The 115,343-nt window shown below is 40.1% G+C and carries 106 protein-coding genes and 1 pseudogene (2 of these 107 running past the window's edge); 57 read left to right on the top strand and 50 right to left on the bottom strand.

Annotated features, from left to right (window positions below; all coding sequences use genetic code 11):
* Together CAP51_RS02565 and CAP51_RS02560 are read left to right on the top strand one after the other, a co-directional pair.
* Window positions 1-405, top strand: the 3' end of a protein-coding gene (locus CAP51_RS02565) for a PDR/VanB family oxidoreductase (RefSeq protein ID WP_087619185.1). It extends 549 nt beyond the left edge of the window; only the last 405 of its 954 coding nucleotides appear in the window; its start codon lies off the left edge, out of view; the stop codon is at window positions 403-405.
* A gap of 47 nt (window positions 406-452) precedes the next feature.
* Window positions 453-1,418 carry a p-hydroxyphenylacetate 3-hydroxylase reductase component gene (locus CAP51_RS02560; RefSeq protein ID WP_087619184.1) on the top strand — a complete coding sequence of 322 codons (966 nt, stop codon included), beginning with the start codon at window positions 453-455 and terminating at the stop codon, window positions 1,416-1,418.
* Between the two features lie 57 nt (window positions 1,419-1,475).
* On the opposite strand, the gene CAP51_RS02555 is transcribed toward CAP51_RS02560, so the two are convergent.
* A complete protein-coding gene (locus CAP51_RS02555; RefSeq protein ID WP_087619183.1) occupies window positions 1,476-2,051 on the bottom strand; it encodes an HD domain-containing protein in 576 nt (191 codons plus the stop codon).
* A gap of 368 nt (window positions 2,052-2,419) precedes the next feature.
* On the opposite strand from CAP51_RS02555, the gene CAP51_RS02550 reads away from it, so the two are divergent.
* From CAP51_RS02550 to CAP51_RS02500, 11 genes are all read left to right on the top strand, one after another.
* Window positions 2,420-3,706 (top strand): OprD family outer membrane porin, encoded by a 1,287-nt coding sequence (locus CAP51_RS02550; protein ID WP_087619182.1) that lies wholly within the window; start codon window positions 2,420-2,422, stop codon window positions 3,704-3,706.
* 283 nt (window positions 3,707-3,989) lie between these two features.
* On the top strand, window positions 3,990-5,135 hold the full coding sequence (locus CAP51_RS02545; protein WP_087619181.1) for an ABC transporter substrate-binding protein: 1,146 nt from the start codon (window positions 3,990-3,992) through the stop codon (window positions 5,133-5,135).
* A gap of 103 nt (window positions 5,136-5,238) precedes the next feature.
* Window positions 5,239-6,276, top strand: coding sequence for a branched-chain amino acid ABC transporter permease (locus CAP51_RS02540; RefSeq protein WP_087619180.1), 1,038 nt, complete (start codon window positions 5,239-5,241; stop codon window positions 6,274-6,276).
* Complete coding sequence (locus CAP51_RS02535) at window positions 6,273-8,075, top strand: branched-chain amino acid ABC transporter ATP-binding protein/permease (RefSeq protein ID WP_087619179.1); 1,803 nt, start codon at window positions 6,273-6,275, stop codon at window positions 8,073-8,075. Before CAP51_RS02540 ends, CAP51_RS02535 begins: the two co-directional genes overlap by 4 nt.
* Window positions 8,072-8,845 (top strand): ABC transporter ATP-binding protein, encoded by a 774-nt coding sequence (locus tag CAP51_RS02530; protein WP_087619178.1) that lies wholly within the window; start codon window positions 8,072-8,074, stop codon window positions 8,843-8,845. Before CAP51_RS02535 ends, CAP51_RS02530 begins: the two co-directional genes overlap by 4 nt.
* Window positions 8,846-8,859: 14 nt before the next feature.
* Window positions 8,860-9,852 carry a ketopantoate reductase family protein gene (locus CAP51_RS02525; RefSeq protein WP_087619177.1) on the top strand — a complete coding sequence of 331 codons (993 nt, stop codon included), beginning with the start codon at window positions 8,860-8,862 and terminating at the stop codon, window positions 9,850-9,852.
* 17 nt (window positions 9,853-9,869) lie between these two features.
* Window positions 9,870-10,616 carry a class II aldolase/adducin family protein gene (locus tag CAP51_RS02520; protein WP_087619176.1) on the top strand — a complete coding sequence of 249 codons (747 nt, stop codon included), beginning with the start codon at window positions 9,870-9,872 and terminating at the stop codon, window positions 10,614-10,616.
* Between the two features lie 155 nt (window positions 10,617-10,771).
* Window positions 10,772-11,233 (top strand): MarR family winged helix-turn-helix transcriptional regulator, encoded by a 462-nt coding sequence (locus tag CAP51_RS02515; RefSeq protein WP_087619868.1) that lies wholly within the window; start codon window positions 10,772-10,774, stop codon window positions 11,231-11,233.
* A 109-nt stretch (window positions 11,234-11,342) separates the two neighbouring features.
* Window positions 11,343-12,257: a transcriptional regulator FeaR gene (gene feaR / locus CAP51_RS02510; RefSeq protein ID WP_087619175.1), complete on the top strand. Its 915-nt coding sequence runs from the start codon at window positions 11,343-11,345 to the stop codon at window positions 12,255-12,257.
* 128 nt (window positions 12,258-12,385) lie between these two features.
* Complete coding sequence (locus tag CAP51_RS02505) at window positions 12,386-13,987, top strand: GMC family oxidoreductase (RefSeq protein WP_087619174.1); 1,602 nt, start codon at window positions 12,386-12,388, stop codon at window positions 13,985-13,987.
* Window positions 13,988-14,049: 62 nt separating this feature from the next.
* Window positions 14,050-15,537: an aldehyde dehydrogenase family protein gene (locus CAP51_RS02500; RefSeq protein ID WP_087619173.1), complete on the top strand. Its 1,488-nt coding sequence runs from the start codon at window positions 14,050-14,052 to the stop codon at window positions 15,535-15,537.
* Window positions 15,538-15,946: 409 nt separating this feature from the next.
* Here the strand turns inward: CAP51_RS02500 and yfiB are convergent, their stop codons facing one another.
* The 3 genes from yfiB to yfiR are packed head-to-tail and all read right to left on the bottom strand — an operon-like array spanning window position 15,947 to window position 18,248.
* Window positions 15,947-16,429, bottom strand: coding sequence for an outer membrane lipoprotein YfiB (yfiB, locus tag CAP51_RS02495; RefSeq protein ID WP_087619172.1), 483 nt, complete (start codon window positions 16,427-16,429; stop codon window positions 15,947-15,949).
* A gap of 17 nt (window positions 16,430-16,446) precedes the next feature.
* Window positions 16,447-17,685, bottom strand: coding sequence for a diguanylate cyclase DgcN/YfiN (gene dgcN / locus CAP51_RS02490; protein WP_087619171.1), 1,239 nt, complete (start codon window positions 17,683-17,685; stop codon window positions 16,447-16,449).
* Complete coding sequence (gene yfiR / locus CAP51_RS02485; protein WP_140404394.1) at window positions 17,685-18,248, bottom strand: regulatory sequestration protein YfiR; 564 nt, start codon at window positions 18,246-18,248, stop codon at window positions 17,685-17,687. Before yfiR ends, dgcN begins: the two co-directional genes overlap by 1 nt.
* 269 nt (window positions 18,249-18,517) lie before the next feature.
* Here yfiR and acnA point away from each other — a divergent pair, with 269 nt between their 5' ends.
* The 6 genes from acnA (at window position 18,518) to CAP51_RS02455 (ending at window position 25,164) form a co-directional block, all read left to right on the top strand.
* Window positions 18,518-21,274, top strand: coding sequence for an aconitate hydratase AcnA (gene acnA, locus CAP51_RS02480; protein ID WP_087619169.1), 2,757 nt, complete (start codon window positions 18,518-18,520; stop codon window positions 21,272-21,274).
* Window positions 21,275-21,824: 550 nt separating this feature from the next.
* Window positions 21,825-22,019, top strand: a complete 195-nt coding sequence (gene cydP / locus CAP51_RS02475) for a cytochrome oxidase putative small subunit CydP (RefSeq protein ID WP_087619168.1) — start codon at window positions 21,825-21,827, stop codon at window positions 22,017-22,019.
* The gene (locus CAP51_RS02470) at window positions 22,016-23,599 is read left to right on the top strand and encodes a cytochrome ubiquinol oxidase subunit I (RefSeq protein WP_087619167.1); all 1,584 of its coding nucleotides are present in this window, start codon (window positions 22,016-22,018) and stop codon (window positions 23,597-23,599) included. The genes cydP and CAP51_RS02470 overlap by 4 nt, the downstream gene beginning before the upstream one ends.
* Window positions 23,596-24,741, top strand: coding sequence for a cytochrome d ubiquinol oxidase subunit II (gene cydB / locus CAP51_RS02465; RefSeq protein WP_087619166.1), 1,146 nt, complete (start codon window positions 23,596-23,598; stop codon window positions 24,739-24,741). The genes CAP51_RS02470 and cydB overlap by 4 nt, the downstream gene beginning before the upstream one ends.
* A gap of 21 nt (window positions 24,742-24,762) precedes the next feature.
* Window positions 24,763-24,864 (top strand): cytochrome bd-I oxidase subunit CydX, encoded by a 102-nt coding sequence (gene cydX / locus CAP51_RS02460; protein WP_087619165.1) that lies wholly within the window; start codon window positions 24,763-24,765, stop codon window positions 24,862-24,864.
* A 3-nt stretch (window positions 24,865-24,867) separates the two neighbouring features.
* The gene (locus tag CAP51_RS02455) at window positions 24,868-25,164 is read left to right on the top strand and encodes a cyd operon YbgE family protein (RefSeq protein ID WP_087619164.1); all 297 of its coding nucleotides are present in this window, start codon (window positions 24,868-24,870) and stop codon (window positions 25,162-25,164) included.
* A 62-nt stretch (window positions 25,165-25,226) separates the two neighbouring features.
* Here CAP51_RS02455 and CAP51_RS02450 read toward each other — a convergent pair whose 3' ends face one another.
* The 9 genes from CAP51_RS02450 to CAP51_RS02410 form a co-directional block, all read right to left on the bottom strand.
* A complete protein-coding gene (locus CAP51_RS02450; RefSeq protein ID WP_087619163.1) occupies window positions 25,227-25,859 on the bottom strand; it encodes a LysE family translocator in 633 nt (210 codons plus the stop codon).
* Window positions 25,860-25,932: 73 nt separating this feature from the next.
* Window positions 25,933-26,754: an AraC family transcriptional regulator gene (locus tag CAP51_RS02445; protein WP_087619162.1), complete on the bottom strand. Its 822-nt coding sequence runs from the start codon at window positions 26,752-26,754 to the stop codon at window positions 25,933-25,935.
* Between the two features lie 70 nt (window positions 26,755-26,824).
* Window positions 26,825-28,225 (bottom strand): efflux transporter outer membrane subunit, encoded by a 1,401-nt coding sequence (locus CAP51_RS02440; protein WP_087619161.1) that lies wholly within the window; start codon window positions 28,223-28,225, stop codon window positions 26,825-26,827.
* An 18-nt stretch (window positions 28,226-28,243) separates the two neighbouring features.
* Complete coding sequence (locus CAP51_RS02435) at window positions 28,244-30,232, bottom strand: MacB family efflux pump subunit (protein ID WP_087619160.1); 1,989 nt, start codon at window positions 30,230-30,232, stop codon at window positions 28,244-28,246.
* Between the two features lie 2 nt (window positions 30,233-30,234).
* Window positions 30,235-31,626: a MacA family efflux pump subunit gene (locus tag CAP51_RS02430; protein ID WP_087619159.1), complete on the bottom strand. Its 1,392-nt coding sequence runs from the start codon at window positions 31,624-31,626 to the stop codon at window positions 30,235-30,237.
* A gap of 101 nt (window positions 31,627-31,727) precedes the next feature.
* Window positions 31,728-32,717: a DNA polymerase III subunit delta gene (gene holA / locus CAP51_RS02425; RefSeq protein WP_087619158.1), complete on the bottom strand. Its 990-nt coding sequence runs from the start codon at window positions 32,715-32,717 to the stop codon at window positions 31,728-31,730.
* 9 nt (window positions 32,718-32,726) lie between these two features.
* Complete coding sequence (locus tag CAP51_RS02420) at window positions 32,727-33,248, bottom strand: LPS-assembly lipoprotein LptE (protein WP_087619157.1); 522 nt, start codon at window positions 33,246-33,248, stop codon at window positions 32,727-32,729.
* 136 nt (window positions 33,249-33,384) lie between these two features.
* Window positions 33,385-36,009, bottom strand: a complete 2,625-nt coding sequence (gene leuS, locus CAP51_RS02415; RefSeq protein ID WP_087619156.1) for a leucine--tRNA ligase — start codon at window positions 36,007-36,009, stop codon at window positions 33,385-33,387.
* 111 nt (window positions 36,010-36,120) lie between these two features.
* A complete protein-coding gene (locus CAP51_RS02410; RefSeq protein ID WP_087619155.1) occupies window positions 36,121-36,486 on the bottom strand; it encodes a DUF4124 domain-containing protein in 366 nt (121 codons plus the stop codon).
* Window positions 36,487-37,005: 519 nt separating this feature from the next.
* Between CAP51_RS02410 and CAP51_RS02405 the strand changes: the two genes are divergently transcribed.
* From CAP51_RS02405 to CAP51_RS02390, 4 genes are all read left to right on the top strand, one after another.
* Window positions 37,006-38,730 (top strand): acetolactate synthase 3 large subunit, encoded by a 1,725-nt coding sequence (locus CAP51_RS02405; RefSeq protein ID WP_087619154.1) that lies wholly within the window; start codon window positions 37,006-37,008, stop codon window positions 38,728-38,730.
* On the top strand, window positions 38,730-39,221 hold the full coding sequence (gene ilvN, locus CAP51_RS02400) for an acetolactate synthase small subunit (protein ID WP_087619153.1): 492 nt from the start codon (window positions 38,730-38,732) through the stop codon (window positions 39,219-39,221). Before CAP51_RS02405 ends, ilvN begins: the two co-directional genes overlap by 1 nt.
* 96 nt (window positions 39,222-39,317) lie before the next feature.
* A complete protein-coding gene (ilvC, locus tag CAP51_RS02395) occupies window positions 39,318-40,334 on the top strand; it encodes a ketol-acid reductoisomerase (RefSeq protein ID WP_087619152.1) in 1,017 nt (338 codons plus the stop codon).
* Window positions 40,335-41,368: 1,034 nt separating this feature from the next.
* Entirely contained in the window at window positions 41,369-42,862 is a 1,494-nt protein-coding gene (locus tag CAP51_RS02390) for a putative bifunctional diguanylate cyclase/phosphodiesterase (protein ID WP_171294713.1), read from the top strand.
* A 46-nt stretch (window positions 42,863-42,908) separates the two neighbouring features.
* Here the strand turns inward: CAP51_RS02390 and CAP51_RS02385 are convergent, their stop codons facing one another.
* Genes CAP51_RS02385 through CAP51_RS02375 form a run of 3 tightly spaced genes read right to left on the bottom strand, consistent with a single transcriptional unit; the run spans window position 42,909 to window position 46,817 of the window.
* Window positions 42,909-44,375: an amino acid permease gene (locus tag CAP51_RS02385; RefSeq protein WP_087619150.1), complete on the bottom strand. Its 1,467-nt coding sequence runs from the start codon at window positions 44,373-44,375 to the stop codon at window positions 42,909-42,911.
* 18 nt (window positions 44,376-44,393) lie between these two features.
* On the bottom strand, window positions 44,394-45,401 hold the full coding sequence (locus tag CAP51_RS02380) for a methyltransferase (RefSeq protein WP_087619149.1): 1,008 nt from the start codon (window positions 45,399-45,401) through the stop codon (window positions 44,394-44,396).
* A 51-nt stretch (window positions 45,402-45,452) separates the two neighbouring features.
* Window positions 45,453-46,817 (bottom strand): uracil-xanthine permease family protein, encoded by a 1,365-nt coding sequence (locus tag CAP51_RS02375; RefSeq protein WP_087619148.1) that lies wholly within the window; start codon window positions 46,815-46,817, stop codon window positions 45,453-45,455.
* 178 nt (window positions 46,818-46,995) lie between these two features.
* Here CAP51_RS02375 and typA point away from each other — a divergent pair, with 178 nt between their 5' ends.
* Complete coding sequence (gene typA, locus CAP51_RS02370; protein WP_087619147.1) at window positions 46,996-48,831, top strand: translational GTPase TypA; 1,836 nt, start codon at window positions 46,996-46,998, stop codon at window positions 48,829-48,831.
* A gap of 225 nt (window positions 48,832-49,056) precedes the next feature.
* Here the strand turns inward: typA and secB are convergent, their stop codons facing one another.
* From secB to rsgA, 4 genes are all read right to left on the bottom strand, one after another.
* Entirely contained in the window at window positions 49,057-49,518 is a 462-nt protein-coding gene (gene secB / locus CAP51_RS02365; RefSeq protein ID WP_087619146.1) for a protein-export chaperone SecB, read from the bottom strand.
* A 33-nt stretch (window positions 49,519-49,551) separates the two neighbouring features.
* Window positions 49,552-49,812, bottom strand: coding sequence for a glutaredoxin 3 (grxC, locus tag CAP51_RS02360; RefSeq protein WP_087619145.1), 261 nt, complete (start codon window positions 49,810-49,812; stop codon window positions 49,552-49,554).
* Window positions 49,813-49,828: 16 nt separating this feature from the next.
* On the bottom strand, window positions 49,829-50,236 hold the full coding sequence (locus CAP51_RS02355) for a rhodanese-like domain-containing protein (protein ID WP_087619144.1): 408 nt from the start codon (window positions 50,234-50,236) through the stop codon (window positions 49,829-49,831).
* 89 nt (window positions 50,237-50,325) lie between these two features.
* A complete protein-coding gene (rsgA, locus tag CAP51_RS02350) occupies window positions 50,326-51,399 on the bottom strand; it encodes a ribosome small subunit-dependent GTPase A (RefSeq protein ID WP_087619143.1) in 1,074 nt (357 codons plus the stop codon).
* Window positions 51,400-51,529: 130 nt separating this feature from the next.
* Between rsgA and orn the strand changes: the two genes are divergently transcribed.
* The 4 genes from orn to thrH all read left to right on the top strand — a co-directional run bounded on the left by orn (window position 51,530) and on the right by thrH (window position 54,806).
* Complete coding sequence (gene orn / locus CAP51_RS02345) at window positions 51,530-52,087, top strand: oligoribonuclease (RefSeq protein ID WP_087619142.1); 558 nt, start codon at window positions 51,530-51,532, stop codon at window positions 52,085-52,087.
* Between the two features lie 225 nt (window positions 52,088-52,312).
* Window positions 52,313-53,044: a Bax inhibitor-1/YccA family protein gene (locus CAP51_RS02340; RefSeq protein ID WP_087619141.1), complete on the top strand. Its 732-nt coding sequence runs from the start codon at window positions 52,313-52,315 to the stop codon at window positions 53,042-53,044.
* A gap of 162 nt (window positions 53,045-53,206) precedes the next feature.
* On the top strand, window positions 53,207-54,010 hold the full coding sequence (locus CAP51_RS02335; RefSeq protein WP_087619140.1) for an enoyl-ACP reductase FabI: 804 nt from the start codon (window positions 53,207-53,209) through the stop codon (window positions 54,008-54,010).
* Between the two features lie 178 nt (window positions 54,011-54,188).
* On the top strand, window positions 54,189-54,806 hold the full coding sequence (thrH, locus tag CAP51_RS02330; protein ID WP_087619139.1) for a bifunctional phosphoserine phosphatase/homoserine phosphotransferase ThrH: 618 nt from the start codon (window positions 54,189-54,191) through the stop codon (window positions 54,804-54,806).
* Between the two features lie 81 nt (window positions 54,807-54,887).
* Here the strand turns inward: thrH and CAP51_RS02325 are convergent, their stop codons facing one another.
* From CAP51_RS02325 to purM, 3 genes are all read right to left on the bottom strand, one after another.
* Window positions 54,888-56,378, bottom strand: a complete 1,491-nt coding sequence (locus CAP51_RS02325; protein ID WP_087619138.1) for a long-chain fatty acid transporter — start codon at window positions 56,376-56,378, stop codon at window positions 54,888-54,890.
* 319 nt (window positions 56,379-56,697) lie between these two features.
* On the bottom strand, window positions 56,698-57,321 hold the full coding sequence (gene purN / locus CAP51_RS02320) for a phosphoribosylglycinamide formyltransferase (protein WP_087619137.1): 624 nt from the start codon (window positions 57,319-57,321) through the stop codon (window positions 56,698-56,700).
* A gap of 3 nt (window positions 57,322-57,324) precedes the next feature.
* The gene (gene purM, locus CAP51_RS02315; RefSeq protein ID WP_087619136.1) at window positions 57,325-58,395 is read right to left on the bottom strand and encodes a phosphoribosylformylglycinamidine cyclo-ligase; all 1,071 of its coding nucleotides are present in this window, start codon (window positions 58,393-58,395) and stop codon (window positions 57,325-57,327) included.
* Between the two features lie 143 nt (window positions 58,396-58,538).
* On the opposite strand from purM, the gene CAP51_RS02310 reads away from it, so the two are divergent.
* The 4 genes from CAP51_RS02310 (at window position 58,539) to CAP51_RS02295 (ending at window position 64,880) form a co-directional block, all read left to right on the top strand.
* Window positions 58,539-59,726 carry an AI-2E family transporter gene (locus tag CAP51_RS02310; protein WP_087619135.1) on the top strand — a complete coding sequence of 396 codons (1,188 nt, stop codon included), beginning with the start codon at window positions 58,539-58,541 and terminating at the stop codon, window positions 59,724-59,726.
* A 35-nt stretch (window positions 59,727-59,761) separates the two neighbouring features.
* Window positions 59,762-60,469: a DnaA ATPase domain-containing protein gene (locus tag CAP51_RS02305; RefSeq protein WP_087619134.1), complete on the top strand. Its 708-nt coding sequence runs from the start codon at window positions 59,762-59,764 to the stop codon at window positions 60,467-60,469.
* A gap of 116 nt (window positions 60,470-60,585) precedes the next feature.
* Window positions 60,586-62,439 (top strand): rhombotarget A, encoded by a 1,854-nt coding sequence (gene rbtA / locus CAP51_RS02300; RefSeq protein ID WP_087619133.1) that lies wholly within the window; start codon window positions 60,586-60,588, stop codon window positions 62,437-62,439.
* Between the two features lie 14 nt (window positions 62,440-62,453).
* Window positions 62,454-64,880, top strand: a complete 2,427-nt coding sequence (locus tag CAP51_RS02295; RefSeq protein WP_087619132.1) for a CSLREA domain-containing protein — start codon at window positions 62,454-62,456, stop codon at window positions 64,878-64,880.
* Between the two features lie 54 nt (window positions 64,881-64,934).
* Here the strand turns inward: CAP51_RS02295 and CAP51_RS02290 are convergent, their stop codons facing one another.
* The 5 genes from CAP51_RS02290 to CAP51_RS02270 all read right to left on the bottom strand — a co-directional run bounded on the left by CAP51_RS02290 (window position 64,935) and on the right by CAP51_RS02270 (window position 68,275).
* Window positions 64,935-65,330 (bottom strand): hypothetical protein, encoded by a 396-nt coding sequence (locus CAP51_RS02290; RefSeq protein WP_087619131.1) that lies wholly within the window; start codon window positions 65,328-65,330, stop codon window positions 64,935-64,937.
* Complete coding sequence (locus CAP51_RS02285; protein WP_140404393.1) at window positions 65,320-65,637, bottom strand: hypothetical protein; 318 nt, start codon at window positions 65,635-65,637, stop codon at window positions 65,320-65,322. Before CAP51_RS02285 ends, CAP51_RS02290 begins: the two co-directional genes overlap by 11 nt.
* Before the next feature lie 10 nt (window positions 65,638-65,647).
* Window positions 65,648-66,265 (bottom strand): RNA polymerase sigma factor, encoded by a 618-nt coding sequence (locus CAP51_RS02280; protein WP_087619867.1) that lies wholly within the window; start codon window positions 66,263-66,265, stop codon window positions 65,648-65,650.
* Window positions 66,266-66,415: 150 nt separating this feature from the next.
* Window positions 66,416-67,189, bottom strand: a complete 774-nt coding sequence (locus CAP51_RS02275; RefSeq protein ID WP_087619129.1) for a TrmH family RNA methyltransferase — start codon at window positions 67,187-67,189, stop codon at window positions 66,416-66,418.
* 108 nt (window positions 67,190-67,297) lie between these two features.
* Window positions 67,298-68,275 carry a class 1 fructose-bisphosphatase gene (locus tag CAP51_RS02270; RefSeq protein WP_087619128.1) on the bottom strand — a complete coding sequence of 326 codons (978 nt, stop codon included), beginning with the start codon at window positions 68,273-68,275 and terminating at the stop codon, window positions 67,298-67,300.
* 191 nt (window positions 68,276-68,466) lie between these two features.
* Here CAP51_RS02270 and CAP51_RS02265 point away from each other — a divergent pair, with 191 nt between their 5' ends.
* Complete coding sequence (locus tag CAP51_RS02265) at window positions 68,467-68,673, top strand: NF038105 family protein (RefSeq protein ID WP_087619127.1); 207 nt, start codon at window positions 68,467-68,469, stop codon at window positions 68,671-68,673.
* A 98-nt stretch (window positions 68,674-68,771) separates the two neighbouring features.
* Here the strand turns inward: CAP51_RS02265 and pal are convergent, their stop codons facing one another.
* From pal to ybgC, 6 genes are all read right to left on the bottom strand, one after another.
* Window positions 68,772-69,353, bottom strand: a complete 582-nt coding sequence (gene pal / locus CAP51_RS02260) for a peptidoglycan-associated lipoprotein Pal (protein ID WP_087619866.1) — start codon at window positions 69,351-69,353, stop codon at window positions 68,772-68,774.
* A gap of 37 nt (window positions 69,354-69,390) precedes the next feature.
* Window positions 69,391-70,677, bottom strand: coding sequence for a Tol-Pal system beta propeller repeat protein TolB (tolB, locus tag CAP51_RS02255; RefSeq protein ID WP_087619126.1), 1,287 nt, complete (start codon window positions 70,675-70,677; stop codon window positions 69,391-69,393).
* A gap of 247 nt (window positions 70,678-70,924) precedes the next feature.
* On the bottom strand, window positions 70,925-72,313 hold the full coding sequence (gene tolA / locus CAP51_RS02250) for a cell envelope integrity protein TolA (RefSeq protein ID WP_087619125.1): 1,389 nt from the start codon (window positions 72,311-72,313) through the stop codon (window positions 70,925-70,927).
* 11 nt (window positions 72,314-72,324) lie between these two features.
* Window positions 72,325-72,768, bottom strand: coding sequence for a protein TolR (tolR, locus tag CAP51_RS02245; protein ID WP_087619124.1), 444 nt, complete (start codon window positions 72,766-72,768; stop codon window positions 72,325-72,327).
* 11 nt (window positions 72,769-72,779) lie between these two features.
* Window positions 72,780-73,478, bottom strand: coding sequence for a protein TolQ (gene tolQ, locus CAP51_RS02240; RefSeq protein ID WP_087619123.1), 699 nt, complete (start codon window positions 73,476-73,478; stop codon window positions 72,780-72,782).
* A gap of 21 nt (window positions 73,479-73,499) precedes the next feature.
* The gene (gene ybgC / locus CAP51_RS02235) at window positions 73,500-73,907 is read right to left on the bottom strand and encodes a tol-pal system-associated acyl-CoA thioesterase (protein ID WP_087619865.1); all 408 of its coding nucleotides are present in this window, start codon (window positions 73,905-73,907) and stop codon (window positions 73,500-73,502) included.
* Between the two features lie 603 nt (window positions 73,908-74,510).
* Here ybgC and CAP51_RS02230 point away from each other — a divergent pair.
* Window positions 74,511-75,407 (top strand): D-hexose-6-phosphate mutarotase, encoded by an 897-nt coding sequence (locus CAP51_RS02230; protein WP_087619122.1) that lies wholly within the window; start codon window positions 74,511-74,513, stop codon window positions 75,405-75,407.
* Between the two features lie 75 nt (window positions 75,408-75,482).
* Here CAP51_RS02230 and ruvB read toward each other — a convergent pair whose 3' ends face one another.
* From ruvB to CAP51_RS02195, 7 genes are all read right to left on the bottom strand, one after another.
* Complete coding sequence (ruvB, locus tag CAP51_RS02225) at window positions 75,483-76,481, bottom strand: Holliday junction branch migration DNA helicase RuvB (RefSeq protein ID WP_087619121.1); 999 nt, start codon at window positions 76,479-76,481, stop codon at window positions 75,483-75,485.
* A 20-nt stretch (window positions 76,482-76,501) separates the two neighbouring features.
* Window positions 76,502-77,119 carry a Holliday junction branch migration protein RuvA gene (gene ruvA, locus CAP51_RS02220; RefSeq protein ID WP_087619120.1) on the bottom strand — a complete coding sequence of 206 codons (618 nt, stop codon included), beginning with the start codon at window positions 77,117-77,119 and terminating at the stop codon, window positions 76,502-76,504.
* Between the two features lie 30 nt (window positions 77,120-77,149).
* On the bottom strand, window positions 77,150-77,779 hold the full coding sequence (locus CAP51_RS02215; protein ID WP_171294712.1) for a nucleotidyltransferase family protein: 630 nt from the start codon (window positions 77,777-77,779) through the stop codon (window positions 77,150-77,152).
* Between the two features lie 51 nt (window positions 77,780-77,830).
* A complete protein-coding gene (locus CAP51_RS02210; RefSeq protein WP_245809055.1) occupies window positions 77,831-79,168 on the bottom strand; it encodes a deoxyguanosinetriphosphate triphosphohydrolase in 1,338 nt (445 codons plus the stop codon).
* Window positions 79,169-79,340: 172 nt separating this feature from the next.
* Window positions 79,341-80,351, bottom strand: a complete 1,011-nt coding sequence (locus tag CAP51_RS02205; RefSeq protein ID WP_087619119.1) for an HlyD family secretion protein — start codon at window positions 80,349-80,351, stop codon at window positions 79,341-79,343.
* A 33-nt stretch (window positions 80,352-80,384) separates the two neighbouring features.
* Window positions 80,385-80,594, bottom strand: a complete 210-nt coding sequence (locus CAP51_RS02200; RefSeq protein ID WP_087619118.1) for a DUF1656 domain-containing protein — start codon at window positions 80,592-80,594, stop codon at window positions 80,385-80,387.
* Window positions 80,591-82,684, bottom strand: a complete 2,094-nt coding sequence (locus CAP51_RS02195; protein ID WP_087619117.1) for an FUSC family protein — start codon at window positions 82,682-82,684, stop codon at window positions 80,591-80,593. The genes CAP51_RS02200 and CAP51_RS02195 overlap by 4 nt, the downstream gene beginning before the upstream one ends.
* A gap of 245 nt (window positions 82,685-82,929) precedes the next feature.
* Between CAP51_RS02195 and CAP51_RS02190 the strand changes: the two genes are divergently transcribed.
* Window positions 82,930-83,703: an IclR family transcriptional regulator gene (locus CAP51_RS02190; protein ID WP_087619116.1), complete on the top strand. Its 774-nt coding sequence runs from the start codon at window positions 82,930-82,932 to the stop codon at window positions 83,701-83,703.
* A gap of 529 nt (window positions 83,704-84,232) precedes the next feature.
* Window positions 84,233-88,066: a phosphoribosylformylglycinamidine synthase gene (gene purL / locus CAP51_RS02185; RefSeq protein ID WP_087619115.1), complete on the top strand. Its 3,834-nt coding sequence runs from the start codon at window positions 84,233-84,235 to the stop codon at window positions 88,064-88,066.
* 122 nt (window positions 88,067-88,188) lie between these two features.
* On the opposite strand, the gene CAP51_RS02180 is transcribed toward purL, so the two are convergent.
* Complete coding sequence (locus CAP51_RS02180; protein WP_087619862.1) at window positions 88,189-88,677, bottom strand: RidA family protein; 489 nt, start codon at window positions 88,675-88,677, stop codon at window positions 88,189-88,191.
* A 350-nt stretch (window positions 88,678-89,027) separates the two neighbouring features.
* Here CAP51_RS02180 and CAP51_RS17405 point away from each other — a divergent pair, with 350 nt between their 5' ends.
* The 3 genes from CAP51_RS17405 to CAP51_RS02165 all read left to right on the top strand — a co-directional run bounded on the left by CAP51_RS17405 (window position 89,028) and on the right by CAP51_RS02165 (window position 90,611).
* Window positions 89,028-89,189, top strand: coding sequence for a type II toxin-antitoxin system Phd/YefM family antitoxin (locus CAP51_RS17405; protein ID WP_213062669.1), 162 nt, complete (start codon window positions 89,028-89,030; stop codon window positions 89,187-89,189).
* A 112-nt stretch (window positions 89,190-89,301) separates the two neighbouring features.
* Entirely contained in the window at window positions 89,302-89,634 is a 333-nt protein-coding gene (locus tag CAP51_RS02170) for a type II toxin-antitoxin system RelE/ParE family toxin (protein WP_087619114.1), read from the top strand.
* Between the two features lie 158 nt (window positions 89,635-89,792).
* Window positions 89,793-90,611 (top strand): AraC family transcriptional regulator, encoded by an 819-nt coding sequence (locus tag CAP51_RS02165; protein WP_087619113.1) that lies wholly within the window; start codon window positions 89,793-89,795, stop codon window positions 90,609-90,611.
* Between the two features lie 15 nt (window positions 90,612-90,626).
* Here CAP51_RS02165 and CAP51_RS02160 read toward each other — a convergent pair whose 3' ends face one another.
* The 6 genes from CAP51_RS02160 to CAP51_RS17280 all read right to left on the bottom strand — a co-directional run bounded on the left by CAP51_RS02160 (window position 90,627) and on the right by CAP51_RS17280 (window position 95,130).
* Complete coding sequence (locus tag CAP51_RS02160) at window positions 90,627-90,950, bottom strand: AzlD domain-containing protein (protein WP_087619112.1); 324 nt, start codon at window positions 90,948-90,950, stop codon at window positions 90,627-90,629.
* Window positions 90,943-91,644, bottom strand: coding sequence for an AzlC family ABC transporter permease (locus CAP51_RS02155; RefSeq protein ID WP_087619111.1), 702 nt, complete (start codon window positions 91,642-91,644; stop codon window positions 90,943-90,945). Before CAP51_RS02155 ends, CAP51_RS02160 begins: the two co-directional genes overlap by 8 nt.
* A gap of 18 nt (window positions 91,645-91,662) precedes the next feature.
* Complete coding sequence (locus CAP51_RS02150) at window positions 91,663-92,745, bottom strand: pyridoxal phosphate-dependent aminotransferase (protein ID WP_087619110.1); 1,083 nt, start codon at window positions 92,743-92,745, stop codon at window positions 91,663-91,665.
* Complete coding sequence (locus CAP51_RS02145) at window positions 92,742-93,380, bottom strand: 2OG-Fe dioxygenase family protein (protein WP_087619109.1); 639 nt, start codon at window positions 93,378-93,380, stop codon at window positions 92,742-92,744. The genes CAP51_RS02150 and CAP51_RS02145 overlap by 4 nt, the downstream gene beginning before the upstream one ends.
* Before the next feature lie 326 nt (window positions 93,381-93,706).
* Window positions 93,707-94,900 carry a YbfB/YjiJ family MFS transporter gene (locus CAP51_RS02140; RefSeq protein WP_087619108.1) on the bottom strand — a complete coding sequence of 398 codons (1,194 nt, stop codon included), beginning with the start codon at window positions 94,898-94,900 and terminating at the stop codon, window positions 93,707-93,709.
* Window positions 94,901-94,962: 62 nt separating this feature from the next.
* Complete coding sequence (locus CAP51_RS17280) at window positions 94,963-95,130, bottom strand: hypothetical protein (protein ID WP_171294711.1); 168 nt, start codon at window positions 95,128-95,130, stop codon at window positions 94,963-94,965.
* Between the two features lie 106 nt (window positions 95,131-95,236).
* Here CAP51_RS17280 and CAP51_RS02135 point away from each other — a divergent pair, with 106 nt between their 5' ends.
* The gene (locus CAP51_RS02135; protein ID WP_087619107.1) at window positions 95,237-96,133 is read left to right on the top strand and encodes a LysR substrate-binding domain-containing protein; all 897 of its coding nucleotides are present in this window, start codon (window positions 95,237-95,239) and stop codon (window positions 96,131-96,133) included.
* Window positions 96,134-96,165: 32 nt separating this feature from the next.
* On the opposite strand, the gene nadB is transcribed toward CAP51_RS02135, so the two are convergent.
* Complete coding sequence (gene nadB / locus CAP51_RS02130; protein ID WP_087619106.1) at window positions 96,166-97,800, bottom strand: L-aspartate oxidase; 1,635 nt, start codon at window positions 97,798-97,800, stop codon at window positions 96,166-96,168.
* 187 nt (window positions 97,801-97,987) lie between these two features.
* Here nadB and CAP51_RS02125 point away from each other — a divergent pair, with 187 nt between their 5' ends.
* Window positions 97,988-99,364 (top strand): Do family serine endopeptidase, encoded by a 1,377-nt coding sequence (locus tag CAP51_RS02125; RefSeq protein WP_087619105.1) that lies wholly within the window; start codon window positions 97,988-97,990, stop codon window positions 99,362-99,364.
* A 251-nt stretch (window positions 99,365-99,615) separates the two neighbouring features.
* Here CAP51_RS02125 and CAP51_RS02120 read toward each other — a convergent pair whose 3' ends face one another.
* Window positions 99,616-100,995: a phosphohexomutase domain-containing protein gene (locus CAP51_RS02120; RefSeq protein WP_087619104.1), complete on the bottom strand. Its 1,380-nt coding sequence runs from the start codon at window positions 100,993-100,995 to the stop codon at window positions 99,616-99,618.
* A gap of 151 nt (window positions 100,996-101,146) precedes the next feature.
* Between CAP51_RS02120 and galU the strand changes: the two genes are divergently transcribed.
* The 16 genes and pseudogenes from galU to prpF form a co-directional block, all read left to right on the top strand.
* On the top strand, window positions 101,147-102,016 hold the full coding sequence (galU, locus tag CAP51_RS02115; RefSeq protein WP_087619103.1) for a UTP--glucose-1-phosphate uridylyltransferase GalU: 870 nt from the start codon (window positions 101,147-101,149) through the stop codon (window positions 102,014-102,016).
* Between the two features lie 10 nt (window positions 102,017-102,026).
* Window positions 102,027-103,280, top strand: coding sequence for a UDP binding domain-containing protein (locus tag CAP51_RS02110; RefSeq protein ID WP_087619102.1), 1,254 nt, complete (start codon window positions 102,027-102,029; stop codon window positions 103,278-103,280).
* A 4-nt stretch (window positions 103,281-103,284) separates the two neighbouring features.
* On the top strand, window positions 103,285-104,925 hold the full coding sequence (pgi, locus tag CAP51_RS02105; RefSeq protein ID WP_087619101.1) for a glucose-6-phosphate isomerase: 1,641 nt from the start codon (window positions 103,285-103,287) through the stop codon (window positions 104,923-104,925).
* Window positions 104,926-105,005: 80 nt separating this feature from the next.
* Window positions 105,006-105,449: an acyl-CoA thioesterase gene (locus tag CAP51_RS02100; RefSeq protein ID WP_087619100.1), complete on the top strand. Its 444-nt coding sequence runs from the start codon at window positions 105,006-105,008 to the stop codon at window positions 105,447-105,449.
* Between the two features lie 106 nt (window positions 105,450-105,555).
* Entirely contained in the window at window positions 105,556-107,376 is a 1,821-nt protein-coding gene (lepA, locus tag CAP51_RS02095; RefSeq protein WP_087619099.1) for a translation elongation factor 4, read from the top strand.
* A gap of 338 nt (window positions 107,377-107,714) precedes the next feature.
* Window positions 107,715-108,443, top strand: a pseudogene (gene lepB, locus CAP51_RS02090) (signal peptidase I); the annotation flags it as partial.
* A 25-nt stretch (window positions 108,444-108,468) separates the two neighbouring features.
* Window positions 108,469-108,852: a DUF4845 domain-containing protein gene (locus CAP51_RS02085; protein WP_087619097.1), complete on the top strand. Its 384-nt coding sequence runs from the start codon at window positions 108,469-108,471 to the stop codon at window positions 108,850-108,852.
* Between the two features lie 24 nt (window positions 108,853-108,876).
* A complete protein-coding gene (gene rnc / locus CAP51_RS02080; protein WP_087619095.1) occupies window positions 108,877-109,536 on the top strand; it encodes a ribonuclease III in 660 nt (219 codons plus the stop codon).
* Complete coding sequence (gene era, locus CAP51_RS02075) at window positions 109,533-110,543, top strand: GTPase Era (protein WP_087619093.1); 1,011 nt, start codon at window positions 109,533-109,535, stop codon at window positions 110,541-110,543. The genes rnc and era overlap by 4 nt, the downstream gene beginning before the upstream one ends.
* 9 nt (window positions 110,544-110,552) lie before the next feature.
* Window positions 110,553-110,741, top strand: a complete 189-nt coding sequence (locus CAP51_RS02070) for an NF038104 family lipoprotein (RefSeq protein WP_140404392.1) — start codon at window positions 110,553-110,555, stop codon at window positions 110,739-110,741.
* A 9-nt stretch (window positions 110,742-110,750) separates the two neighbouring features.
* The gene (gene recO / locus CAP51_RS02065; RefSeq protein ID WP_087619861.1) at window positions 110,751-111,443 is read left to right on the top strand and encodes a DNA repair protein RecO; all 693 of its coding nucleotides are present in this window, start codon (window positions 110,751-110,753) and stop codon (window positions 111,441-111,443) included.
* Window positions 111,444-111,452: 9 nt separating this feature from the next.
* Window positions 111,453-112,172, top strand: coding sequence for a pyridoxine 5'-phosphate synthase (gene pdxJ / locus CAP51_RS02060; RefSeq protein WP_087619087.1), 720 nt, complete (start codon window positions 111,453-111,455; stop codon window positions 112,170-112,172).
* A 44-nt stretch (window positions 112,173-112,216) separates the two neighbouring features.
* A complete protein-coding gene (locus tag CAP51_RS02055) occupies window positions 112,217-112,882 on the top strand; it encodes a MiaE family protein (protein WP_087619086.1) in 666 nt (221 codons plus the stop codon).
* A 155-nt stretch (window positions 112,883-113,037) separates the two neighbouring features.
* Entirely contained in the window at window positions 113,038-114,105 is a 1,068-nt protein-coding gene (locus CAP51_RS02050) for a DUF1176 domain-containing protein (protein ID WP_087619084.1), read from the top strand.
* 160 nt (window positions 114,106-114,265) lie between these two features.
* Window positions 114,266-114,601 carry a YegP family protein gene (locus CAP51_RS02045; RefSeq protein ID WP_087619082.1) on the top strand — a complete coding sequence of 112 codons (336 nt, stop codon included), beginning with the start codon at window positions 114,266-114,268 and terminating at the stop codon, window positions 114,599-114,601.
* Between the two features lie 209 nt (window positions 114,602-114,810).
* A protein-coding gene (gene prpF / locus CAP51_RS02040; protein WP_087619080.1) for a 2-methylaconitate cis-trans isomerase PrpF crosses the window boundary here: on the top strand, window positions 114,811-115,343 show its 5' end (the start). The gene runs 658 nt beyond the window's last position; 533 of the gene's 1,191 nt are visible here — the first part of the coding sequence; it begins with the start codon at window positions 114,811-114,813; its stop codon lies off the right edge, out of view.

Here is a 115,343-nt window from a genome sequence, read left to right as displayed (position 1 = left end):
ATTGATCCGGCGACACATATTTATACCTGTGGCCCCAATGGGTTTATGGATTGGGTAATCAATTTGGCACAGTCGCAACATATTCCGGATGAGCAAATTCATAAAGAATATTTTCAAGTTGAGGCAGATTTAAGTGGTGATAGTTTTGAAGTTGTAGCACAGCGCAGTGGAAAAATTATTATGGTGGATGCCGAGGAAACTATTATTGCTGCCTTGGCCCGAGAAGGCATCAAAATAGAAATGTCGTGCGAGCAGGGCGTTTGTGGTACCTGTATGTGTGATGTGATTGAAGGTGAGCCGGATCATCGCGATGTGTATTTTACCGATGAGGAAAAAGCCAGTAATGAACAAATACTGGTGTGTTGTTCCCGATCTAAAACTTCACGTCTGGTATTAGATATTTAATTCTGGGCGAACGATTAAGATATGAAAACGGTTGTAGGAGAATGAAGATGAATTCATTACAGGCCATGGATGCAATCAGCATTGATCCATTACAATTTCGGCGCGCTTTGGGTAATTTTGCAACAGGTGTAACCATTATCACTGCACAAAATGAATCGGGTGAAAAAGTAGGTGTGACTGCCAATAGCTTTAATTCGGTTTCTCTTGATCCACCACTCATCTTGTGGAGTATTGATAAAAAATCTTCAAGTTTTTCCGTATTTGAGCAGGCTTCACATTTTGCGGTAAATATCTTATCGGCATCTCAGATTGAGCTTTCCAATACATTTGCCCGTCGTAATATTGATAAATTTGCCAATGCACGGTTTCAGCCGGGTGCAGGCATGGTGCCTGTTCTGGAAAATTGTTCTGCAGTATTTGAGTGTGAACGTCATCAAATTGTAGAAGGTGGTGACCACTGGATAATCATTGGTAAAGTGGTTAATTTTTATGATGAAGGGCGTAGTCCACTGGTTTACCATCAAGGTGCTTATTCTAGTGTCATGCCACATCCAAGTTTAGATATTCCACAAGATCATATGACAGCAGGTCAGGAAGATGCGGACAATATTTATCGGGGGCGATTATATGATAATGCTTGTTATTTGATGAGTCGCGCGATCAAGGCCTATCAAAAAACCTATATTCCAAAACAATGTGCATCAGGTTTTCGAACTAGTGAAGCCCGTTTATTACTGGTACTTGCCAGTGAAACGGCATCGTGTAAGGAAGAATTATCGCGTGATGTTGCCATGCCAATGTTGGAAATTGAACGTGCTTCTGAAATTCTGCAAAAACAGGGATTATTACTGGATCAGGGTGATTTTTTTGAACTGACTGAAAAAGGCTTGGAAACTGCACAATGGTTATTTGAAATTGCAGATAGTCATCAAAATGAAGTATTTAAAAATTATTCTGAGCAAGAGAAAGAAACTTTTATCAAAATTTTAAAGGATTTGGTGGGTTTAAAATAATTAGTTAAAGATTAAAAAAAGCGAATAGAATTTATTTTATTCGCTTTATTTTTTGGATTAAATATTTTTATATAAAGATTTTTTGGGTGTTGCAAGGACTTGCTCCAGCATTGGGATGAAAAATTCTAAAGGTAATGTTTCCATATTTTGGTCAAAAGCAGGAGAGTCATATTTTCTGCAAAACTCTTCTGTATAACTAAAATAAGGATGATCTTTAAATTGATTACGTTGAAAACGATCCAGTCCAATATGATGAAAAAAATAATAGCCCTGAAAAATACCATGATGTTTTAACATCCAGTAATTTTTTTCACTAATAAAAGGTTCCAATAATGTTGCGGCGAGATCGGCATGATTATAACACGCCAATGTATCTCCAATATCATGTAACAATGCACAAACTACATATTCAGGATCACGCCCATCTTGATATGCCAATGTCGCAGTTTGTAAACAATGTGTTAAACGATCAACCGGAAAGCCACCATGATCATCTTTTAATAAAAGTAAATGATCAATTATTCGTTGTGTATGATTTTTCTTAAATAATTTAAAGTGTTCAGCAATGATTTTAAAATCACTTTGTTCACTTTCAATAATATTTTTAAATTTTGCCTTTGATAAACTGCTCATTAAGGTGCACTCTTTAAAATAAAAGAGTTATTCATGCAATAATTATTCCATAAAAATTGTATAAAATACCATGAATTTATTTGGTGCATTATAATTAATATTAACTGTCAAATTGTAATAAAATATTTAAAGAAAAGTTAAATTATTAGAAAAATCACATAAAAATATGGCTTAAATTTGCTGGTTGAAATTTATTCTCATTTGTTATTTTAATTTTGCACAATCATGGCATACATATAGTTTTAAATTTTTTCTTTGGCGGTTTTGTGCATTTTTAGTGCGTTTCATAAAATTGACATTTCAATTAAAAAATAACATAGTTTTAGTCGGGTTTATGGGTTGGTTATATTTTTTGGAAGGGTTTAATTATGTCTGTTAAAGCAAAGTTTTATACTGGTAATAATAAAACCTATTTGGCTTTATTAATAAGTGCAATGGGTTTTCAAAATGTTTATGCAGATTTTTTAGAGGACAGTGAATCATCGATTTATTTAAGAAATTTTTATATTGATCGTAGTTTTGATCGGGTTAAAAGGCCTGATATTGGAAGTTGGACACAGGCAGTTTCTGGTAAGTTTAAATCAGGTTATACGGATACACCAATTCAGATTGGTTTGGATGCATCTGTACAATATGCTTTTCGATTAAATGATCATAATGCAAAGCGTGCTGATACTATTATTCCTTTTGATACAGTAAAAGGTGAGCAATATAATGATTATGTGAAATATGGGGCGACATTAAAATTGAAATATAATGAAACCGAATTAAAAGTTGGTGAATTATATCCAATGACACCTGTTGCATTTATTGATGATTCACGGCAGTTAGTAACCAGCTATGCTGGTGCAATGCTAGAGTCAAAAGATATTAAAGATCTAAAAGTTAGTGCAGGCCGTTTGACTCGTATTAATGGTCGGGAAGATGATGAATATCGAAAAATCAGTTTATTTACTGGGCAGGCCAGTTCTAATCCAAATGCATTGGGGAGTGATGGTCTGAATTTTATTGGCCTAGATTATAATTTTACACCCAAAATATCTGGTTCATATTGGTATGGTCAGTTAGAAGATATCTATCAACAACATTATGCTAAGCTAGCCTATAGTACTCAGATTGGCGGTGCAAAAGTTAGCATCGATGGTCGTTATTTTAATAATAAGGAAGATGGTGATGCATTTTATGGGAAAATAGACAGTCAATCCTATGGCTTAATGACAACTATTCAAAATGGTGATCATTTATTCTCTACAGGGGTAAGGAAAAATGAAGGCCCAAGTACTTTTCCTACTTTAACTGGTTATGCACCCCAACCATTTTTACATGCATGGTCTAATTTGGGTTTTGTAAGTCCGGAAGAGATGACTTGGCATATTTTATATCGTTATGATTTTAAAGGATTGGGTTTACCAGGTTTATCAACGACTTTGCGTTATTTACATGGCGATAATATTTATCGTGCGGGTATGAGTGATAATACGGAAATTGAAAAAAGTTTCATGCTGAGCTATGTCGTTCCCGAAGGTAAACTTAAAGGTTTGGGGTTGCAATGGATGAATATCAACACCGATACCAAGTATGATAAAACGACTAATAATCCTGGGGCAAAATGGCAGGAAAATCGTTTAATTGCAACTTATACATATAAATTCTAAACTTATTTTTGATATTGAAAGCCTACTGAAAAAGTGGGCTTTTTTTATGCACTTTTATCAGTATTGGGTTTATTTTAGGGCATAAAATTAGTTGAAAAGTATATTTTTATTTTAAATTCTTTTTTGCTTAAATTTTTATTGTAAGTTATTGATATATATAATTTTAAAAATTTTTATAAAATAATAAATGTGGCATGGATACTGCATAAATACTGTATGTAATATTTAGATGTTTCAATCAAATTGTATTGAGCATGACATCAAACTAAGAGGAGAGTTTGGCATGAATTTCATCAAGACAGCCCTATTTGGCGCCATTTTAACAGGTAGCATGTCAGCCGCTTTTGCTGATATTAAAATTGGTGTTGTGACATCTTCAAGTGGACCCGTTGCAATGGTCGGTATTCCACAGAAAAATACCATTGCATTATTACCCAAAACATTAGGCGGTCAGACAGTTCGCTATATTTCGATTGATGATGCCAGTGATCCGACCGCTTCTGTCAAGGCGGTGAATAAGCTGATCAAGGAAAATAATGTTGATGCGATTATCGGACCTTCAGGTTCACCTAATGTCATGGCGGTGATTGGTACAGTTGCCAAGGCAGGCGTACCTTTATTGGCTCCGGTAGGTACATCCAGTGCGGTATTACCGATGGATGCACAAAAAAAATGGGTATTTAAGACCACACAAAATGATGATCTGATTGCATCTGCACTGATTCAGGATATGGTGAAGCGTAAAATCAAAACTTTAGGGTTTATTGGGACCGCTGATCCGTATGGAGATAACTGGAATAAAGTGGTGACTTCACTGGCAGCAAAAAATGGTATTAGTATTGTTGCCAAAGAAAGTTTTCAGCGTCAGGATACCTCACTCACCGGGCAGGCACTTAAGCTGATTGCCAAAAAACCACAGGCAATTTTAGTTGCAGCACCGGGAAGTTCTGCGGTAACACCACAAACTGCATTGTATGATCGTGGCTATCGCGGACAAATGTATCAAACGCATGGTGCAGCCCTAGATCAATTTCTGAAAATGGGTGGCAATAAAGTCAATAATACAATTTTGGCGGCAAGTTTGATGCTGGTGATTGATGAAATTCCAAATAGTAATCCATCTAAAGCTGTTGCCTTAAACTATATGAATAATTATAAAAAACTTTATGGCAGCTATCCCGCGACTTTTGGTGCAAATGTTTATGATGCAGGTTTATTGTTGGAAAAAGCAGTACCAATTGCCTTGAAACAGGCAAAACCGGGTTCTTTACAATTCCGCCAAGCCTTGCGCAGTGCACTGGAAAACACCAAAAATCTTGCCGGAACACAGGGTGTTTATAACATGACACCGACTGACCACAGTGGTTTTGATCAACGTGGCCGCGTCATGATTACTGTAAGCAATGGTCAATGGAAGTTACTGAAATAATTTTTAGTTTAACTATTTTCTAACTTATTCAAAACTTAATTTTTTGGGGATAAATATCTCTTGGAGAGGTTTTGTCTCTAAAAAATGAAACAGGGTAAGGTATATGGATTTTAACATCGCATTAATTTTAGGTCAGGATGGGATCACCAGTGGGGCAATTTATGCCTTACTGGCACTGTGTATTATTCTGGTCTTTACGGTTACCCGTATTTTATTAATTCCGCTGGGTGAGTTTACTGTTTTTGGTGCATTAACGCTGGCATCTATACAGGCAGGAACACCAAGTACGATTGTCTGGTTGCTTGTTGCACTTTTTATCATCAATGTGCTGTTGGATGGCTATGCCTATTTTAGACATCACGTTTATTTTAACTGGAAAATGAAAATTGCCTTGGGTATCTATATTGCGATATTGGTGGGTGCCATGTACCAACTGCCTTTGGCCACCTTACCCATGTTTTTACAGATTCTGTTTACACTGGCAATTCTTACCCCATTGGGTCCGATGCTCTATCGTAGCTGTTTTCAACCGATTGCTTCGGCAAAGTCTCTAGTCTTACTGATCGTTTCTATTGCAGCACATGTCGCTCTAGTCGGTATTGGTTTGGTGATTTTTGGACCAAATGGTGCTCAGACACAACCGTTTAGTGATGCAAGTTTTGAACTTGGCAGCTTAAGTGTGAGTAGCCAGACTTTATGTATTTTGGCTGCGTTTCTGATTTTGATCATTGCATTATGGTATTTCTTCGGAAAAACATTGTACGGCAAGGCCTTACATGCTACAGCAGTTAATCGTGTGGGGGCGCAATTGATGGGAATCTCACCTATATTTGCCGGAAAGGTTACCTTTGCATTGGCTGCATTTATTGGTGCACTCTCTGGCATTTTAATTTCTCCTGTCACCACCTTGTATTACGATTCTGGCTTTTTAATCAGCTTAAAAGGTTTTGTCGGCGCCATTATTGGTGGGCTGGTGAGTTTTCCTGTTGCAGCAATCGGATCGATCGCAGTTGGATTAATTGAGTCTTTTTCAATGTTCTGGGCCAGTGATTATAAAGAGATTATTGTGTTTACGATCATTATTCCTTTCTTAATTTGGAAGTCTTTAACTTCCCGTCATTCAGAGGAGGATGGTGAATGAAAACGAAGTATTTGCTATTGGCTTTCGCACTCATCACTTTGGTTAGTCCATTAATTCTACCTGCTTATCAGGTCACTTTATTGAATTATATTGGTTTGAATGCACTGGTGGTTTTGGGACTGATTTTGCTGACAGGTGTTGGCGGTATGACTAGTTTTGGTCAGGCTGCCTTGGTCGGAATTGGTGCTTATACCACGGCCTATATTTCTGCCACCGAACAGTTACCACAATGGCTGGCCTGGACCAATGGTAGTCCTTGGATGGCATTAATTCTGGGTATTATGATTACCATCATCTCGGCAATTTTGGTCGGTGGATTAACGCTAAAACTCTCTGGGCATTATCTGCCACTGGGTACAATTGCTTGGGGTATCTCGCTGTATTATTTCTTTTCTACCATTGATAGTCTGGGTGGACCTTCTGGCATATCCAATATCCCAAGCATTCATCTACTGGATTACACCCTTGATAGCAGCAATAAAATGTTTTATCTCATTTGGGTAATTCTTTTTATTGCCATTCTTCTGACCAAAAATCTCTTAAATTCCAGAGAGGGTCGTGCCATTCGTGCACTCAATGGCGGGCAGATTATGGCGGAATCTATGGGCGTGAATACCTTTCGTTCAAAAATGGTAATTTTTGTCATCGCTTCAATCTATGCCTCTATTTCCGGTTGGCTTTATGCACACAATCAGGCATTTATTAATCCAACACCATTTGGTTTGCAGGCTGGTATTGACTATCTATTTATGGCGCTGTTAGGCGGTGTTGGCAGCATTTGGGGTGCAATTCTGGGTGCGGGTATTTTTACCATGGCGCGGCAATGGTTACAGGATTTTCTGCCAGTAATTTTTGGTTCAGAAGGGCATTATGAAACCATCGTGTTCGGTTTATTAATCGTGGTTTTGATGCAAAAAGCACCTGCCGGACTATGGCCCATGATTGTCAAACTCGTGCCACAAAAATTCCGTGCAAAAGATCAGCATTTTGCCATTACCCCACCGACACGGGAATTACCTTCTCTGGAATTTCCATTAAAAGGTTCGGTGATTTTGGAAGCAAAAGATGTGACCAAAAAATTTGGTGGTCTGGTCGCTAATAACCAGATGAATTTGTCTATCCATGCAGGTGAAATTCTGGCACTGATTGGTCCGAATGGGGCCGGTAAAAGTACCATGTTTAATCAGCTTTCCGGGGTTGATGTACCGACTAGTGGTGATGTCATCTTTCTGGGTGAAAAAATCAATGGACAGAGTTCCCGCGAAATTGCCAAAAAAGGTTTAAGCCGAACATTTCAGCACGTCAAGATTTTACCGGAAATGACGGTACTTGAGAATGTTGCCATTGGTGCCCATTTGCGTGGTGATAAAGGTGTGATTGCCTCCATGTTGCTGTTGGATCGGGAAGAAGAAAACAATCTTTTAAACGAAGCAAAGGCGCAGCTTGAGCGTGTTGGTCTGGGCGATTATCTCTATACCGAAGCAGGTAATCTAGCACTGGGACAGCAACGTATTCTGGAAATTGCCCGTGCTTTATGTGCTAGACCGTCTTTATTGTTGTTAGATGAGCCAGCTGCTGGATTGCGTTTTCAAGAGAAGCGCGCTTTGGCAGATTTACTCGGCAAACTGAAGTCCGAAGGCATGGCAATTTTGCTGGTTGAGCACGATATGGATTTTGTCATGAATTTAGTGGATCGCGTGGTGGTCATGGAATTCGGACAGAAAATTGCCGAAGGATTACCCGAAGAAATCCAGAAAAATGAAGCGGTACTGGAAGCTTATCTCGGAGGTGCAGCATGAGTATGATTGAACAAAATGATCAAGGTAAGTCGTTGCTAGAAGTCAAAAACTTAAGTGTGGCTTATGGCAAGGTCGAGGCATTGCTAAACTTTAATATGCGGGTTAATGAAGGTCAGATTGTTTCTGTGGTGGGGCCAAATGGTGCTGGGAAAACTACGTTATTGTCTGCCATTATGGGTGTATTGGGTTCAAAAGGTCATGTGGAGTTTGATGGTGAAATTGGACAATGCCCGCAGATCGAACGCATGGTGGTGCGTGGACTTGGACTTGTACCGGAAAAGCGTGAACTCTTTAGTTCGATGAGTATAGAAGACAATTTGATGTTGGGTGCATTTCAGCGTTATCGTCATGGCGATCGTAGCTATAAAGACACACTGGAGCAGGTATATAGTATTTTCCCTCGCTTAAAAGAACGATGCGGTCAGGAGGCTGGAACTTTGTCCGGTGGCGAACGTCAGATGTTGGCGGTTGGTCGGGCTTTGATGGCAAAACCTAAATTATTGATGCTGGATGAACCTAGTCTGGGTTTGGCACCTTTAATTACTCGTGAAATTTTCAAGATCATTGATCAGTTACGTGGACAAGGCGTTTCCATTTTATTGGTTGAACAAAATGCTCGCGCGGCACTCAGACTTGCGGATTATGCCTATGTGCTGGAAATGGGTGAATTATCCATGCAAGGTCGCGGGGCAGATCTGGTTGAAGATCCACGTATTATCGAGAGCTATCTCGGCATCAATAGCAAGCATCAAGATGTGCTGGCAATCTAGAAGGTGCGATAGCAATGGATAAACAGACAAAGATTTGTATCGTGGGTGCTGGTGCAATTGGTTGTACGGTAGCAGCTCGATTGATTCTAGCCGGATTTGATCATGTAGCCTTGATCGCCCGTGGTGAAAATCGACAGGCATTGCTAAAGAATGGTATTCATCTTAAAGATTTAACCGGTGAACATCATGTTAAACCTTACCAGGTATTAGAGGATACTGCATTATTGCCCGTGCAGGATGTGGTCTTTATTGCAACTAAAGCAGATGCGTTGCGAAATGTACTGACTGATATTCTGCCTGTGCTGTACGATCAAACTCTATTGATTCCACTCATGAACGGTATTCCTTTCTGGTATTTTTATATCGGACAGCAAGATGACCAAGTCGAAGTAATACAATGTCTGGATCAAGATCATTATTTGATTAAGTATTTCCCATTACAGCACTTGATTGGCGCAGTGGTATTTATCACGGCGCAGTTACATGGGTATGGGAAAGTACAATCCGATAATCCATATTTATTGATTTTTGGTGAACCTAATCATCAATCAAGTGACCGGCTACAAGCACTAAAGTTAATGTTTCAGGATACCGGGATCGAAGCACGAGCAGTTGAAAATATCCGTGATCAGATCTGGACCAAAGTTATTGCTAATTTAAGTTCCAATCCCTTGTCGGTTGTTACGGGTGCCACCTTAAAAGATATCTATTCTCATCCACAACTATTACCTGTCGTCACAGAAATCATGCAGGAAATACGCCTGGTTGCTGTCAGCTATGGTGCCAGAATTAGCATTGATCCTCATAGTTTTCTAAAACTTGGTAGCGAAATGGGGGAGGTTCATACCTCAATGTGGCAGGACTTTCAACATAAACGACCACTGGAATTAAACAGTATTGCGACGGCGGTATTTGAACTGGCGCAACGTTATCAATGTCCAATGCCAACCACTTTCAACATCTGTAATTTAGCCAAATTTATCAGTGAACAATCATTGCATTGCTAATCTTAGAGGAAAATAAAATGAACTCATCAGTTACTACATTAAATTGTTCTCAACAGGAATGGGAACTGCGGGTTAAACTGGCCCAATGCTATCATCTGGTCGATTTTTTTGGTTGGACAGAAACAATTTTCAATCATATTTCTGCACGTTTGCCAGGTGAACATGCCTATTATCTGGTTAATCCTTTTGGATTAAATTACAGCGAAGTGACACCTGAAAACCTGTTGAAAGTGGATCATACCGGCAATAAAGTTGAACCCTCTGCATATGATGGGAATCCTGCCGGATTTGCATTACATAGTGCAATTCATACTGCTCGTGAAGATATCTGCTGTTTAATTCATACCCATACCACACCGATTAGTGCCATTGTGCAAAAAAAACAGGCCTTTAAATACGATAGTTTTTATGGGGCACAGCTCTATGGTCGTATTGGTTATCATGCATTTGAGGGCATCACTTTATTTCAAGATGAAAAAGAACGAATGATTCAAAGTTTGGGTGATAAGCATATTCTTGTGCTGCGTAATCATGGCATTGCAGTCGGTGAAAGCAGTATAGAAAAAGCTTTTTTCTTACTCTGGACAGTACAGCGCGCAGCGGAAATTCAATGTCAGGCTGATGCAATGGGTGGGGAAGATGTGCCACTAGCAGATGATATTAAAGAAAAATGTGCTGATTTAACTGCAATGTTGATACGGGAAAGTGGGTTTGCTACAAAATTTTTCGATGCCATGGTGCGTAAGATGCAAAGTGAAAAATGAATACTATAAATCATTAAATGATTGGTATAAAAATAGAGTTGTATTCTGCAACTCTATTTTTATATGCAGGAATATCATTATTTTTCATCTTTATATTTTTATCAGGATAAGGAAATGATAAACTAAAAAAACAAACTGATTTGTGAATGCTGAAGATGACAAATAAATACTCCAAATATTTTCCAATACATGATGATTTTAGTATTGATGATTTTCCTTATTACTGGATTTCACAGGTACATGGATTATATATTACAAAAATGGATAATTCATTAAAACAATATGGTTTGGATAATTCCAGACGACGGATTATTCTGGCTGTACATGCAAGACAGAATGCGAGTATTTCCGAATTGGCTGAGATGGCAATTATCAAGATTCCTACAGCGACCAAAATTATTTACCGGTTAAAAGATGAAGGTATTTTGGATACTTCAGTATGTGATACCGATAGTCGAATTACTAGAGTCAGTCTGACCACAAAAGGCCATGATATGGTAATTAAAATTAATGAAATTACTTCATTATTATTTAATGATAGCTTTGCTGGATTAAAACCTTCTGAAATTAAAAAACTAAACGATGCCTTAAAAATAATTAAAAATAATTTGAGTTAAAATAAAATTCCTGAGTTGTAATTAAATATTTATAACTCAGGTGTTGGTATATAAAATGCATGTTTATTCAGGTGGAAATGAATTTTAAGTGTATTTTGTAGGGATAGATATGATTAAAGCAAATCTTTCTCAAATTTCTGTCTGGACAGAACATATTGAATCTGTATGTGGTGCATTTGAAACAAAGTTTAATGCTGATCAAGCTTTGTTTATTGGAGAAGTGCGAGCTTATCAATTAGGCAACACAGAAGTTGCTTTTATTCGCAGCAATGCCAATCAGATAGTTCGCCAAAAAGGCAAGTTGGACCGTGCTGAAGATCGTTTCTGCTTTTTGATTTTTCAACCCAAAGGAAAAATGCTGATTTATCAAGATGAACAAAAAATACAAATAAATGAAAATGATATCGTTTTACTTGATACCGCAAAGACTATCGAAATGTTCCCGCAAGGTATGTTTGAACATATTTCTGTACATCTTTCCCGAGAAAAATTATTGATCAATGATATCACAGCACAGCATTTTGGCAGATTAAATACCAGTAATATGAGTGGACATTTACTTAAAAATATTCTGCAACAAATTGCCCATGATCAGATTGAGCTCTGGCATTCACAGCAAGATGGAAATGCATTTGAAGATGCTTTAATTGCTTTATTAAAACCAATGATACATTATGATTCAAACCTAAAAGTTGATCCCATGAAATATCGCGCGGAACGATTTATTATAGAGCAATTACAGAATCCATATTTGGGTCCAAAATTAATTTCAGATCATTTAGGAATTTCTTCTCGGCAACTTTACCGATTATTTTCAGGTGAAAATCAATCTATTAGTCGATATATACAATATTTAAGATTACAACAGATCTATAAAGAAATTATCAATCTGGATAATCAAAAGATTTCATTGACTGAAATTGCACTTAAATGGGGATTCGAGGACAGTTCTCATTTTTCCCGTTGTTTTAAAAAGCAGTATGGTATTGCACCACGTCAATTGAGAGTTCAGCTTTTAAATTAAATATTTATTATTTTAAATAATGTCACACTAATACAAGTTTTAGGCAAATACAGTCAAGACAGATGATGATAAATCGCATGTAATCCTATTAATCCCATGATTAATTCAATGGCTAATCGAGGTGTTAAATGGATAAAGTTTTTGATTATATTATTATTGGTGCTGGTTCTGCCGGATGTGTGGTGGCAACCCGTTTGCTCGAAGCAAATGCAGGTTCAGTATTATTATTGGAAGCTGGCGAGCCAGATAGTAGTATTTTCCATAAAATACCTGCTACGGTAGTTAAGGTATTTCAACAAAAATCATGGCCTTATATGTCTGTGCCACAGCAGCATTGTAACCAGCGTGAAATGATTTTGGCGCAAGGTAAGGTATTGGGTGGTGGTAGTTCGGTCAACGGAATGATTTATATTCGCGGTCAGCGTCAGGATTATGAATCATGGGAAAAGGACTGGGGGTGTCAGGGATGGGGCTATCAAGATGTGTTGCCTTATTTTAAAAAAGCGGAAAACAATGAAAGCTTGTCTGATCAATACCATAGTCAAGGTGGACATTTACCTGTCAGTGAAAATCGTTATCGTCATCCATTAACACTTGCATGTATTCGAGCTGGGCAGCAAATGGGCCTAAAATATGTCAATGATTTTAATGGTTGGTCGCAAGAAGGTGTGGGTTTTTATCAAACTACGACTAAAAATGGTGAACGTGCCAGTGTATCGCAAACCTATTTAAAATCGGTAAAAGATAATCCCAAACTGACCATTATCACACAGGCCTTAGTGCATAAAATTGAGGTTGAGAACGATATTGCAACTGGGGTGATCTATAGTATTGCAGATCAGGCGCCGATTCAGGTTAAGGCAAAACAAGAAATCATTGTCAGTGCTGGTGCAATTGGCAGTCCAAAAGTCTTGTTATTATCTGGCATAGGACCAAAACAACAATTAGCACAACATGAGATTACGTGTATTCGAGATTTGCCAGTTGGTGAGAATTTTCATGATCATTTACATATGTCGGTGAATGCCACGATCAAGGATCCAATCAGTATTTTGGATGAAGATCAGGGCTTAAAGGCACTTAAGCACGGCTTACAGTGGATGTTGACGCGGTCTGGTCTATTAACCTCAAATATTCTTGAGGGTGCAGGTTTTGTTGATAGTCAACAGCAGGGCCGGGCAGACATTCAATTCCATTTTTTACCGATTCTGGATAATTTTGATAATACCCCGGGAGAGAAAGAGGCAGCACAAGAACATGGCCTTACCATCAAGGTGGGACATCTACAACCTAAGGCTCGGGGGCGAGTAACCTTACGTAGTAATAACCCAAAGGATTTGCCTGTCATTGATCCAAATTATCTGGGTCATTCCGATGATGTTGCAGGCAATATTCGTGCAGTCCAACAGGGTTTAAAAATGTTTCAGCAACCTGCTTTACAAGCCATTATCAAACAAGTGACTGAACCTGCGCAAACATTGCCAGAAGATGGTGATGCGATTGAAGCATGGATGCGACAAAATATTAAAACGGTTTATCACCCAGGTGGTTCATGCTGTATGGGTGTGGATCCACAAAAGTCTGTTACGGATTTACAGCTGAAAGTTCATGGTATGAAGAATTTAAGAGTGATTGATTGCTCGATTTGTCCGCAAGTACCTAGTGGTAATACCAATGCCATTGCCATCATGATCGGTGAGCGTGGTGCGGATTTTATTTTAAATCCTTAACGTCTCTGATGGTCTAAGGTCATCAAATCAATCTAATATTTTTAGGCAATCAGGAAAAAATCATGAGCGAAATTACAATATTGGCTTCCGTACAGCAATTCTTACAGCGCCAGCATGGACATTTTATTGACGGTGAACAAAAAGCCTCCTTAAATACCCAACGTTTTGAGTTAATTAACCCGGCCACCGAGCAAACTATTTCCAGTATCAGCATCGGTGATAAACATGATGTCGAGCAAGCTGTACAAAGTGCGCATCATGCTTTTAAACAGCAATGGGCAAATATTTCTCCCTATGAAAAAGGGGTTTTGTTGAATAAATTGGCTGATTTGGTTGAACAACATGCCGAAGAGTTGGCGCAATTGGAAACATTAAATTCCGGTAAGATGATTAATATTTCCCGTCATTTGGAAGTCGCGCAAAGTGTGGTATTTCTACGCTATTTTGCCGGTTGGGCGACCAAAATTAGTGGTAAAACCATGCAGCCTTCTTTGCCTTCAATGCACGGTGAAAAATATACAGCATTTACGCTACGGCAGCCGGTGGGTGTCGTGGCTGGGATTGTGCCATGGAATTTTTCCTTGATGATCGGCATCTGGAAAATTGCGTCTGCTTTAACGACTGGTTGTACTATTGTGCTCAAACCCAGTGAATATACGCCTTTATCCTTATTACGTCTGGCAGAAATAGCGATTGAAGCGGGTATTCCGAAAGGAGTAATTAATGTCGTGACTGGCTTGGGAGAAACTGGGCAGTTGTTGATAGCATCGCCTTTGGTGAAAAAGGTATCGTTTACCGGTTCGGTTCCGACAGGTATTGCTATTGGTAAAATGGCCATGGATAGTGATTTAACTCGGGTGAGTCTGGAGTTGGGGGGCAAGAATGCTGTTGCTATTTTGGCCGATGCTGATATTGATCAATATTTACCTTCATTATTACAGTCATCATTGGTTCATCAGGGGCAGGTTTGTGCTGCACCGGAACGTTTCTTTGTGCATCAAAGTCGTTATGATGAATTTGTTGCAAAATGTTCGGCTGCCATGCAACAGTTTAAGATTAGTTCACCTTTGGAAGAAGATGCACATTTTGGCCCATTATCCAATGCATCGCATTTTCAAAAGGTCAAGCACTATCTGGATTTGGCGCGCGAGAATCAGCAAATACTCGCGGGTGGTGAAATTCTTGAACAACACGGGTTTTATATGCAGCCGACATTGGTTCGGAGTACTGGTATGAATGATCCTATATTCTGTGAGGAGATCTTTGGTCCGATTCTCGCCGTGATGCCTTTTGAACATGAAGATGAACTGATTGAAAAAATGAATCAGGGACGGTTTGGTTTAACAGCCAGTGTCTGGAGTAATGATTTGTCTAAAATCATGCGTATGATTCCACAATTGGAAGTCGGCACAGTATGGGTCAATATGCATACTTTTCTGGATCCCTCCGTACCGTTTGGCGGTGCCAAGGCTTCCGGGATCGGTAGAGAGTTTTCTGATGCATTTATTGAGGATTATACTGAGCTTAAATCTGTGATGATGTGTTATTGATAGATTAGGTTATATTCATCTTCAATTATTTATTTTTTTCTGAATACGCTTCATATAAATCTAGACTGTTTGACATTATAAGGAGTTTGTGTATAAAAAAATCACAAATTTCTTATTTTAAAAATTGATTGTAATACAATAACAAACACTCGATATATGTGATATCAATGCAGAAATTAAAGAAACTTTTAAGTGATAAGAGCGAAATTATGGATATAAGAATTCAATCATAATTTTGAGATTTTAAATTGGTAGATTTTAAAAAGGTTAGATAAAATCTAAATTAGTGTCAGCAGAATTTTTATTTGAATGAGAAAATGGTAGCAAGGTGATTAAGACTTTTTAATTTTTAATCCTTCACACAAAAAGCAATGCCGAAACATTGCTGATTCAAAAATTTTTTTTATCATCAAGGCACAACAATAATAGCAACCCGACGGTTTTCACTACGGCCTTCTTCAGTATCATTGCTCGCAATTGGTTTGCTTGAACCATAGCCAACAATTTTAATATTATTCTCTACAAAGCCATTTTGTTGGGCGATATATGCAACACTTTGGGCACGTTTTAATGATAATTCTTCATTATATTGTGCATTACCGGTATTATCAGTATGTCCTTGAATAATAATTTTATTAATTTTAATCGATTTTAATTTTTGGCTAAGCTGTGCAATGTTGTTTTGTGTATCCGCGTTAATTAAATATTGATCTGATTCAAACAATAATCGTGTTGGCATATCCAGTACCCAACCTTCTTCGGTATAGGTAAAGCCTTGTTGTTTTAACACTTTAATTTGATGACGTGACAAACCACCGAGTCCTAGACATCCGCTGAGTACGATTGCTAGGCCGAGTATCATAAAAAGCTTGAGATTGTGATGAGTTTTCATAGGCGCCCTTGGAAAAGTTAATAAGAGGATTGATGATCATATATCGCCAATTTTTGTATATCACTTAATTTGGCTTGATACATGGCCTGATCTGCTTGATGAATTAAGTCTTCAACCGATTTTGCATTGGAAGATAGTGCAATACCAATACTAAAGCTAAACTGGATGCTAAGATTGTCAATTGAAAGCGGAATATCACTAACATGCAATAGATTCTGGGCAACAGTCATCGCATAGATTGGCTTGTTAATATTCAGTAATAATACAGCAAACTCATCACCGCCGATACGTGCCAGAAAATCATCTGAACGTAGCGCCAGTTTCAGGCGAATCGCCATTTCACGCAGTACCGCATCACCAAATAAATGTCCATGTGTATCGTTGATTTCTTTGAAGTTATTATTATCAATATAAAGTAAAGCAAATTGCTGTTGATCTTGGCTTTCAAACAGTTGAGTGAGTTTTTGATTAAAATAGGCACGGTTGGGAAGTTGCGTTAAGGTATCATGCAGGGCACGATGTTCTAGATGAGAGTTTTCCTGTTGCAGATGAGTATGCCAAGTTTGAATCTCATCCAGTAAGGCATTAAAACTTTGAGAAATTAAATTAAACTCTGCAATATGTCCTGACGGAACCCGTTGGTCAAAATCGCGATGTGCCGTCACAGACTCTGTGGTTTCAGTCAACGTATCTAGTGAATAACTGATTTTTTGATAAATCAGCCGTGTGCTAAAGGCGATAAGCATTAGGGCAAATATCACACTGATCGTAAATAAAATCAGAAATTGCTGTAAAAAATTAATCAGGGGAATAACACTATTGACCACTTTAATTTTGGCAATGGTCTGTCCATTGTGAACAATATCGGTATGTCCTGCTCGATCTGAAATTAACCAGCCTTGTATTTTTTCGAGTACAGGTGAATAAAAGCTGTGTTTGGCATCATCATTGATATAAGAAATGAGTTGTCCATTGACATGTGTGACCTGAATACTTTCTAAGGGATATTTTTCGATGAAGAGCAGCAGTGTTTCATCCACTGTTTGTTTATCATCGAATACCACTGCCGCCTGTAGCTGTTCTGAAAGTGCTTGAGCAATTAATTGTAGATTATATTCAGAATATTTTTTAAATGTATGGGCTGCAATGCCGGTCATACCAACTACGCAGACCAGAAAGATTAGTAGCGAGAGATAAGCTTGTGATTTGATCAGATAAGACTTTAGCGAAGTTTGCGAGGAAATAGGTGTAAACATCACTCTTGTTCCTCTTGCTGTTGCGAGAGTAATAATACTTTTGAATTCACTCTCACTTGTGATGCTTTTAAACTGTCTAAATTGACTTTGAATTTATATTGATTTTTAGCCATATAAATACAAAATGAACTTCCGACACTACATTCTGGATTATTTTCTGAGATGGTTAAAATTTTGATCGGATTGTGATTAATAATTTGCTGTTGAACCGTATCAGAGGTTTGTACAAAATAAAATACCTGACAATGTGTTGCCGGATTTGAGGCAATGGGCTTTAGTAATTGTTCAGCAGTGTAATTGAAAAATTTTACATTGGGGGGTTGGATAATCTGAGGTGTAGGGGAAAAAATATTTGAGCTAATAAAGTTTGCTGGGCCATCAATCACACAAAAATTAATTTGATTTAAATGCGTTCCCCAAGATACATAACTTAAAATGCCTGAAACCAAATGATTAGCGTTTACAGGAAGCGCTTGAGCATGATGCAGTGGCATTAAGCCTAAACTAAAGAGCAGCGCTGCTTTGGAAAAATAAGATTTTCTCCATGACATAAATGCTTTCACTCATTCAAATAATCATTTTCATGGCTTGAAATATACAATAAATAGACAAATTTCAACAGTGATAGAGCCCATTAAATTTGTAATAAATGCGAACTCATTCGAATTTAATGCTTGAGATGCTGCAAACATCTTTCTTTATAGGACCTGATTCTTTCGGTTAAAAAAATAAATGCATACATTTAATACAATGAAAAAGTGGTATGGTTATTTTTATGTAATTCGGATTAATAATTAAACAATTTTAACCGCCAAGCCGAAGGAGAAAGACCATGGCTAGCTATGCCCAAAAAAATAGTTTTGATAGTCTGGATTGTCTAGAAGTCAATCAGCAACAATATTACTTTTTTAATTTAAACGCAGCTGAAAAAAAATTAGGTTCAGTTGATCGGCTACCAAAATCATTAAAGGTTTTGCTGGAAAACTTATTACGTTTTGAAGATGGAATTACAGTTAAGGCCCCGGATATTCAGGCCATTGTGGATTGGCAGAAAATAAGGACCTCAGAACAGGAAATTCAGTATCGTCCTGCCCGTGTATTGATGCAGGATTTTACCGGTGTGCCTGCTGTGGTTGATCTAGCTGCAATGCGAGCTGCGATGCAAAAAGCGGGCGGGGACCCTGAAAAAATTAATCCATTATCCCCTGTTGATCTGGTGATTGATCATTCGGTTATGGTGGATCATTTTGCTACACCGCAAGCTTTTTCAGAAAACGTAGAAATTGAGATGCAGCGTAATGGTGAGCGTTATCAGTTTTTACGTTGGGGACAATCCGCTTTTGATAATTTTCAGGTCGTGCCGCCTGGTACAGGTATTTGCCATCAGGTCAATCTTGAATATTTGGCACAGGCTGTATGGACCAATGAAGATGATGCCAAGCAGTATGCATTTCCTGATACGCTAGTTGGTACAGATTCACATACCACCATGATCAATGGTTTGGGTGTGCTGGGCTGGGGTGTGGGCGGGATTGAAGCTGAAGCTGCAATGTTGGGGCAGCCTGTTTCGATGTTGATTCCAGAAGTGATTGGATTTAAGTTGACCGGTAAATTGCGTGAAGGCATTACTGCGACAGATTTGGTCTTAACTGTGACCCAGATGTTGCGGCAAAAAGGTGTCGTTGGTAAATTTGTTGAATTCTATGGCGATGGTCTGGCAGATTTACCTCTGGCAGATCGGGCGACAATTGCCAATATGGCACCGGAATATGGTGCAACTTGTGGTTTTTTTCCGATCGATCAAGTGACCATTGATTATCTGGAACTGACAGGACGTCATCCGGATCGTATTGCATTGGTTAAAGCTTATAGTCAGGCACAGGGCTTATGGCGTCATGCTGGTGATGAACCTATTTTTACTGATAGTTTAAGTCTGGATATGTCAACTGTTGAACCGAGTCTGGCAGGACCGAAACGTCCACAGGACCGTGTGGTATTGGGTCAGGTACCACATGCTTTTCAAGCTTTTATGGATTTAAGTCTAAAGCCGACCAAAGAAGAATTACGTTTTGAAAATGAAGGCGGCGATACAGCGATTGATGTAGAGCAGGCATCCTTTGAAAATACCGATAATGGTATTTTCTTTGAGCTTGATGGACAAAAATATCCACTACAAGATGGCGATGTGGTAATTGCAGCAATTACTTCATGTACCAATACTTCCAATCCTAGCGTTATGCTGGCAGCAGGGCTGGTGGCAAAAAAAGCTGTAGAAAAAGGCTTACAACGTAAACCTTGGGTAAAAAGTTCACTGGCACCCGGCTCCAAAGTCGTAACGGATTATCTCAATGCTGCAGGCTTAACCCCTTATCTGGAACAACTTGGCTACAATCTTGTTGGTTATGGTTGTACCACATGTATCGGAAATTCAGGTCCTTTACCGCAGCCGATTGAAGAGACGATTCAAAGCCATGATTTAACCGTTGCCTCGGTGTTATCCGGTAATCGAAATTTTGAAGGTCGGGTGCATCCTTTGGTTAAAACCAATTGGCTGGCTTCTCCACCGCTGGTGGTCGCTTATGCGTTAGCCGGCAGTGTGAAAAAGGATATTACTGCTGAGCCGATTGCGCAGGATCCGCAGGGCAATGATGTCTATCTAAAAGATATCTGGCCGACACAGGCAGAAATTCACGCAGCATTGCAGAGTGTGACAACAGGAATGTTTAGTCAGGAGTATGCAGCTGTTTTTGATGGGGATGAAACATGGCAAGCCATTCAGATTCCACAATCACAAACCTATGCTTGGCAGGCCGATTCGACCTATATCCAACACCCACCATTTTTTGAAGATATTGATCAGCCACCGGCTGCTATTACCGATATTCATAATGCCAGAATTCTGGCGATTCTGGGTGATTCGGTGACAACAGATCATATTTCTCCTGCGGGGAATATTAAAAAAGATAGTCCGGCAGGCCGTTATTTGCAGTCGAAGGGTATTGAGGCTAAAGATTTTAACTCCTATGGCTCACGGCGTGGTAATCATGAAGTGATGATGCGCGGTACTTTTGCCAATATTCGGATTAAAAACGAAATGCTCAATGGCGAGGAGGGCGGTAATACCCTTTATATCCCGACTCAGGAAAAAATGGCCATTTATGATGCTGCAATGCTGTATCAAAAAGACCAAGTGCCTTTGATTGTGATTGCCGGCAAAGAATACGGTACTGGTTCATCACGTGATTGGGCAGCTAAAGGTACTAATTTGTTGGGTGTCAAAGCTGTGCTTGCAGAAAGTTTTGAGCGTATTCATCGTTCTAATCTGGTCGGTATGGGCGTTTTACCTTTACAGTTTTTAGCCAACGAAAGTCGGGTAACCCATCAGTTAACTGGTCAGGAACAATTGAGTATTGTGGGCCTAAGTGATGATATCCATCCTCATCAACAGTTGACAGTACAAGTACAACGTAGCAATGGAGAATATGAGGAGTTTCAGGTGTTATGCCGAATAGATACACTTAATGAAGTTGAATATTTTAAAGCTGGCGGAATTCTGCACTATGTGTTGCGGAATTTGATTGCGTCATAATTTTCCCCTTATAGATGTATTGACGACTTATTCACGATAAGGGATAAAAAGTTAATACATCTCTTTTATCATTCTGTAATTTTCTCTTTGTAAAATAATATAAATTTGGTCTGATAGGTTGGAATGGTTTAATATATTTTATTGATATAATTAAACTTATTTAAAAAATTAAAGATTTGATGAAGTATTTCTGCTCATACTGAGCACAGTCTGGGTAGATATTTTATTGATCTGTAGATGATGCATATATAAACCCAGTAAATTGGTAAGAATTTCTAAACAATATTCGATAAATAAAGTATTTTTTTTCATCAGTCAAAAAAACGATTAATTTTGTTTTTTTATGAGAAAAATCATTTTATCTTATAAATTGATAAGTATATATTTAAAATTAAAAAGCAATAAAATCATTATATTATTTAAATATTTGCATATAAAATGGACAATCTATAGCGGAACTGTCAGGTATGTTGGCACGTTTTATGAGTATGGCATTTGCGATCAATTGAGTAAATAATGTAAATGACCTAATTTTTCAATGGTTTTTCATATGAAAGACTGGCTTAACTTTAGCAATAAAACATTAGTTAGGGAGATCGCCATAATCCTTGTGATTAAGCTGATTTGTCTAATGGTTATTAAAGCAATCTGGTTTGATGCCCCTACGATTCCTAAGGACATTGATCATCAGGTTGCGCAACATATTGCAGGTATGCCATCTGCATCACAGGAGTCATCTCGATGATCTCAGAAGCGGTTGTTGATTTATCGCGGTTTCAGTTTGCCATGACCGCGATGTATCACTTTTTATTTGTTCCCCTTACTCTGGGTCTTGCTTTTATTCTGGCAATTATGGAAACCACCTATGTTGTTTCCGGCAAAGAAATTTATAAAGACATGACCAAATTTTGGGGTAAGTTATTCGGGATTAACTTTGCTTTGGGTGTTACCACTGGTTTAACCATGGAATTTCAGTTTGGTACAAACTGGGCATATTACTCGCATTATGTGGGTGATATTTTTGGGGCACCTCTGGCAATTGAAGGCTTAATGGCTTTCTTTCTTGAGTCTACATTTATTGGATTATTCTTTTTTGGCTGGGATCGCCTGTCTAAATTTCAACATTTGGCGGTTACATGGCTGGTTGCAATCGGTTCTAACTTATCTGCATTGTGGATTTTGATTGCAAATGGTTGGATGCAAAACCCAGTCGGTGCTGCATTTAACTTTGAAACCATGCGTATGGAATTAACAGATTTCGGCGCGTTGTTATTTAACCCGGTCGCACAGGTAAAATTTGTGCATACAGTTTCTGCCGGTTATGTAACAGGTGCGATTTTTGTTTTGGCAATTTCCAGTTATTACTTACTCAAAAAACGTGATTTGCCTTTTGCGCGCCGTTCTTTTGCCATTGCTGCAATTTTTGGTTTGGCGTCTACCTTATCGGTAATTCTATTGGGTGATGAATCAGGTTATGAGTTGGGCGATGTCCAAAAAACCAAACTTGCTGCGATTGAAGCGGAATGGCATACAGAACCAGCACCTGCAAGTTTTACTTTATTTGGTTTGCCAAATCAGGAAGAGCAACGCACAGATTATGCGGTGAAAATACCGTATGTCATGGGTTTGATTGCGACACGTTCTACGGATAAACAGGTTACTGGTCTGGTTGACTTGATGAAAGAACATGAAGGTCGTATTCGTAATGGTATGATTGCCTATGGTGAACTTGAACAATTACGTGCTGGCGATCGCTCTCCGGAATTATTGGCATCGTTTGAAAAAAATCAAAAAGATCTGGGTTATGGCCTGTTACTGAAAAAATATACAGAAAATGTTGCCGATGCCAACGATGAGCAAATTCAGTCTGCGGTAAAAGATTCTATTCCACACGTTGCAAGTTTGTTCTGGTCGTTCCGTGCTATGGTCGCTTCAGGTTTCTTGATGTTGTTGTTATTTGTACTGGCTGCATGGGCAGTGGTCAAACGTAATGCAGAAACCAAACCTTGGTTATTAAAATTTGCCTTGTTTGCATTGCCTTTACCTTGGATCGCTGCACAAACAGGTTGGTATGTGGCAGAGCATGGTCGTCAACCTTGGACAATTGGTGAGGTCTTACCTACCCATTTATCTGCTTCAAGCTTAAGTACAGGTGATTTGTGGGGCTCTATTCTTGCATTGGTGACTTTCTATACCGTGTTATTGATTATTGAAATGTATCTCATGATCAAATTTGCACGATTGGGACCAAGTTCATTACATACCGGTCGCTATCATTTTGAAAAACTTGATGCCCACGCCAAAACTCAGGAGATTCAATCATGATTGAATATGAAATCCTTAAAATTATCTGGTGGGTATTGGTCGGTGTATTGCTGATCGGCTTTGCATTAACCGATGGCTTTGACATGGGATCAATGGCGGTGATGCCGTTTGTCGGAAAAACAGACAGTGAGCGTCGTGCAGCCATTAATACCATTGCCCCACATTGGGATGGTAATCAGGTCTGGTTTATTACCGCAGGTGGTGCATTATTTGCTGCATGGCCTATGGTTTATGCAGTGGCATTCTCGGGCATGTACTGGGCGTTGTTGTTGGTCTTATTTGCCTTGTTCTTACGACCGGTTGGATTTGACTATCGTTCCAAGCTGGAAAATACCAAATGGCGTACTTCTTGGGATTGGGCATTGGCTGTTGGTGGTGCAGTACCGGCTTTGGTATTCGGTGTTGCCTTTGGTAACCTGTTTCAAGGGGTTCCCTTTGAGCTGGATAACACCATGCGCTCACAATACACAGGTAGTTTCTTTGCCTTACTTAATCCGTTTGCCTTATTAACTGGGATTGTGAGCTTAAGTATGCTGTGTGCACATGGTAGTTCATGGCTGATGTTACGTACCGATGGTCCGTTGCATGAGCGTTCCCGTAAATCGACTTTGTTGTGTGGTGCAGTATTTCTGGTGACCTTTGTACTTGCTGGTCTTTGGTTATATGCAGGCAATATCGAAGGGTATAGTTATGCACAGGCTATTGATACCGGTGCAGCATTAAATCCATTGGCCAAAGAAGTCTTAACCAACGCCAATCATGGCTGGTTTAACAACTATAGCCAGTATCCGATTACTATTCTTGCACCGATTGTAGGTATTTTAGGTGGTTTAATTGTGATTGGTGCTGCAAAAGCCAATAAATCCGGATTAAGCTTTTTGGGTACCAGTCTGTCTATTGTGGGTGCGATTTTAACAGCTGGTTTTGCGCTTGCTCCATTTGTCTTGCCTTCAAGTCTAGATCCGACTTCAAGCTTGACCATGTGGGATGCGGTGTCTAGTCAACGTACCATGATGGTGATGACTGTGGTTGCCTGTATTTTTGTACCGATTATTTTGTTATATACCGCTTGGGGTTACTACAAAATGTGGGGCAAAATTACCAGCAAACATATTGAAGCAAACTCGCATAGTTTGTACTAATTGCAGGTACGGAGAAATATTATGTGGTACTTCGCATGGATTTTGGGTGTATTGATGGCTTGCTTTGCAGGCGTGATTGCAGCCTTGTATATGGAAAATAATCAGGATCTTGATGAGGAATAGAAGATGAGTGAAGTGGTGATTGTAAAGAAAAGTTCAGTAAGTCAAAAGATGTTGATGGCTGTGTCTTTTTTGTTGGCATTGCCACTTGCTGCGATTCTTTTGATCTATCCGAATCTGATGCTTGATGCCAATGGTCATTATAGCCATAACGCCATGATGTTGATTATGCTTGGCATTTCAGGCGGTTTTATCTATGGTGTAGGATTTGTACCACAATTCTGGTTGTGGAAATGGTTATTCAGTCCTGTCGTTGCATGGCCGCTAATGCTATATGGCTACTATCTTTGGTTATTTAATTAAAGATACGTGTAAAAAAGTTTAAAAAAAATAAGGCCTCGAGATGAGGCCTTATTTTTTAGCAGTTAAATACAGTATTGCTTGAAAAGTAAACCGAATAATATGGCAGCAAAACAAAAAAATAACGTGGCGGTGATTTTCTCGATGATCGATAAATAACGATTAAACTTTTCCAGTACTTGAGGCCGTTGAAATAACCAGGCAATCAGCAGATCCCAGCTTAATACCACAGCAATCATCCATAAGGCATAAAATAATTGGGTCGGCAGACGAATATTCGGTCCTAATAAGCTGATCAATGATGCATAAAACAAGGCATTCTTCGGATTAAGCAAGCTGGATAATAAACCCATTAAAAAATATTGAAAGATGCTGCGTTGTCGTTGTAGATCGATGTGTTGACGTTCGGCAATAACGTGCTGTGTGCTTGCTTTAAAAATGCTAAAACTAAGGTAAAGCAGATAACAGCCACCTAAAAATTGGATAAAAGAGAAAAGCTGTGGATACTGGGCAAACTGCTTAAATCCTGTAAAGACCATTGCAATATATATTGCATTTCCAACTGCAATGCCTAGACATAAATAAAAACAGCAGATACGCGAACGGGTCAGAGATGTCCTTAAAATCAGGAAAAAATCCGGACCGGGAGAAAGCAATGCTAAAAAATGAGTGGTCGCAATCAGCAAAAAGGTATTCATGAGCAAATGTTAATTAAAAGTTCAAATGCCAATGATGTGAAAGAATGCAAGATGTGTATTGAAGAAAATTGCGCTAACTTACGTTTTGCGTCATGTATTGTTGTGGTGTTATGCCTGTAAATAATTTAAATGTACGCTGGAAATGGCTTTGATCGGCAAAACCCAGTTGATAGGCGATATCACTGATCGAGCATCGTTGCTGTAAATATTGGCGTGCACAATTAATGCGTAAATTTAACTGGAAATAATGCGGTGTAACACCGGTATGGGCTTTAAATAAGCGAATAATCTGGTAACGGCTTAAATCTGTCATCTGTGCAAGCTGTTGTAAACTTAACAGTGGGTTTAGGCTTAACTCGGATAAACAGGACTGTAATGGGGGGCGTTGTAAATAATCTTCCATGTCCAGAGACAATTGATCGGGCTGCGTATGCGTTAAAAATGTCTGAATAAAATCGGTAAAAGCCAGCTCTTTTTCAAAGTTTGAAGCACTGGAAAATAAACATTGGTTCATCTGACAAAAGTTTGTGTATAGCGCTTGATCATGCATAACATAAATATGCTGCAAATCTTTCATCAACAAAGATGATGTATCGAGCTCCTGTTTTAGTTGCTGCATCCATTGCGGCTGGATATGCAGCATCTGGTAACTCCAGCTATATTCTGCAACAGGATTGCAGGAATGGTACTGATTGGACGGAATAAAAACCAGATCACCCACATTAAGCTGATAGTTTTGACAGGATTTTGCATTAAAAACACTGCAACCGGCATCGACAGCGCCAATAGAATAATCATCGTGACTATGCGGCTGATAACAAACTCGGCTATCACAGGCTCGTCGCGATTCAATTAGAAACGGTAATGTGGGATCACGAAAGAATTGTGTGGTCATGTTAGGATTATAGGGGAATAGAAAATTTTAGACAAAACCGGATAAAAGTTTCCGGTTTTGTCAAAAAGCTTTATTCAGGCAATTGTGTCAGTGGTGAGCCACCTAATGCCTGCATTAAGGTAACATAGGCATTGTATTGGTTATAACGCATCTGTGTTAAGGAAATCTGTGCATTGCGGACAGATTCCTGTGCATCAAGTACATTTTTTAACGCTACTGCACCATTACGATATTGAACTTCATATAAATAGGCACTTTTTTCTGCCAGTGCCAAGGTTTTTTGTTGATGCTCAACTTGGTTACTGAGTTCAATGCGATTGGATAAGGCATTTTCTACATCGGCAAAGGCTTGATAAAGTGTTTTTCGATAATTAATGATTGAAGTTTGATATTCAAGTTCACTAATTTCCAGATTTCGTTGCATATCATTATATTGCAGGAAAGGCAGACTCAAACTTGCACCAAGTGCCAATGCAGGATTTTTCAACAACTCCGTTAATGAGGTACTGGTTGAACCCAAAGAACCGGTTAAACTAATCGAAGGGTAATAACTGGCTTTGGTGGCATCTTTGCTTACCAGCGCTTTGCGTAAACGTAATTCTGCTGCCTGTAGATCAGGACGACGGGCCAGAATTTCCGCAGGCAAGCCAGCATTGATATTGGGTAATTGGATGGTTGGCAGTTTATTTGGTTCATCAATATTTAACTGTTGCACAGGTTGATGTAGCAATACTGCCAGTGCAGTATGTGCTTCGACCAGTTGCTGGCGTAACTGGCTAATCGTTGCCTGTTGACTTTGTACTGATTGCTCTGCCTGTGTTAGCTCCAGACCAGATACTGCGCCTGCCCGATATTGCACCCGAACCAAATCTAACAGCTTATTACTGGTTGCCAGACTTTGTTGTGCCGCCGTCATACGCTCATTGAGATAACCCAATTGCCAGTACAAACTGCATGTTGTGGCAATTAGGCTTTGCGCTGTAGCCTGAAGATCTTGCTCGGTTGCCAGTGCTTCCCAGCGGGAGGCTTCGGTTTGATTGGCTAATTTACCAAAAAGATCCAGTTCATAACTGACATTGCCACTTAGGGAAAGACCTCGAGCACTGTTATCACCAGAACCTAGATCAAAATTATGACCTGTTGAAACACTTGAACCAACGCGCAAGCCTTGTTGATTTTCAGTCAATTTGGCTTGTAACCGTGCTTGTTTCAGTGCAATCCCTGCAACAGCCAGATCACTATTTCTGTCGATGACCTGATTGACCAGTTGGTTGAGCTGGGCATCATTGAATAAGGTCCACCATTGATCAGCAAACTGATCTACATCAGTTGTCCCTGAGCGCTGTTGTTGGAATTGATCCGGAATGGTAACAGCTGGTGCTTGATAAGGCGTTTTTACAATGGCAGAACAGCCAACCAGTGTGCCTGAAATAACCAGTGCAAGTGTTAATCGGGAAAAGTGTCTTGGCATGGAATGAACCTTTATATTTTATTCTCTGGAAAGAGCATTAACTGGGTCAAGTTGTGCGGCATTTTTCGCAGGTAAATAGCCAAATAATACGCCGATTAGACTTGAGCAAACAAAAGCAGCAATCATTGAGGTGGTTGAGTATGCCATCTGGAATGAACTACCTGCAAATTTCGTGATGACCTGTCCGAGGCCCAAGGAAAGAAGTACACCTAAAATCCCCCCAAGAATACAGACTAATACCGCTTCGATCAAAAATTGTTGCAGAATATCACTTTGACGCGCACCAACCGCCATACGCACACCAATTTCCTGAGTACGTTCTGTCACCGAAACCAGCATAATGTTCATAACACCAATCCCGCCGACCACCAGTGAAATCACTGCAATGGCAGATACCAGTAAGGTCATGGTTTGCGTGGTTTGTTGAATGGTTTCACGAATACTATCAGCATTTTGCGTAAACACATCGTTGGCACCATGACGTTGTACCAGCAAACTTAAAATGGCATTTTCCGCAGCAGAACTTGAATATTCATCTTTTACACGCACAATAATACTGCGTACATTGGATTGCCCCATAAAGCGACTGAGTACAGTAGAGTAGGGTAGATAGACATTTAAACTGTCTGAATTACCCAAAGTACTTTTCTCTTTTTCAAGTACACCAATAATCCGGCTTGGGACACTACCCAGTAGAATCACTTGTCCTACAGGATCGGTACCATCGGCAAAAAAAGTTGTCTTGGTATTTTGATCAATCACCACATCTTGACTGAGCTCTGTAATACTGGTCCCATCAAAAGCTTGACCCTCGGCAAAGCTTAATCCTTTGACATCAAAGAATTGATCACTTACCCCGTTTACTGTTGCAGAAGCTTCAGTTTCTTTAAATCGGGCGGTAATACTGGTATTGACTGTCGGACTAACCGCCTGTACATAGGGTTGTTCGGATAAGGCTACAGCATCACTGGGCACCAGTGTTTTGACCTGTGCAGTTCGTGAATTATCCCCGAATCCCCGTCCCTGAAATACCGTAATGGTATTTGTTCCCAAACTGCTGATATTTTCCAGGATTTGTTTTTGTGAACCATTTCCGAGTGCGACCACAGAAACCACGGAGGCGATACCGATGATAATCCCCAGCATGGTCAAAAATGTACGCATACGATGGGCATTCATTGAAATCAGTGCCATTCTAAAGGCTTCACTGAGTCGATCAAGGAAGGCTCTAATGCTTGATGATTTCTTTTTCGGTTCACGAATGAGGGTTTGTGGTTCGGTAATCGGCGCTTCACCATCGGCATAGACCGGCGTATTGGGTTGATCCGAGATAATATTCCCGTCACTGATCTCGATAATACGGGTAGCATTTTTTGCGACATTGATGTCATGGGTCACAATAATCACTGTATGACCCTTGGCATTAAGTTCACGCAAAATCCGCATAACTTCAACGCCACTATGCTTATCTAATGCACCTGTCGGTTCATCAGCAAGTATGACATCACCACCATTCATCAAGGCACGTGCAATAGAAACCCGTTGTTGTTGTCCGCCAGACAATTGACTTGGACGGTGGTTAAGCCGATCACTTAACCCTAGATCAGTTAGGATCTGGGCCGAGCGCTCATGACGCTGTGTCGGATTAACTCCTGCATAGACCGCAGGTACTTCAACATTACCCGATGCGGTTAAATCGCCAAGCAAGTGATAACGCTGGAAAATAAAACCAAAATATTCCCGTCGCAGCTGTGCCAGTTGATCAGGTTCCAGCTTTCCGGTTTCCTGCCCCTGTACCCGATAACTTCCGCCACTCGGTTTATCCAGACAACCAAGAATATTCATCAAGGTGGACTTACCAGAACCTGATTGCCCAATAATGGCAATCATTTCACCGGGATAAATCTTAAGATTGATGTTTTTTAAAATCTGAACAGTGCCTTCACCAGCAGGGAATTCACGAGTCAGATTCTTCACCTCTAGTAGAGGTTGAATGTCCTGACTCATATTTACATCCTCATTCCTGGACCACCAGGGCCCGCTGCCCCAGGCATACGATTGTTGCTATTGCTACGTTTTGATGAGTCATTTGACGTATCTGAACCATCGGCAATCACAACTTTGTCACCTTCTTTTAAACCCTTGAGTACTTGAGCGGTAACACGGTTATTTAAGCCAATCAGGATGGGTTGGGGTTTTGCTGTACCATCAGCCTGTAATACGCGTACCATGCCGCGTGTTGCCTTACCTTGCTCAATCAGAGCTTTTTCATCTTCTGTCAGTTCAAGACGGGCAGGCGCATTGCGCTGCTCTGTATTGCCATTATTAGCAGATTGATTTGTTGCACCAAAAGCCCGTTCACCATTTTGACGGTTTTCAGATGTTTGGCCATTTCTTTGACGACTACCCGCTGGGCGCGTCTGAATAGCTGATGCCGGAATAGTGAGCGCATTTTTTGCTTCGGCCAGAATAATTGACACCTGTGCAGTCATGTCAATTCGTAATTTGCCGTCCGGATTTGGAACATCAAACAAGGCATTGTAATAGATTGCTGTACTTGAAGACGATGAAGATGATGTAGAGTCACTACTGATAGAATCTGGTGCAGGTTCAATTTGACGTAAGGTTGCATAATGTTTGGTTTCACTATCGCCAAGCGTGGTGAAATAAACAGTTTGTCCTTTTTCAACTTTCATGACATCTGCTTCAGAAATTTCTGCCTTGATGGTCATGTTGTTTAATTGCGCCAGTTTTACAATGGTGGGTGCACTCTGGTTGGCGTTTACGGTTTGTCCTTCTTCGGTCACGATTGCCACGATCGTACCATCCATGGGTGCCACAATATGGGTATAGCCAATGTTGGTTTGTGCTGTGTCTCGTGTAATTTTGGATGATTCAATTTGCGCTTCGATGGCTTTAATCTGGGCTTGTGCAGTTTGATAACTTGCCAATGCGCTTTCATAATCAGCACGTGAGGTTGCATCCTGAGCAAACATCTGTTTCTGACGCTCATATTCCAGTTGTACCTTATTCAGGTTGGCCACTTGTTGTAGCCGCTGTGCTTCCAGATTACGAATATTGGCTTCTGCGGTTTTTAGGTTATTTTGTTGTGTGGTTGAATCGATTTGTGCAATTGGGTCACCTTTTTTGACTTCCTGACCCAATTCTACATACATTTTTTCAACCTGACCGGAAACCTGTGCACCGACGCTAATGATTTTGGTGGCGTCTAATGTCCCTGTTGCCAAGACAGTATTTTCAATATCACCACGCGTCACATCGGCAGTAATATAGTCGGGCGCCTGTTGTTTGGGTTTCAAAAACCACCATGCACATAAGGCAATAGCGAGAATAACAATAAAAGTAATCAGATATTTGATAAGTTTTGATCGGGATTGCATAGTGTTTTCAATCAAAATATTGGAATTGGTTGTAGTATAAATATCAATTGAGAATAAAACATGAATTTTGAGAAATAACAATAAGAATTAATTACATCTATTTATAGGGTTAGAACAGGCTTTCCTGATAAAGCACAAACCAGCTGTAATAATAAGTCCTGACTATTCTCATGACCAATGCCCTTGATGGCATTATCTGTTCGTAACAACAAGCTTGACCAAGTAATCAGTTGTGAGGGATTACAACGTCGCAGTGCCTGTTGATACAGTGCAATTTTATTTTTCCAGATGCCCAGTTGTAATGCATTTTGTGGTTGTTCGAATAATTGTAATAGCAAACGCATTTCTTTTTGTAATACCCAAAAAATTAAAGCATGTGCTTCTCCAGATTCCAGTAAAAAGTTGAGTATTTTTATGGCCTGAGCCAAGTCACCTTTTAAACAGGCATCCCCTAGATCGAAGGTACTATAGCGCGATTGATCTTGCAGACTTTGTTGTAATTGTTCAATGTCTATTTGTTCTAATTCGCTAAAGCTATCTGCAACATTGATTAAACTGTTACGTGCGGATAATAAATTATTTTCATGATGATACAGTAACCATTGCCAAGCTTGGGAAGTCAGTTGAATTCCCATTTTTTCTGCTTCGATCTGTAAAATTCGCTGTTGATCCTGTCGACTATAGGCGGTTAAGCCAATTAATGTTCCATTGGCTTCGATGGTTTGAAAAAATGCAGATTTTAGGCTTTGGCTTTCCTGTTTGGGAAAGATAATCACCAGAACATTGTCTTGCGGATTTTGAAGAAATGCTTTGAGCTGTTTTAAGCCTTGTGCATCTGGCTTGATGTTGCCATGTACTTCAATGGCGAGCTGGGTCGAAAACAAAGACAAACTGTTTAGGGCAGAAAAAATCTGTTTCCAGTCATTTACATTTTGTAAATCAAAGCGCTGGCGTTCAATGTTTTGTTGCTGCCAGTGTTTTCGTAGCGCAGAGATAAGATTTTGTTCAAGTAAAGGTTCATTCCCATGCATTAACCATACGCCCTGAACCTGCGTGATTCGATTTAATGCTTGGGTATAATCCAGTTTCATAATAAAAAACTATTGTGCCTGATCAACTTGTGCCTGAGGCAAGCGATTCGCATGCAATTGACGCACAATCTGTTGTGCAACATCATCCTGCATGACTTTAATTAAATATTGTTCTTCCTGACGTTCGGTATTCACACTTGCAATATCGTATTGATAACTACGTTGTGCAATGACAGTACGTGGTGCAGTCAACTGTTCACCTTGAGCATTTTCAATGGTAAAGGTTGCAGACAAGCGCAACTGGACTTCGGTCAGTTTCCCACTAAATAACTGTCTACGTAGCTCATAGTTATTGATGCGTAAAATGGAGGTTGCATCTGCTTGATTTACTTGTGCGCCAAGATCGGCAAGATAGACAGATAACGGGTTTTTCAGTGGTTCAGCTTTTTCAATTAAATCCAGACGAATGGATTTATATTCCTGTGGTAAGGCAGAAACCTGTGTACCACGTAAATGGAAACCACATCCTACCAAGCTTGCACTTAAGCCTAAAGTTAGAACGATTGTTGCGAAACGTTGAGATAAGTGCATGTTGTTTCCTCTATCTTTTGATCTCTTTCATCACGCTTTATAACAGTGTAAAACAGCATGAGTTGAAAGATGATATGCGCGAGAATTCTCCCTCCTTTCATAATGACACAACATTTAAAAAGAGGGAGGGTGGGTTTTAAACCACCAAATTTACCAGTTTATTCGGCACCACAATTTCTTTTTTGGTTGGACCGGTTAAAAATTGCTGTACTTCAGGTAAGGCTTTGGCCTGTGCCAATAAATCTTCCTTGGTGATATCAATTGCAACTTCCAATTTACCACGAAGTTTACCATTCACTTGTACCACAATGGTTTGGGTATTTCGAGTCAATGCAGATGCATCAACAGCAGGGAACAAGGTCGTGGTGAGGTCGATACCAAATTTTGCCAATAAGGTTTGGCTTAAATGCGGTGCGAACGGTGCCAGTAAAGTTAATAGGGTAATGATCGCTTCACGTTCTACCGCAAGGTCAGTGTCGGACTTTGCCTCGAACTTGGAAATGGCATTCAGTAATTCCATCTGCGCTGCAATTGCGGTATTAAAGGCATGGCGACGCTCGATATCATCACTCACCTTGGCAATCGTTTCATGGACTTTACGGCGTAAATCCTGTGCATCTTTGGATAAATTTGCTGTATCCAGTGTGGTGGCATTGCTATCTTTTTCAAGAAAGTTTGCGCTTAAACGCCATACTCGTTTCAGGAAGCGATTGGAACCTTCAACCCCTGCATCTGACCATTCCAGTGATTGATCTGGTGGCGCAGCAAACATCATAAAGACACGTGCAGTATCGGCACCATACTGGTTAATAATGGCTTGCGGATCGACGCCATTATTTTTGGATTTGGACATTTTTTCTTGACCGCCGATGACCACAGGCTGACCATCTGCCTTATAGATGGCAGAAATGCTGCGGCCTTTTTCATCACGTTCAAGCTCAACATCGGCAGGGTTATACCAAGTTTTTTTGCCAGCCTCATCTTCACGGTAGAAGGTATCTGCCAGCACCATGCCTTGAGTCAATAAATTGGCAAAAGGTTCGTTACCCTGTACCACCCCTTCATCGCGCATCAGTTTATGGAAGAAACGCGCATACAATAAATGCAAGATGGCATGTTCAACACCACCAATATATTGATTGACAGGTAACCAAGTTTGTGCGGCTTCTGGTTTAATCATCCCTGTCGTGTAATCTGGCGAAGCATAACGTGCGTAATACCATGAAGACTCAACAAAGGTATCCAACGTATCGGTTTCACGTTTGGCAGCACCGCCGCAATGCGGACAGGTGGTTTCATAGAATTCCGGCATTTTTGCCAATGGATTACCTGAACCGTCAGGCACAACATCAGTTGGTAAAACCACTGGTAATTGATCTTCCGGAACAGGCACCTGACCACATTGTTCACAATTGATCATCGGGATTGGACAACCCCAGTAACGCTGGCGGGAAACACCCCAGTCACGTAGGCGGAATTGTACTTTCTTGTTGGCAAGCTGTTGTGGTTCAAGGTTGGTGATAAATGCATCAAAGGCTTGTTGGAAGGTTAAGCCATCAAATTCACCAGAATTAACCAAGGTTCCATCTTTACTGCCATACCATTCCTGCCATTGTGTCGCATCAAAGTCAATATCATCAGCACCTTTGGCATCAATGACCTGTTTAATCGGCAAGTTAAATTTATTGGCAAACTCAAAGTCGCGCTCATCATGTGCAGGGACTGCCATGACTGCACCAGAACCATAGGTCATCAGCACATAATTGGCAATCCAGACTGGCACTTGTTCGCTTGTCACCGGATGTTTGACGAAAAGTCCGGTTGCCATGCCTTTTTTCTCGGCAGTCGCTAGATCTGCTTCCGCCACTGAACCCATACGACATTCTTCGATAAAGTCTTTAAGTACAGGATTGCTTTCGGCAGCTTTTAATGCCATTGGATGTTCGGCAGCAACGGCAACATAGGTCACGCCCATCAGTGTATCCGGGCGAGTGGTATAAACGGTTAAACTGTCTGCGTAGATTGAAGTGTCAGCAGAAGGGAAGGTGATTTCCATACCTTCGGAGCGTCCAATCCAGTTGCGTTGCATGGTCAATACTTGTTGTGGCCAGCCATCTTTTAATTGTTCCAGATCGTCCAGTAATTCTTGTGCATAGTCGGTGATACGGAAGTAATACATGGGAATATCACGTTTTTCCACCAGTGCACCAGAACGCCAGCCACGACCATCGACCACCTGTTCATTGGCAAGTACAGTTTGATCAACAGGATCCCAATTGACTGTAGACAGCTTGCGATAAATCAGACCTTTTTTATAGAGCTGGACAAATAACCATTGTTCCCAGCGATAATATTCAGGGGTACAGGTGGCAATTTCACGATCCCAGTCAACTGCCAAACCAAGACTTTTGAGCTGATTACGCATGTAATCGATATTTTCAAAGGTCCATTTTGCCGGTGCGACTTTATGGGCAATTGCTGCGTTTTCGGCGGGTAAGCCAAAAGCATCCCAGCCCATCGGTTGTAGGACTGTTTCGCCTTTTAAACGGTGAAAACGGCTAATGACATCGCCAATGGTATAGTTACGCACATGTCCCATATGTAGTTTGCCACTTGGATAAGGGAACATCGATAGGATGTAGCGATGTTTGCCTTCCACAGTGTCTGCAACTTTAAATACTTTGCGATCTTCCCAGTCTTGCTGGACTTGGGGTTCAATCGAATTCGCTTGATATTCGGGATCAATGTGCGTCGTAGTCATAACTTAAGTCAAATTAACATCAAAAATTTTGTTGCACAGCATAGCGCAAAATCAAAAAAAATGCGCTGTCATTCGGTTGAATCCTGCGCATTTTTTATAAATTATGTCAGCTTAAAGCGCAGTATTATTGTTCTGAATGATCAATGGTTGATTCGTGCCTGAATTTTGCTGTTGTGATGGTAAAGGAATACGTTCGTTTTGGTTGGCAGGTGTTGGATTACCCGATGGTGTTTGTTGTTGTGGTACTTCTGCATTTGCATTTTTTGCTGGTGGAATATAGCTACTGCCACTTGGCGTATCATTGTAGGTGGCTACTTTACTTATTTTTTTTGCATTTTTGGGCGGTGGCGTGGCGGTATAATGTGTAGAGCCATTGGCATCTACCCATTTATAAAAATTTTGCGCATAACTATGGAAGGGAATAAATAAAAAAAAGCCAAGTACGCAATAAATAATCTGTTTTTTTTGTAATGACATGATGCGATGCTCTCGGAGGATTAAGATATATGCCGTTGCATTTTATTTTAAATGAAATTGATCAAGAATACATTTATTTCGCATAAATTTTATGGGTTATCACGGTGCTGGCGTTATTTTCTTGCGGCGGAAATATTGTCATTCTGAGTATGGCTGAGTATTTGCTATAATTCATTTGAAAAAACCGTTATTTTGCTTGACTTTCGGGTCGATAGCATCAAAAATGCTCGCTTTAGTTTTATGTATTGATTCGATCACCCTTCGAATTCAAAACATAGCCGTGATAAACATCTGGGCTCTAGACGGGCAGATGATTGATAAGAGTATGTTTTACATCCCAAAATTGCTCTTTAAGAAGTGTAGACTAACATTACTACATTTCCTATATATGTGTTTTACTGTCACGGTAAAAATTATCTAAATCTGAATCCGACAGCTGGTATCAGCCTGTCAAAACTGTTTATGAATATGATGTAACAAAACTGTTTTGTTATATCCAGAAAGTCTAGGGTGAATACGTTGGAACTTCTATCTGGTGGAGAAATGCTCGTTCGTGCTTTGGCGGACGAAGGTGTTGAACACGTTTTTGGTTATCCAGGCGGCGCAGTATTACATATCTACGATGCGCTATTTCAACAAGATAAAATTGATCACTATCTGGTGCGGCACGAGCAAGCTGCTGGTCACATGGCAGATGCCTATTCCCGCGTCACAGGCAAAACCGGTGTGGTACTGGTCACATCAGGTCCGGGCGCAACCAATACGGTCACACCGATTGCGACTGCATACATGGATTCCATTCCGATGGTGATCCTCTCTGGTCAGGTGGCAAGTCATTTGATTGGTGAAGATGCATTCCAAGAAACTGATATGGTGGGGATTTCCCGTCCAATCGTAAAACATAGTTTCCAGGTGCGTCACGCGAGTGAAATTCCTTCGATTATTAAAAAAGCATTTTATATTGCTGCCAGTGGTCGTCCGGGTCCTGTTGTGGTTGATATTCCAAAAGATGCCACCAATCCAGCGGAAAAATTCGCCTACGAATATCCTGAGAAAGTTAAGTTACGTTCTTATCAGCCACCAAATCGTGGTCATTCAGGTCAGATTCGTAAAGCCATTGATGAGCTTTTATCCGCAAAACGTCCGGTAATTTATTCCGGTGGTGGTGTGGTACAGGGCAATGCATCAGCATTGTTAACCGAACTTGCACATATTCTCGGTTTCCCAGTGACCAATACCTTGATGGGTTTGGGCGGTTTTCCGGGTGATGATCAGCAGTTTATTGGTATGCTGGGGATGCACGGCACGTATGAAGCCAATATGGCCATGCATAATGCCGATCTGATTTTTGCTATTGGTGCACGTTTTGATGATCGTGTGACCAACAATCCTGCAAAATTCTGTACCAATGCCCGCGTGATTCATATTGATATTGATCCGGCAACGATTTCCAAAACCATTGCAGCGCATATTCCAATTGTTGGTGCAGTTGAACCTGTATTACAGGAAATGCTGGCACAAATGAAACAGCTCAATGTGTCAAAACCAAACAGTGAGGCGATTGCCAATTGGTGGAAGCAGATTGATGAATGGCGCAAAGTACATGGGTTGCGTTATCAACATGCCACTGACAATTCAATGAAGCCACAACAGGTGATTGAAGCCTTATATAAGGTAACACATGGTGATGCCATTATTACTTCTGATGTTGGGCAGCATCAAATGTTTGCTGCGCTGTATTATAAATACAAACATCCACGTCAATGGATTAACTCTGGTGGTCTGGGAACTATGGGGGTCGGCTTGCCGTATGCAATGGCAGCCAAACTGGCCAAACCGGATCAGCAAGTGGTTTGTGTTACGGGTGAAGCATCTATTCAAATGTGTATTCAGGAACTTTCAACCTGTAAGCAATATGGCTTGAATGTCAAAATTTTATGTCTGAATAACCGCGCGCTCGGTATGGTAAAACAGTGGCAAGACATGAACTACGAAGGTCGTCACTCCAGTTCATATGTTGAATCATTACCTGATTTTCCTAAGTTAATGGAAGCTTATGGTCATATTGGTATTCAGATTGATCATGCTGATGAACTTGAAGCGAAGCTTGAACAAGCCATGAACATCAATGACAAATGTGTATTTATCAATGTCATGGTTGATCGTACCGAACATGTTTATCCAATGCAGGTTGCTGGTCAATCTATGAAGGATATGTGGTTACATAAAGGGGAGCGTACCTAATGAGACATATTATTTCCGTACTCATTGAAAATGAATCAGGTGCGCTTTCTCGTTTGGTGGGGTTATTTAGTCAACGTGGTTATAACATTGAAACATTGAATGTGGCACCCACAGAAGATGAAACCCTATCACGTCTGACCCTGACAACACATGGCGATGAACACAAGATTGAACAAATCACCAAACAACTGAATAAGCTGGTTGAAGTGGTTAAGGTTGTCGATTTGTCTGAAGGAGCACATATCGAGCGTGAACTGATGCTGATTAAGGTCAAGGCATTAGGTGCAGCACGTTCGGAAATTAAGCGCACAGCAGATATTTTCCGTGCTTCAATTGTTGATGTGACACCAAATACCTATACCATTCAGATCGTAGGCACAACCGAAAAACTGGATGGCTTTATTGATGCGCTGGCGGAAAATACCATTTTAGAAGTGGTACGTTCAGGTGTATCGGGTATTGCCCGTGGTGAAAAGATTTTAAGTATTTAATAAACCTGAATCTCTCCTCAATTCCCGATTTGAAAAGGGTAGGTACAGTGGTGCTGTTCAGGAGAGATTTAAACAGAATTTTAGCGGAGAACACAAATGCAAATTTTTTACGATAAAGACTGTGATTTATCAATCATCCAAAGCAAAAAAGTCGCAATTATCGGTTATGGTTCACAAGGTCATGCCCATGCACAAAACCTGAAAGACTCAGGTGTAGATGTTACTGTTGGTCTACGTGCTGGTTCTGCTTCTTGGAAAAAAGCAGAAGGTGCTGGTCTTAAAGTTGCCGAAGTACCAGAAGCAGTTAAACAAGCTGATTTGGTTATGATTTTGACACCAGATGAATTCCAGTCACAACTTTATCGTGATGTGATTGAGCCAAACATCAAAGAAGGTGCAACTTTGGCATTTGCCCATGGTTTCGCTATTTTGTATAACCAAGTCGTACCACGTAAAGATCTTGACGTGATCATGATTGCGCCTAAAGCACCTGGTCATACTGTACGTTCAGAATTCCAACGTGGTTCTGGTGTACCGGATTTGATCGCTGTTCAACAGGATGCATCAGGAAATGCACGTAATGTTGCATTGTCTTATGCTTCTGGTGTTGGTGGTGGTCGTACTGGTATTATCCAGACAACTTTCCGTGAAGAAACTGAAACTGACCTTTTTGGTGAGCAAGCAGTACTTTGTGGTGGTGCAGTAGAATTGGTAAAAGCAGGTTTCGAAACTCTGGTTGAAGCAGGCTATGCACCAGAAATGGCATATTTCGAATGTTTACACGAATTGAAACTGATCGTTGATTTAATGTTTGAAGGTGGTATCGCTGACATGAACTATTCTGTATCAAATAATGCAGAATATGGTGAATACGTTACTGGTCCAGAAGTAATTAATGACCAATCACGTGAAGCAATGCGTAATGCACTGAAACGTATTCAATCTGGTGAATATGCGAAAATGTTTATCCAAGAAGGTGCATTGAACTATCCATCTATGACAGCACGTCGTCGTTTAAATGCCGAGCATGGTATTGAAGTGACTGGCGAGAAATTGCGTGCGATGATGCCTTGGATCAAAGCTAACAAAATCATCGATAAAGATAAAAACTAAATTTATCTTAGAGATTGTTAGAGCCTTGCGCTCAGGCAGAGCGGTGCTCTGCTAATCCTCGCTCATGCCGTGGATTAAAGCCAACAAAATTATCGATAAAGATAAAAACTAATTGGTTTAAATATTTGGTTTTATCAAAACCTCTGCATTTATTGCAGAGGTTTTATTTTATATGAATATTATATTTCCTATATTTTATTTTAGCCCGCAATACAAACATACTGATCATCCAGAGCCCTCGAATAATATCATAAGCTGAATTTTGGCTTATTATTTTCTTCCTCTTTATACTCATTTATGTTTAAAGTTAGTTCATTTAAACTAAATAATACTTGCCTAGGAAAACAGAAACCGCTATTGTAAATGAAATTTCTCAACTGATAATCTTGCATAAGAAATCGGAAGTCCTGCGTGATTTAGTTTATTTCCCACGTCGCTAACAAAAAGTATTTGTGGATGAACGTATGTTCTATGGTGTTAATTGTGATCTCTCTCTCAGTATACTTTCTACAGTAATTACATTTTTGCTGTGTTATGCCACGCTTGGACTGGTTCAAACATCATTTGCAAAAGAACAGGTCTATAAAAATAATCTAAGTATCGTTATTTCTGGCATGCTATTTTCTTTTTTAATTTGGCTTGTTAATACGATTAGTATTTTATTTTGTCCTTTATCAATAAATGATGGAATTGATTATAGAGTTTTACTCTTTTCATTATTAATCACTATTTTTATGTACACTTTGGCAATTTGGTTAAATACACGTATTATTTTTTCTTATATTAGATTAATTTTTGGTTCATTACTGATCGGTATAAGTACCTATATAATGCATTATATGGGGTTAATGAGTTTTAAAATATTAGATCAGAATACTATTTTAAATCCTTCAGTACTTTTATTTTCAATTTTTGCTGTTTCTGTGGGGGCGGCAATTTCATTTTTATTATATGATAAATACAAAATTAAATATCAGGGTAAAAAAATTATCAGAGGCATGATTGTTTTGCCTTTTATATTAGGGATTGTTGGTATGTATTATATCAACCGACAAGGAAATTATCTGGATCTTTTAGCGACCATTCGGTTACAATATTTAAATTACGTTAGTTATAAGGATTTATTTTATATTGTTCTATTTTTAATCCTCATTGTGATTATCGTCAGTTTATGTATTTTGTTACTGGAATATAAGTTAGAACAAAAAAGTCGTGATTTAAAAAAATTAAATTTACAATTGGCACAATTAACCATACAGGATCATTTAACCAAACTTCCCAATCGTAATTTTGTAGAAGAATATGTTAAGCAGTTAATTGCAAGTCATCGAAAATCCAGAAAAGAAATTGCCATTTTATATATAGACCTTGATCGTTTTAAAGTGGTGAATGATGCGTTCGGACATGAAATCGGTGATCAACTCTTGATTGCGGTTGTACAACGTATGCAAAATTTGTTAAATCATAAAAATAAACTGGTCAGAATTGGCGGTGATGAATTTTTATTTATTATTGAAGAAACGCATCTCAATGAAGCCATTAATATGGCTCAAAATGCTTTGGACTTGATTCAGCACACCTATTTGATTGGTGGGCGTAAGGTAACGATTTCTGCAAGTATTGGTATTGCACTCTATCCACAGCATGGCGTGACCTATAAGGATTTATTGGTCAATGCCGATATTGCCATGTATTCGTCCAAACAACGGGGCAGAAATGCTTATCGTGTTTATAACGAAACACTAGATGCTCAGCATCTGAAAAGTGAACTTTTACTGGAAAATGATTTATATAAAGCTGTTGAGGAAAAACAATTTATTTTGTTATATCAACCAAAATTTAATGATAAAAAACAATTATGTGGTGTGGAGGCGTTAATCCGATGGCGGCATCCGAAACTCGGTATACTGGGGCCGGATTTATTTATTGATAAAGCTGAAAAAACCGGATTAATTATTCCCATCGGATATTGGGTATTGCAGCAGGCGTGTTATCAGATTCAGGTATGGGAAAAAAGTGAGCAGCCGTTTTATCCGATTGCAATTAATCTTTCCGCATTGCAGTTTGAACATCATGCATTATTTGAAAATTTGGAACATGCATTACAAACTTACCAGATTAATCCAGAACATCTTTCGATTGAAATTACCGAAACTACGGCAATGCGTGATATTGATTTAAGTGTTAAAAGCTTTGAACGATTGCGTAAAATGGGGATAAAAATCGCTATTGATGATTTTGGTACAGGATATTCAAGTTTTTCTTATTTAAAAGATTTGCCTTTGGATGAGTTGAAAATTGATAAAGAATTTATTACCAATTTAATTGCAGATTCTAAAGAAGAAACAATTTTGGCCAGTATTATCGAGCTGGCGACAAAGCTCGGATTGACTGTAACTGCAGAGGGTGTAGAAACATCTGAGCAGGCAGAAATATTAATTAAATTGGGGTGTCAGCAATTACAGGGATTTCTTTTTGCCAAACCGATGACCGCAGAAGCATTACAGCATTTTAAATTTGAAGCTTAAAATATAGTTATCATTTTAACCATATTTTAAGCTGATTAGAACAAGCTTATGACTCATCAATTTTTAATGGACGGACATCCATCTGTTGATAAGGAATAATTCTGGTTTTATTCTTCCATTTATAACCTAACCAAATGATTAAAAACAGTGGAATACTGATATAGGTTGACAGTAAACCTAACCAGTCAATTTTACCCTCAGTTAATGCCTGATAGTTTTGTCCAAGAATAATCATTGAGCACAGAATAAATGCAAACCACGGGGCAAAGGGAAAAAAACGTGCACGGTATGCCAGATCATCTAGCTTAAAGCCTTGTGCCAAATAACCTTTACGAAAACGATAATGGGAAATCGCAATGCCTAACCAAACGATAAATCCACACATACCGGAAGTATTGAGTAACCAGTTAAACACTGTTTGTTCGCCAATGAATGTTGTCAGGAAGCAAAGTGCAGCAACCAGTGTCGTGGCGTACAGGGCTTTCATGGGTACACCGCGATGATCAAGACGAGCAAAGATTTTGGGTGCTCGTCCCTGATGTGCCATGTCGTATAGCATACGTGTGGAAGAATACATGCCGGAATTTCCCGCAGAGAGAATAGCGGTCAAAATCACCGCATTCATGACGCTGGCTGCAAATGCAAATCCTGCCTGTTCATAGAGTAGGGTAAATGGTGAGAGTGCCACGTTGTCTGTTTCTGCGGCATGCATCAGTAGTGGATTATCATAACGAATCAAAGTACCGATGATAAAAATACACAGGATATAAAACAGCAAAATGCGCCAAAAAATCTGTTTAATGGCTAAAGGAATGGTTTTATGAGGTTCCTTGGATTCTCCCGCAGCAACACCAACCATTTCTGTGCCCTGAAAAGAGAATCCTGCAATCATGGCAATCCCGATCATGGCCTGTAAACCACCGACAAAGGGTGCATCACCATAGCTCCAGTTCTGTAGAACACTCACATCTGGCGTCAGCATGATTTTGCCAATGGTAAATAAACCAATGACAATAAAGACGACAATCGCAACCACTTTAACCATGGAGAACCAAAATTCACTTTCACCAAAGCCTTTGACGGTCATGGCATTGATGGCAAAAATAATGGCAAGGAAGATCACACTCCACCACACGCCAGCAATTTCCGGAAACCAGAACTTCATGATAAATTGTACTGCGACCAGTTCAAATGCCACTGTGATTGCCCAATTATACCAGTAATTCCAGCCTAGCGCGAAACCAAAGCCTTCATCTACATATTTACTGCCATAGGTAAAAAATGCACCGGAACTTGGGTAATGTGTTGCCAATTCACCCAGACTGGTCATTAAGAAGTAGATCATGACACCAATCAGGGCATATGCCAGCAATGCACCGCCGGGCCCCGCAGTGGCAATGGTCGAACCAGAGGCAAGAAATAGGCCGGTACCAATTGAGCCGCCAATGGCAATCATATTCAGATGGCGTGCACTTAATTTACGTTGTAAATGCTGATTTGAAGTGTCAGTCATAGATCGTCCTGATGAAGATTACTTTTTATTGGCATAAAAAATTTTAAAACCGTTTTGATCAGATTTAATTTGACAATGCCCAAAGCTGTTTTCGATAAACGGCTGATAATTTAGAAAACGGTTAGCCACAATCCATAATTCCCCGGCAGGTTTTAATAGATTTTTTGAAAATTGGCAGAGGTTTTCACTGGCCTGATAATGGGTTTTGATCCCTTGATGAAAGGGTGGGTTACTGACAATCGCATTAAAACGATCATCAACATCCCGAATATCAGTAATGGCAATGGTGGTCAGCTGGGTTGTGAGATTGTTTCTGGCAAAGGTGAGCTGTGTAGAATGTAAGGCAAAAGCATCAATATCTACCGCAGTCATATGATTTTTGGGATTTAATTTTGCCAATATGGCAGAGATGATTCCTGCGCCACAGCCAAAATCCAGAATTTTTCCTGCTTTGACCTGTGCTAAAAATGGCAGAATTTGTTGTGTTCCAATATCCAGATGATCCTGACTAAATACACCAGGTAAAGCACAAATATCCAGATGGGTCTGGTTAAATGTATATTGATAATGTTTAAGCCATGCCTCTAGCGGTTTTACTTGATGCTGCTGCTGGATTTTGATTTGCCAGAGTTGACAATGACGTGCACTATCAATTTTAACAGGCTTAGCAAAAGCCTGTAATTGTTTTGCTGCACCTTCAATGCCGGCCTTTTTCTCACCCACCAGAAAAATCGGTTTATCCTGTCCTAATATTGCAGCGCAATGTTCAAGCACATAGTTGAGTAATTCTTTGGCTTTGGGAATAAAAATAATCACCTGATCAAAGGATTGCTGTGGCGGGACAATATCAAATACACTGTGATAACCGGATTGCAAAAAGTATTGATGGTCGGCAAAGTTCCAGCTCCAGATCGAAATTGTCGCATCTAGTGATTGGCTAAGTTGATCCTGAGGTGGATTGACCAATAAAATATTGCCTGAAAATAGTTCAGGTTGCCGTAGAAGCACTTCACTTTTTGCATCCATCGTTACACACCTCAGTTTTAAAGCTTCATTACAAATGCTTAATTAAATACTTTATTCAGATTTTGTATCTGGTAAAACGAAATTCAGAATCAATGCAGCGATGCCGCCGGTTGCCACACCCGAACTAAAAATATTACGGATAATCTCGGGCATATGTTTCAAAAAGTCCGGCACCTGTGCAATACCAAGCCCTAAACCTAATGATACGGCAATAATTAACAAGGCACGTCGATCCAGTTTAATCCCGGCCAGAATATTAATCCCGGAAGCAGCAACTGCACCAAACATGACCATCACAGCACCGCCCAAAACCGCCTGTGGTACTGCCTGAACCACGGCTGCGATTTTAGGGAATAAACCCAAAATAATCAGCATTGCGGCAATCCATAGCCCCACATAACGGCTGGCAACACCAGTCAGTTGAATGACACCATTATTCTGGGCAAAAACCGAACTTGGAAAGGTATTGAATATGCCGGCCAGAAAAGAATTTGCACCGTTGACCAGTACACCGCCTTTGATCCGTTGCATCCAAATTGGTCCGCTCACGGGTTCTTTGGAAATCTTGCTGGTGGCAGTAATATCTCCAATCGCTTCCAGTGAGGTCACAAGATAAATAAAGGCGAGTGGAATAAACAATGACCAGGAGAAACTCAAGCCAAAATGCAAAGGTGTTGGTAACTGAAAAGTGGGTGCCTGACCAAGGGCAGTAAAATCCAGATGCCCCATAAAGGCTGCGAGAATATACCCGATTACCAAGGCAATTAAAATAGCCGAGCTTTTAATCCAGATGATTGAAATACGATTCAATAGAATAATAATTGCCAGTACACTACATGACATGATGATATTATCACTATTGGCAAAACTGCCATCGCCCAACGCAGCGTAACCCCCGCCCATACTGATCAGTCCCTCTTTGATCAGGGTTAATCCGATGAGTAACACCACAATACCGGTGACCAGTGGAGTAATCAGCATCTTGATCCAGGGCAGAATACGTGACACACCCATTTCAATAAATGCGCCGCAGATCACCACACCAAAAATTGCAGCCATGACCTGTTGATAAGGCGTGCCATTGGCAATCATCACTGAACCAATCGCCATGATCGGACCAATAAAATTAAAACTGGTGCCTTGTACAATCAGTAATCCCGCACCGAATGGTCCGACGCGTTTGCATTGTAAAAAAGTTGCAATTCCGGAAATCATTAGCGACATCGATAAAATCATGGTGGTTTCATGTGCGGGGACACCCAAAGCACCACAAATGAGCAAACCCGGCGTCACAATCGGCACTAAAATCGCAAGTAAATGTTGTAATGCTGCAAAAAAAGCTGCGAGTGGTCTAGGGCGTGCATCAATGCCGTAAATTAGATCGTGTTTAGAGGAATCTTGAGATAATTCAGTCATGTAAAAAATACATTGTGGTAGCGAAAACAGCGTATTCTAAAGGAGAGCCCGTCAATGAGAAAGAAAAAAACATAAAAATTATGAAAACTGGTCAAAATGTCGTGAAACTGTCACTACTCAAGACTATGCTTTTTGCTGTATAATTTGTCCTCAAATTTTTTGGTAGCATTCAAAGTCCATGTCAGATATTAAAAATCTTCGTAACATCGCAATTATTGCGCACGTTGACCACGGTAAAACCACATTAGTCGATAAACTTTTACAACAGTCTGGTGCACTTGGTGACCGAGCGGGCGAGATTGAGCGTGTCATGGATTCGAATGCGCTTGAAAGTGAGCGTGGGATTACCATTCTTGCAAAGAATACATCTATTACTTGGTTGGATAAACGTACTGATACCACTTACCGTATCAACATCGTTGACACCCCGGGACACGCCGACTTTGGTGGTGAAGTAGAACGTGTACTGTCTATGGTTGACTGTGTATTACTGTTGGTTGATGCACAAGAAGGCCCAATGCCACAAACTCGTTTTGTGACACAAAAAGCTTTTGCGCGTGGTTTAAAACCAATCGTAATTATCAACAAGGTTGACAAACCAAGTGCGCGTCCAGACTGGGTGATCGATCAGGTGTTTGACCTGTTTGATAACCTTGGTGCAACTGATGAACAGTTAGACTTCCCAATCGTATATGCTTCAGGCTTACGTGGTGTTGCTGGCCCTGCGCCTGAAGAACTTGCCGCAGATATGACACCATTGTTTGAAACAATTGTGGATATCGTTGAACCACCAGCAGTTGATGCTGATGGTCCATTCCAGATGCAAATTTCATCACTGGACTATAATAGTTTTGTTGGTGTTATTGGTGTTGGTCGTATTCAGCGTGGTTCGGTGAAATTAAATACACCAGTTACAGTGATCGACAAAGAAGGTAAAACCCGTAATGGCCGTATCCTGAAAATCATGGGTTACCATGGACTGGAACGTGTGGATGTGGAAGAAGCATCAGCAGGGGACATCGTTTGTATCACAGGTATTGATGCATTAAATATTTCCGATACTATCTGTGATCCGAAAAATGTTGAAGCATTGCCACCATTGTCTGTTGATGAACCAACTGTATCGATGACATTCCAAGTGAATAACTCACCGTTTGCTGGTAAAGAAGGTAAATTTGTGACTTCACGTAATATTCGTGAACGTTTGGATCGTGAGTTGATTCACAACGTGGCACTTCGTGTTGAAGATACCGATAGCCCTGACCGTTTCAAGGTGTCTGGTCGTGGTGAACTTCACCTTTCCGTATTGATCGAAAATATGCGTCGTGAAGGCTTTGAAATGGGCGTATCACGTCCACAAGTAATCATCAAGGAAATTGATGGTGAAAAACAAGAGCCATATGAAAACGTGACTTTTGATGTGGAAGAACAACATCAAGGTGCTGTAATGGAACAAATGGGTCACCGTAAAGGCGAAATGACCAATATGGAAGTCGATGGTAAAGGTCGTATCCGTATTGAGGCAACTGTACCTTCACGTGGTCTGATCGGTTTCCGTTCTGAATTCTTAACCATGACTTCCGGTACAGGGATCATGACATCAAGCTTTTCACATTATGGTCCGGTAAAACAAGGTACCGTTGCGAAACGCCAAAATGGTGTATTAATTTCCATGGTAGCAGGAACTTGCTTGGGTTATGCATTATTTAGCTTACAGGATCGTGGTCGTTTGTTTGCCAAACCACAGCTGGAAGTGTATGAAGGTATGATTGTAGGGATTAACTCTCGTTCAGACGACATGGTTGTCAACCCAACCAAAGCTAAACAATTGACCAACGTGCGTGCATCCGGTACAGATGATGCCTTGACTTTGGTCCCTGCAATTGAATATACGCTTGAACAGGCACTTGAGTTTATCGAAGATGATGAGCTGGTTGAAGTAACACCAAAATCAATTCGTATCCGTAAACGTTACCTGACTGAAAATGAACGTAAACGTGCGGGTCGTAATTAATTTCAATAGGTCTGAATAGACGTATTAAACAAAAAAACACCTTATCGGTTTGATTCTGATAAGGTGTTTTTTAATGCTTGCTAGATTGATGTTTTAGATACTGAATTTAAAGCATAAAAAAATGGAAATGATCATTGTCATTTCCATTTTTTCTACACCAATATTAGCGTTAAAACATCAGACTTTAAATTGAAGAAAGATGTTTATCTGGTTAGGTTTGTTTGATTAAGCCTGACCTTCCGCATCTGCTTGTTGTAAGCGTTGGATATTCGCTTCAAACTCAGCATCAAAGTTAATTGGGCTAAGCAATAATTGTGGGAAGCTACCTTTGCTGACCAAATCATTCACTGCTTCACGTAGGAAAGGGAACAGAATATTTGGGCAATATGCACCTAAAATATAAGGTAGACGTTCTTGCTCAACATTTTCAATTAAGAAAATTCCGGCTTGTGTTACATCAACAATAAATGCAGTCTCATCGCCATTGGTTGCAGTGACCACAACTTTTAATGCCACTTCATAATGTGTTGGATCAAGTTGTTCGGCAGCAGAAGACAGATTAATCCCCAATTCAGGTTGCCATTCCTTAGTAAATACTTTTGCCCCAGGTACTTCAAAAGAAGCATCTTTTACATAAATACGTTCAAGCGCAAGTTGTGATTGTGCTGCTTGTTGTTCTTCGCTCATTGTTAAATCCTTGATTAAATGGAAAGTAAGTGCTTAGCTGTTTAAAAGCTGATCAAGCTGACCCTGACGCTCTAAGGCATAAAGCTGGTCAAAGCCGCCAATAAATTGATCATTAATAAAAATCTGTGGTACGGTACGATGATTGGTGCGTTGCATCAATTCGCTACGTACTTCTGCTGGTTCGGTCGATAAATTAATTTCTTGGTATGCAATCCCTTTACGTTCGAGCAATTGTTTGGCACGAATACAATAAGGGCATACGGTTGTAGAATAAACAACAACATTTGCTGTCATGATTGTACGCTCCAATTTATTTAGATTTGACTAAAGGTAAACCCTGACCTTTCCAGTTGATAATTCCACCATCTAAGCGGTAACTATCCTGATGCCCAACTTTTTGTAATGCAGTACCTGCAACCTGACCCATATTACAAATAAAGATCAAAGGGCGATCAGTGGCTTTTAATTCTTCTACGTGTTTTTCAAGTTGACTATAAGGGATATTACGACTACCGCTAATATGTCCTTGTTTAAAGTCTTTACTGTCACGTAAATCGATTAGCATGGCATTTTGTGCTTTCGTTAAGATACCTAAAGATTGTGGTGAAATTTTACGACCACTACGACGGCTTTCAAACACGAAGAATAGGATAATCAAAACACCCAGGATGCCAAACAAAATTGGGTGATTACCCATAAATTCGAACCAACGTTCCACAATTCACCTTATGTTAATATCTAAATCGAGCACAGTATAACGCATATATGGTGCTATAAAATCGAACTTCAAGCGCATTTAATCGCAATTTAAGATTTTTCTGCATCCTCAAGTTCATTCAACAGACGATTCATACTATCCAGTCGTCGTTGCAGTACCAGCCCCTGAGCTGCGGCATCGCGTAAAGCACATTTTTTTTCATGTTGATGGGTACAGTTACGGAATTGGCATTGCCCGTAAAATGGCTCAAACTCCGGAAAACCTGCATAAATATTCTTTTCGCTCAAATGCCATAAACCAAATTCACGAATCCCCGGAGAGTCAATCAATGCACCCTGTTTGCCAAACTGAATTAAACGAGTCGAAGTTGTGGTGTGTTGCCCGAGTGCTGAGTTTTCAGAAATAATATTGGTCTTTTGTGCAGCTTCTGGAATCATGGTATTGATTAAAGAGCTTTTACCTACACCGGATTGCCCGACAAATACCACAGTTTGATTTTGAATCTTTTGCGATAAATATCGTGGGTGATATGGGCTGTCTTCGGCTGCATTAGCTTGTGTGATACAGGTGTCATAGCCCAGTTGCTGATATTGTTCCAGCAATGTTTTGGCTTGGGAATCTGCGCTTAATAAATCTGCCTTATTGAGCACCAATAATGGTTGAATACCAGCATTCTCACAAGCGACCAGATAGCGATCAAGTAAGCCTGCCGAAGGTTCGGGTGAGGGTGCAAAGACAATCACAATTAAACTGACATTCGCTGCAACAGGTTTTAATTTATGATACCGATCAGGGCGGCTTAATAAAGATGTACGCGGATGTAGAGCGGTGATCACACCCAGACCGGTATTAGGGTCGGCTTGCCAAGTTACACGATCACCAGTAATTAATGCATCCAGATTGGTGCGGGTATGACAACGCCAGATATCACCAAGTTGAATGGGACGCCAGAAGGCTTCGGGTTCACCTTCAACAATTTGAGGTGCGGCAGGTGGGGATTTTGGCAATGAGCAGACTTGTACTTCCAACTGACGTCCATAATGTTGCACAATCAGACCTTCGATATCTAAATCATGATCGAATTCTTGTTGACGATTTTTTTGCTGCTTTTCAATACGGCGTTGTTGCTGTTCGGTTAAACGTCGCTTACGAATTAAAGCCATTCATCCTCGATATCATCATAAAAAAACTGGAATAGGCAAAAATAGCATGAAGACCAGGTATATTTACAGTGTGCAACAAAAAATTTTGCTAATATGTATAGTGAAACAAACAGGATAAGTAAGAATTTTCATGAGCAGCACTGCCGACACACGTTTAATCTGGATTGATCTTGAAATGACAGGTTTAGATACAGATAAAGATCAGATTATTGAAATTGCAACAATTATTACTGATGATGAGCTGAATATTCTCGCTGAAGGGCCAGTATTGGCGATTCATCAATCAGATCAAATCTTGAATGCTATGGATGAATGGAATACACGTCAGCATGGGCAATCGGGTTTGATTGAACGTGTACGACGTAGTCAGTTAACGGCGCGTGATGCCGAACAACAAACCATTGATTTTCTAAAAAAATGGGTCAATGCAAAGATTTCTCCAATGTGCGGTAACTCAATTTGTCAGGATCGCCGTTTTATGCATCGATTGATGCCGGAACTGGAACAATATTTTCACTATCGCAATCTGGATGTGTCTTCGGTAAAAGAGTTGGCAAAGCGCTGGCGTCCTGAAATCATGAGTGGTTTAAAGAAAGATGCATCCCATCTGGCTTTAGATGATATTCGTGATTCTATTCGTGAGCTAAAATATTACCGTGAATACTTTTTTCGTGTCGAACAAAAATAATCTTATGATTCAAAATATTGGGTCTATATAGTTTGAAGTCGATTAAACTGATGCTTACTTTAAGTGGGCATCTTTAAACGCATTACGAGATAAAATAAATATACAAATTTTACATTGTTTTATGCTACATTGGTCCAATTAAATAAAGTGTGGTACAGCATCGCTGTATCTTCGTTGTGTTTTGAATTTTATAATTTACAATCAGTTTAATGGGACATCAGTTTTATGCAAAGTAATAACCCTATTCTTTCTCGTGTGGAAGTCAGGGCAGATTATAGCCACCCTATGAGTGTTGAAGGGGCTGTGCAAAAATCTGTCATGCTTACCATTATTGCGGCACTGGTCGGTGTTGCATTTTATATTTATTGTGCCATGACTGGCGCTTATGGCATCGCAAACGCTGGTTTATTAGTCGGTGCAATTGGTTCTTTTGTCGTGGCAATGATTGCAACCTTTAAAACCAATCTTGCACCAAGTCTGGCTGTGCCTTATGCATTACTAGAAGGTGTATTTCTGGGTGGTATTTCCCTGTTTTTTGAAATGCGTTATCCGGGAATTGCATCACAGGCATTATTGGCAACATTTGCCAGTGCATTAACCATGTTTGCCTTATATCGCTTTGGCATTATTAAAGCTACAGCGAAATTTAAGGCTGTGGTGATTTCTGCCAGTATTGCCATTCTGGCGGTATTTGTAGTGCAGTGGATTATGACGCTGGCATTTGGTAGTTCAATTCCAGGATTGTTTGAAAGTTCTTGGTTAGGCATTGGTTTTGCTGTATTTGTTGCAATCATTGCTTCACTTAACTTGATTCTGGACTTTGATCTGATTGAGAATGGCGCTGCTAATGGTGCACCTAAAAGTTTTGAATGGGTTTGTGCGATCGCTTTATTAGCAACACTGGTCTGGATGTATATTTCCTTCCTGCGTTTGATCGGGCTACTCAATAACGATTAAGCTTGAGACTTATTTTATGCATTAGCGTATAAATGAAAAATAGCCTTGCCAACCGCAAGGCTATTTTTTTTGTTTCCAAAATTTTGGAAGATTTCAACCTTTACTTTGCTAGTGAATATTCGGCATGATGGATAAGTTTTTAGATGGTTTGAGATTGTTCATATGAGTCAAGGGTTATTAGCAGGAAAACGCTTTTTAGTTGCTGGGATTGCCAGTAAATTATCGATTGCTTATGGTATTGCTCAAGCACTTCATCGGGAAGGTGCAGAACTTGCATTCACCTACCCAAATGAAAAATTAAAAAAGAGGGTGGATGACTTTGCCGCACAATTGGGTTCAAATCTCGTATTTGCCTGTGATGTCGCTGATGATGCACAAATCGAACAGGCATTTGCTGATCTGGCACAACATTGGGATGGTTTGGACGGTGTGATTCATTCTATTGGTTTTGCACCTGCCGAAACATTGGATGGCGACTTTACTGAAGTGACCAGTCGTGAAGGATTTAAAATCGCGCACGACATCAGTTCATACAGTTTCATTGCTATGGCGCGTGCAGCCCGTCCATTGTTAACAGCCCGCCAAGGTTGTTTGTTGACACTGACTTATCAGGGTTCAGAGCGCGTGATGCCAAACTATAATGTTATGGGACTGGCAAAAGCATCTCTCGAAGCTGGCGTACGTTATCTGGCCTCAAGTCTTGGCGCGGAAGGTATTCGTGTTAATGCAATTTCCGCAGGTCCAATTCGTACATTGGCGGCAAGTGGTATTAAATCTTTCCGTAAAATGCTGGATGTCAATGAAAAAACTGCACCATTACATCGTAATGTCACCATCGAAGAAGTAGGAAATGCTGCCTTATTCTTGTGTTCACCATGGGCATCAGGGATTACTGGAGAAATTCTCTATGTAGATGGTGGATTTAGTACAGTAGGAATGAGTGCTGCCTTATTGAATGAAGAGTAAAACACTTGATCCGATGATGGATATTCCGCTCTATTAAGGGCGGATTTCTTTTTTAACGACAGCTGATTTGCCTTTCAGTTCAAAATAAAATCATATTAAATTTAATGTGCTAAGTTAATAAATTATAGGCTTTATGATAATATGCCGAGCAAACATCAGCCAACTTTGAGAACGTCACATGGAAATTGTTTGTTTAGATTTAGAAGGTGTATTGGTCCCGGAAATCTGGATTAATTTTGCCAAAAAAACTGGGATTAAAGAACTGGAAGCCACCACGCGTGATATTCCAGACTACGATGTGCTGATGACACAACGCTTAAATATTTTAAAACAACATAATCTGGGGCTGCCTGATATTCAGGCTGTGATTGCTGAAATGGGGCCATTACCAGGGGCAAAAGAATTTGTAGAATGGGTACGTACACATTTTCAACTCATTATTTTATCAGATACCTTTTATGAGTTTGCTCATCCATTAATGCAACAGCTAGGCTGGCCAACGATTTTTTGTCATAAGCTGGAAACTGATGCACAAGGTAATGTGACAGCGTACAAACTACGTCAGCCTGATCAAAAACGTCAGGCGGTTAAGGCATTACATGGTTTGAATTTTCGTGTGATTGCCGCAGGCGATTCGTATAATGACACAACCATGCTAGGTGAAGCTGATCACGGCTTCTTATTTGATGCACCAGACAATGTCATTGCCGAGTTTCCACAATTCCCGGCAATTCATGGCTATGATGCTTTAAAAGAAGCGATTCGTTCAGTCTCACAACGCAATATTCCTGCTTAATCATATAAAAATAAGCAAAAAAATAGGGCATTTGAAATGCCCTATTTTTTATCTTAAAGTGAAATATATTGAATTGAAAACTTAGAAGCGATAGCCAAGTTTTAAACCATAAGCGATCGCATTATTGTCGCTAAATTTTGCAACATATTCTTCACCACCTGATTGAGCACCAGTTTGCGCTTTGGCATCACCTAACCAGAAGTATTTTACACCACCGGCAACAAAGTAATTAGGCGCTGGGCTATATTGTAAACCTAAGCCAACATTCCAGTAACCTTCGGTCGGACCAAGTGTAGTGACTGGATTACCGGCACCACTATCCCAGCCCACAGAAACATTCCCAGCCCATTTATCACTGAATTTACGTCCTACACCTGTGGTTACAGACCATTGATCATCTGAATATTCAACCAGATTAAAGCCATTCGGCCGTGAAACTAGTGGACCCACAGCTTCTGATGTTAAACCAAACTGATAGGGTCTAATCGAAAAATCTTTCCAGTTTACCCAGCGGATATTCGCAAATGCAACGGTATCTGCCATGATGCCTGATTGTAAATCCAGATTTACAGACTGAGGTGTGGTAATGCTGGTTTTACCTGGAGTACCTGTAATCGTTGTCGGATCCATTCCTAACAGACTAAGTGCAGAGATTGCCGAAATATTTTCTTTAACATTAATATCATAGTCAATTTTTGAGCGATAAGTTAAAGATGCTTTTAAGGCAATTTCAGGAATTTGATAAGCAACACCTGCCAACCAGCCCCATGCATCTTCTTCAGGGATAACAGCATCATAACCATTAAATAAGCTATAGGCTTGACCACGCAAATTAACTTGACCCTTAATTTTTTGCAGAACCGGACCTGCATAGAAGTTCCAGTTTTCATTTGGTTGGAAACCGAACAAGAAACTTAAATTTTGAGTGGTCACTTTAACATTGGTTGCACCTTTGCCTAAAAGTGCATTTACACCAGCCAGTCCTTCATCAACTTTGGTGGCAACACCTGCTTTAACAGCGGTATCAATCGCGTTTTTATATGCTTCGCTTGCATTATAACTGGTGAGTGCAGTCGCATAAGCTGCTTGACCAGCAGCAGTAGTTAGATCATAACCTTGAGCTTGTACAGCTGCGCCCACTCGTTGTTCAGTTGTTAATGCATTAAATGTGTTCTCAATAGTACTTGCTCTAAGTGCAGCTAATGAATCTGCGCCTAAAATTGTATTGGAATCATTGGAAACAAATACATTATCACCAGAATATTTTGCATCTGCACCAAAAGGTTGGTCATAGATAATACCGAAAGAAAAATTTTCGGTAGGTTGAAGTTTGATTGCAGCACTACCAAAGAAATAGTCTTTGGCCATATTATCAATTTTATTGTTGGTAGCACTTGTACCACTTTCTTGACCCTGAACATCTGCCGCTAAAACTGAAATACCAGCTTCTGCATAATTTCCAGGTTGTAGAAAAGAAGAAATTGATTGCCCTGAGCGGTCCAGTGCGGCTGCAAAGGCACCAGTCATAGGTAAAGCACATGCAAGTGCAGCAGTAAGCGTCTTGATTTTCATTGTCATCAATCCATGAAAAAGAGGTTTTAAACTAATCTTTAGTGCATCTGCAATGTTGTTTAAGCTTCGTTAAAAAGTAAAAACTGTATGCAAAATGAGTAAAGATGTAGTGATTTCTTCACTATGTACTAAATATAACTGATCTATGAAAAAAAACTAACAAAATTGTAGTGAAAGCCAATGTTTTTTGTTATTTGATTGAAATTTATTCAATTATTTTAGTTACTGGCGAGTTCAAAAAAAATAGATAAGGTCAATTAATAGTCGATAATGAAAAATAGATTATGCTTGAAGAGAATTGAATAGTTGTTTTTAACGATTAGTCTAAAAAACGAATCGGTTTTAATAAGGGCTGATTGTTAAGATAGACTTGATGATTATTCCAGATCAGTTGTTTGCTACAGAAATACTGAACAACTTGCGGATAGATAAAATGCTCGAGTTGATGGACACGCTGTGCCAGTGTTTCGATAGTATCATGCGAACTTACAGATAAGATTGCTTGTGCAATAGCTTGTCCTGCATCAAGTTCGGCTGTGACAAAATGGACGGTACAACCATGTAATCTATCACCGGTATTGAGAACCCGCTGATGTGTATGCATGCCCTTATAGGCAGGTAGCAGAGAAGGGTGAATATTCAACATTCGACCTTCCCATTTTTTGACAAAATCAGGTGTCAAAATTCGCATAAAACCTGCGAGTACTACCAAATCAACATGCCATGTCAACAGCTGCTGGTGCATTCGTGCATCAAAACTTTCCCGTGTTGGAAAGTCCTGATGGGAAATGACCGCTGTGTCAATGTTGGCTTGTTTGGCCCGTTCAAGCGCATAGGCATTGCTTCTGTTGCTTAAAACACCAACAATTTCGCCAGAGAGTTTTGCATCAAGCAATGCTTGTAGATTGCTACCGTGACCTGAAACGAGAACCGCGATACGCATAAATTAGGCAAAGATGACACGAATTTTTTCATCAGCATCTTTTACTGATGCTGCATCTGCTTCAATCTCACCGATTTTCCATGCTGTTTCACCCTGACTGGTCAGGATTTCGATGGTACGTTTTGCATCGTTTGCATCAACAGCAATGATCATACCGACACCACAGTTAAAGGTGCGATACATTTCGAATTGTTCAACTTGTCCTTGTTCCTGTAAGAACTTGAACAAAGCTGGCCATTGCCATGATTGCTCGTCAATACGTGCGCGCAAGCCATCTGGAAGGACACGAGGTACATTACCAGGTAATCCACCGCCAGTAATATGTGCCATGGCATGAACATCAACTTGTTTACACAGTTGTAGTACAGGTTTGACATAAATGCGGGTAGGTTCCATCACCACTTGACTTAATGCTTTGCCATCAAGCTCGGTATTTAAATCGATATTCTTGACATCAATGATTTTACGTACCAGAGAATAACCATTCGAATGTGCACCACTTGATGCCAAACCAATGAGTACATCACCCGTTTTGACCTTGGACCCATCAATGATTTTGCTGTGTTCAACCACGCCCACAGAAAAACCGGCAAGGTCGTAATCTTCACCTTCATACATGCCCGGCATTTCGGCAGTTTCACCACCAACCAATGCACAACCTGCAAGTTCACAGCCTACACCGATTCCGGTAACCACATTGGCAGCGACATCAACATTGAGATGTCCGGTTGCATAGTAGTCCAGGAAAAATAAAGGTTCTGCGCCAGTTACCAGAAGGTCATTTACGCACATGGCGACAAGATCCTGACCAATCGTGTCATGCTTGTTCAATTGTAGTGCCAGTCTTAATTTGGTTCCGACACCATCAGTACCGGAAACCAAAACAGGTTCTTCATAACCTTTGGGAATTTTGCACAATGCGCCAAAACCACCGAGTCCACCCATGACTTCAGGGCGTGTCGTCCGTTTTGCTACCGATTTAATTCGCTCGACGAGTAAGTCGCCAGCTTCGATATCGACACCGGCATCTTTGTAGCTTAAGCCAGCGTTTGAAGTAGAAGTTGAGTTGCTCATAAGTGAAGTCTCCGCATTGGCGGCTGATTATACCTGAATCTACAAAACTCTTATGGTTTTTCTCACATAAAATGTTATCTTTTTTAAAAATATTTTACTTAATGCGAGTAAAATACACATCAAAATGATTGAGATACATAATTATGCATGATCCGATGCTAAAAAGAATATTTATCCTTGCAGGAATCGCCAGCTTCTTATGGGTGATCTACTTATTATTACCCGTAGTTCTACCATTCGTCATTGCATTTTTAGTGGCTTATCTGTTTAGTCCACTGGTCGAAAAAATGCAAAAAATTGGTTTACCTCGCTGGCTTGCGATTTCGACGGTTTTTATTTTGATTATTGTTGGATTGACCTTGGTAGGGTGGTTTCTGGTACCGATGATTTGGGCACAGTTGATGTATGCCCGGGATCATATTCCAGAGATGATTCACTGGATTAATGAAACATTTTTACCTTGGGCTGCGACAACCTTTAATCTTGAACCGATGGAAATCAATACTGATGAATTATCGGTATCGATCATGGATTATATTCAAACCAACTATAGTGTAGATAATATTCAGGATATCGCAGTACGACTGGCACAATCGGGCTTAAGCTTTATTCAGATTGGCGGGACTTTGGTACTTGTGCCGATCATTGCCTTTTACTTTTTGTTGGATTGGGAAAAAATGCTGCAACATATGCGTCGTAGTATTCCACGTCCAATGGAAAGCAGCGTGATACAAATTGCCCGGGAATGTCATGAAGTACTTGGCGCTTTTGTTAAAGGGCAATTTCTGGTGATGATTTTGCTCGGTCTGGTCTATGCCGTGGGATTACAATTAATCGGTCTGCATGTTGGATTAATTATTGGTTTGGTGGCCGGATTAGCCAGTATTATTCCTTATCTGGGATTTGCTGTGGGTATTGTTGCAGCAGTGATTGCTTCATTTTTACAGTTTGGCATGGACTGGGTTCATCTGGCACTGGTTTTTCTGGTATTTATGATTGGTCAGGCCGTAGAAGGGTACATTTTACAGCCATTTTTATTGGGCGATAAAATTGGATTGTCTCCGGTTGCTGTCGTATTTTCTGTACTTGCTGGGGCACAATTGCTTGGTTTTGCCGGAATGCTGATTGCTTTACCCGTTGCTGCGGTAATTGTTGTATTATTAAGACATCTCCGTGCCAGTTACGAAAAAAGTCGCTTATATGGGGGACAGCCTGTTACCACAACTGAACACATTGAAAATATTGATTTACATGCTTCGGTGGATCAAGATAAAACCCATTATGATATCACACCGACAAGTGATACCGACAAAGATGATGTTTCCAAATAAACATAGCCATGATACTCAAATGAGGTAAGGTCAACATGCGTCAATTACAGCTTGATATTGAACCTTATTTGGATGCAAAAATAAGTGATTTTGCGGGTCCAAGTTGGGCACCGGTAATTGATAATATTCGACAATTACATACCGGGTTAATCAAGCAGTTTTATATTTATGGTGAAGCTGGAACAGGTAAATCGCATTTATTAAGTGCGATTTGTGACTCTTATCTTGATGTTGGCAAAACAGCAATCAATGTATCATTGCTGGAATTACTCGATGCGCCTGTAGAAGCAATTCATGCATTGGATACCTATGATCTGGTTGCACTCGATGATATCGAAGCAATTAATGGAATGTCACAATGGCAAAAAGCTATTTTTCATCTGATTAATTTAAATTATGAGGGAACAGGGCAACTGGTATTTTCTTCACGCTTTGCTCCGACCGAACTCAAATTACAATTTCCGGATTTACAGTCCCGTCTGACACAGGCAGTGAGTATCCGGATACCCAATGGTCAGCAGTTTAATGATCGACAAGCGCTGTTAAAGGCTGTTATGCTGAGACGCGGTTTGCATTTTGAACAGACAATTGTTGATTACCTGCTATTGCATGGACCGCAAAAAACAGCCACGCTATTACAAACGCTGGAAAAACTTGAGCAATTGCTTAAAGGCGACCAACTTAAGCTTTCAAATGTAAAGTTAAAACAGATTTTTGCATTGATTGATGAGTATAGTCATTAAATTCTGAGATTGACTTGTCTCACTGACAGTGCTGTGAGAAAGTATGTAGGGAAACGGATTGGCATAGTGCTTGCCATAAAAAACAAAAAATAAGGCATTTCTTAAGGAGTAGGTGAATGCTTAAAAAGAGCATTGGTATTGGACTGTTATTTTTAGCTGGGCATTCCTATGCCACGATACAAGTCACGACCACAGAAGATGTGGTCAAAGATGATAATGTCTGTTCTTTGCGCGAAGCGATTACTTATGTCAATGAGTATTTAAGTGATGACGATAAAAAGAAAGCTGGTTATAACGGTTGTGGCGGTGAAGATGCAACCTCAACGATTTTACTAGAATCTGATAAAGTCTATACGCTTGATCAAGCCATAGAAATCAAGGCAGCACTGAGCATACAAACTCAAAATAATGATCTGTCGTCTGATACCGCGAGTATAGGTTTGCACAATGCCACAATTAAAGCATCAGGCAATCACCGTTTATTCACCATTGATGATGGTAAGGCCGATATTAGCCAACTGGCGGTGTATTTAACCCAGGTCAATTTACAGGGTTGTGGTAGTGCAAATATTTGTGCAGACTTAGGTGGCATCATTTACAATCGTGAAGCTTTAACCATTGCCTATGCAAAAATTTCTCAGGGCTATGCCAATCAGGGTGGGGCAATTTATAGTGATGGTTTGATTGCCGGTACTAATACCTATTCCGCTGGTTCTGTGGTCATGAATAACAGCATTCTTACCGAGAACAAAGCAAAAAATGGGGCAGCACTTTATTTAGGTCAGCCATTATTCAGAATCACCTATAGCGTCATTCGTAATAATACAGCGACAGACAGTAATGGCAGTATTATCTATTCGACCAATGCATTTGATGACGAAACTACAGGTACAGAGAGCTTTACTCGCGCAGCCTATATTTTAAATAGTACCCTGTTTAAAAACACGGGCTATCTCATGAATTTGCGTGATGGGGTCTATGCCAATAATGTGACCATTGTTGATAATAGTAAAGGTCTATATTTCGATGCGCCTAAAGGGAAAGCTCATCTTTCCAATAGTATTCTGGCTGGGAACAATAACGCGGATTGCGGCTTTGCATCGGGTGACCAATCTTTATTTTATAATAATTTGGTTGCGAGTCGTGCGTTATGCGGAACAGGCGAGATTGGCAACGAAAATATTGATTTATCAACCCAGCCTAATAATCAATTATTTGCTGGTTCAAGTAGTGAAGGTAGTTGCAATCTTCCTCCAGCCAAAGGCTTATTATGTCCTTTTAAAACGCCGGACAATGCCTTTTTAGGTTTTTTTAAACCAAGATTATTATCGATTTATCAAACAATCCTAGATTCACCTATCATTAACCGTGGTCGTCTATATAGTGATGGTACTGATCAGGGACAGTTTGCTTGTGAAAATACCGATCAGCGTGGCTTGACACGTGCCAATGCGGTGCATTGTGATCTTGGCGCGATTGAGCTCGTCATTAGTTCTGAGAATATCTCTCGTGTCGGTCAAAGTATCTTTTATGGCGAAATTGCTGAAATGAGCATTGCCGATAATCTGGCTGATGGCGAGTTGTTGCCAGCAGAAGAATGTAAAAACGTATTTGGTACGGATAAAGATCCAAATGGTAATCCATGGACCATTGGTTGTCTGCGTATTGAACAAAGTTCGGCAACGCCGCAATCCAAAGGAAAACTTACACTGGACGAAGATGGAAAGCTGGTTTATGTGCCCAACGCCAACTGGCATGGTTTAGATGAGTTTAATTTGAGAATTGTGACCACTGCCTCGCGTTTTTCGGAAGCAGAATCAGATCGTGATATTGTGATTCCAGTCAGAATTATTCAAAACCCACCAGATGATTTTAAAAGCGATAAAATTAAAGTTTCGGGTGGTTCATTTGGTGGACTGAGCATCTTCGGATTATTGTTATTGGCATTACGTCGACGTACAAAAGCTTAACACGGAGCGTTAAGATGAAAAACTATAAAAAAGCCTTGCTCGCAATCTCGGTTCTTGCGACATTTCCATTGATGGCGGCAACATCTGATGACAAGACCATCTATGTGACAACTTTTGATGATGAAGATGGCGAGAATGCCAATGCCTGTTCGTTGCGGGAAGCTTTGACGGCAGCCTATGAAAATAAAGCCTATGGTGGCTGTAGTGCGGGAAAAACTGCTGCAAGTGTTACAGATATTATCCAGTTACAAGCGGGTGTTTATAAAATTACCAAACCTTTGACACCACGATCCTTGGTTAGTATTTATGGCGCTGCTGCGACAAACTGGGATGAAAAGGATTTAATTACTGGCACTTATCCTAAGCGGACTGCGTTAAATAGCACCATTCAAGGTAATGGTAGTTTTGGTTTAATTGATACCACTGCCGGAAAAGCGACCTTAACTTTAAACAATCTTAGATTGACACAAGGTAAATCAACACGCGGCGGAGCAATCCAAACGGGTGGGACATTGTATTTAAATCGGGTGGTGATTGACAACTCCTCGGCGACTGAAAATGGTGGTGCGATTTATCTGGCAGGGATCAATAGTGCGGTTGGTATTACCGATAGTGTATTCTCCGAAAATCAGGCACCTACAGGTGCAGTGCTTGGCATGAGTTGCCTTGATAATCTGGTTTTTACTCCTCGTACGATTACCTTGACCAATTCTTCTGTGATTAAAAATGGTGGTACTAGCAGTAAGAGCGTTTTAAATTTTTGTGGTGAGCCAACGGTTGAATTAAATGCCAATACCATTGCTGAAAATACCGCATCAAGTAATGCCAGTGATGGCGGCAGTATCATTAAATTTACTGGCGATAGCTTGCCGAATAACAATTCCAGTTCAATTCTAAGCAATAGCAGTAGTTTGAGTTTAATTAGCAATACCATTGTGAATAACATTGCCTATAGTACCTTCCTATATGACAGTATTGGTGCGAAGCGGCTAAGATATAATTTATTGGCATACAATCAAGGTTATTCTTGCCGTTATTTACTGGGCGAACTGGCAGAGAAAGCAACGGCCAACGTTGGCTTATGGTATAACGCTCTGGTTAAATCTGCGAATAGTGATGGTTATTGCTATATGCCATATGACACCTTGAAAGATGAAAATACCAATACTGTCGATTTAAGTAATGTTGCTCAGGCAACAGTGCTGACCGGATTACAGGCAGCAACCGATGTTACGGCATTTATGCCGATGTACTTTTTACAGAGTAATGCCAGCAATCCATTGGTCAATTTGGGTGATACCAGTGCAGCATGTAGTAGTGAAGATCAGCGTGGCATTACACGATTGGCAGATAGTCTGCAATTATTGGAAAGCAATAATAATTCCTGTGATATTGGCGCGACCGAATTAGTCCGGCTTTCAGCTTCTGATCTTTCCAATACCAATTCATCTCAAGTTGCACTAATTGATGGTTTTACCGAACAAAAAGATTTTTATCAAAACCTGCTTGATGATAAAAGTACACAGGCAGAATTCCTGACCTATTATAAGATTCAGCGAGATCTATATGCTCAAAAGATCATAGATTACAAAGCAGCGCAAAAATATCGTCAGGTTTATTTCGATGTATTTGCCAATAGTGTGCCGCAGGAAATCCAGAATAATGATGGTTCCCGGGTGATTCAACAGTTTAGTGCAGACCTTTATACGGTGAAAGCTGAAGTCTTGGGGACAGGGCAGGATGTATTTTCATCTGGAAATGTGAATAATCTGCCTAGCGAGAATGATCCAGCGCTCAGATGTGAGTGGAATAGCACACTTCAGCAGTTAGTCATGTACCGGACTGACGACGAGCAATCGGCTGCTGGTGACTATAGTTATTGTAAATATACCATTCAGTTAAAGTCTGATCCATCAATTCAGTCTGTTGGTTTGGCACAAGCTTCTTTTGTGAACATTGCACCGATTGCTGTAGATGATGAATATAGTATGAAGTATGGAACAGATCAGCAAGTTGATCTGGATGTATTGGCCAATGATCACGATAATGGTGATGGTTCATCGGATCAGATCAATTATCCAGCCGGGAAAAAGGCATTTTATGTTTATCCAGATGGGGTGAGTGCGCCAATAAAATTCGGTACGATTGACAGTAACTTAACTATTGTTGCCGAATATAGCAGAGCATGTCCTGATGAGTCTGGAGCCATGTGCTATGGTGGTAAGATTTCGATTAAACCGAAAAATAGCTTTAATAAGTTTAACTATTCCATTACTTACGAGTTTTTTGATGCTGATGCAAAATTATCAAATACTGCAACAGTAAAATTAATTAGTACAGAAAGTAGCAGTGCGAGTAATAGCGGTGGTGGTAGTCTGGGCTGGTTGAGTGTGTTGGCTTTAATGGGTATGGCAGCAGCGCGAAGATACAGAAAGATATAATCATTTTTGATAGAAAAGGCTAAATTTAGCCTTTTCTATTTTTATGTTAAAAAATTAATTGAGACTATATTTTGATAAAATATCACGGCGAATTTGCGCCCGTTTTTCTAAATCTGTCGTGGTTTGTAATTTCTTTTTAATCGCATTGCGTTCCTGTGTACTCATATTTTGCCAGGCAATACGCATACGTTGTTGTTCATCATTACTTAATTGGCAGAACCAGTCCATGCGGTTTTTTAAGTTTAATTGTTGCTCTTCATCACGGATGGATTGGTACGTGCTAATAAGTTGCTGCTGCTGTTCTTTGGTCAGATGATCACATTCATTAAACTGTTGTTCGATATCATCTTCCTTGGATACTTTCCAAAAACGTTCTAATCCTGCATAACTGAAAGCAGTAAAGCTAAGTAAAGACAGAATTAAAACAGTTCGGTGAAGCTTAACTTCCATGAGGAATATCCTCACCTAGAACCAGTAGCATTTCCAGATCATCGGCAAGTTGAGGCGTGAGTTTTGGTGTATTGACCACCATTTTAGGTTGATCATCGTGATTGGGCATCAATGTACTTGGTACAATAGATAGACCAGTAATTGCTGCGGCAAAAGCCAAGCCAACACCCCAGCGATTATATTTTTGGTGGCGTTTTTCTTCAATACGCGCAAACACACCACTGATAACAGCATGTCTTTTGTTTAAATTATCTGCTTTCTGATTCAAAGCATCTATAATTTTATCGTTTAAATCATCTTTTCTCATCGGATGACCCTCAATCATTTGAATTCAAATGTGCTAATGTCATTTTTAAACTTTGTATTGCTCGGTGATAATGGGTTTTTACACTACCTTCGCTACAATCCATGATTTTTGCTGTTGTTGCAGTGTCGAATCCTTCCCATGCCCTTAACATGAATGCCTGTTGCTGACGCACAGGTAATGCCTGTACTGCATTCAGAATTTCATCGGTGGTTAGCTCCTGATCAATTGCATCACTTGGTTCAACCTGATTTTGATCAGGTATGTCTAGTTCTTCATCTTCATCAGATAAAGGGTTGAGACGCAACCATCCAAATCGTTGTGAACGACGTGCTTCTTTTCTACGCCAATCCAGTAACTTGTTGTTTAAAATGGTATAAAATAGGGGATACCATTCATCTGTGGGTTTGTCTGGGTAATTTTGATGTAATGCGATAAAGGCTTCCTGAACCAGATCCATTGCAACATCTTGCTGACCCTGACATGAATTTTCCATCATTACGAGCGCACGACCACTTACCTCTTGCATAAAGAGTTGTAAGCGTTTTTCAAGACTCATTGGCACATCGGTATGTTGTGCAGTATTTTTGGTCTTGGGCATTAAATCCATTGAAATGGAAAGTCCTGTCATATGACAACCCATTTTTCCTCTATGCGCTATATAACGTTCTAAAGAAAAAATCGGTTGACAATAAAATGAATAATTTATGTAGTTTAATGTTATTTTAACCGAAATTGTTTATTTCAAACATAAACACATCTCAATGTTACGTTGCAATAATTATAAGCGTTGTCTGGTCATTTCAAACAGGCAGATCGAGCCGGCAATTGCAACATTTAATGATTCCTGTCCACCTGGCTGAGGGATAGTAACCGCAGTTGCCTGTTGTAGTAAGGTTTCATCGACGCCCTGACCTTCATTACCCAAAATCCAGACACAAGGTGATGTCAGGTCGAGACTATAGATGCTCACAGGACGATGTGAGCTGGTGGCATAAACAGGGATTTTAAAATCAGCTAAAATGGTTTCATATGCAATGGATTCAAATAATGCCAATGAAAAATGTGCACCCATTGCAGCACGCAATACCCGGGGAGACCATATACTTGCAGTTCCCGTTGTGGTCAACACTTGTTTTACTCCCGATGCAGCCGCAGAACGAAGTAAGGTGCCGACATTCCCCGGATCCTGAATCCGATCCAGAATCAAGGTATCTTGTGTACCAGACCAGCGTTGTTCTGTCTGTGGCAAATGAATGATTGCCATGAGTGGTGTGGTTTGAACCAAAGGGCTGACACTTTTGTACAATTGTTCGGTAATGATAAATACCGGGCAGGTAGAAAGTGCCAGTGCATCCTGATTTTCAGGATGTTCAAAACCTTGTTCGGTTGTAAACATGCAATAAGGTTGTTGACCTGTCTGGAGATAGTTTTCCAGAATATGTGCACCTTCAAGTACGGTTTGTTGTTGCTTTTTGCGAAAGCTGGCTTGTTCAATTAATCCACGTAAGTGTTTCAGTTTTGGATTGTCTTTCGATTGGATAAATTGTGGCATATGGTGGCTCAAGCAATATTAGGCTAAATGTAGGGCATGTTAAGATTTGATCTTTGCAATTTATCATATGATCAATTTTCAACATGCCCCAGCCCGAATCAATAAAAATTAAATTTGATGATAACTTACAACACGTTCAACTTCTTCCTTGGAACCTAAAATAACAGGAATACGCTGGTGTAAATTGTTGGGTTGTACATCCATGATATCTTGACGACCAGTCGAAGATTTACCACCAGCTTGTTCGACCAGAAAACTCATTGGATTGGCCTCATACATCAAACGTAAACGTCCAGCTTTTTTAGGGTCTTTTAAATCATATGGGTAAAGGAAAATACCGCCACGTGTCAGGATGCGATGCACATCACCGACCATACACGCGACCCAGCGCATATTAAAGTCCTTGACACGCACACCGGTTTTTCCAGCTTGCAACTCCGAGATATATTGTTGAACAGGTTGTTCCCAGTGACGTTGATTAGAGGCATTAATGGCAAACTCTTGAGTCTCTTGTGGAATCAGAACATTCTCGTTGGTCAATACAAATTCTTTGCTTTCAGGATCAAAGGTAAACATATTAACGCCTTGACCTGTTGTCAGTACCAACATGGTGGAAGGACCGTACAGTACATATCCGGCAGCCACCTGTTTGCGGCCATTCTGGAAAAAATCTTCAGTTGTGACAGGATTGGCCTCTGTTGCCAAAATAGAAAAAATGGTACCAACACACATATTGATGTCGATATTACTTGAACCATCGAGTGGATCAAACAAAACCAGATATTGGCCAGATGCATTTGCCGGTGTTAAGTCATCCAGTTCTTCTGAAGCCAGGGCTGCCACTGCTGGATCATTTTGTAATGCTTCTACCAGCATATCATTGGAAATGACATCCAGTTTTTTTTGTGTTTCACCTTGTACATTTTCATGTTCTGCACTACCCAGTATGCCTGCAAGTGCACCTTTTTGTAATGCTGCATCGATTGCCTGACATGTGGTTGCAATGGTTATTATGACTTGTGATAGATTTTTGGTCAAATGTGTAGATTGTTGTTCGAGGAATTGTGAAAGGGAAACATTTGACATTAAAAAACTCCGAAATTTCTAAAGTGTATAGTATTGCACAAAGTGACTGGAAACCTAATATAGCACAAAAGATTTGTAGCATTTATTGACAACTTTTCGACACAATTTAAGTGATGAAGTGCAGCGGAATGGTTTGCACTTTTGTAGAAACATGCTAATTTGAAATACGTGATAAATTCAGGGAGAATGCTATGACGACCGTAAAATTTGATCAAGTTCCCACTGATGCCGAAAGCACTACAGTAACGGATATTCAACAAGACTCGGTGAAGCAAGCATGGCAAGGCTATGAGGCAAAACCTGAGTATAAGAAGTTTAACAAACACGATATGATCGAATCCATGTTACCTCATGGTACTGATCAAGACGAAAATCTTGTAACACAAAATGAAAAGTAGCTGTATTCAGCTACTTTTTTAATTTATGTCTTAGTCTGGAAGATGGCTTGTCAAGCATTCTATAACATTGGAATGTTAAACAAGCACCCTTTCACAAATTAGCGATTGTTAGGTACAGAAAGTAAAGGTGGAACGGCTTCATAGCTAATCACAACACGACGATTCTCACGCCAAGCTGCTTCATCATGACCATCATTCACAGGTTGTTCCTTACCATAACTGACAGTTTCAAGTTGTGTATCACGAACACCATTTGAAACAAGGAATGCTGCAACAGATTTCGCACGTCGCTCACCGAGTGCCATATTGTATTCACGCGTACCACGTTCATCGGTATGACCAATCAATGCCACTTTAGAGTTGGCATTTGCATTCAAGTACTGTGCATGTGCTTGAAGTGTTTGATAATCATTTTGTGAAAGATCACTACTATCATAATCAAAATGAACCACGCGTTTTGCCAAAAATGGACGATTGGCATCGGTGACCCCAAGAGAAGAACCACCACGTTGATCAATATCTGCATATGGATCAATAGTAGAGGTACTTACACCTGTACCACTAGCTGAACCACTTGGCACAGTACTAGTTGTGTCCGTTGTTGCTGGTTTACGGTTTGCACAACCTGTCATTGCCAGACTACCAACAATCATGGGTAAAAGTAATAATTTATAATTCATTTGCATAGCTTTCTCCTTGCGGATGTGGGTTAGTTTGTTATTTAGGTGCCCAAGTCGGTTCACGAACTTCGCCTTGTTCACTTGGTAGATTCATACGGAAACGACCATCGGTGGACATAATCGATAATAAGCCGCGATTACCCTCACGTGTTGCATAGACCACCATTTGTCCATTAGGTGAAAAACTTGGTGATTCATCCAGTGAAGTCGGTGTCAATATATTAAATACCCCGGAATTTAAGTCCATTAAGGCAATTTTATAATTGCTACCGCTTGGACGATGAACTAATGCAATTTTGCTGCCATTTGCACTAATTGTTCCCCGCGCGTTAAAACCGCCTTTAAAGGTGACGCGTTTGACCGAACCATCAGCAAAGGTATAACGATAAATTTGTGCCGAACCGCCACGGTCAGAGGTAAAAATAAATGATTTACCATCAGGTGCATAACGGGCTTCGGTGTCGATTGCAGAATCTCGGGTCAAACGTGAAACCTGTTTGCTGACCAAATTCATCTGGTAGATTTCCGGATTGCCATCCATAGAGGCCGTAAACAACATATTTTGCCCATCCGGAGAAAAACTTGGTGCACCATTTAGACCTTTAAAGCTGGTTAAAAGTTGGCGCTGGCCGGTAGATAAATCCTGTAAATAGATGGCAGGACGTTTGGTTTCAAAAGAAACATAGGCAATCTTTTTACCATCAGGTGTCCATGTTGGCGACAGAATTGGATCTGGCGAGGATAAAATACTACGCGGTTGTTCGCCATCGGTATCGGCAATTTGTAGGGTATAACGCTGATCCGGGGTAGCAGGATTACGTAGGACATACGCAATACGACCACTAAAGTCACCAGGGATACCAGTTAATGCCTGATAAATGGTGTCACTAATTAAATGTGCTGCCTGACGTAAGCGACCACTAGGCACAGTCAGCATTTCGTTCAACAACCATTGTTGTTTGTCGGTATCAAAAAGCTGATATTGAACCTGATAGGTATTGGCATCAAGTTGCTTGACCTGACCCATGACCACATAGGGGATACCCGCATTTTTCCAGATGCCGACATTCATTTGATTTGGTGCAGTCGGCTGATCAGGTAAATTATTTGAGGTGCTGGTAAAACGTCCTGAACGGTTTAAATCACTTGATACAATTGGAAAGATGGTTTGATCGTTGGCAAAAGGGACAACGGCAATTTGCGGTGCCTGGTCAGGTGCTTTGGCAATTTCCAGATGAAGTTGCGCAAAACTGGTCTTTATGCAGACAGGGCTACATGCGACGAGGACAGCTAAACCTAAATATTTCAATTTTAAAGCAGTCATTTTGGCGATTCTAAAAATGGTTTAAGAAATATCCATGTGTTTTAACAAAGCTTTTGCATAAATTCTATGTCAACTATGTAAAAACTATATTACATCTAAAAATATGAGTACACGTTCTGCTATCATGGCAGAAATCTAATTTAAAACAATACTGAATTTTAATAAAAATATTAACAGTAGTTATTCTTGAAGCGCCAAGAATAAGGAAAAGAGCAGTGGTGTTGTTTTATTGATCCAGCAATTTCTTTTATTTTGCAGTAAATGTGGAGGTAAAGCTGCGAGCCTGTCGTCGTGCTTCAGGATCTTGTGGTAATGGATAGGGTGCTGCCGAGCGAATGGCTGCTTCTACGGACGCTTTTACATTTGCATCACTGGAGGTCACGATAACAGAAGCAACAGATCCACTGTCTGTCAAAGTCACTCTAGCTGTTGCTTTTGTTCCTGTTGTACCCGCAGGCACATCCCATGCACGATAAATTTTATTTTCAAAATCCTTTTTGGCACTTGATGCAATTTTTTTCGCTTCGGCGCTTTTGTTGGCCGCAGCTTCTTTGGCTTCACGTTCAGCTTTTGCAGCGGCATCTGCTTTAGCCTTTTCGGCAGCTTCCGCTTTAGCTTTAGCAGCGGCATCCGCTTTGGCTTTTGCAGCGGCATCCGCTTTAGCTTTAGCAGCATCCGCTTTAGCTTTAGCAGCGGCATCCGCTTTAGCTTTTTCAGCAGCATCAGCTTTGGCTTTCGCAGCGGCATCTGCTTTGGCTTTCGCAGCGGCATCTGCTTTAGCTTTAGCCGCGGCATCCGCTTTGGCTTTAGCCGCGGCATCCGCTTTGGCTTTTTCAGCGGCATCCGCTTTAGCTTTTTCAGCAGCATCCGCTTTAGCTTTAGCCGCGGCATCCGCTTTAGCTTTTTCAGCAGCATCAGCTTTGGCTTTAGCCGCGGCATCTGCTTTGGCTTTCGCAGCGGCATCTGCTTTAGCTTTAGCCGCGGCATCTGCTTTGGCTTTCGCAGCGGCATCTGCTTTGGCTTTCGCAGCGGCATCTGCTTTAGCTTTAGCCGCGGCATCTGCTTTGGCTTTCGCAGCGGCATCTGCTTTAGCCTTAGCGGCGGCGTCAGCTTTAGCTTTAGCCGCGGCGTCAGCTTTGGCTTTCGCATCAGCCTCTGCTTTGGCTTTTTCAGCGGCATCTGCTTTGGCTTTTTCAGCGGCATCTGCTTTAGCCTTTTCAGCGGCTTCCGCTTTGGCTTTAGCAGCATCTGCTTTAGCTTTTTCAGTAGCTTGTGCTAAGCGCTGTTGTTCTAATTTTTGTGCAGCAGCTTGTTGTTTGATTGCCTGATCATCAGGCTGAACGGGTGTGGTGGTTTCTGCAACAGGATTAATTTCATCTGGTGTTTGAGCAATTTCGGGTGCTTCGGTAATTGCGCTCTGTTTTTCTGTAGGTGCCTCGGTTTGTTCTTGAAGCGGTGTATTTTGTTGTAATGCTTGAAGTTGTTCCGGTGTGATCAGCACAGTTTTAAGAGGTTCGGGTTTAGGCAAAGGCGCATCAGCAAAAAAAGCCAAGCCAACCAATACCACTGCATGAATACCCAGGGTAAATGCAATCGCAAGCGGTTTTTGTTGAAACTTCGGTTGTTGATGGCGCATAAATGATGTACTTATTTTAAAGGTTGTGTCACTAAGCCTACTTGTTTTAAGCCGGCTTGTTGCAAGTTTGACATGAGTTGCATGACTTGACCATAGGATACAGCCTGATCACCTTGAATCATGACTTTGATTTCAGGATCCTGTGCAAAAGCGTCCACAAGTTTTTCCTGAATCTCATCTAGAGATAGGTTTGTGGCTGTATTTTCCTGATCTTGTAAGGAAAATTGTCCTTCTTTGTCAATTGAAACCACATAGATTGCAGCACTGGCATCACTACCTTGGTCCTGACTGTGGACTTTGGGTAAATCGACATTGACGCTGCTGGTAATCATCGGTGCAGTAACCATAAAAATCACCAGCAATACCAGCATGACATCAATATACGGAACGACATTCATATCACTTTTCAGCGGTTTCTTGATGCGGGTAAAACTGCCATTGCGACGTGCCATAATGAGTCTTCCCGTTAGTCTTCAAGATCAGGTGCTAGAGCCTGGCGTTGCAGACGTGCAGTCATTTCTTCGGCAAACAGGGCACGTTCTTCATACAAGGCTTCACTTTTTGCAGTGAAATGGTTGAAGGCAAGTACCGCAGGAATTGCTGCGAATAAACCAATTGCTGTGGCAATCAATGCTTCGGCAATACCGGGCGCAACCGTGGCAAGGGTAACTTGTTCGGCAGTTGATAAGCCGATAAATGCGGTCATGATGCCCCACACTGTACCGAATAAACCGACATAGGGTGCAACGGAACCAATACTCGCCAGTGTGCTTAGACCAGCTTCAAGACCAGATTGTTCACGGGATAAACTCACTCGTAATATACGTTCTGTCCCTTCAAGGCTTTGTTCCAGATTGGCATGTCGTTTTTTTAATTTTACAAATTCGCTATAGCCGTCATGAAAGATATTTTCCAGACCATCACGATTGTGTTTGGTTTGCGCATTTTTAAATAACGTCGGCAATTCTGCCCCAGACCAGAAAATTTTATCAAATTGCTGATCTTTTTTATTAGCCTGTTTAAAACCAATGCTCAGTTTGGCAATTAGATACCAGCTCAAGATGGAGGCCAATAGTAAAAGTAACATCACAAGCTGTACCACGACACCAGCGTGTAAGATGAGATCAATGACGTTTAAAGACTGTTCGGTTGTTGCTGTTGGCATAGTGAAAGTGACCGCATCGTTTTAGTTTTCTTGGATGGCTTCAAGAATCATCGCTCTTAGTTTTTCTGGTAGTTTTTTTGGTCGCATATCGGTAGATAGACATGCAATCGTAACTTCACCAGAAGCCAGCAGTATTTCACCACGATATATTTCCTGTATCAAGGAAAAAGATGCAGATTTGCAAGAAACTACACGTGCTGTAACAGTAACTAAATCATCCATTAAAATTGGTCTATGGTATTTTACCGAAATTTCATGTACCACAAAATTATAGTCGGTTTGATGCCAATAATGCTCAAAGCCTGATGCCCGAAGCCATTCGGTACGAGTTCGTTCCATATATTTAATGTGATTGGCATGATAGACGATCCCACCTGCATCGGTATCTTCAATATAAACACGGATGGGGAATGTAAATTGATTTGCCATGATTTTGTCCATTCTTACTCAAATGCTAGCCATGAGACCTGAAGATGATGATTGCTAAATAACGCACAACCAAATAAAGCATCCATAAAATTGTATGCTTCAAAACTGGAGATTTATGTCATCGCAGTTTAGCATATTGCAAGCTGTCTCAAATGGCACAAGTGTTCAAAGCGTCATGTATGTTGTTAGGAAAGAAGATAACGTATTAGGTCCGAGAAGATCTGCATTTTTTAATTTAGAATGTCATATATCCATAGATGTAATTTTAACGTGAATTCGGGATAAGATGAGTAGAAGAAATCAATTTCGTAGCAGCGTCCGCTGCTTGTTCGAGGTCAGCAAATTATTTGCAAGATAATGTTTTTGAATTAATTTGTTTTTTAGCGATATTTGACCGAGTTTGCAGCGGACAAATGGTTTTGCCTACTTTTCCCGAAAGAAAAGTAGGTCGAACCGAAGGTTTATCCTAAAATATGCTTAATCTTGTAAGACTCCGTCGTGATTCTTTCATTGAAATTGATTTTATTTATACAAAACAAATGCTTTTATCCAGAATCGACGTTAGTTTTAGAGAAATTTTTATATACAGGTTTGATGAATAAAATGATTAATCATAATACCAATGTTCAATTTAAAAAACTATTGAATACAAAAGGGGAAGAAACAGACCTAGATATTATTGAAATTCAAAATGTATTTTGTCATGCACAGATTTGTTTACAAGGTGGGCAAATTCTACACTATCAAGCCTATAAAAATGCGGATTCAGCACTGTTATGGTTATCCGAACAAAATAGTTTTGTACCCGGTAAGGCAATACGGGGCGGTATTCCGCTGTGTTTCCCCTGGTTTGGAAAACATGCAGAATATGCAGATTACCCATCGCATGGATTCGCCCGTAATCTGAATTGGGAGTTGGTTTCCGTGACGTTTGATGAAGTACTGGGTCATCAGATTATTCTAGAACTTACGGCAAATGAACAGACCAGACGATATTGGGATTATGCATTTCGGCTACAGATGTGTTTAACCTGCGGAGAAGAGTTGACCTTAGTTATGCAGCTAAGCAATCTTGATCAGCAGGCTTTTGCATTTAATTTTGCATGGCATAGCTATTTCGCCATTGCAGATATTCACGCGATTGTTATTGACGGTTTAAGCCAGACCCCTTTTATTGATCAGTTGCGTGGTGATACAGCACTGTTACAGGAACAAGCAAATACAAGCATTCAACAGGAAACCGATCGTATTTATCCCAAAGCTGGTGGTCATTATCAAATTTTTGATCAGAACAGGGTGATTTCAATTGATAGCCCAAGTTGCCCAAGTGTGGTGTTATGGAATCCATGGATTGAAAAAACACAACGACTCGGTGATGTTGCCGAGGACGCTTGGCAAAAATTTGTGTGTCTGGAATGTGGGCAGATTGGTGAAACCGTTCAACTTGCGGCAGGGCAAACGATTCAGTTTCAACAAACATTGTCCTCATCTAAACGATAGATAGAGTGACAAGTTGAGCGATGCATATATATGCCAGTGGTTTTTTTAGGCAAACATTATCTCTTTACGCAGTGATCAGCGCTCAGGCGGTTCCATACCAAATTGCAGATAGGCCATATTGGTGGCAATGCGGCCTCGTGCGGTACGCATCACATATCCTTGCTGAATCAGATAAGGTTCGATCACATCTTCTAGCGTTCCGCTGTCTTCTGCCATAGCCGCTGCCAAGGATTCGACGCCTGCCGGACCACCATCAAAACGTTCCAGTAACATGGATAAATAGCGACGATCCAACGTGTCCAGACCATCTTTATCGACATTGAGCATATCTAGCGCGCGTTGCGCCATGCCCTGTGTCACTTCACCTGTGCCTTTCACCTGTGCATAATCACGTACTCGACGTAATAAGCGATTGGTGATACGTGGTGTACCGCGGGAACGTCGGGCAATTTCCATGGCACCATTTTCGGTAATTGGCACATCCATAAGACGGGCAGAACGACCTACAATACTGGTTAAATCTTCAACCGAATAGAATTCCAGTCGTTGTACAATACCAAAACGATCACGTAAAGGTGAGGTCAGTAGACCAGCACGAGTGGTTGCTGCAACTAAGGTAAAAGGCGGTAAATCCAGTTTGATTGATCTGGCAGCCGGACCTTCACCGATCATGATGTCCAGTTGATAATCTTCCATGGCAGGGTAGAGAATTTCTTCAATCACTGGGGAAAGACGATGAATTTCGTCGATAAATAAAACATCACCTTCTTCAAGGTTGGTCAGCATAGCTGCTAGATCACCGGCACGTTCCAGCACAGGACCAGAGGTTGATTTCAGATTACTGCCCATTTCACGGGCAATAATATTGGCCAGTGTGGTTTTACCCAAACCCGGTGGGCCAAAAATCAGAGTATGATCTAGGGCTTCACCACGACCACGCGCTGCGCCAATAAAAATTTCCATTTGTTCACGCACGACAGGTTGCCCAACATAATCGGCAAGTGAAGTGGGGCGAATGGCACGATCAAATTGGTCTTCGGGTTTTTCTGTGCCACTAATCAGTCGATCTTGCATGGTGATTTATCGCATCCTGTTTATTTCATCATCGATTTTAATGCAGCACGAATTAATTCTGCACTGTCCTGACTGTTTTTAAGATCGCTATTTTTCACAGCAGCCACTGCTTTTTGTGCTTCAATTGGTTTATAGCCCAAAGACACCAGTGCTGCTTCTGCCTCAGCCACAGGAGAATCGGGTAAAAACTGTAAACGTTCTAGATCAGGTGACGTTGTTGCGCTGGACGTTTTACTCAGTGCTTTAAAACGATCTCTTAATTCGATGATCAAGCGTTCGGCAGTTTTCTTGCCAATTCCGGGAACTTTGATCAGTGTATTGACATCTTCGTGTTCAATGGTGTGAATCAGCATTTCTACACTTAGGCTGGATAAAATACCTAAGGCCATTCTGGCACCGATACCATTGACTTTGAGCAGGGTACGAAAGATGATTTTATCCTGTGCATCTAAAAAACCATAGAGTTGCTGGGCATCTTCACGTACCACAAAATGCGTCCATAACGTGGTATTTTCGCCTTTTTTAAGTTGGCAAAAGGTTGAAAGTGGCGTATCCACTTCATAGCCGACGCCACCTACATTTAAAATTACAGTAGGGGCTTCTAAATAAATAACTTCGCCTGTCAGTGAACCGATCATAATACTTTTACTTTAAGATGAATGGAGATTTCAATTTCTCATAGGATTGAGCGTAGAGCTGTGGTTTGCAAATATAGATGATTCTGGGAATATTGTCACTTGAGGCCAGCGTTCCTGATAACGTTTAGATAAAATTCGTTGGCGATAAGTGGCAATATCGACACGTTCTGGATTTCGTCGAACATGCATTGCAAATAGATCATTGAGACCATAAGGTGCAATAATTTGAATATCATTCTTGGGCGTCAATGTAATACCTACCGAGGTTGCATATTCTGGCCATGTTGCAATTGCTGATTCTAGGGAGGTCAAAGCAGGGACAGTATAACCAAAATACTGTTTATACCAATAATGGACATAGGCTTGATTGGTTACTTCCCACGGAAAAGCTGGTGATTTTTGCGATAATATGGCTTGATGTTTATTTTCCATACCAATATTTTCATCTGGATCGAAATAAGCCAAATCAATATCATGTAAATACGAAGAATGTTGATAACCATGTAAATGATCCCAGACTAAATTACGCACTGCGCCTGCCCCAATACACCATGATGAAAAATTCATGTCTTGTGCAGCTGATAATGCTTGCATAAACCAGACAGAATCATGAATGATTGTGATTAATTGCTGTTCAAGTGTTTTATGGGCTTGAGGCATATAGAATGATCGGTCCTTGGCAAATTCTGATATTAACTAAAATATTATTAGTTATAACAAACCAATTTTATTGCCCTGTAATTCCTGTGAAATCGCATAGGCTTGATGGTCGGAAAATTTGCTGATCATATCCAGAACCTGCAACACGTTTTGATAGTAGTCGTCAGATAGGGTAATGCCCAAACTGGTTAATATCACCATCAAGCGCTGCTCCTTAAAGCTCACCCGACGGTTCGGATCGGTAAGTGGAATAAAGGCATTAAGTAAATGCTGCAAACTGGCATGTGCCAATAGCTCTAAATCTGCTTTGCTGCGATGGTTGAAGATTTTCTCTCGTGCCAGATTTTTGGCACGGTGAATGCCTTGTGAAATATCGGCACTGCAATAATGTAATAGTCCATGTGGCAAGTTGCCAGATAGCAGTTCATCATGATGATGGGCAAAGGCACTGGTCACTTCATCGACCAGCCGCTTCATGGCACGTCCACGCAATGCGGCAATTTTTTGTTGCCATGAGGTGTTTTGTGCAAGTTCTTCTGGCAAGCCATAGTCGGCAATCAGGTCGATAAAAATCGGCTCAACTTCTTCATAGGACAGCATATTCAGCACAATGCCATCTTCAAGATCGATTAGGGCATAACAGATGTCATCGGCTGCTTCGAGTAGATAAGTCAATGGATGGCGACAATAATGATAGTCTCCCAGTTGAATCAGACCCAGTTGTTCGGCAATCAATTGTAATAGGGCTTTTTCACTACGGTAACATCCAAATTTTGGACGCAGATAATTGGGCTGATGTTGGGTATCATCAATAATTTGACTTAACCAAGGATATTTTAGATAAGCGCCTAAGGTTGCATAGGTTAAACGCATACCACCATCATTGGGATGGTAGTCCAGACGGGTTAATACCCGTAAACCCTGTGCATTGCCTTCAAACTGACGTAAATCGGCCCATTGTTCTTCGCTAAACAAGTAGGGTTTGGCATGATAGGTCTGATCGAACCAGTCGCGAATAGCATATTCACCGGCATGACCAAAGGGCGGATTACCAATATCATGCGCCAGACATGCGGCTTGAATAATCGCCCCGACATCGGCAGGGCTAATCCATGCTGGTAAGTATTTTTCTATTTTTTCTGCTGCCAGCATGCCAAGTGAGCGACCAATACAGGAAACTTCAAGTGAATGTGTCAACCGAGTATGAATCCCGTCATGCTGGGTTAAGGGGTGGACCTGCGTTTTACGATTGAGTTGCCTGAAACTTTGTGAAAAAATAATTCGGTCATAGTCTTTGTGAAAGGGGCTACGTGCTTGTTCTCTGGAGCTTTTTTTACTTCCCAAACGGGATGCTGCCAGTAAATTGACCCAATCCATTTGATTCGGCATATATTCTATACTCTATTTATTTCTTTATAGAAAGAGATCATGTCATGGATTTTATATTTTTGCATCTCTATCACGACATAGCTCGACGCAAAAAAAACGCCTAGCCAGACGTTGCAAATCTGATTAGGCGCAGAGGGAAACTTAGAAAGCGGTTGAATTTTATTATTGTTGTTTATTTTTCCAGAATTTTAACGGTTGCTGTCCGACCAGCAACGAAGGCGAGGGAATTGCTAGGTACCTGATCCAGAACAATTTTGACCGGAACTCGCTGAGCCAGACGTACCCAAGTAAAAGTCGGGTTGACATTGGCCAGTAAACCAGAACTGGTTGTGCGTTCACGATCTTCAATGCCGGAAGCAATGCCTTGTACATGGCCTTTGAGCTGTTCGCTATCACCCATCAATTGCACACTGGCGGTATCTCCAATATGAATTTTATTCAGTTTGGTTTCTTCAAAATAACCCACGACATACATTTGCTGACGGTCAACCAAGGCAGCAATGGCTTGTCCGGTTTGTACATAATTGCCGACTCGTAGTGAGAAGTTGGATAACGTACCATCGGCAGGTGCGACGACTTTGGATCGGTTCATATTTAGTTTGGCCAAATCTAAATTATTTTCGGCAACCACCACCAATGCTTGTTGCTGTTTTACCGTGGCTTGAGCCTGTTTGAGTGCCGCTTGCATTTGAGTATATTCGGCATGAGACTGATCGCGTGTGGCAAAAATCTGATCCTGTTCCTGTTTGGAAATTGCACCATTCATTAAACTGGCATAACGATTTGCATTTTTGTCAGCAAGTTGAATGTTGGCTTGAGTTTTGACGATATTGGCATTGGCAACGGCGACATTGGCTTCGGCTTGTGCCAGTGCGGCTTTGGCTTTGGCAAGGTCTGACTGGGCTTGCTGCACAGCGAGTTGTTGACGGGCAATATCAATTTTAAACAGCACTTGACCTTGTTTTACTGTCTGGTTGTCCTGTACCAAAACTTCGGTAACCAATCCGGAAATATCGGAGGCAACGTTAATCACATCTGCACGAACCCGACCATCACGTGTCCAAGGTTCATTATTGTAATAACGCCATAAATGAATAATGGTGAATAACGCAATGAGCATAACAATACCCAAAATGATGGGGCGTAACATTTTTTTCAGGTCTAAAGTTGTTTTCTCTCTCATTTCCAAGCCTAATTTAATCTATTTTGCGGGCGATTACACAGCAAAACACAACAGATAAAGATAATGTATTGCGCATAAGCACACGAAATACCAGCACAAATAAAAAATATTGGGATATAAAATCCAGCCCTGATGGTTTAATCGGTCTACCCAACGATTGGAGAAAGAAAAAACCAGATAGGCAACAGCAGCCTGTAATAAAAGAACAGGAACATACACACCATAAAGATTAATTTCACTCATATGCCATTACCCATTGCCATTGAATTTGGTGTCGGAATTACGGGGGCAGAATGACAAAAACTGTAGCGGATATTGTTTAAACTGATCCATAAACGCTGTTGTAGCATTTGGTCATTAATCTGGCTGGATAAATCTTGCAAGGTGGTTAGACAATTTAAAATCAATGGAGATTCATCAAATTGAACCTCAATATTTTTTTCCTGCTGTTGAAATTCCTGATCAAACAATGACTGTAATTGTCTAATCTGTTGCGTCACAGCCAATGGCATATTTTGATGTTTTGCCAGTTCATCCAGCCGTGCCAGATCAATACTGGTGCTGGTTTCAATCAGCGCATCATTCATGGCTTTTTTCAGGTCTGTAGACTCGACAATTTTGCTATTGAGGATACCAATCCGATCTAACATACCGCGTAAATGAATCTTAAAGGCTGTCCCAAAAGGTAAATAAATCGTTTCGCGCATTGCCTGAAAATGAGCAGACAATAAACGTTTGGCACTGGTGTCCGGAGAAATTGAGCGGATAAAGTACAATGCTAAGATTGCAATAACAGGACCTGCAATACCTGCCAGAGAAGCGTCAATCAGGGGAATGGCACTCATCTGATAATGGTTCTGTAGGTTGAGCGCCATAATCAGATTGATAGTAAAGGGGATGCCCAAACCACTTAATGGCGGATGTGGATACAGGCAGACAGAATAGATGATGGCAGGGGCCAACACTACAGCTAATTGCCAGAATGCTTTGACTTCAGGGAAAATCACAAAAACATAAATCAATACCATGATTGAGGCATAAATACTGGCACGAACAAACAGCTTCAATGCCGGTACAGGATTATCCATGGCAGTCAGAATACAAGCAGATACTGCGGCAAGCTGTGCCATCATATAACCTGCTTGCCAGCCTGAATAAATCCATAAGCCAAATGAGGTGAAAATTGCCAGCATTGCTGCCAGTGCACCACGTTCTGCCATGCCCGTGTCACGATGCAGGCTGGGGTATTTTGTGGTTAGCGGGGTAATAAATTCCGGCAGTTTTTTTTCGCCGTGCTGAATCAAATACCAGATACACTTTACCGTATATACATTCTGGATAAAGTGACGCATATCCATTTTCAAGCTTTCCAATACCACTTTGGCAGATGTTGACGAGGCTTGATTTATAATTTGGCTAAATTGTGCATCAAAATCATGTGGCAACAAGTCGGTTCGATGTAGATTTAAATCTGGTGTTTGTTGCAAAAAACCGACGGTTTGATCATGCAACGGTAATAAAGCTTGTCGCAAATCAGGCTCAAGTTGATCCAATTGATTTAAGCGTTGAGAGATTGCAACCAGATTTAACAACACCAGAGAAAATTGATGCAACATTTCTTGTAAAGGCTTGGTCATGCCTTTTAAATCACCTTTTTCATAGGACAAATGCACGGCCAGTCCGTGAATATCATTGCTGTCACGATTAATGGCTGAAAGTAGCTCGGTGTAATTAGATGCGTGCGGCTGCTGAAAAATTTGATCGAATACATCGCGGGTGTCATTCAGGGCTTTTTCTACACGTTGCTGAAGTATTGTGCCCAAATGCACAGGAAAGATTGTGGCAGAAACCACAGCACTACAGATCACCGCAATCGAAATTTCCAGCACACGTCCCAGAGCGATGTCCCAAATACTGGTGGTTTCGATACTATTGATTGCATTACATACCACCATGACCGAGGTATAACCCGCCAACATAAATAAATAGCTGCGTGGTGTACGATCTAGCATGGAGATATAAAGACAAAAACCGGTCCATAAGGCGAGGACAGCCGTAAATAGCCAAGGTGTATTAATCAGAAATGGCGTAAAAAGTAAAGCCAATCCGGCGCCGATGACTGTTCCTAACAAACGATATAAACATTTTGAGGAGACCATGCCGGAATAGGGGCTGGCAATAATAAGTACTGTGCCAATTGCCCACATTGGGTAGGCTAAATCCAGCGAAAATGCAATATAGAGCGACAACATGGCTGCAATAAATGTTTTGCAGGCAAAAATAAGATCTGCTTTGCTGGGACGAAAAGTCAGCAATTGTTTAGTCAGAAGCATAATGTTGTCTTTGCGGTTATTTGTCCTTAAAAAGGAAAATAAGGCCCTATAATTTAATGTTTGAGATAATATGCTGCATATTTTGTGTTGAACAAAGGTATTTGTCAATATAAATATCTTTATATGATAAAAATGCATAAAAATTTGATGGATTTTAGATTGTGATAATAATTTCTCTCATTGCTATGCTATTCTTTAACAAAGTTAAGCGTTTAAGCAGGCCCCTTTAACCGGGAAGATAAAAAATGAGTACATCCAGTTTTTCAAAAATTTTAACGATTCTTGATTTATTTTCGATTCGGCAATCCGTCATTAATGTCGATATGATCTGCCTGGAATTGGGTGTATCCAAACCGATGGGCTATCGTTATTTAAAAGAACTGGTAGATGCCGGACTACTCAAAAAAGCCACCGGTAATGTTGGGGATTATGTACTCGGTTCAAAAGTTGCTGTACTGGATTATATTTCCCGTACGACAGATCCCTTGATTAAAATGTGTATTCCGATGATGCAAGAAGTGGTACAACGCACAGAAATGTTGTGCTTGCTTACAGCATTAGATGGACAGCATTGTATTGATGTACATCATGAGTCCTTTATCCATAATGAACATTTGATGTATGGACGGGGCTGCCCCAGACCATTAACGGCGGGCTCATCGGCCAAGATTATTTTGGCATATTTATCGAAAAAACAGCAGATTGAGTATTATCATTTTTTAGCTGAAGACTTACAACACAGTGGTTTTGCCAAGGACGAGCAGGAGTTTATCCAGCTCATGCGTCAGGTAAAGAAACAGGGTTATTATGTATCCAATGGTGAGTTAAGTCCGAATGTATCCAGTCTATCTGTTCCTTTAAGATATTCACATAAAGAAGCACCGCTGGCCTTAACCATTGTGGCATCAAGCAATCGTTTTGAATTTATGAATATCGATAAGATTGCGGTGATGTTAAAACAATTAACACAGGTCATTGAACAAAAAAGTCTGGAAATCGAGGCTGAACCGGTATTTTAAATGGAAACTTCTTTTTTTGTTTGAAAGTGGGGCAGGCAACGGCAATTTGTTTTCGTGGTAAGCGTTTATAAGGTTGGGAAATTTTAAAATATAAGATTATTAGATTTTTTGTGCTTAAATATGACTTAGCAAAAAATAAGCAAAATATATAAAATCTTCTAATTTTTCAAAATTATAAAGTTGGGTTATTGTACTCCCAACAGAAGAATGGTCAGCCTTATTTATGTTAACTATAAAGAAAGAAGGCATTGTCTGTGATGCAAAATAACAATAATGACACTTTTTGAATTTTGGATTTGTGCTGATTCGTTCGTGCAAATCTAAATTTCTTTTATTTGAATGTGTCTTTTCAGGATGGCCGGCATGGATTGGATGGTATTTGCGCCAGAAATGGTGATCAACATCTATGAACGCATGAAATTGTTGTGAAAACCTAGCTCAAAGTGGTATTTCACAGTAGAATATGCGTTCTTATCCTAGTCACATTGCGCTTAGGTTCAAAAGACCTGCCCGTGGAGCCAAAATCAACATGTTTATCGTGGCCGGTGCGTCAGCACATTCTGCATTTAAGAAAACTCAACTATTATCACGTCTAGCGTCAATTAGTTCTGTTCAATCTATAGATAGCCAATGGGTTTATTTGTTTGATCAAGCACTTAACGAAGGGCAGCAGCAATCTGCATTGCAACTGTTAAATGATGGTTCATCTTTTGAGCTGCGTCAGGCAGCAAGTGATGAAGTACAAATTTTAGTGACCCCGCGTGTGGGCACAATTTCACCTTGGTCTTCTAAAGCTACCGATATTTTTCAGAATTGTAATACTCCTGTACATCGTCTGGAGCGAGGTATTTTATATACGCTCAAAGGTGTGAAGAATATCTCTAATGAAGTCAAGCTGGCATTACATGACCGCATGACTGAAACAGTCTTTGCCCAAATTGATGATGCCAAGGCATTGTTTAATGAAACTGATCCTAAGCCTCTAAATAGTATTGATATTTTGGGACAGGGCAAACAGGCGCTGGTTCAGGCCAACAGTGAGTTTGGTTTTGCTTTATCTGATGAAGAAATTGATTACTTAACCGATGCCTTTACCAAACTGGGGCGTAATCCGCATGACATCGAATTGATGATGTTTGCACAGGCCAACTCGGAACACTGCCGACATAAAATCTTTAATGCAGAGTGGACCATTGATGGTGAAAAACAACCATTATCCTTGTTCCAGATGATTAAAAATACCTATAAGGAATCACCGGCAGATGTATTGTCCGCTTATAAAGACAATGCTTCGGTGATTGTAGGCTATGACACCATGCGTTTTTATCCAAAAGCCGATGAAAACGGACATTATGTCTATAAATATAAAAGTCAGGCCGCCCATATCCTGATGAAAGTGGAAACCCATAACCATCCAACCGCCATTTCACCATTTGCAGGTGCAGCAACAGGGTCTGGTGGTGAAATTCGTGATGAAGGCGCAACAGGTCGTGGTGGTAAACCTAAAGCAGGTTTAACTGGTTTTACCGTTTCCAATTTGAATATTCCGGGTTTTGAACAACCATGGGAAGATCAATATGGCAAACCTTCACGGATGGCATCACCATTACAGATTATGATAGATGGACCACTTGGTGGCGCAGCCTTTAATAATGAATTTGGTCGTCCGAATCTAAATGGTTATTTCCGTACTTTTGAACAAAAGGTCAATGGTGAAGTTAAGGGCTTTCATAAACCGATTATGATCGCTGGCGGTTACGGTAATATCCGTCCAGATCATGTGGAAAAAGACGCCATTCAACCGGGTGATTTATTGATTGTACTGGGTGGTCCAGCCATGTTGATTGGTCTGGGTGGTGGTGCAGCTTCATCGGTAGATAGTGGTACCATGGGCGAAAATCTGGATTTTGCCTCGGTACAACGGGAAAATCCGGAAATGGAACGTCGTTGTCAGGAAGTGATTGATACTTGCTGGCGTATGGAAGATGCCAACCCGATTGTTTCTGTGCATGATGTCGGTGCGGGTGGAATTTCTAATGCCATGCCAGAACTGGTCAATGACCACGAACTTGGTGCAGTGCTGAACTTACGTAAAATTCCATCGCTTGAGCCGGGCATGTCACCGATGGAAATCTGGTCGAATGAAGCGCAAGAACGTTATGTGTTGGCAATCCATCCAAAATCATTGCCATTATTTGAATCTATTTGTAAACGTGAACGTTGTCCGTTTGCCGTATTGGGTGAAGCAACTGAAGCGCGTCATTTAACTGTAGAAGACCCATTATTTGAAAATAATGCGGTAGATATGCCGATGCAGGTATTGCTCGGTGGTACACCGCGTATGCAACGTGCTTATGACAGTATTGAGCGTCAGGGCAATGCGTTTGATGTTGCCAAAGTCGATCTAAAAGATGCGATTTTCCGTGTATTAAAAAATCCGACTGTAGCTTCAAAATCATTTTTAATTACCATTGGTGACCGTTCTATTACTGGTATGGTGGCTCGTGATCAAATGGTTGGACGCTGGCAAGTGCCTGTCGCAGATGCTGCGGTGACCACGACCAGTTTGCAAGGCTTTACTGGTGAAGCGATGGCGATGGGTGAGCGTCCACCTGTAGCATTGTTAAATCCTGCTGCTTCGGCACGTTTAGCTGTGGCAGAAGCCATCAGTAATATTGCTTGTGCCAATATTGAACAATTGGGCGACATCAAATTATCTGCCAACTGGATGGCAGCAGCAGGGCAAAAAGGTGAAGATCAGGCCCTGTTTGAAGCGGTAAAAACCGTGGGTATGGAAATCTGTCCGGCATTAGGCATTGCCATTCCTGTTGGTAAAGATTCATTGTCTATGCGAACCACATGGAATGATGAGGGTGAAGACAAATCAGTCACTTCACCGATGTCGCTGGTCATTACTGCCTTTGCACCTGTTAATGATGTACGTAAAACTTTAACGCCGGAATTAAAGGCTATTGATGGCTCTGTACTGGTGCGTATTGATTTATCCAAAGGTCAATTCCGGTTAGGCGCATCCATTTTGACGCAAGTCTATAAAGCCATTGGTACAACTGCGCCAGATGTGGATTCTTTTGAGGATTTAAAAGATTTCTTTGCCTTGATTCAGGACTGGAATAATCGTGGTCTGATTCAGGCTTATCATGACATTGGTGATGGTGGCTTACTGGCGACTGTGGCAGAAATGATGTTTGCTTCACGTCTTGGTGTGGCATTACAACCACAAAGTATTGAAAGTCTGTTTGCCGAAGAAATTGGCGCAGTATTACAAATCAAGACAGAGGATTGGCAAAGCTTACAGGCAGAAATTGCACAATCAAGCTTAAAAGATGCCATTAGTTTGATTGGTCAAGTGAATCACAGTGACCAACTTAAGATTAATGATTTAACACTTGATCGTGCCGAGTTACAACAAGCCTGGACAGAAGTGTCACATCAGATTCAACGTTTGCGTGATAATAGCGAAACAGCAGATCAGGAATTTGCTTTGATTGCCGATCAAGCACATCAAGGTTTAATTGCTCAAGCGACGTTTGATTTAAATGAAGAAATTGAAGCACCTTATATCAATTTACGTCGTCCAAATATGGCTATTCTGCGTGAGCAGGGTGTTAATGGTCATGTGGAAATGGCGGCAGCTTTTGATAAAGTTGGCTTTAATACCATTGATATTCATATGAGTGACTTACTGGCTGGTCGTATTAGCCTTGATGAATTTGAAGGTTTGGTGGCATGTGGCGGTTTCTCTTACGGCGATGTGTTGGGTGCAGGCGGTGGCTGGGCAAAATCTGTATTGTTCAATAGCAAATTACGTGACCAGTTTGAAAAATTCTTCCATCGTGATGAAACCTTTAGTTTAGGGATCTGTAACGGTTGTCAAATGCTGTCACAACTTGCACCACTCATTCCGGGTGCAGAAGACTGGCCACGTTTCCACCGTAATACCTCAGAAGTTTTTGAAGCACGTAGTGTCAATGTTCGTGTAGAAAAATCGGTCTCGGTATTACTTGAAGACATGCAAGGTTCGATTTTACCGATTGCAGTGGCGCATGGCGAAGGTCGCGTAGTGGCAACAGATGCCAAACTGTCTGCTTTAAATGCAGGCAATCAGGTGACTTTGCGTTATGTCGATAGTCATGGCAATCCCACTCAGCAATACCCGCTCAATCCAAATGGTTCACCTGAGGCGATTACGGGTGTGACCTCCAAAGATGGTCGTGCCACCATTATGATGCCGCATCCGGAACGTAATTTCCGTGCTTTGCAACATTCGTGGAAACCAGAGGATTGGCAAGAAGATGGTGCATGGTTAAGAATGTTTAGGAATGCACGTAAGTTCTTGGGTTAAATTGTAATAACTGAAAATAAGATCATAAAAAGCCGAATTTTAAATCAATTCGGCTTTTTTAGTTCTAGGGATTCTTAATTTATATTAAAAGCGTAATATTTTTCATTTTTAAATAACAATGTTTACTCGTTTTTTATGCTATTTAAGGCAATAATAAAATTAATTTCTACTGATGCATTTTTGGGAAGTTGATTAGCGCCAACAGATGTTCGTGTATGTTTTCCTAACTCTAAACCAAAAATTTTATATAAAACTTCGGAAGCTCCATCTGATACTTCGCTATGCTGAGTAAAAGTTGAAGCACAGTGAACAAATACATTCATCTGTAGAATTTTTTCTACAATATTCAGGCTACCGTAATGCTGTTTTAAGATTGCTAAAGCGCGTATTGTACTAATTTGTGCTGCAAGTTGAGCTTGGCTTAAATCAACCTCATCACCAACTCTACCAATAATTTGAACAGTATCCCCAATTCTTGGAATTTGCCCACTAATATAAGCTAATCCATTGTGTTCAATGAGTGATGTATATTTTCCACCAATTTTAATTTCCTCTGAAATATCAAATCCTAAATTTTTAGCTATTTCATTAAAATGTAAATCGAAATTCATAATATTTTTCCCATATAAAAATATGTTCATCATTGTAAGTTATCATAATTTAAAGCTTATAAAATGATAATTATTAATGACCTGAATTTATGTCAATCTTAATAAATTAAGGACTTCATACCCAGACTTGCGTAGTATCTTGTTTAGATACTCGGTCAAAACTGAATATAACTATTGGTATTACTTACTTTACAGGTTGATTTACAACTGTGAAAATCAAAACTAAATAAATCCAAAAAAAGTTTTTGATGGCATGCTTGGTAAGGTGGTATGAAAAGGGTGAAGTGAAAATAGTTTAGGATTGCAGTAAGACTATATTTAGACGGATCTCATAAGCAGGATGTATTTTGATGAGTCTAACTTCACGAATTAAACCGATCAGTTATTTAAAGGCTAATGTTGCGGAAGTCTTGACCAAACTGAATGAGCAACGGGAACCTTTAATTATTACCCAAAATAGTGAAGCAAAAGTCGTTTTACAAGATGTGACATCTTATGAAGAAACACAATAAACCCTAAATTGCTAAAAATTCTGGCATTGGGTCAGCAAGAGTTTGTAGCGGGTAAAGTACAATCGGCAAGAGATGTGATTGCTCAATTGAAACAAGAAAAAATTGATAAGGTATGAGTAGATTTTATACCGTATTGATGACGGATGCTGCTGCCGAAGATTTACCTTTAATTTATGATTATATTGCTGGACAGGACGGCATATTTCGGGCTGATGATGTTCTTGATCGGTTTCTGACATTAATTGATGATTTGTCTGCTTTTTCAGAAAGTGGAAATTATCCGAAAGAGTTAATTGGCTTGGGTATTCAGGACTATCGACAAATTTTTGTTTATACTTATCGTCTCATTTATCGTATCGTTGAACAGGAAGTTATTATTTATCTAGTTGTTGATGGTCGAGGAGATTTAAACAGCGTATTGGCACAACGATTATTAGCAAGATAATTCAATCGAATGATGTTGAGTGATGCTTTGGCACCTTAAAGGTCCAGATAAATCCCCAAATTAATGCTTAAATCAAAGCTAAAGGGAAAATTAAATTAGAAAACAGACATCTAATTTTTACGGAAGAATTTGTATTTATAAGAAATGAGGAGATATTATTGAGTACATTAAAATATTCAGATTTTAAGGTTCATCCAGTTTTTCCTGAAGTTGTTACATCTCAGGTACAAAATTTATCTTTAGAATGTGCACCACATTTCCATTTGGGTTATGATTTTACTTTGATTACCTCAGGGCTTTTAGAGTTAAAGCATAATAATAGTATTTCATATTTTAATAGAGACCAATTATGTATTATCAATCCTGGTAATGTTCATTATGGAAAAGGCATCGGTAAAGAGCCGCTTTCGATTAAAAATATTAGAATTAGTCAAAATTTTATGCATGAGATTATTATAACTCAGGAGAAACATCGACTGATTCCTTTGATTTTTCCCCAGTGCGCAATATTTGATCAAAATGTAATTCATCTATTTAAAACGTATTTTGATGTGGCAAGACAAGCACAAAAACCACCACAAGATGTTTTGGATGCAGGATGGAAACTTTTTTATGCGCTTATTGAATTTGCTGATGAGATGGTATTGTTGGGTAATGAAAGAAATCAACTCCTAAAGAGTATCGAGATAATGCAACAAGCAGTTGATAAAACAATAAAAATTTCAGATATTGCTCAAGCAGTACATTTATCTGAATATCATTTTATTAAAAAATTTAAGCAAATTTTTGGCCTAACACCTTATAGTTATTTCATGCAAATGAAATTAGAAAGTGCATTTTACACCTTAATACAAGGTAAAAAAATTCAGGATGTCGCGAACCAATACGGATATGCCGATCAAGCCCATTTTAACAGATTAATTAAACAACACTATGGATATACACCATTAGCAGTTAAAAAAATTAAATCCGTATAATTGATAGGGCTTAAATTAGAAAATAAAATTGACTAGAATTAAGTGTATGAATAATCCACCAACAATTGCGAGCAGAATGTTTTTAAAATAACCATATATGAGTATTACTACAAGGGCTGCTAGAATATAGGGTAATCCATAGGGTGAAATACTAAAATCAATATGTAAAAACGTATATAGTACTAAAAGGATCATTACGCCGACAGGCATTTTTCTTCCAATATATCTTAAATAGGTATTATTGGTTAATTTATCCATTAATATAAAAGGTGCAATTCTAAGTCCGATAGTAACTAATGCGACAACGATGATTACATTGATGATATAAAAATTAGACATCTATATATTCCATGTTTTGTTCATTTCTATAATCTTTACTTACGAGTATTAAATAGCAGAGTAATCCGATAAATAAAAATGAGGATTTTATGAAATAAAATTCAACACACCATGCCAGAACGCCAGAAATTAGTGCATAAAAAATGAGTTTATTTTCAGCACTTTTTCGAGCTGCATCTATTGCTAAAGTCAAAAACATTGCTGTTAAAGCAAACTCAAAACCTGTAATACTGGAGGGAAGAAATGTTCCTAATAATGCACCAATACAGGTTGCACCTACCCACCAAATATGACTAATTATTTGTAATAAAGTAATACTTACGCCATCTAACTTTGTGTTATCTCCTACACAGGTAATAGCATAAGTTTCATCCGTAAGTGCAAATACACCATAAATTTTTTGCAAGGGATGGGATAAAGAGGTTAGTGGGAATGATAAGCCATAGAAAATATGCCTAAAATTTACAACCAAAGTTGTCCATGCAATGGTAATGAGTGGCAAGTCAAATAGAATAAAACTTACCACTAAAAATTCAATTGAACCTGCAAAAATTATTAACGCCGCAAGTGGTGCAAAGAACCAGTCAATACCACTGGAAACAACAAATGCCCCCAGCGCTAGACCGAGTGGAATGTATGCAGTTGCAATAGGTAAAGTAAGTTTAAAAACATAAATTAATTTTTTAATGTTCATTATAAAGCCAATACTCTCTTATAAGCGTTCATTGATTCCTAAAGTTTCTAAAATCATATTTAAGCATAGACAGAGTAATTCTTTATCACGAGCATAAGTTAAACGAAGTCCATTTTGTGTGCCAAATACCTCTGCTGGCATAACGAGAAGTTTATGTTTTTCGAGTAACTCTCTAGCTAAAGAAGATGAATTAATAGATTTCTTTGTATTAAACCAAGCAAAAGGTGTTTTTTGAGGCGTAGAGAGTTCTAAATAATCTCTTGTAAGTATTGAAAATTTATCTAGATAAGGTCTACCTGCATCAATATATGCATAATATCTATTTATATGAGTCTCTTTTTCAAGCAAAATATTTTCTGCAATTTTTTCTAAGAGAAGAGAGTTTGAAACTGTTGTGTATCTTTTATAATTAATCATTTCTTCAATTATTTTTTTATTTCTTGATACAGCCCAACCTAATCTTAGTGCTGGCAAACCATAGATTTTCGATAAACTTGATACAGATAATGATTGATCATATTTATTGATAATTGAATCTGAAAGATCTAATAAATACTCTTCATCATTCACAATAAAAATATTCTTACTATTGCATATTGATATTATTTCTTCCCATTCTCTTTTGCTTAAAATCTTACCTGTGGGATTACATGGACTATTCAATATCAAAAGCTTAGTTTTACTGGAAATTGACTCTCGTAGTTTTTCTATAGGAAAGTTTTGATTTGAAGACCATTCTAGTAATGTAACTTTACAATTCATACTTTTAGGAACTTCCCATGCTTGTTGCCATCCTGGTGAGGTTGCGACAACATGATCATTGTCTTTCAAAAATGAACGATAAAAAATATATAACGCTTCTTGTGCACCATGTGTGATGATGGAATGTAATAATTTTTCATAGGTATTATATTGTGATTTTACAACTTTTCTTAAATTATTATTACCCCTGTCTAGGCTGTAGTCTAACTCCCAATCTGGATTAATTTCTAAGTTTTTAACATGTTGGAATTGAACGCCGCTTTCAGCAAGATCATATTTGAATTTTCCTTGTGCTTCATTAAATAACCATTCTTGAATAGTGTAGTTTGCAATATTCATAAAAAAATTTCCTTTTTATTAAATGTAATAACAAAAATATCTCTATAGGCCTTTTTGTTTGGAATTTTAGGTGTTATGGGAGTAATATAATGTTCTACCTTATTATCATTTAAAACCATAATTTGGCTAGGTAGTAAAATATGCTCATATAGTTTTTCCTTATTATCTAAAGAACGAACTAAAGATATAGCACCATTGACATTATTTAACTGTGCGCAATGTATGGCAATATAATCGAATCCATCTCTATGAAATCCTTCAGGTGCAGGATAACCATTAAATTTATCTGTAGCTATAATACGTATTTGGTGACATCCAATCTCATAATTAGCTTTAGGAATTGTAGAACTATCAAATAAGGATCTAATTACTATATTTATATATTTTTTACTTCTAGGAGGTAATTGATTAAAATGTCGTACAACATCTCCCATGTAATTATTTAACTCTTTACTCTGTAAAAATGAGGAATTCTCTTCTTTCCATTTCAAGATAGAATTAACTAAATTCCCAGTGCTATATGCTCTAAAACGGAATTTATCCTGTGCTTTTAGATATTTATCTTCATTGAGATGATCAAAAGTCTCCAAGGGTACTAACCTAAATTCGTCTTTGAGCTCTAAGAGCTTCAACATTGTAACCTCACCTGTCCATAAAAATTTTATGTAGAGTAAGATTTGTTGTGATTTAAGTATTGAATAAAATAGTTGATTTTTTTGAATAATATTGCGATGTCAGCACAAGTATGAAGCAGTAGAGATCTATTCAATCTGCTATCATATCCTTATGCAGATATTATCCTAAAAAACTATTTTGTATATTCAGGACTATCGACAAGTTTTTATTTATACTTATCGGCTCATTTATCGTATCGTTGAACAGCAAGTTATTATTTATCTGGTTGTTGATGGTTGACGAGATTTAAACAGCGTATTGACACAACGATTATTAGCAAGATAATTCAATCAAATGATGTTGAGTGATGCTTTGGTACCCTAAAGGTCCAGATAAATCCCCAAATTAATGCCAATAAACCAAAGCTAAAGCTGTGCAATAAGGTTCCGCCATTTTGAATATATAGTTTTGCCAACCATGGGCCTAGCAATTGGGTGCCAGCATACAGGCTAATCAAGAGTGCATATAGTTTTGCTCCTTGTTGCGGTTGGAAAAACTTGGCAATACGTTGCGAACTGACCACAGTACCCATAAAACTTGCGCCCATAAAAACTGCACAGATTAAAACACCAAGAATATTGGGAAATATTAACACCCCAGCAACACCAATAATCTGCATTAAATAAGAGCCTAGTAAAGCAAAACGGTCAGTAAATCTTGCTCCCAGCCAATTCCAAAACGGTAAAAAAATCAGGCAGGCCATAGCAGTCACTAGCCAGACGTTTTTAACCCAGAACGTATGCTGACTTGCAACATCATGTGCCAGTGTTGGCAAAAATGTCATAGGTAAGATATAACCCAAACCTGCGCCAGCATAGGCAATAAATAAAGGCGTGGTATTGTGATCAAATAATTTTTGTGAAGAGGACGTGCCTGATAATTGGTGGGGCCGGATTACAATCTGATTAAGATAAAATACACTATACAATGTTAATGGAACACTCAAAAAGGCCACAGGCAACCAGCGCATTGCACCGGTAAAAAGATTGGCTGTCCAGTCAATTAACATACTATCCAGAATTAAACCAATAGAAACCCCAAGATAAACCAGTCCACTGAGATGTGTCTTTTGATGTGTGACTAGCCATTCCAGAATCAGCGAAGGAGCAAGAACAAAGACAATGCCGTTGGTGATGCCATTAAGCAGTCGCAACATGAGTAAAGCATCAAAATTGCTGATCCAGCATTGTAATAATGTGCATAGGCAATTGAGGATTAAAGAGGTCAATAGGAGTGGCTTGAGTTGATGGACGTGGCTAAACTTAACCGCAGTTAGCGCACCGATTAAATAGCCCGCATAATTTAAGGTGGCTAGATTGGCGCCTTGTTCGATACTGAACATACCATCTTGAATAAAATATGGTAGCAAGGGTGTAAAAGCAAAGCGACCAATGGCATGTACCACAATCAATGCGGCAATACCTGCGCAGATATAAATCTTTGCCTGTTTGGAAACAGTAGGAGAAGAAAAATTATCCATAATTTAAATGATGTCCCGATCAGTCGCCAAGCTTACAATATTTATCAGTAGCTATGCACTTGCTATTGCAAGAATTCTTCTATACAGGGATTGGAATGACTACATTCCACTTCATTAGTGATGTTTTGCAGTTTTTTATAGCGGTGATCAAGTTGTTGAACCAGTACTGTCACGATCAAAAATAAAATAACGATGCCAGATAATTTCAAAATCTCAATAAAGTCCTGCATGGCCAGATCCAATGGTTATCTTTGTTGTGTTGATTAAAACAAAAGCATTGCTATCTGGTAAAATGATTTGAATTGATCAATAAAATCTTAAAATGAGATAGCTGCCATGCAATTAAAATCTTTGGAAATTTTTGTCGCTGTAGTGGAGTGTGGTAGTTTCTCACTGGCTGCCGAAAAATTATTTACGGTACAATCCAATATCACCAATCATATTAAAAAGCTCGAAACAGAGTTGGCGTGTGAATTATTACATCGCAATTCACCGATTCGGGCCACACGGGCAGGGCAGCAATTGCTGCACTATGCAAGACAAATGCTGACATTACATCAGCAAGTCCGACAACAATTCCGTGGTGATGAGATCAACTGGGATACACCATTACAAATTGGCAGTATGCAAACTACTGCTGCGGTTAGGTTACCTGAGTTCTTCCATGCACTGTTGGATCAATATCCCAAGATGTCTTTTCATTTGCATACTGCGCCAACTCGTGATTTGATCAATATGATTAATAATGCTCAACTAGACTGTGCATTTATTGCCAATGATCAACCGCTTGATCTTTTTTATAGTTTGCATTTATGGACTGAACAGTTGGTTTTATTGGCGCCACTCAATGTCGAAAATCCATTGGACCGTAATTATTTATTGCAACAACGCTTTATTGGTTTTCGGCAGGGTTGTAGTTATCGCAGAAGTATAGAATTATTTTTGCAGCATTATCATCTGCCGGCCAGCCAGATTGTAGAAATGGGCAGTCTGGATGGTATTACCAGTTGCGTCAGTCTAGGCATGGGATTGGCAATTTTACCTGCGTCTTATGTGGCACAATCTTATTATCGGACGCAAGTTCAGCAAATCGTACTGGACTTGCCTTTTGCTCAATCCAATACCTATTTAATCGCTCATCGACCAGAAACATGGAGTGCTCATCTCAAGCGATTTATCGAAGTTTTACAGCAGCAAGCAGTGCAAATAAAAACGCCAGAAATATCAGGGTAATATTTCTGGCGTTATAATAATTTTAAAAAATATTATGTATTTACCAATGGTTGACTCACCAGAAAATCGGGTGGTGTCAAAATGGTATCGCGAATTTCACTGGAAAGTTCAGGATAATCCAGCGTGTAATGTAGTCCGCGTGATTCCTTACGTTGCATAGCACAGCGTACAATCATTTCAGAAACCAGAACCAGATTGCGTAGTTCAATCAGGTTTTTACTGACTTTATAGCCCTGATAGTAGTCTTCAATTTCATGTTTTAGCATTTCAATGCGGTGTAGCGCCCGTTCCAGCCGTTTGCTACTACGGACAATACCGACATAGTTCCACATTGAGGTGCGTAATTCATCCCAGTTTTGGAGGATCACCACATCTTCATCAGAATTTTCGACCTGTGAGGCATCCCAGTGCTTAACCGTATTAAAACGAGGAGCCTGTTTAAATTCTTGTTGAATATGTTTGGCTGCACTCATGCCATAGACAAAACATTCCAGTAGGGAATTACTGGCCATGCGATTTGCACCATGTAAACCGGTACATGAAGTTTCGCCAATGGCATACAGTCCATCAATGTCAGTACGGCTATGCTGGTCAACCATTACCCCACCACAGGTATAATGTGCCGCAGGAACTACAGGGATCATATCCTTGGTAATGTCAATTCCTAGTTCAAGTAGACGAGCATAAAGTGTCGGGAAATGTTCCCGTACAAATTCTGGTGATTTATGTGTGATATCCAGCCAGACATGACGTAGACCAAGACGTTTGATTTCATAGTCAATGGCCCGAGCCACTACATCACGAGGGGCGAGTTCGGCATGTTCATCAAAGCGCAGCATAAAACGTTCACCATCGGGCAAACGTAAATACGCACCTTCACCACGCATTGCTTCGGTAATCAGAAATGAACGGGCTTGTGGATGATAAAGACAGGTGGGATGGAACTGATTAAACTCCATATTGGACACACGACAGCCTGCACGCCAAGCCATGGCAATCCCATCACCTGTAGCAATATCCGGGTTTGAGGTGTAAAGATAGGCTTTCATTGCACCACCACAGGCGAGCGCAGTAAAAGGTGCCAGAAAGGTTTCAACTTCGCTGCTTTCTTCGTTTAACGCATAAACGCCGATTGCCCGATTATGTTGTGACTCGAGTTGGGCTTTTTGTGTGGTGATGACATCAATGGCAATCACATTCTCGAATAGCTGAATATTCTGTTTTTCTTTGGCACGTTGTACTAGTGTGGTTGAAATGGCTTTACCTGTAGCATCCGCAGCATGGATAATCCGGCGTTGTGAATGTCCGCCTTCACGCGTTAGGTGTAAATTATCCTGTTCATCGAGGGTAAATTGCACGCCTTGCTTCAATAAAAAATCAACCGCATCATGTCCACCTTCCACGGTAAATGTCACTGCATCAAGGTGACATAAATGTCCGCCTGCAATCATCGTGTCATCAATATGCTGTTCAATGGAGTCTGATTGATCTAGTACTGCGGCAACGCCACCTTGTGCATAATATGTGCTGGCATCTTGTAAGTGAGATTTGGCAAGAATGGCTATTTGATAATGGTCGGGTAGGGATAAGGCTAAAGTGAGTCCTGCACCGCCGCTTCCAATGATGATGACATCAAAACAATAAGGCGATTGTTGGGGTGTATTCATAAGAATATTAAATGAGATGATGGAAATCTTTTTAAGATACTACAAATCCTTGATTTTGGCACTCACTTAAAATGATATTCATTATTGATAATAAAAATATAGAATAGGGCAGAAAATCACAATTCTTTACGGAAATTTTTACCTGCACATGCTAAAAAAGCTGTTATTTAATAACGGGCTAAGTTTTATGAAAAAATTAAATCATGCCTTAGGCATAATGACATTTGCAGCAACAACAATAACTGCTCAAGCAGCGATTCCGGTGGATTTTTCCAATTTGGTCGAGCAAGTGAGTCCTGCTGTGGTGAGTGTGAGTGCAACAAAATCTCTGTCACAACAAGAAATGATGCAAGAACAGGTTCCCGATCTATTAAGACGTTTTTTTGGCAATCAAATTATTATTCCGCAGCAACAAATTCCCAGGGAACAAAATGCCTATGGCAGTGCTTTTTTTATTAGTTCTGACGGTTACCTCCTTACCAACCATCATGTAGTCAAAGATGCGTCCAAAGTTACCATTACATTGAATGATCGCCGTGAACTCGATGCAGATGTAGTGGGGAGTGATGAACGTACCGATGTGGCCTTGTTAAAAGTCAAAGGTGATCATTTTCCTGCACTTAAAACTGGTGATGTAGATCAGTTAAAAGTCGGGCAACCAGTATTGGCAATTGGCTCACCTTTTGGTTTTGATTACTCTGCTTCGGCCGGGATCGTTAGTGCAAAATCCCGAACCATGTCCAATGAAACCTCAGTCCCCTTTATTCAGACGGATGTGGCTTTAAATCCTGGCAATTCTGGTGGTCCTTTATTTAATGAAAAAGGTGAAGTCGTTGGGGTAAATTCCCGTATCTTTAGTGGTACTGGTGGTTATATGGGGCTATCATTTTCTATTCCGATCGATGTTGCCATGGATGTGGTAAATCAACTCCGAACCACTGGCAAGGTATCGCGCCCATATTTGGGGGTGATGTTGCAGGATGTGGATCGTAATCTTGCAGAAGCTTATCAATTGGACAAACCTGAAGGTGCACTCATTACTCAAGTTGCACCAAATTCTCCGGCGGAAAAAGCTGGTTTAAGAGCGGGTGATATTATTCTCAGTTATAATGGTCATAATCTGGTACGCACTTCGGATCTGATTAATCTAATTAATCGTACCCAGATCAACCAGAAAATTAATTTGACAGTTTTACACAATCATAAACGTCAGGAGATAGCCGTAACACTGGTCTCTTCGCCCGATGAAACACCACCTGCCAAAAAAGAAAGTGTGAATAACCCAAGTTCAAAGCTAGGTATCGCATTACGTGAATTAACTGCACAGGAAAAAGCGCGTTATAAATTACAAGGTGTGGTGGTTCAGGATTTATCATATGGTGGTCTGGCAGCGCGTTCAGGTATTCAGCAATATGATGTTATTACCCAAATTGCAGATAAACCGATCAAGAACCTGACTGATTTTAAACAGGCGATAGAAAGTGTTGATAAAAAAGTGGTTGTGCCAGTTTACATTGTGCGCCAAGGACAACCTACAATTTTGGGTTTGAGACTTGATAATTGAATAATTAATAATTTTCCATCAGTTTAATAACGCTTAAATATAGAGCGGAAAGCTTTGATGGAATATAGAGTTTAATTTACTTGATTAGAGAGATTTAATTTTTCGATTAATCATACAATAATATTATTCAATTTTAAAAAAATATGTTTTCCATTCACTTCTTTTAATAAAAAGGGTGAATGGAATCACATTAATGCCGATAAGATAAATATGTTATGATATTTAATTCGGCATTATTTTTCTATTATGTATTAATATATTTCGGCCTGAATTAAGTCTGAGACTAAATCAATGGCATGTTGTAATTTATTACTATCCTCATTTTGTTTAATTTCGATATTCAAACGTAGTAATGGTTCGGTATTTGAGCTACGAATGTTAAAACGCCAATCCCCAAAATCTGCCGACACGCCATCAGTATGATCTAGTTCAGGGCTTTGATCTTTAAAATGATTTAATACATGTTGAATGGTTTTTTGGCTATCTTGAACCTTAAAGTTAATTTCACCACTACATGGATACTTAGCAATCATGCCATTGACCAAAGTTGACAATGAAGTTTTCTTTTTCGAGAGTAAGTCGATGACCAATAACCATGGGATCATACCGCTATCACAATAACCAAAATCACGGAAATAGTGATGGGCACTCATTTCACCACCATAGATAGCATTTTCCTGACGCATAATCTCTTTGATAAAGGCATGTCCGGATTTTGATTGTACTGCCACACTACCATCATATTGGCTGACCACATCCAGTGTATTCCAGACCAGACGTGGGTCGTGCACAATTTTTTCCTGACTGGACTTGGTTAGGAATGCTGCCGCCAATAGTCCGACTATATAATAACCTTCGATAAATTGACCTGTTTCATCAAATAGGAAGCACCGGTCAAAATCGCCATCCCATGCAATGCCAAGGTCAGCTTGGTGTGCTAACACAGCATTGCGAGTAACGCCCTGGTTTTCAAGCAGGATTGGATTGGGGATGCCATTGGGGAAACTACCATCTGCTTCGTGATTAATTTTAATGAAAGTGACAGGTACATTATTTTGTTTAAAACGTTTTTCAATTTCATCAATGACGTGACCTGCAGCACCATTCCCTGCATTTACCAGTAGTTTTAACGGCTGGAGCTGGGTAATATCAATATAACTCATCAGGTGGTCAACATATTCTGGTACGATATTATACAGAGTGGTTGTGCCGGGTTGTGCTGGTGTTTTGAAGTCGCCACTTTCTGCAATACGTTGTATATCTTTTAAGCCAGTTTCTATACTGATCGGTCGAGCATTTTCCCGTACCAGTTTCATGCCATTATAATTCATTGGATTATGACTGGCAGTGATTTCTATTCCACCTTGCACATCAAGGTGAAATGCAGCGAAATAAACTTCTTCTGTGCCTGTCATGCCTAAATCAAGTACATTGACACCTGCGTCATTTAGTCCCTTAATTGTGGCTTGTTTTAAGCTTTCACTGGAAAGGCGGATATCACATCCGACAGCAACAGTTTTGGGTTGGTATAAATCACCATAAGCACGTCCAACACGATAAGCAATATCCTCATTTAATTCTGTGCCTAGCTCACCTCGGATATCATAAGCTTTGATACAATTAATTTTCACGTGTTGTTCCCTTAAAATAAAATCATGTTATAAATTGCTAGCTATTATACGAGAATATCTGATGCTATAAAGTTAAAAATCGCAGCATTTTATTACAATCTGCTGTATTTGTTTTGCTATAATCCATGAAAAATTTTTATGTGAATAATTTATGGCAGTTAAAAAAGCAATTCTACCGGTAGCTGGTTTTGGTACACGACTTTTACCTGCAAGCAAGTCTATTCCTAAAGAGATGATTACAGTGGTTGACCGCCCCGTGATTGATTATGTTGTTCAGGAAGCAATAGAAGCAGGTATTGATACACTTATTCTGGTCACCCATCCCGCCAAGCACGCGATAGAAAATTATTTTGACCGTGATGCAGAGCTTGAAGCATTACTAGAAAAAAAGAAAAAATATGACTTGCTTCAGCAAATTAAACATATTATTCCCGAACATGTCACTGTTGTGACTGTGCGTCAGCCAGAACCGTTAGGCCTAGGACATGCGGTACTATGTGCTGAAAAAGTCATTGGTAATGATCCATTTGTGGTATTGCTACCTGACGTCTTGGTTGATTCCTCCGATAAAAATAATCTTGCACAGATGATTGAGCAGTTTGAACAGCATCAGGCTTCCCAGATTATGGTTGAAGATGTTGCGCCTGAGTGTGTAGATAAATACGGCATTGTGCGTTTGGAAGAAGTTGATGGACAGCACAGCAATAATATTCTAGGGCTGGTTGAAAAGCCGCCTGTTAATGAAGCGCCATCGACACTAGCTATTGTAGGCCGTTATGTTTTTACTCCGGAAATTTTTAAATATTTACATTTGGCTCAGGCAGACAAATCGGGTGAAATCCAGTTAACTGACGCAATGGCGCAACTTTTAACTGAACAAAAAATTCAAGCGGTTACCCTGAAAGGTGAAACATATGATTGCGGCAGTAAAATTGGTTACATTCAGGCAATTATACACTACACCCTAAAACGTGATGATCTTAATACGCAATTGATGGATTTCTTGGATACAATTAAATAAAGATAAAAATATGTATATTCAAATTATTGGTGCTTCTGTAAATGCTGCTGTTATGGCATATCATCTTGCTGATGTTGGCCATAAAATTTTCTGGCAACCGCAAGATGATGCGTTATTGCTTAAATTACAACAGCGACAAATCATTTTTGATGACTTTGATTTAAGTAGGGCAATTAATCGTCAATTGGAAACCTCTCAAATTGCGGTTGATCATTGCGGTTTAAGTGATGTAAAAGTCTGTATTTTGGCTCTGGCTTATGAGCAATGTGATTGTTTTGAGCAGCAGGATTTTAGCCATCAGTTTACACAATTTGATTTGGTGATTAACTATTCACACTTGGGTTTAGGCAAAACCGATGAGTTTAAGGCACTTATTGCTAACCCAAATATTGTTTATATTCCAGACTTTTTACAGGAAGGTAATCTATTATGCAGTTTTCTTACCCCAAATTTGATCGTCGGCTGTGAAAGTGGCAGACCAACCAAATTGCTGGTACAAGAAATCTTTAGACCCATTTTTCCTCTACTGACACAGTATAATTTTATGTCAGTGCGTGCAGCGGAGTTTACCAAACTTTCTATATCAGGGTTTCTGGCGACCAAAGTTAGTTTTATGAATGACTTATCGAATGCGGCAGAAGCGTTGGGTGTAGATATTGAAGAAGTACGTGTGGCCATGTCGACGGATACTCGTATCGGTAAACAATATCTTTATCCGGGATGTGGTTTTGGTGGGGGGAATTTAACTCGCGATGTATTGACGTTAAAAGAAGTGGTACAGGAAACTGGAAGTGTCAATGGTTTGCTGGATAAGATTTGGGATATTAATGAATATCAAAAAGAAATTATTTTCAGAAAGTTGTGGACTCTGTTTGATTGTCAGCTCAAAGGAAAGGTAATTGCGTTTTGGGGCGCTGCATTTAAACCCAATACCAATAGTCTGGCACAAGCCCCCATTCTTAATATTCTTGAAGCATGTTGGGCACAGGGCGCCATTACTCAGGTACACGATCCAAGAGCATTGGATAATTTAAGACAACATTATCCAGATCAGCCATTACTGGTATTGTGTGATCATCAATATCAGGCTGTAGAAAATGCCGATGCTTTGTGTCTAGTCACGGAATGGAAGCAGTATTGGAGTCCGGATTATATTGAGTTACGGCAAAAAATGAAAAGTTTTAATCTTATTGATGGACGCAACATTTATAATCCACAATATGTTAAACAACAAGGTTTCCATTATCTGGGAATAGGTCGTTAACAAGATGACGAGTAAACTTATGCTGGATGCAGAACAACAATTGCAATTACTTGCAAAAAAATTTAAAAATCTTCATTTAAATGATTTATTTCAATCTGATCCTGAGCGTTTTGAACATCTTCATATCGAAAATAATGGCTTGCTTTTTGATTATAGTAAAGAGCGTCTGGACCAAAATGTTTTAGACCAGTTAATTGCACTTGCCAATGAGAAACAACTTGTTCGTTGGATTGATAAATTATTTTCCAAAGAACATATCAATCATACCGAACATCGGAGTGCGATGCACTGGGCATTGCGAACACCTCGCTTAAATGATGAACAGGATCCTGATTTTGATGTCAATCAGTTGGTTCATCAGCAACTTGATAAAATGACAGAGATTGTACATAAAATTCAATCTGGTCAGTTTAGGGGGACGACAGGCGAAAAAATTACTGATGTTGTAAACATTGGGGTTGGTGGTTCAGATCTGGGACCATTGATGGTTTGTCGTGCGCTTGCACCTTATCAAAATGCGACCGATCAGATAAATGTTCATTTTGCTTCCACCATGGATGGGAGCCAGTTAAGTCAGATTGTTGAAAATTTACGTCCAGCATCGACTTTATTTATTATCTCATCAAAATCATTCACCACAGTGGATACCTTATCCAATGCAGATACTGCTAGACAGTGGCTGATAGAAAGTCTGGGTGATCGTGAGTCGGTGATGCGCTGCCATTTTATTGGCGTATCGACCAGTACCGAGAAAATGCAAAACTGGGGAATTTCACCTGATTTGCAGCTTAATTTATGGGACTGGGTAGGCGGGCGTTATTCCTTATGGTCTGCCATCGGTTTACCTATTGCCATTTTGATTGGTATGGAGAGATTTAAAGAGTTCTTGCAAGGTGCATACTTTATTGATCAACATTTCCGTAACGCTGATTGGCATGAGAATTTACCGGTATTGCTGGCCTTAATTGGCATCTGGAATAATAATTATCTGGATATCCATACCCATGCCATCTTACCATATGATGGACGTTTGGAGTTTTTTACTTCTTATTTACAACAGTTGGAAATGGAGTCGAATGGTAAATCCATCAGACGAGATGATTCACAGGTTGATTATCCGACTTGTCCAATTATTTGGGGAGAAGTTGGGCCCAATGCGCAACATGCTTTTTATCAACTATTGCATCAAGGTACGCTAACGGTTTCAACAGATTTTATCATTGCCAAGACCCGATATCGTAATAAACAGTTAAGTAAGCGCGACAAGCCTTTTGAAGCCTTACAGAAACAGCATCAATTGTCGATCTCCAACTGTCTGGCACAGTCCAGATTATTGGCTTTTGGTAGTCATGCAGTTAAAAATAGTGAAAGCATGCCTTCCTATCGTCAGTATTATGGCAATAAGCCAAGTTCAACCATCATTATTCCGCAGCTGGATCCATTCTATCTGGGGACATTGATTGCTTTGTATGAACATAAAGTATTCGTCCAATCAGTACTTTGGGATATTAATCCATTTGATCAGTGGGGCGTAGAAATGGGCAAGGCAATTGCACAGGAGTTATTGCCTTATATTGGTCATGCAGCAGAGGTGGATGACACACTTGATAGCTCGACCAAAGGTTTATTAAAAGCATTCAACTAGAATGCTTTTATGTCTATATCGAGAACAAATATATTTCTCTTGCACTGAAATTGAATAACCTGACTGAGGATCGTAGGAATATGGGCCAATTGTTTGAGCAGGTCTTGACGGTTCAATCTGAACATCTGGATGTATTAGGCCATGTGAATAATGTAACCTATGTTAGCTGGATGCAGGATGTTGCCTTGGGACATACCACCGCATTAGGCTTAACTCTGGAAGATTATTTGCAGATGAATCATGCCATGGTGGCAAGTGAGCACCATGTCAAATACCGGAAAGCCTGTTTGCTGGGCGATCAATTGATTTTGCGGACCTGGCTTGGTGAACTCGGTCCCTTTTCTTCGGTTCGACATTATTTGTTCTATCGTGCTACAGATCAGTCTATTGTTTTTCAGGGACATACCGTTTGGGTCTGTGTTGAAATTTCAACCGGAAAACTCAAGCGTTTATCGCCTACATTTGTACAAGCCTATCAGCCTTTAGATCCAGAGATTGATCCAACACATTTTGCGTCAGAATAGTTGCTTGACGAGAGTATCAATTGCAGGGGATTTTGATTATACTGCTGACAAATTTTTATCCATAAATTGACACGTTGTCAGCATATTTAGTCTATTAAGGTCGTTCATGGCAGCAGCTAAAAAATCTACGCCGATTAGTAATATTCGTAACTTTTCCATTATTGCGCACATTGATCATGGCAAATCAACACTTGCCGATCGTTTTATTCAGATGTGTGGTGGCTTGCAGGATCGTGAAATGCAAGAGCAAGTACTGGATTCAATGGAATTAGAACGTGAGCGTGGTATCACGATTAAAGCTGCGTCCGTCACCTTGTACTATACTCATCCCAATGGTCAGGAATATCAGCTGAATTTTATTGATACACCAGGACACGTGGATTTTTCCTATGAAGTTTCCCGCTCTTTGGCTGCATGTGAAGGCGCATTGCTGGTTGTTGATGCTGCTCAAGGCGTTGAGGCGCAATCGGTTGCCAATTGTTATACTGCAATTGAGCAGAATCTTGAAGTGCTACCGATTTTAAACAAAATTGATTTACCTCAAGCTGAACCTGAGCGCGTGATTCACGAGATTGAAGAAATCATTGGGATTGAAGCTGCCAATGCACCGACTTGTTCTGCCAAAACTGGCTTAGGTGTGGAAGGTGTTCTAGAACGATTGGTCGATGTAATTCCAGCCCCTACAGGTGATCGTGATGCACCTTTACAGGCCTTAATCGTTGACTCATGGTTTGATAATTATCTGGGCGTCGTGTCTTTGGTGAGGATCAAGCAGGGTCGTATTCGTAAAGGCGACAAGATGCTGGTTAAATCGACCGGGCAGACTCATCCAGTGACCTCTGTTGGGGTATTTAATCCAAAACATACCGAAACAGATATACTGGAAGCAGGCGAGGTTGGATTTGTAATTGCCGGAATCAAGGATATTTTTGGTGCGCCGGTAGGCGATACCATCACACTGGCAGCAACACCACAGGTTGAATCTTTACCCGGCTTTAAAAAAGTCAAGCCGCAGGTTTATGCAGGCTTATTCCCGATTGATTCCAGTGATTTTGAACCTTTCCGTGAAGCTTTGCAAAAATTGCAAATTAACGATTCTGCATTGTTCTTTGAGCCGGAAAGTTCTGATGCACTAGGTTTCGGTTTTCGCTGCGGTTTCCTTGGTATGCTGCATATGGAGATTGTACAGGAACGTCTGGAACGTGAGTATGATCTTGATCTGATTACCTCTGCACCAACAGTAATTTATGAGGCAGTCACCAAAAAAGGTGAAACCATCTATATTGATAGCCCATCCAAAATGCCGGATGGCAGTACCATGGAAGATTTGCGTGAACCAATTGCCGAATGTCATATTCTGGTGCCCCAGGAATATTTGGGTAATGTGATGACACTGTGTATTGAGCGTCGTGGTGTGCAGCAGGATATGAAGTTTTTGGGTAATCAGGTATCGGTTAGTTTTGAAATTCCAATGGCCGAAGTGGTGATGGATTTCTTTGACCGTCTGAAATCATGTTCAAGAGGTTTTGCATCGCTTGATTACAATTTTGTACGTTTTGAAAGTTCCAGTTTGGTTAAAGTAGATGTGCTGATTAATGGTGAAAAAGTGGATGCGCTGGCAATGATTTGTCATCGCAATGATGCACGTCACCGCGGGATTGCACTGGTTGAGAAAATGAAGGATTTGATTCCTCGTCAAATGTTTGATGTGGCGATCCAGGCTGCGATTGGTGCCCAGATTATTGCCCGTTCAACGGTTAAAGCGATGCGTAAAAATGTACTTGCCAAATGTTATGGTGGTGATGTAAGTCGTAAGAAAAAATTACTGTCCAAGCAAAAAGAAGGTAAGAAACGTATGAAGCAGGTGGGCAGTGTGGAAATCCCTCAGGAAGCATTTTTAGCTGTGCTACAAGTAGATAAAAGATAAGGTACTGCATTATGGATTTTGATTTTAACTGGATTCTGGTGCCTGCAACACTGATCTTCTTTGTGATCTGGTTACTGGATAAATTGCTTTTTAAACAGCGTAGTGGTTTAAAGCAAAAAAAAGAAGCCGCATTACAGGCAGATAAGAATGTACAGCAGGCGCAACAGGGTTTTGAGCAATTAAAATCCAGATATCCACAATTACTGATTTCCGAAACAGTCAATCAGGCAGACGAACCTGCCGAGATCACTCAGGCCAGAGATCGCCTGAGTCAGGTTAAGGTGGATGCTGTTCGTGCCCATAATGCACTCAATGAACATAAAACCAGTCCGGTGATTAATTGGGCCTATGACTTCTGGCCGGTGCTTGCGGTGGTATTGGTGGTTCGTTCATTCTTTTATGAACCTTTTAATATTCCCTCAGAATCCATGAATCCAACTTTGGAGACAGGTGATTTTATTCTGGTGAATAAATATGCGTTTGGTGTGCGTTTACCATTAATAAATACGAAGATTATTGATAGTGGCGAGCCACAGCATGGTGATGTTGCCGTATTTCGTTTCCCTAAAAATCCAAGTATTAGTTTTATTAAACGAATTATTGGATTACCCGGCGATCATATCGTTTTTCAAAATGGGGAGCTCTATGTTAATGGCAAAATCCAGCCGCATCAGGTTGGTAATGAAGTGCCATTACCTGTAAAATATAGAGACCAGACTGGACAGGAACAAACCATTAATGTTCAGGCCGCACAATGGGTGGTGAATCTGGGTGAACATCGTTTCATTTCGCAGTATATTAAAACTGAGCAACAAGATCCTGCTGCCCAGCAATTTTTAAAGAATTATGAGGCAGGTATTCCACTTTCCCTACAACAGAACTGGGAAGTGACAGTGCCGCAGGGACAATATTTTGCCATGGGTGATAACCGTGATCAAAGTGATGATAGTCGATTCTGGGGATTTGTGCCTGAAGAGAATTTAACAGGTAGAGCTATGTTTATCTGGATGCATAAAAAACCCGGTTTGAACCTGCCAAGTTTTGAGCGTAATGGACGTATTCCATAATAAGTAAAATTGGTGAGGGGCTGGCATGAGACATAAACAACGTGGTGCATCATATCTAGGGATTTTTTTTGCAATTGTCCTGGCGGCATTTGCAGTGAAACTTGCTGTGGCTTTGTTTCCTCCATTCTGGGATGACCGTATTATTAATATGGCAATCAGTGAAGCATTAACCACTTTGCCTAAAGAGGCAACCCAGCGTCAGTTTAAGGAAGATTTGTCAAAACGACTGGAGATGAATAATATTCGTAATCTCAAAGTTGATGATATTGTGCAAGTGACCAACAATAATGCCGGGCTTGCAGTCAATAAATCCTATGAAGTGCGTGAGCTTTTTTTTGCAAATGTCGAATTGGTCATGACCTTTAAACAAGACTTTAATCAAAGTAGTTTGAAAACGGGCGGTAAATAACAGCAGGTGAAAGTTCAACGATTAATGACGAAATTGGGTTATCAATTTCAACGAATAGATTTATTGCAACAGGCGCTGACTCACCGTTCGGTAAGTCAGCGTGATAATTATGAGCGTCTGGAGTTTTTGGGAGATTCGTTACTTGGGATGATTATTGCCAAGTATCTGTATTGCCATTTTCCGAAAGAAAAAGAAGGGCGTCTGACGCGTATGCGGGCGACATTGGTACGACAGGAATCCTTGGCAAAAATCGCAAAAGATTTACAATTGGGACAATCATTAATTCTAAGTGTAGGTGAGTTGAAATCAGGCGGTCATCATCGTGAGTCTATACTTGCAGATGTAGTAGAGGCAATTATTGCGGCAATCTATCTTGACTGTAATCGACTGGATATACTTGAACCAATTGTACTAAAATGGTACGAACCTTATTTGATTGAAATCCATCCGGGCGATCAGTTAAAAGATCCAAAATCGCTGTTGCAAGAATTATTGCAAGCAAAAAAAATGCCTTTACCTGTTTATGAAGTGGTCAATATTGAAGGGGATGCACCCAATCAACATTTTACTATACATTGTCAGGTTGAGGGCTTCTCAGTATTTAAAGGTGAAGGCGCCAGCCGACGTTTTGCCGAACAAGCGGCAGCAGCCGATATTTTAAAATTTTTGGAGCATTCCCTGTGAGTTCACAAGATCAAGATCAACCGCAATCCGAACAAGACGTTATTGCGCAGTTCTTTAGCAACGAGCAGCGAGAAATTCCTAGTGATTTCCGTAGTGGCTTTGTTGCCATTGTTGGTCGGCCAAATGTGGGTAAATCGACCTTGATGAACCATTTGCTGGGACAAAAACTTTCTATTACTTCACGCAAACCACAGACCACACGACATAAAATTATTGGCATTGACAGTCGTGAAAATATGCAGGCAGTGTATGTTGATACACCGGGAATGCATAAAAAAGAAGTGCGTGCCATTAATAAAATGATGAATAAGGCAGCACATTCTGCATTACGTGATGTCAATCTGGTGTTATTTGTGATCGATGCGCAAAAATGGACGCAGAATGATGATCTGGTGCTGGAAAAGCTTAAAAATGCCGAGATGCCTGTGTTACTGGTGATCAATAAGGTCGATACTGTAGAAAATAAAAGAGCGTTGTTACCGCTGATCGAAGAACGTACCAAGCTGATGAATTTTGCTGAGATCGTTCCTGTTTCTGCGCTACGTGGTGCAAATCTGGAACATTTACGCGATACCATTGCCAAATACCTGCCGTTTGCACCGCCGCTTTATTCATTTGATCAGGTTACAGATCGATCTGAACGCTTTTTGGCCAGTGAAATCATTCGTGAAAAAATCATGCGCCAGCTCGGTGAAGAATTACCTTATGATTTAACTGTGCAGATTGAAAGTTTTAAGGTTGAAGAGCCGGTACTGAATGAAAAAACAGGAAAACTTAAACCAGCCTGTACCTATATTGATGCAACCATTTTTGTTGATCGTCCGGGGCAAAAAGCCATTGTGATCGGTGATAAAGGGCGTAAGCTCAAACAGATTGGCATGGATGCACGAATGGACATGGAAAAAATGTTTGAGCAAAAAATCATGTTAACACTTTGGGTGAAAGTCAAAGGTGGTTGGTCTGATGATGAGCGTGCCCTAAAGAGTCTGGGTTATAGTGATATCTAAGGAATGCGTATGAAAGGTTCGGTTGTATTGCTTTGCGTTGTGGCGTTGCTGTTACAGGGCTGTATCACCAAAGTTGTGACTGTGCCAGTAAAAGTGGCTTATAAAACGACTAAAGGTGTGGTTAAAGGTACCGCTGCGGTGGTCGATGCCGTGATTCCCGATGGTGATGATGACAAGCATAAAGATAAAGACGACTAAATGGATTTAATGCGTAATCAATCCTTAACTGGTTTTGCTTTACATCAGCGTAAGTATCGTGAACGCAGCTATATTTTACATTTTTTTAGTCAGGAATTTGGGCGGGTTGATGGCGTAATCCGTCAGACGCCGCCTTCGCTTTATCACTTATCGATTCTTCAGGCGACTGGAAAAGCCGAGCTTAAAAACTTTAGCCAGCTGGATGTACAGGGACAACCATTTTATCTGCAACAAAAGGCACTCTTTGCAGGATTTTATTTAAATGAAATTTTATTGCGATTATTGCCTTTAGAAGAGGCCATGCCGGCAACGTATCAGGCCTATATTTTTACGCTGGAACAATTAAAACAACTCCCAAAAAATGATCCCAAAGATCTTCAGCTTAAAATTATCCTGCGCCAATTTGAGCAGATATTTTTAGAAGAATTGGGCTATGCTATTGATTATTTTGCAGATAGCTTGGGCAATCAAATTGATCCGGCACAATTTTATCTGTTTATTCCGCAGGAAGGCTTTATTCCCAATATTCAGCCACGAGGTTTTTCGGGTAAAGAATTATTATTGCTCGGACAGGATCAACAAATCCGTTCGGAAAATGTCGCATTACTTGCTAAACTATATCGAACGATTTTAACCGAACTACTGGGCAATAAACCTTTAAAAAGCAGACAGCTTTGGGTGAGCCAGCAGCAATATTCATAAGGGATCATTATGTCAGCATTACTTGGTGTGAATATCGATCATGTCGCAACATTAAGACAGGCGCGTGGTACATGTTATCCCGATCCGGTGAATGCGGCATTAATCTGTGAGCAGGCAGGTGCTGATGGGATTACCCTGCATTTGCGCGAAGATCGTCGTCATATTCAGGATGCCGATGTCTACCGTATGCGTCCGTTATTGCAAACTCGCATGAATCTTGAGATGGCGGTGACTGAAGAAATGATTGCAATCGCACTCGATGTCAAACCAGATTATGTCTGTTTTGTACCTGAACGTCGTCAGGAAGTGACCACAGAAGGTGGTCTGGATGTGGTCAGCCAATTTGAAAAAGTTAAAGCTGCCACGCAGACTTTGACCAAAGTAGGCATCGATGTGTCATTATTTATCGACCCTGATGCAGCTCAAATCGATGCTGCGATTGCTTGTGGTGCGCCGACTATTGAGATTCATACCGGGGCATTTGCCGATGCAGAAGGTGCAGCGCAGCAACAGGAACTACAGCGGATTATTGACGCGGCAGAATATGCTGAGGGACGTTTGATTGTTAATGCTGGACATGGTCTAAATCTGGATAATGTCACGCCGATTGCTGCATTAAAGCAAATTCACGAATTAAACATTGGTCATTCCATTATTGCTGATAGTATCTTTATTGGCTTGGCACAAGCTGTACAGCAAATGAAAGCAGTCATTCAGGCAGCCCGATAATTTGTATGAATTTAAGAAAATGAAAGAAATTTTTGAGTAGAACAATGCGTGACGATTTAACTGAATTGATGCAACCTGTTTATGCATTTTTAGGTTGCCGAACCCCAGAGGCATGGTTGGCAGCAGCAGCAGATAATCTGGAATTATTGATGCAGGATCATGCCAACTGTGAAAAAAAAGCCGCAGGCACGGCCATGAATCTGATGTTCCGTTATAGTTTTTTTACCGATTTGCAGGTCAAATTGGCACAACTGGTACGTGAAGAAATGCTGCATTATGAACAAGTGCTTGAGTTTATGGCAAAGCGCGGGCAGGAATGGAAAGCGGTCAGTGCAGGGCGTTATGCCGGTGCCTTACGTAAGGAAGTCCGAACCTACGAGCCGGAAGCACTGGTTGATGTGCTGATCATCGGGGCATTTGTTGAAGCCCGTTCCTGTGAACGATTTGCAGCCCTTGCCAATATTGTTGATGAAGAACTGGGCAAATATTATCGTTATTTACTCAAGTCCGAATCCCGACATTTTGAAGATTATTTGACTTTGGCAAAAGAAGTTGCCGCAACAGCCCAGATGAAAAATCCTGATGAAGATATTGCCGAGCGTATTGTGCATATACGTGAAGTTGAAAAAGAATTAATTTTAAGCCCGGATTCGGTGTTCCGTTTTCATAGTGGCGTACCGACAACATTGCCAGTGCAAGTTGCTTCCTGAGTAGACATTAAAAATAAAAATTTGCAGCGTTAGATCAGCAAGGATTGTAAAAGCTGTTTTACAAAGCATATGTCTGCGCTGCGCATATTGCCATTGAAATTGCATCAAGAGTTATAGAAGATGAGATGATATTCGAATGATTAGGAAATCATCATATGCAAAAAACATCGTTTTATTTGGGTTTGCTGCCATTTTCAGTTTTGTTCAGCGTTTTTGCCTATGCAGAAAATGGAATTTATTTTTCACATCAGGATTGGGAAATTGCCTGTGACAATGTTGGGACGTGTCAAGCCGCTGGTTATCAGGCCAATGATGGGGATATGCCAGCGTCGATTTTGTTAACCCGAAAAGCTGGTGCAAAGCAAGCTGTCACTGCTGAGTTTGTTTTATCAACTTATGAGCAACATGCACCTGTAGAGGCAAAATCACTCAAATTGTATAGTAATAATATTGATTTAGGGCAAGTTAATTTGGATAGCGATGATGGTGAACTGATTACGGGAAAATTATCTAGCAAACAAGTACAGGCTTTACTTGCGAATAGTCAGCAAAAACAGAATATTCAATTTAAGAATGCTGAGCAGCAGCAATGGCAGATTTCCGATTTGGGCATGACAGCGGTTTTGTTGAAAATGGATGATGTGCAAAAACGTGTGGGGACTACAGGAGCCTTGATTAAAAAAGGCACTGCATCAGAACAAAATGTATTAAAAGCCAAGGCATTGCCTATCATTCATTATGTAAAAATCGATCCGAAACCAATTAGACGAATCCAGCCGGAACAGCCAGAATATAAAAAACTGGCACAGATACTGTTCAAAAGTTTGAAAGATCCAGAGAGTTGTGAGGTCATTGTTGATGGTGATCAATGGCATACAGATGCCAGAGAACCAATTGATATTGCGAGATTGACAGCGGATAAAGTGCTGGTTTCGACATTTTGCTGGCGTGGTGCCTATAATGAAGGCTATGGATACTGGGTTATGAATAAAAATTTGACTGGTCCAGCAGAGAATGTAACAACGGCTGCCAGTGATTTTGATCAGGGTATTATTTATTCCTCACAAAAAGGTCGTGGTATTGGGGATTGCTGGTCGATTGCACAATGGGTCTGGAATGGACAAAAATTTGTGCAGAGTGAGGATTTCTGGACCGGTATGTGTAAAGGCATTGCCGCAGGCGGTGTATGGGAGCTGAAACAGATATCGACCATTGTTAAATAATCAAGCTTTGTCAAAGAATTGTCTTATTTATTTTTTATTCTTTTAAAAGATTTTATATTGATAATTTGATGACTATCATTTTTACAAATTTTAATACAGAATCTTTAATGGCGATTATCTAGGCATGATAATTAAAATGATCCAGTAAGAGGTAAAGCGTATGTCAGGTTGGTATGAAATAAGTCAGGCAAAAGATGGACAATATAAGTTTGTACTTAAAGCAGGTAATGCAGAAATTATTTTAAGCAGTGAGTTGTATGTGGCAAAAGCCTCGGCTTTAAACGGGATCGCTTCGGTACAGAAAAATAGCCCGGATGATGCCCGCTATGATCGTTTAACTGCAAAAAACGATAAGCCGTATTTTAATCTAAAAGCAGCAAATCACCAGATTATTGGCAGTAGTCAGCTTTACTCCAGTGAATCTGCACGGGATAAAGGCATTGAATCTGTTAAAAATAATGGTTCAACTGAAACGATTAAAGATCTCACAGTTTAAGTCTTATATATAACCACTTGCCCTTAATTTCGTATTGCAATTAAGGGCTTTTTTCTACGGGTATGATCAATTTTATTTTATGCTAAAGTCTATGGCATCACCATTTAGCACCGTTTTTGTATATGATATTCCAAACAGGATGGCATCAATATCCTGAATAACTTTTATAAAGCATGATGCAAGCGTAGCGCAATGAAGAAGGATCAATAATGAGTTTTGCAGCACAAATTAAAATTCCAGCCACCTATATGCGTGGTGGCACCAGCAAAGGCGTATTTTTTAAATTAAGTGATTTGCCTGTAGAGGCTCAAGTGGCAGGGGAAGCACGGGATAAAATTTTACTACGGGTGATTGGCAGTCCGGATCCTTATGGTAAACAGATTGATGGCATGGGCGGTGCAAGTTCAAGTACCAGCAAAACCGTGATTCTATCGAAAAGTGATGATCCTGAACATGATGTGAATTATCTATTTGGACAAGTTGCGATTGATCGAGCATTTGTCGACTGGAGTGGAAACTGTGGTAATTTAACCGCAGCAGTCGGTTCGTTTGCAATTTCTAATGGTTTAGTCGATGCAGATCGAATTCCTCAAAATGGTCTATGCACAGTGCGAATCTGGCAGCAGAATATTCAGAAAACCATCATTGCTCATGTGCCGATCACCGATGGACAAGTACAGGAAACCGGTGATTTTGAGCTGGATGGTGTGACTTTTCCGGCAGCCGAAGTACAAATTGAATT

Source organism: Acinetobacter populi (assembly GCF_002174125.1).
GTDB lineage: Bacteria > Pseudomonadota > Gammaproteobacteria > Pseudomonadales > Moraxellaceae > Acinetobacter > Acinetobacter populi.
Note: the sequence above shows the minus strand (reverse complement) of the source record. Positions and strands in the feature narration are given on the sequence as shown.

What these genes read in the sequence shown, in the direction of transcription:
- cydP (WP_087619168.1), top strand. Translation starts at nt 21,825, where the DNA reads ATGAAAGACTGGCTTAACTTTAGCAATAAAACATTAGTTAGGGAGATC.
- rbtA (WP_087619133.1), top strand. Translation starts at nt 60,586, where the DNA reads ATGCTTAAAAAGAGCATTGGTATTGGACTGTTATTTTTAGCTGGGCAT.
- CAP51_RS02085 (WP_087619097.1), top strand. Translation starts at nt 108,469, where the DNA reads ATGAGACATAAACAACGTGGTGCATCATATCTAGGGATTTTTTTTGCA.
- CAP51_RS02190 (WP_087619116.1), top strand. Translation starts at nt 82,930, where the DNA reads ATGAGTACATCCAGTTTTTCAAAAATTTTAACGATTCTTGATTTATTT.
- tolQ (WP_087619123.1), bottom strand. Translation starts at nt 73,478, where the DNA reads ATGCCAACAGCAACAACCGAACAGTCTTTAAACGTCATTGATCTCATC.
- yfiB (WP_087619172.1), bottom strand. Translation starts at nt 16,429, where the DNA reads ATGAAAACTCATCACAATCTCAAGCTTTTTATGATACTCGGCCTAGCA.
- CAP51_RS02135 (WP_087619107.1), top strand. Translation starts at nt 95,237, where the DNA reads ATGCAATTAAAATCTTTGGAAATTTTTGTCGCTGTAGTGGAGTGTGGT.
- CAP51_RS02525 (WP_087619177.1), top strand. Translation starts at nt 8,860, where the DNA reads ATGGATAAACAGACAAAGATTTGTATCGTGGGTGCTGGTGCAATTGGT.
- CAP51_RS02150 (WP_087619110.1), bottom strand. Translation starts at nt 92,745, where the DNA reads ATGAATATTGCAAACTACACTATTCAAGAATGGTTATTTAATGAAGCA.
- CAP51_RS02140 (WP_087619108.1), bottom strand. Translation starts at nt 94,900, where the DNA reads ATGGATAATTTTTCTTCTCCTACTGTTTCCAAACAGGCAAAGATTTAT.
- tolA (WP_087619125.1), bottom strand. Translation starts at nt 72,313, where the DNA reads ATGCGCCATCAACAACCGAAGTTTCAACAAAAACCGCTTGCGATTGCA.
- ilvC (WP_087619152.1), top strand. Translation starts at nt 39,318, where the DNA reads ATGCAAATTTTTTACGATAAAGACTGTGATTTATCAATCATCCAAAGC.
- CAP51_RS02375 (WP_087619148.1), bottom strand. Translation starts at nt 46,817, where the DNA reads ATGACTGAATTATCTCAAGATTCCTCTAAACACGATCTAATTTACGGC.
- CAP51_RS02265 (WP_087619127.1), top strand. Translation starts at nt 68,467, where the DNA reads ATGACGACCGTAAAATTTGATCAAGTTCCCACTGATGCCGAAAGCACT.
- rsgA (WP_087619143.1), bottom strand. Translation starts at nt 51,399, where the DNA reads ATGGCTTTAATTCGTAAGCGACGTTTAACCGAACAGCAACAACGCCGT.
- CAP51_RS02195 (WP_087619117.1), bottom strand. Translation starts at nt 82,684, where the DNA reads ATGCTTCTGACTAAACAATTGCTGACTTTTCGTCCCAGCAAAGCAGAT.
- CAP51_RS02170 (WP_087619114.1), top strand. Translation starts at nt 89,302, where the DNA reads ATGAGTAGATTTTATACCGTATTGATGACGGATGCTGCTGCCGAAGAT.
- CAP51_RS02050 (WP_087619084.1), top strand. Translation starts at nt 113,038, where the DNA reads ATGCAAAAAACATCGTTTTATTTGGGTTTGCTGCCATTTTCAGTTTTG.
- CAP51_RS02530 (WP_087619178.1), top strand. Translation starts at nt 8,072, where the DNA reads ATGAGTATGATTGAACAAAATGATCAAGGTAAGTCGTTGCTAGAAGTC.
- CAP51_RS02455 (WP_087619164.1), top strand. Translation starts at nt 24,868, where the DNA reads ATGAGTGAAGTGGTGATTGTAAAGAAAAGTTCAGTAAGTCAAAAGATG.
- purM (WP_087619136.1), bottom strand. Translation starts at nt 58,395, where the DNA reads ATGAGCAACTCAACTTCTACTTCAAACGCTGGCTTAAGCTACAAAGAT.
- CAP51_RS02305 (WP_087619134.1), top strand. Translation starts at nt 59,762, where the DNA reads ATGCGTCAATTACAGCTTGATATTGAACCTTATTTGGATGCAAAAATA.
- CAP51_RS02070 (WP_140404392.1), top strand. Translation starts at nt 110,553, where the DNA reads ATGAAAGGTTCGGTTGTATTGCTTTGCGTTGTGGCGTTGCTGTTACAG.
- CAP51_RS02215 (WP_171294712.1), bottom strand. Translation starts at nt 77,779, where the DNA reads ATGCCTCAAGCCCATAAAACACTTGAACAGCAATTAATCACAATCATT.
- ruvB (WP_087619121.1), bottom strand. Translation starts at nt 76,481, where the DNA reads ATGCAAGATCGACTGATTAGTGGCACAGAAAAACCCGAAGACCAATTT.
- tolB (WP_087619126.1), bottom strand. Translation starts at nt 70,677, where the DNA reads ATGACTGCTTTAAAATTGAAATATTTAGGTTTAGCTGTCCTCGTCGCA.
- CAP51_RS02440 (WP_087619161.1), bottom strand. Translation starts at nt 28,225, where the DNA reads ATGCCAAGACACTTTTCCCGATTAACACTTGCACTGGTTATTTCAGGC.
- CAP51_RS02385 (WP_087619150.1), bottom strand. Translation starts at nt 44,375, where the DNA reads ATGACTGACACTTCAAATCAGCATTTACAACGTAAATTAAGTGCACGC.
- CAP51_RS02110 (WP_087619102.1), top strand. Translation starts at nt 102,027, where the DNA reads ATGTATATTCAAATTATTGGTGCTTCTGTAAATGCTGCTGTTATGGCA.
- lepA (WP_087619099.1), top strand. Translation starts at nt 105,556, where the DNA reads ATGGCAGCAGCTAAAAAATCTACGCCGATTAGTAATATTCGTAACTTT.
- CAP51_RS02210 (WP_245809055.1), bottom strand. Translation starts at nt 79,168, where the DNA reads ATGCCGAATCAAATGGATTGGGTCAATTTACTGGCAGCATCCCGTTTG.
- CAP51_RS02200 (WP_087619118.1), bottom strand. Translation starts at nt 80,594, where the DNA reads ATGAGTGAAATTAATCTTTATGGTGTGTATGTTCCTGTTCTTTTATTA.
- CAP51_RS02560 (WP_087619184.1), top strand. Translation starts at nt 453, where the DNA reads ATGAATTCATTACAGGCCATGGATGCAATCAGCATTGATCCATTACAA.
- CAP51_RS02230 (WP_087619122.1), top strand. Translation starts at nt 74,511, where the DNA reads ATGATTAATCATAATACCAATGTTCAATTTAAAAAACTATTGAATACA.
- holA (WP_087619158.1), bottom strand. Translation starts at nt 32,717, where the DNA reads ATGAAACTGGATTATACCCAAGCATTAAATCGAATCACGCAGGTTCAG.
- CAP51_RS17280 (WP_171294711.1), bottom strand. Translation starts at nt 95,130, where the DNA reads ATGCAGGACTTTATTGAGATTTTGAAATTATCTGGCATCGTTATTTTA.
- CAP51_RS02160 (WP_087619112.1), bottom strand. Translation starts at nt 90,950, where the DNA reads ATGTCTAATTTTTATATCATCAATGTAATCATCGTTGTCGCATTAGTT.
- CAP51_RS02155 (WP_087619111.1), bottom strand. Translation starts at nt 91,644, where the DNA reads ATGAACATTAAAAAATTAATTTATGTTTTTAAACTTACTTTACCTATT.
- CAP51_RS02055 (WP_087619086.1), top strand. Translation starts at nt 112,217, where the DNA reads ATGCGTGACGATTTAACTGAATTGATGCAACCTGTTTATGCATTTTTA.
- CAP51_RS02500 (WP_087619173.1), top strand. Translation starts at nt 14,050, where the DNA reads ATGAGCGAAATTACAATATTGGCTTCCGTACAGCAATTCTTACAGCGC.
- nadB (WP_087619106.1), bottom strand. Translation starts at nt 97,800, where the DNA reads ATGAATACACCCCAACAATCGCCTTATTGTTTTGATGTCATCATCATT.
- rnc (WP_087619095.1), top strand. Translation starts at nt 108,877, where the DNA reads ATGACGAAATTGGGTTATCAATTTCAACGAATAGATTTATTGCAACAG.
- dgcN (WP_087619171.1), bottom strand. Translation starts at nt 17,685, where the DNA reads ATGTTTACACCTATTTCCTCGCAAACTTCGCTAAAGTCTTATCTGATC.
- CAP51_RS02280 (WP_087619867.1), bottom strand. Translation starts at nt 66,265, where the DNA reads ATGACAGGACTTTCCATTTCAATGGATTTAATGCCCAAGACCAAAAAT.
- CAP51_RS02420 (WP_087619157.1), bottom strand. Translation starts at nt 33,248, where the DNA reads ATGCACTTATCTCAACGTTTCGCAACAATCGTTCTAACTTTAGGCTTA.
- grxC (WP_087619145.1), bottom strand. Translation starts at nt 49,812, where the DNA reads ATGACAGCAAATGTTGTTGTTTATTCTACAACCGTATGCCCTTATTGT.
- CAP51_RS02340 (WP_087619141.1), top strand. Translation starts at nt 52,313, where the DNA reads ATGCAAAGTAATAACCCTATTCTTTCTCGTGTGGAAGTCAGGGCAGAT.
- CAP51_RS02540 (WP_087619180.1), top strand. Translation starts at nt 5,239, where the DNA reads ATGGATTTTAACATCGCATTAATTTTAGGTCAGGATGGGATCACCAGT.
- purL (WP_087619115.1), top strand. Translation starts at nt 84,233, where the DNA reads ATGTTTATCGTGGCCGGTGCGTCAGCACATTCTGCATTTAAGAAAACT.
- thrH (WP_087619139.1), top strand. Translation starts at nt 54,189, where the DNA reads ATGGAAATTGTTTGTTTAGATTTAGAAGGTGTATTGGTCCCGGAAATC.
- CAP51_RS02390 (WP_171294713.1), top strand. Translation starts at nt 41,369, where the DNA reads ATGTATTATATCAACCGACAAGGAAATTATCTGGATCTTTTAGCGACC.
- CAP51_RS02380 (WP_087619149.1), bottom strand. Translation starts at nt 45,401, where the DNA reads ATGGATGCAAAAAGTGAAGTGCTTCTACGGCAACCTGAACTATTTTCA.
- CAP51_RS02100 (WP_087619100.1), top strand. Translation starts at nt 105,006, where the DNA reads ATGGGCCAATTGTTTGAGCAGGTCTTGACGGTTCAATCTGAACATCTG.
- secB (WP_087619146.1), bottom strand. Translation starts at nt 49,518, where the DNA reads ATGAGCGAAGAACAACAAGCAGCACAATCACAACTTGCGCTTGAACGT.
- typA (WP_087619147.1), top strand. Translation starts at nt 46,996, where the DNA reads ATGTCAGATATTAAAAATCTTCGTAACATCGCAATTATTGCGCACGTT.
- CAP51_RS02410 (WP_087619155.1), bottom strand. Translation starts at nt 36,486, where the DNA reads ATGTCATTACAAAAAAAACAGATTATTTATTGCGTACTTGGCTTTTTT.
- CAP51_RS02445 (WP_087619162.1), bottom strand. Translation starts at nt 26,754, where the DNA reads ATGACCACACAATTCTTTCGTGATCCCACATTACCGTTTCTAATTGAA.
- CAP51_RS02145 (WP_087619109.1), bottom strand. Translation starts at nt 93,380, where the DNA reads ATGTTGAAGCTCTTAGAGCTCAAAGACGAATTTAGGTTAGTACCCTTG.
- CAP51_RS02335 (WP_087619140.1), top strand. Translation starts at nt 53,207, where the DNA reads ATGAGTCAAGGGTTATTAGCAGGAAAACGCTTTTTAGTTGCTGGGATT.
- CAP51_RS02505 (WP_087619174.1), top strand. Translation starts at nt 12,386, where the DNA reads ATGGATAAAGTTTTTGATTATATTATTATTGGTGCTGGTTCTGCCGGA.
- CAP51_RS02295 (WP_087619132.1), top strand. Translation starts at nt 62,454, where the DNA reads ATGAAAAACTATAAAAAAGCCTTGCTCGCAATCTCGGTTCTTGCGACA.
- CAP51_RS02550 (WP_087619182.1), top strand. Translation starts at nt 2,420, where the DNA reads ATGTCTGTTAAAGCAAAGTTTTATACTGGTAATAATAAAACCTATTTG.
- ilvN (WP_087619153.1), top strand. Translation starts at nt 38,730, where the DNA reads ATGAGACATATTATTTCCGTACTCATTGAAAATGAATCAGGTGCGCTT.
- CAP51_RS17405 (WP_213062669.1), top strand. Translation starts at nt 89,028, where the DNA reads ATGAGTCTAACTTCACGAATTAAACCGATCAGTTATTTAAAGGCTAAT.
- recO (WP_087619861.1), top strand. Translation starts at nt 110,751, where the DNA reads ATGCGTAATCAATCCTTAACTGGTTTTGCTTTACATCAGCGTAAGTAT.
- CAP51_RS02450 (WP_087619163.1), bottom strand. Translation starts at nt 25,859, where the DNA reads ATGAATACCTTTTTGCTGATTGCGACCACTCATTTTTTAGCATTGCTT.
- CAP51_RS02205 (WP_087619119.1), bottom strand. Translation starts at nt 80,351, where the DNA reads ATGAGAGAGAAAACAACTTTAGACCTGAAAAAAATGTTACGCCCCATC.
- CAP51_RS02555 (WP_087619183.1), bottom strand. Translation starts at nt 2,051, where the DNA reads ATGAGCAGTTTATCAAAGGCAAAATTTAAAAATATTATTGAAAGTGAA.
- CAP51_RS02470 (WP_087619167.1), top strand. Translation starts at nt 22,016, where the DNA reads ATGATCTCAGAAGCGGTTGTTGATTTATCGCGGTTTCAGTTTGCCATG.
- galU (WP_087619103.1), top strand. Translation starts at nt 101,147, where the DNA reads ATGGCAGTTAAAAAAGCAATTCTACCGGTAGCTGGTTTTGGTACACGA.
- pgi (WP_087619101.1), top strand. Translation starts at nt 103,285, where the DNA reads ATGACGAGTAAACTTATGCTGGATGCAGAACAACAATTGCAATTACTT.
- CAP51_RS02285 (WP_140404393.1), bottom strand. Translation starts at nt 65,637, where the DNA reads ATGAGAAAAGATGATTTAAACGATAAAATTATAGATGCTTTGAATCAG.
- cydB (WP_087619166.1), top strand. Translation starts at nt 23,596, where the DNA reads ATGATTGAATATGAAATCCTTAAAATTATCTGGTGGGTATTGGTCGGT.
- CAP51_RS02520 (WP_087619176.1), top strand. Translation starts at nt 9,870, where the DNA reads ATGAACTCATCAGTTACTACATTAAATTGTTCTCAACAGGAATGGGAA.
- CAP51_RS02325 (WP_087619138.1), bottom strand. Translation starts at nt 56,378, where the DNA reads ATGAAAATCAAGACGCTTACTGCTGCACTTGCATGTGCTTTACCTATG.
- CAP51_RS02535 (WP_087619179.1), top strand. Translation starts at nt 6,273, where the DNA reads ATGAAAACGAAGTATTTGCTATTGGCTTTCGCACTCATCACTTTGGTT.
- cydX (WP_087619165.1), top strand. Translation starts at nt 24,763, where the DNA reads ATGTGGTACTTCGCATGGATTTTGGGTGTATTGATGGCTTGCTTTGCA.
- feaR (WP_087619175.1), top strand. Translation starts at nt 11,343, where the DNA reads ATGATTAAAGCAAATCTTTCTCAAATTTCTGTCTGGACAGAACATATT.
- CAP51_RS02310 (WP_087619135.1), top strand. Translation starts at nt 58,539, where the DNA reads ATGCATGATCCGATGCTAAAAAGAATATTTATCCTTGCAGGAATCGCC.
- CAP51_RS02275 (WP_087619129.1), bottom strand. Translation starts at nt 67,189, where the DNA reads ATGCCACAATTTATCCAATCGAAAGACAATCCAAAACTGAAACACTTA.
- CAP51_RS02515 (WP_087619868.1), top strand. Translation starts at nt 10,772, where the DNA reads ATGACAAATAAATACTCCAAATATTTTCCAATACATGATGATTTTAGT.
- CAP51_RS02430 (WP_087619159.1), bottom strand. Translation starts at nt 31,626, where the DNA reads ATGCAATCCCGATCAAAACTTATCAAATATCTGATTACTTTTATTGTT.
- purN (WP_087619137.1), bottom strand. Translation starts at nt 57,321, where the DNA reads ATGCGTATCGCGGTTCTCGTTTCAGGTCACGGTAGCAATCTACAAGCA.
- pdxJ (WP_087619087.1), top strand. Translation starts at nt 111,453, where the DNA reads ATGTCAGCATTACTTGGTGTGAATATCGATCATGTCGCAACATTAAGA.
- CAP51_RS02125 (WP_087619105.1), top strand. Translation starts at nt 97,988, where the DNA reads ATGAAAAAATTAAATCATGCCTTAGGCATAATGACATTTGCAGCAACA.
- ybgC (WP_087619865.1), bottom strand. Translation starts at nt 73,907, where the DNA reads ATGGCAAATCAATTTACATTCCCCATCCGTGTTTATATTGAAGATACC.
- CAP51_RS02435 (WP_087619160.1), bottom strand. Translation starts at nt 30,232, where the DNA reads ATGAGTCAGGACATTCAACCTCTACTAGAGGTGAAGAATCTGACTCGT.
- CAP51_RS02180 (WP_087619862.1), bottom strand. Translation starts at nt 88,677, where the DNA reads ATGAATTTCGATTTACATTTTAATGAAATAGCTAAAAATTTAGGATTT.
- CAP51_RS02270 (WP_087619128.1), bottom strand. Translation starts at nt 68,275, where the DNA reads ATGTCAAATGTTTCCCTTTCACAATTCCTCGAACAACAATCTACACAT.
- pal (WP_087619866.1), bottom strand. Translation starts at nt 69,353, where the DNA reads ATGAATTATAAATTATTACTTTTACCCATGATTGTTGGTAGTCTGGCA.
- CAP51_RS02045 (WP_087619082.1), top strand. Translation starts at nt 114,266, where the DNA reads ATGTCAGGTTGGTATGAAATAAGTCAGGCAAAAGATGGACAATATAAG.
- CAP51_RS02545 (WP_087619181.1), top strand. Translation starts at nt 3,990, where the DNA reads ATGAATTTCATCAAGACAGCCCTATTTGGCGCCATTTTAACAGGTAGC.
- CAP51_RS02290 (WP_087619131.1), bottom strand. Translation starts at nt 65,330, where the DNA reads ATGGAAGTTAAGCTTCACCGAACTGTTTTAATTCTGTCTTTACTTAGC.
- acnA (WP_087619169.1), top strand. Translation starts at nt 18,518, where the DNA reads ATGGCTAGCTATGCCCAAAAAAATAGTTTTGATAGTCTGGATTGTCTA.
- orn (WP_087619142.1), top strand. Translation starts at nt 51,530, where the DNA reads ATGAGCAGCACTGCCGACACACGTTTAATCTGGATTGATCTTGAAATG.
- ruvA (WP_087619120.1), bottom strand. Translation starts at nt 77,119, where the DNA reads ATGATCGGTTCACTGACAGGCGAAGTTATTTATTTAGAAGCCCCTACT.
- leuS (WP_087619156.1), bottom strand. Translation starts at nt 36,009, where the DNA reads ATGACTACGACGCACATTGATCCCGAATATCAAGCGAATTCGATTGAA.